The following is a 112842-nucleotide window of genomic DNA, read 5'->3' as shown; positions in this document are numbered from 1 at the left end:
CCGCTTTGATCTGATTGTCAGCAATCCGCCCTACGTGGACCCGGACGATCATCATCTGCAGCAAGGCGACGTGCGTTTCGAGCCGCGCGCCGCCCTGGCCGCCAACGACCATGGTCTGGCGGATTTAAGAGTGATCATCGCCCAGGCCGGCGATGCCCTGAATGCCGGCGGCTGGCTGGTGCTTGAGCATGGTTTCGATCAGGGCGGCGCGGTGCGCACCCTACTCGCCGAAAAAAACTTCCAGGCGGTGGCCACCCACCGCGACCTGGGCGGCAATGACAGGGTAACCTTGGGCCATGTCTGACTCCACCGATCGCCAACGCACGCTGGATGACCAGCAACTGCTCCGCTACAGCCGCCAACTGCTGGTCGAGGAATTCGACCTGGATGGCCAGCAGGCGCTGAGCACCGCCACCGTCATCATCGTCGGTTGCGGTGGCCTGGCTAGCCCGGCGGCCCTGTATCTGGCTGGCGCCGGCGTTGGCCGGCTGCTGTTGGTGGACGACGACCGCGTTGAGCTGAGCAATCTGCACCGGCAAATCGCCTTCCACGGCGATGACCTGGGCGAGGCCAAGGCCGTCGCCCTGGCGCGCCGGCTCGGCGCGCTCAATCCGGACAGCCGGGTTGACGCCTTCGTGGCGCGGGCGGACGCCGACTGGCTTGACCGCCATCTCCCCGACGCCACGGTGTTGCTGGATTGCAGCGACAATTTCGCCACTCGCCAGATCGTCAACGCGGCCTGCGTGCGCCACGCCAAACCACTGGTCAGCGGGGCGGCCATTCGCATGGACGGTCAGTTGGCGGTGTTTGATCTTCGCGATCCCGGCAACGCCTGCTACGCCTGCGTGTATGGCGAAGGCACCGACGGTGATCTCGCCTGCAGCGAGGCTGGCGTGCTGGGGCCGGTGGTCGGCGCCATTGGCACCCTGCAGGCGTTGCTTGCCATACAGGTGATCGCCGGCCAGGAAATGGCGCCGGTGTTGCGGCTGTTCGACGGCCGCACCGTGAGTTGGCGGGAAATCCGTTTCCGCAAGGACTCCCGCTGCGCGGTGTGTGGGGGATAAAGTGCGCGGGGAAAAAGCCTGGAGAACGCGCCTACCAGCGCAATAGCCGTGGCCCGAGTGCCGCGCCAATCAGTGTCGGCGCCGCCATGCCCAGCAGATACCAGACCGCCCAGAATGGCGTGGCCATTTCCGGACAATGCAGGCAATAGACCAGCGTGCCGGTGGCGCTGGCGAACAGCCCCGCGACGGCGCCGGCGAGACGCGGACGCGTCGGCGCCAGATCCCTCAAGGCAGCAAAGGCGGTGACGAAAGTGGGAATCGCCAGCAACTGAATATTGAACACACAGCTGCGCCAGGTATGGCCGAAAATCAGCTCCGAACGGGCCGTTGCCGGGGCCAGCAATAGCGCCACCAGGGCCGCTCCCCGCACCACGATCACGGGCACGGCAATCAGCGCCACTGCCCGGGTGGCGGGCACGCCGGGCCGCGCCAGACGGCTGCTCGCCCACAGCGTGATCAGGACAAGGCTGAACGGAAACGCCAGTTTCAGCCAGAACACCGGCGTCGCCGCCACGCTGGCCAGATCCGGGCGCGGCCCGAACACCAGCGCCATCAACGCCAATGCGCCGGCCAGCCCGACCGCGAAGGCCAGACCCAGGCGCCGGCCGACCGAATGGCGCTGTACCGGGGCCACCCCGGTGGCCAGCATTGTGATCAGCTCGTCGGTTTTCATTGATCCTCTCGCATGCGTGCCGCCAGGGCCTTCAAACCCCGGTGCACGCCAATTTTCACGGCGGATTCGGACAACCCGGTCAGGCGCGCCGTTTCCGCCACCGAACGCCCCTGTAATTTAACATGCACAATCGGCAACCGCTGACGTTCGGGCAGCGCCTCCAGCAGTTTGTGCAGATCACGGCGGGCGCGGGCCGGTTCGTCGTCGTCCGCCGCGAACAGCGCCTGATGATCCTCCAGGGGATCGTTGAACGTGTCCCGGCGCGCGTGCGCGCGCAGGTGATCCATCAGCTTATAGCGGGCGATGGCGTACACCCAGGCGGTCAGCGGTTGCTCTGGCCGATAGGTGTGGCGCGCATTGTGCACCGCCATCAATACTTCCTGCAGCAGATCTTCCACGTCGTTGTGGGAATGGAACAGGCGCCGGCGCAGGAACGCGCGCAAATGGCCGCTCAGGCTTTCCAGAAACTGCTGGTAGAGGCGCGCCTCACCGTTCAGACCGGCCAGGAAAAGATCCCGCAGGCGCGCCTCGGTTCGCTGTTGTGCGTCTTTCTCAGTTCGCTGCATGGTGGCTACCGGTTACGCCGTGCCGGAAAAAAATCATCGATGCGCCTTGAGCAGAGCGAACGCCGGCTTCACCAGGCCGTGCAGCAAGGCCGGTTCCGGGCGGCTGCGCGCCAGCACCCGAATGCCCATTAAAACGCCGAGCAGAAAGCGCGCCAGATCCTCGGGGGACTGGTCGTCGGCAATGCTGCCATCGCGCTGTCCGGCCAGTGCACAGCGGTAAAAAAAGCCCTCCACCTGGGTCAGCATGTCGCTCACCACGCGCTGGAAATCGGCGTCGTGGGGGGCCACCTCCAGGGCGGAATTGACCAGCATGCATCCTTTGCGGTCCGGGTCGCTCAGCGAGCGCTCGACGATCTCGTTGAGAAACGAGCGAATCGCCTCGGCGGGCGGCAGCTTGTCTTCGAACCGGCCGACCCGCTCGCCGAAGCTGTTGGCGAGGTAGTGATCCAATGCGCGCCGGTAGAGCGCGCGCTTGTCGCCGAAGGCGTTGTAAAGGCTGGCGCCGGTCAGGTTCATGTGATGAGCCAGATCGCGAATCGAGGTGGCTTCATAGCCGTGCTTCCAAAAGCATTGCACGGCGGCGTCGAGCACGGTGCGCTCGTCGAATTGTCTCGGTCGTGCCATGGCGGCTCCTTGGCGAGGCGGCTTTTGTATTGTCACGGGGTAGCGATTGTGCCTATTCTAAAACGATCGATCTAAAATGAAAAATCGCTCGTGGAGACAGCATGATTGACTTCTATTTTCACCCCACCCCGAACCCGGCGAAAGTCGCCTTGATGTTGGAAGAGGCCGGCCTTGAATACCAGCTCAAGCCGGTGGATACGCGCAAGGGCGAACAGCACCTGGCGGCGTTTCGTGCCATCAATCCGAATGCCAAGGTGCCGGCCATCGTTGACCACGACGGCCCTGGCGGCGCGCCGGCGCGGCTGTTCGATTCCAGTGCTATTTTGTTGTATCTGGCGGAAAAGAGTGGCCGTTTCCTGGGCCCCGCGGAGATCCGGCCGGAATTGTTGTCCTGGCTGTTTTTTATCGCCTCTGGCGTGGGGCCGTATTCCGGGCAGGCGGTGCACTTCCAGCACATGGCGCCGGAAAAGAACGACTACGCCATTAATCGTTATCGGCGCGAAGTGCAGCGCCATTATCAGGTGCTCGATGAACGTCTGCAGGGCCGCGATTACCTGCTGGGTGAGGACTACTCAATCGTCGATATGTCCGCCTGGGGATGGCTGGACCGGGCGCCGGTGGCGCTGGCTGGAGAGGACGACCCGCTGGCGGCGTTTGCCCATTTGCGGGCCTGGTTTGAGCGCGTCGACAGCCGGCCCGCCGTGGCGCGGGCGCGGGCCGTCGGTAAGGATCACTCGTTTAAAAAGGACATGGACGAAGAAACCCGCCGCGCCTTGTTTCCCTCCAATTACCCTGTGCAAAAGCCGGAGGCATGATGAATCTCACCGATAAACGAGTATTGCTGACCGGTGGCTCCAGTGGCATCGGCCTGGCCGCCGCCGAGGCGCTGGCGGCGGCGGGGGCGCGCCTGGTGATCAGCGGCCGCCGACCGGAGGCGTTGAGCCAGGCGGTGGAGCGGTTGCGTGCCGGCGGTGGCCAGGTCGAGGGCGTGGCCGCCGATCTGGCTACGCCGGCGGGCCGCGAGGCGACCTTGAACAAAGCCCTGGAGTGTCTCGGCGGCTTGGACATTCTGATCAACAACGCCGGAGGCGTGCGCGCTGGACGCCTGGAGCACACCAGTGAGGACGAGATCAGCACCATGCTGACCGTGGATCTGCTGGCGCCCATTTTGCTGACCCGCGCCGCCTTGCCCGCGCTGCGCGCCAGCGGCGAGGCGATGGTGGTCAATGTGGCGTCCGGCATCGCTCTGATCGGCATGCCGTTTTACACCACCTACGCCGCCGTGAAAGCGGGGTTGTCGCACTTTGGTGAAGCGTTGCGCCGGGAGTTGAACGGCGAAGGGATTCAGGTGATGACCCTGTACCCCGGCGCCACCGACACGCCGATGATGGGGTCATCCCGGGCCGGGCCGGACCTGGGCTTCAACAAGGAATCCCCCGGCGCGGTGGCCGAGGCGATGATCGCGGGCATGCAGCAGGGTGCCTTGCAGGTGATTCGTGGTGGCGAGGCCCGCGCCGCCATGATCGCCATGAACCGGGAAAACCCGCAAGCATTGGATCAGCGCTTTCTGGGCATGAAAGCGGACCTGGAAGAGGCGGTGCGGGATCACTCGGCGTTGTAATGCCGGTTGCCGGTTTTTTGGGTTCATCGCGGATTGACGGGAAGCCTTTTTTGGCTCGCGGCTGGGTCGCTCCATTGGGGCGCGGGGCAAGGGCGGTGCCTTCCGGGACCGCTCAAGCCCCGCGAGCGGGCCCGGCCACCCATCGCAGATGGGCGGCGTTCGGCGGCGCGCGAAGCAGTGCTTCGCAACCTGCTTGCCTCACCCAAGGCCGCTGTTTGTTTGGCCATCCCTGGCCAAACTGCTCCCTCCAGGCCCCGCCCTTGCCCCGCTCACTGAGCAGCGTCACCGCCACGGGTCATCACACCGCCGGGTTGCGGCAGGGAAATAAGCCTGGCGAGGACTGGAACGCCGTCCGGCTGCGCCGGTTCGCGGTCGAGGACCGCTCAGCCATAAGATCAAAATATGTCGCTGGCAGGGCCTGCTCCTACGTGGCGCTGTAGAGGGGCTGTCAGCGTTACGGCGCGCCCAGTACCGATCTGGAGGGCCCTCCCCCTTGTTGTGTCGCCGAGGCGCGGGAAATTGATAGGGTCAGTTGGCCAGGGACGGCCAACTGAGGCGGCGGACGACAGGGCGAAGCCGGATCAAGCGAAGCATTGCTTCGCCCGGCGTAGCGCCCCGAGCATGCCGGCTCGGGGCCGGGGCCGCAGGCTCGTCTCGTCGCCGACCCGGCCATCAATTTCCGGCGACTCGGGTACCCGAAGGGCGACACAACGGGGTGTCCTTCTTGACTCCGCTTCGCTCCGGCCTACGGCCCGCACTGCGTGCGTTCACCCGCTGCGCGGGATGTGTCTACTTTCTTGGACAAGCAAGAACGTAGAACGCCCAACAGGGCGTCAGCGGCGATGGGAAGTGGATCAGCATGAGTCAATTCCCGCTATTCCGCGATGAACCTTTTTTCTCGCCTCTGTAACCGGACACACACCGACAACGAATTGGAAAGGGTGGCGGCGATCATCGGTTGATCGCCGCCACGGTGAGCTTCCTTCCTTTTGATTCGTTAGAGGTGTTATCGAAATGAACAAACTGACCCTTTCCGCCACCACTCTGATCGTGTCTTCCCTGGCGTCCGGCGTGGCTCTGGCCGCCCAGGATCACGCCGCCGACCAGCCGATGGAAAAATGCTACGGCGTTTCCCTGGCCGGCCACAACGACTGCAAAGCAGGCCCGGGCACCAGCTGCGCCGGCACCTCCAAAATGGATTATCAGGGCAACGCCTGGACCCTGGTTCCGGAAGGCACCTGCACGTCGATCAAGACGCCGAACGGCCACGGCTCTCTGAAGCCGATGGAATCCTGAGCCACGCACGGCGTTGATCGCGGATGAACGCACCGATACGGCCGGGGGCGGGTCTGAGCCTTAAGCCGGATTACTTTCAGGCCGCCCGCGATTGTCGCGCGGGCGGCCTGTGGTTTGAGGTGCACCCGGAAAATTATATGGTCGACGGCGGCCCGCGCCTGGCGTGGCTGGACGCCATCGCCGAGCGCCATCCGTTGTCGCTGCATGGCGTGGCGATGTCACTGGCGGCGCCGGCGCCGCCGGATGCGCGGCACCTGCGGCGCTTCAGAAAGCTGGTCGAACGGGTCGATCCGATGCTGGTTTCCGAGCACCTGGCCTGGTCGGCGACCGGCGGCCATTACTACCCCGATCTGTTGCCGTTTCCGCGCAGCGATGAGGCGCTGGCGGTGATCGCCGACAACATCGCCCGGGTTCAAGACAGTCTTGGTCGGCGCATCGCCATCGAAAATCCCACCCACTACCTGCCGGTGCCGGGGCACCGGTATACCGAGCAGGCGTTCCTGGCCGAACTGTGCGAACGCAGCGGCTGCGGTTTGCTGCTGGACATCAATAACGTGTTCATCAGCGCCCACAATCTGTGTTTTGACGCGCAACGCTATCTGCTGGATTTCCCGCTCTCGGCGGTGATGGAAATCCATCTCGCCGGGCACAGCGTGGACGCACCAGACCAGGCCGAGGACACGGGCGAAACGCTGCTGATCGATTCCCACGATCAGCCAGTGGCGGACCCGGTATGGGAGCTTTATCGCGCCGTTATTGAACGCGCCGGGCCGGTGCCTACCCTGATCGAACGGGATGGCAACATCCCCAGCTTCGACGTTTTGCTGGCGGAACGGGCACGCGCCCAGGCGTTGCTGGAGCGGTTGGAGAGCATGCCATGACAGCGCTGGCGGGCTTTCAGCGGGATTTTCTGCGGAATCTTTACGATGCCGACGGTGGCCGCGCCGGCGTGCGGGTTTACCGCAACACCCTATTGAAAGCCTGCGTGGACGCCCTGCAGGCGAATTTCCCGACGGTGGCGCGACTGGTCGGCGAACCCTGGTTCCGGGCCGCCGCGTTGGTATACGCGCGAACCTCGCCGCCCAATGACCCGCGGCTGTACCTGTACGGCGACGGCTTCGCCGATTTCCTGGCCGGTTTCGAGCCGGCCGCCGGCCTGCCTTATCTGGCGGGCGTGGCCCGGTTGGATCGCGGTTGGAGCGAAGCCCACGTGGCCGCCGACCGGAGCTGCCTGGCGGCCGCCTTGGTGGCTGAGCAAACCCCGGACGCCCTGGCGGCGCGGGTATTGAGCCCTCACCCGGCGGCGCGTTGGCATTGGTTTGACGATCAGCCGGTGTTCACCCTGTGGAGCGCCAACCGGGAACAACGGGCCGTGCCCGAGCCTCTGCACTGGCGCGGAGAAGGCGCGTTGTTAACCCGGCCGGGCGCAGAGGTGCGCTGGCAGGCTTTGGGGGTCGCCGGTGTGTTTTTTCTGAATGCCTGCGCCGAAGGGCTGCCCTTGGCGGCCGCCGCCGAGCGGGCATTAAAGCACAAGCCGGGCACCGATCTGGCCACGTTACTGGCCACATTACTGAAGGCCGGCGCCTTTGCCGCCGAGCCGTTACCCCATTGTCACTGAAAAGGAACCCGCCATGAATCGCACAAGCATGCAAAGCACGGGCGCCGGCAAGGCCGCCGCGCACCATGATGCCGACGGCCCACCGCCGGCGGCGCGCGGCCTGACCGGGCGCTGGAACCGGCTTGCACAAGGCCTGAACAGAGTGATCACACCGACGCTGCTGGCGTTACTGGCGCGTGTCTCGGTGGCGGCGATCTTTCTGTTGTCCGGGCGTACCAAGGTGAGTGGCCTGCTGACCGTCAAAGACAGCACCTACGCGCTGTTCCGCTACGAATACCAACTGCCGCTGATCGCGCCGGAGATCGCCGCCCATCTGGCCACCTACGCTGAGCATGTGTTGCCGTTACTGCTGATACTGGGCCTGTTCACCCGGCTGTCGGCGATGGCGTTGTTGGCGATGACGCTGGTGATCGAGATCTTTGTTTATCCCGATGCCTGGGTCACACATCTGTCGTGGGCCGCTTTGCTGTTGTATCTGATCGGCCGTGGCGCCGGTGCTGTCTCGCTGGATCGACGCCTGGGGATCGATTGACCGCCCTCGCCCTCGCCCTCGCCCTCGCCCTCGCCACTGTCACCGCCGCCGGCGGTCAGTGGTCAGGCTGGCCGATGGTGGTGACGCTTTCTTTGGTGTCGTGCACCGACTGGCCGGTGTCCTGAACCGATTTCACCGTACTCTGCACGGAGTTCATGGTGTCGTCGGTTTTTTTCTGCACCGAGGCGACGGCCTCGGAAGCCTGATCCATCTTTTCATTGAGTTTGTCCAGGAAGCCGGCCTGGGCACTGACGGAAACGCCGAGGGCGGACGCGGCGACGGCGGCGATAAGGCTGTTTTTGAGTTTCATTGGTGTGCTCCAAAGAATGAGGTTACTAGGCCAACACGCCGATAATGGGACCTGGTGCGCGGACCGGCAGGGCCCGGATACCGTCCAATTCCCCCCAACGGGCGCTTCGGCGACATAAGCGGAACGCTATCGCCGGCCGCCGCGCTCGACCACCCTACCGTGGTAGGGTTTTCGTGCATGGGCGAGGCAGCACAATGAAGGGATGCGAGCAATGAACGAGGGTGACGGACATGCCGGCTATGCTCTGGTGGTGGATGACCACCCGCTGGTGATGCGCGGCGTTGCCGGTTACCTGTCGTCGCACTGCGGCTACGCGTGGGTGCACTGCGCGGCCGGCGGTGCGGAATGCCTGGCTTGGATCGCTCGCCATGGCCAGCCGGAGTTGGTGATCGTCGATTTCTGGCTGGCTGATGGTTCCGCGTTGGACTTATTGAAAACGCTCTCGGCGGCACGGGCAGCAGCGAACGTGCTGGTGATGAGCGGCGACGATGGCGTTGGCATCGCCAGCCAGGTGCGCGCGGCGGGAGCCCGGGGATTCATTCATAAAAACGATCCGCCGGAAACCTTCGCCCGCGCGGTGCGGGCGGTGCGGCGGGGCAAAACCTGGTTCACCGACGCCGATGGGCAGGCCGCCGCGCCGGGCCGGGGGCGCCACCCGTTGCAGGTCAGCCCCGTGGATCTGGGGCTGACCCGGCGCCAGGGCGAAGTGCTGGCGATGATGCTGCGCGGCTTGCCCAATAAGCGCATCGCCAGCGCCTTAAACGTCACCGAGCAGACCGTCAAGGAACACATCACCGCCATTCTGCAACGATTGGGCGTCAGCAACCGCATCGAGGTGATTACCTTGCTGCACGGCCGTGCCTTGCGATTGTGAATGTCGAGGCGGAGCCGGCGCCGGGTACGCCGCCGCGAATCAACGATCTCAGCGCCGCGGGCCGGGTACGCCTGCTGGACATGACCCGCTCGCGGTTGTTCTACAGTGTGTCGATGACGCCCCTGGCCGGCGTCCCCTATACCGTTTGGTTTTACCTGCTCAACCGGGACATCGCCTGGATGGGCCTGTTGCTGGCGATATACTGCCTGGCGGCGCTGGCGCTGTTCGTGTTGGCCCGGCGTTACCGACGCGACCGCTGCCAATACGCTGCCCTGGCGTTGCTGGAAAAATGGATTCCAATCGTTAACCGGATCGCCGTGCTGCATGGGCTCGGGTTGGCGGCGATGCTGACGCTGACGGCGGGCAGGGTCAGCTTCGAATACACCGCCGTGCTGCACGCGTCCATTGCCGGCACCATGGCCGCCAACGCCGCCCACCAGACGCCGCTATGGGGGGTGTTTCAACGCTTCTTTCTGACCTGCTGGCTGTTCCTACTGATCCTGGTGCCCTGGAGCTTTCCCCAGCATTGGCCGTATGTGTTGCCGATGGCGGTGCTGTTCGCGGTGGCCCTGTATCGCCACGGTGTCACCTCGCACCGCTTCTTCGTACAACAGGTGAATCTGGAAGAGCAGGGCGCGCGCCTGGCGGAACGCTATCGCATGGCACGGGATGAGGCACAGCGCGCTCTGCAGGATAAGAACCAGTTTCTGAGCACCGCCAGCCACGATCTGCGCCAACCGGTGCACGCCATGGGGTTTCTGATTCAGGCGATCGCGCAGCGCAATCGCGACGAAACGCTGGCGGCGCCGATCCGTGATCTTCAACAGAGCGTGCGTTCGATGAACCTGATGTTCAACTCGCTGTTGGATCTGTCCAAGCTGGAAGCCGGCGTGGTCAATCCGCAACGCGAGCCGGTGCGGCTGAAGGCCATCGTCGAGGATGTGGTGGCGATGTTCCGCGCCGAGGCGAACAGTCGCGGTCTTGAATTGCGCATGCGCCTGGCCACCACCAGCGCGGTCGCCTTTGGCGACGCCGGCCTGATTCGCCGTTGCTTGGTCAACCTGGTGCACAACGCGTTGCGGTACACGCCGCGCGGCGGGGTGCTGGTGTCGGCGCGCCGGCGCGGCCCGGATTGGATGCTGGAGGTGTGGGACACTGGTATTGGCGTCGCCAGCGACGAACAAAAAAACATTTATGCGCTGTTTTACCGCAACGCCCACGCCTGGAACATCGACAGTGCCGGCCACGGTTTGGGGCTGGCGGTGGTGGCGCGCAGCGCCAATTTGATGGGCGCCCGCTACGGCCTTGATTCGGTGCCCGGGCGGGGCTCGCGCTTTTGGTTGTCGTTGCCGGCGGCGGCGCGCCTGCATGGCGCCGCCGGGTTGGCGGCGGCCGGTGGTGGCACTGCAGCGGAGATCCGGCTGGCGCCGCTCACCGGCGCCTGTCTGGTGGTGGACGATGACCCCATGGTGACTCAGGCCTGGCAGAGCCTGATGCGGGCCTGGGGCGTATCGGTGCGTTGCGTGGCGGGTGGCGATGAGGCGTTCGCCCTGTTGCGCGGGGGTTTTCGTCCGCGGGCGATTCTGTGTGACCAGCGTCTGCGTTCCGGCGAGAGCGGTTTCCAGGTGTTGCAGGCGTTGCTGGAAGCCTGCCCGCACGCCAGTGGCGCCATGGTCAGCGGCGAATTCCGTTCGCCAACACTGGAACACGCCGAGCGTGAGGGTTACCTGGTGTTGCAAAAGCCGCTGCAACCGGCGCAACTGCATGCCGTGCTTTGCCAGTGGCTGGCCGCCGGCGATCAGCCCGCGCCATTGCCCTGAGCGGGTTCCGAGAGCGCCACCAGACGATCGTTCAAACCGGTGATCTGGCGCGCCATGTCGCCCAGCAACCGTTCGATCAATGAAGGATGACTGCTGATCAACTGATGAAACTGCTGGCCGGGTACGCGCAGCGCCGAGCAGGGCGTCAGCGCCCGCACCGTGGCGTTGCGTGGTGCGCCGGTCAGTACCGCGATGGCGCCGAGCAGTTCCCCTTCGCCGACCTGGCCCACGGCGACGCCGTTCACCAACACCTGTGCCTGCCCCTCGAACAGATGATAGACGTCATCGGCGCGTTCGCCCTGGCGGATCAGATCGTCGCCGGGGCGGGCGTAAACAAACGTCGAGTCGGTGTGGTGTTCGCTGCCCACGCGGGCCGCCAGCATGCAGACCAGAAGGCGGCTGCGCAGATTTTCCAGGCGCTCCCATCGGCACGCCAGACGTGGGTCGTCACGCCAGCGCTGTTGGACCGCCGGGCGGGGATACTCCGCCAACAACACCGCCCCTTCGGCGTGATAGCCCACCTCCGGCATCAACGGCAGCCAGTCGCCTTCGTCGCACGCGAACAGCCGACGCTCGCCGTGATGCGCCACCAGCGTGCCGCCGCGCACCAGATACAGGCAGTCCGGGTTGGGCGTCAGCCGCTCACCCGCCGCGCAGGCCCGCGCGCTGGCCAGCGCGGAAACCGGCGCGCTCAATTCGCTGCCCAGTTTCTTGTAATCCCGCGCCAGGGCCGTGAAGCCGGGAAGAGCGTCGCTGAGAGTCATCATGGTGAGTGCGGTTCCGCGAACAGAAAAGAACGGACATCCGGGAAAGTTCACACCCTTCCAAGCAGATGTCATGCCAGGGCTGCGACGGCGCAGGGCCAAGTACCCAGGGGCCAAGTACCGACAGGACAATACAATGGCGTGGCGTTGGTCGCTATCGCGTCAGCGGTGGTGCCGGTGAAAAAAATCACCACTGTAGTGACAGTGACAGTGACAGTGACCGGCAACGGCAGGCGAACAGGCGCGCTCTGATCGGTGTGGGTCGCGGCTGTCAGTACTCGCGTTGGCGGGCGCGAAAGACGGGGGCGCGTTTCTTCAGGTTGGCGCTCATCGCCTCGCGCTGGTTGCGGCCGCGCAGGAGTGTGAATTGCAACCGTGACTCCTCGGCGAACGCCTGGTCCTCGGCCTGGTGCCAGGTGCGCTGGAACAACGCTTTGCTGGCGCTGACCGCGTCCGGAGAGCGTTCCAGCAGGGCCTGGGCCAGGGTCAGGGCTTCGGCGTGTGGGTCCTCGGCGACGCGGGTGACCAGGTGCAGGCTGAGCGCCTCGCGGGCGTCGAAGCGGCGGCCGGTCATCGCCAGTTCCTTGGCGACGTCCATGGGCAGCAGTTCGCGCAGGGTGGCGGTGCCGGTCATGTCCGGGATCAGGCCCCATTTGATTTCCATCACCGACAGTTCGCACTCCGGCGAGGCGATACGAAAATCCGCCGCCAGGGCCAGTTGCAAGCCGCCGCCGTAACAATAGCCGTGCAGTTCGGCGATCACCGGCACCGGCAGTTGCCGCCAGGCCCAGCAGGCCTGCTGGAACAGGTTGGTTTTCCTGACGCCGAATTTAGTGAACGCCAGCAGCATTTTCAGCGGCGTTCTGGTGACCGTCGCGAAATCCAGCCCGGCGCAAAACGCCTTGCCCTCACCCCGCAGAATCACCACCCGCACATCGCGGTTCTTGCGCAACGCCTTCGCCGTGCGCACCAGCGCCTGAAGCGTCTCCAGATCCAGGCCGTTGTATTTGTCTGGCCGGTTCAGTGTGACGGTGGCGATGTGGTCTTCGATGGAAAGGGTGACGCGATCTCGAGCGGTTTGCGGTTTCATTGAAGGTTCCTGATGGGCCAGACGCCAGACGCCAGACGCCGGACGCCGGACGCTAAAACCGGTAAGCGTCTGGCGTCCAGCGTCCGGCGTCTGGCGCTATTGCAGCTTCTGCTGCAATAGCTGATTGACCTGCTGCGGGTTCGCTTTGCCCTGGGTGGCTTTCATGATCTGGCCGACGAAGAAGCCGATTTTTTTCTTGCGCTTGGCGTCGTCGGAGCCTCGGTAATCTTCCACCTGGGCGGGGTTGTTGGCGATCACCTGATCGACGATTTTTTCCAGTTCGCCGCTGTCGTTCATCTGTTTGAGGCCCTTGGCCTCGATGATCCGATCCGGGTCGCCTTCGCCGTTCCAGCAGGCCTCGAACACCTGCTTGGCGATCTTGGAACTGAGGGTGCCGTCTTGCAAACGCTGGATCAGTTGCCCCAGTTGCGCGGCGCTCACCGGGCTGTGTTCGATGCCCAGGTCTTCGGCGTTGAGGCGCGCGGTCAGCTCACCCATGACCCAGTTGGCGGTGAGCTTGGCGTCGCCGCTGGCGGCGGTGGCGGTTTCGAAATACCGCGCGGTGGCCACCGATCCGGACAGCAGATCGGCGTCGTAACCGGACAACTGATAGTCGTTGATAAAGCGCGCCTTGCGTACATCCGGCAGTTCCGGCAGGGCGTCTTTCAGCGCGGCGATTTCTTCTTCGCTGACCAGCACCGGCAGCAGATCCGGGCAGGGAAAGTAGCGGTAATCGTTGGCGTCTTCCTTGGTGCGCATGGAACGCGCGGTGTGCGTGTCGGCGTTGTAGAGCCGGGTTTCCTGCACGATCTCGCCGCCGTCTTCGAGCACGTCGATTTGCCGCGCCACTTCCAGGGCAATGGCCTTTTCCATGAAGCGGAAGGAATTCAGATTCTTGGTTTCGGTGCGGATGCCCAGGGGCTGGCCCGGGCGGCGCACGGAAATGTTGACGTCGAAACGCATGTTGCCCTGGGACATGTCGCCGTCGCAGATGCCCAGCGAGGTAACGATGGAATGCAGCTTACGGGCGAAGGCCACGGCCTCTTCCGAGTTGCTCATGTCCGGTTCGGAGACAATCTCGATCAGCGGCGTGCCGGCGCGGTTGAGGTCAATGCCGGTCATGCCATGAAAGTCTTCATGCAGGGATTTGCCGGCGTCTTCTTCCAAATGAGCGTGGTGAATGCGCACCGATTTTTTTTCGCCCTGCCCACCTTCATTGCCCTTCGGGGCCAATTCAATGTCGACCACGCCGGGGCCGACAATGGGCTCGGCCAATTGGGTGGTCTGGTAGCCCTTGGGCAAATCCGGATAAAAATAATTTTTTCGCTCGAACACGGAACGGCGACCGATCTCCGCGCCCACCGCCAGGCCGAAGCGGATCGCGTGGCGGATCGCTTCCCGGTTCACCACCGGCAGGGTGCCGGGCATGCCCAGGTCGATCAGGCTGGCGTTGCGGTTTGGCTCATCGCCGGTGCGGGTGCTGCTGGCGGAGAAAATCTTCGATTCGGTGGCCAGTTGCACGTGCACTTCCAAGCCGATGACGGTTTCCCATCCGCCATTCATGGACGACTGACTCATGCGAAGCCTCCCGGGATTGTCTGGTGCCAGTCGGTCGCCATCTGATAGCGATGCGCCACGTTGAGGATGCGCCCTTCCTGGAAATAGTTGCCGATCACCTGCACGCCGGCGGGCAAGCCGTTGATCAGGCCACTGGGCATCGACAGCGCCGGCAACCCGGCCAGATTAACGGCGATGGTGAACACGTCGGCCATGTACATATTGACCGGGTCGTCCGCTTTGGCGCCGAGTTTGAAGGCGGTTTCCGGGGACGTGGGGCCGATGATCACGTCCACGTCCTTGAACGCGCGGGCGAAGTCGTCGCGGATCAGCCGGCGCACCTGTTGGGCGCGCTTGTAGTAGGCGTCGTAGTAGCCGGCGGAGAGCGCGTAGGTGCCGACCAGAATGCGCCGTTTCACTTCCGCGCCGAAACCTTCCGAGCGCGAGCGCTTGTAGAGGTCTTCCAGGTCGACCGGATCGTCGCAGCGATAGCCGAAGCGCACGCCATCGAAACGGGCCAGGTTGGAGCTGGCTTCCGCTGGCGCGATCACGTAGTACGCCGGCACCGACAGGGTGACGCTGGGCAGCGACAGCTTGATCAGTTTGGCGCCCTGTTTTTCCAGCTCGCGCAGAGCGTCGCGGGCGTTGTCGGCGATGGCGCCGTCCAGGTTTTCCGGAAAGAATTCTTCCGGCACGCCGATGCGCAGGCCGGCGATGTCCTGGTTGATGCCGCCCAGGTAGTCGCCCACCGGCTCGTCGACACAGGTGGAGTCCTTGCTGTCGTGGCCGGCCATGGCGGTCAGCATCAATGCGCAGTCGGCGGCGGACAGGCCCAGCGGACCGGCCTGATCGAGGCTGGAAGCAAAGGCGATCATGCCCCAGCGTGAGACCCGGCCATAGGTGGGCTTGAGGCCGGTGACGCCATTGAGCGCCGCCGGTTGGCGGATCGAACCGCCGGTGTCGGTGCCGGTGGCGCCGGGAGTGAGACGCGCGGCCAGGCTGGCGGCGGCGCCGCCGGACGAGCCGCCGGGCACGCGCTCGGTGTCCCAGGGGTTTCTCACCGGGCCATAGAAGCTGGTTTCGTTGGAGGAGCCCATGGCGAACTCGTCCATATTGGTTTTGCCCAACATGATGGCGCCCTGATCGGCCATTTTCTCCACCACCGTGGCGGTGTAGGGGGCAATGAAGTTGTCCAGCATTCGTGAGCCGCAGCTGGTGCGCACGCCCTCGGTGCAGAAAATGTCCTTGTGGGCGATCGGCAGGCCGGTCAGCAGCCGGTGATCACCGGCGGCGATCGCCTGGTCGGCGGCGTCGGCCTGAGCCAGCGCCTGGTCGGCGGTGACGGTGACGAAGCTGTTCAGGGTGCCATCATGGTGCTCAATGCGGGCCAGGAAGTGCTCGGTCAGCTCGCGGGCGGAAAAGTCCTTCGCCTGCAAGCCGGCTTTCAGTTCGGTGAGGGTTTTGGTATGCATGGCTTAATTGACCACCTTAGTCGATCACCCGGGGTACCAGGAAACAGCCGTCTTCGCTGGCGGGCGCGTTGGGCAGCACTTTGTCGCGCACGTCGGGCTCGCGGACCCGGTCTTCGCGCAGCGGTTGGTGGACCTCCAGGGGATGGGCCAGGGGGGCGACGCCGTCCACATCCGCCTGCTGGAGTTGGTCGACCATGGCAAGAATGTCATTGAGGCGGCCGCACAGCTCGGCGCTCTCGTTATCGTCCACCTGCAGGCGGGCGAGATGGGCGGCGCGAGCCACCACCCGGGTATCAATCGCCATGGGAGTCTCCATGAGTCGGGAAAGGCGGGAAAAATACCATACCCGGGGCCGCCGCCCAAGGTGGCGGTGCCGGTGGGAGCGGCCCGGGCGCCGGTTGCGGAGACCGCCATGGCGCCTTGCCGATTTCCCCTGCCGTTGCTAGAGTTGCGCCATCTTGTTGCTTGCGTGCCGTGGTATGCTGGCATCAACCTCCTTTTCTCCACGATCTCTCAGGAAATAAGCCAGGATGTCCGTGATCAAGCGTATTCGGGGGATGTTCTCCACCGACCTTTCCATCGACCTTGGCACCGCCAACACCCTTATTTACGTGCGGGGACGCGGCATCGTTCTGGACGAACCGTCGGTGGTGGCAATTCGCCATCATGGCGCCCAGAAAAGTGTCGCGGCGGTGGGCGCCGATGCCAAGCGCATGCTCGGCCGCACCCCGGGTAACATCACCGCGATCCGGCCGATGAAGGATGGCGTGATCGCCGACTTCGACGTTACCGAGAAGATGTTGCAGTACTTTATCAAGAAAGTGCACGACACCGGCTTCTTTCCGCCGGCGCCCCGGGTGCTGGTGTGTGTCCCTTGCAAATCCACGCAGGTGGAGCGCCGCGCGATCCAGGATTCCGCGTTCGGTGCCGGTGCCCGTGACGTGTATCTGATCGAAGAGCCGATGGCCGCGGCGATTGGCGCCGGCCTGCCGGTGGAAGAGGCGCGCGGCTCGATGGTGGTGGACATCGGCGGCGGCACCACCGAAATCGCCCTGATTTCCCTGAATGGCGTGGTCTACTCGGAATCGGTGCGCACCGGCGGTGACCGCTTCGACGAGGCAATCGTGGCGTTCGTGCGCAAGGAATACGGCTCGCTGATCGGCGAATCCACCGCCGAGCGCATCAAGCATGAAATCGGCACCGCCTACCCGGGCTCCGAGATCCTCGAGATCGACGTGCGCGGCCGCAACCTGGCCGAGGGCGTGCCACGGCAGTTCACCCTCAATTCCGAAGAGATTCTGGAGGCGCTCAAGGACCCGCTGGCGGTGATCGTCAACGCGGTCAAGAACGCCCTGGAGGCGTCTCCCCCGGAGCTGGCCTCCGACATCGCCGAGCGTGGCCTGGTGCTGACCGGCGGCGGCGCGCTGCTGCGCGACATCGACCGTCTGATCAGCGAGGAAACCGGCCTGCCGGTGATCATCGCCGACGATCCTCTGACCTGCGTGGCGCGGGGCGGCGGCAAAGCCCTGGAGCTGATGGATACGCAAGGGCTGGACATGCTGGCCATGGGCTGAGCCTGTCCCGGCCGCCGGCATGTCCTCCGCCAACCCCACCTACCGCCTGCTCATCGCCCTGGTGCTGGCCGTCGCTCTGATGGCCCTGGACCAGCGCAGCCGCTGGGGCGACCCGATTCGCTATGCGTTTGGCTATCTGGCCGCGCCGATGCACTACCTGGCCCACCTGCCAGTGGACACCGCGCGTTGGGTCGGCAGCCAGACCCACAGCCGCCAGGAGCTGGTTGAATCGAGCCAGCGCTTGCAGCGCCAGGTGTTGATCCTGGAGCAGAAAGTGCAGCGCCTGGCGGTGCTCGAAGCCGAGAACGTGCGATTGCGTGAGCTGCTTAACTCATCGGCCAACCTGGACGCCTCGGTGTTGGTGGCGGAGATCATCGGCATTGACCCGGACCCCAACCGCCAGGAGCTGGTGATCAACAAGGGTGGCCGCGACGACGTCAAACAAGGTCAGGCGGTGCTCGATTCCCAGGGGCTGATCGGTCAGGTGGTGGAGGTTGGCCCGCTCTCCGCCCGGGTGTTGCTGATCACCGATGCCAGCCACGCCATGAGCGTGCAGGTAAACCGCAACGGGGTGCGTGCCATCCTTGCCGGCACTGGCCAGGGCAATCGCCTGCGGTTGCTGTACGTGCCGGACACCGCCGATGTGAGAAAGGGCGATCTGCTGGTCAGCACCGGCTTGGGGCAGCTTTATCCGCGTGGCTATCCGGTCGCCCAGGTGGTCAGTGTCAGCCACCAGTCCGGCGCCGCGTTCGCCGAGATCCAGGCGCGCCCCAACGCCCACCTGGACCGGGTCAGCCATGTGCTGCTGGTGCAATCGATGGAACCGGTGAGCCTGCCCGATGCTCGCCTGCCGGAGGGCGGCAGCACCGAAACGTCGCCGGCGCCGGGCCATACCACCAGCGACAATGTGGAGGTGCCCGATGCGGCTCAATAACGAGCGGCCGGCGGGCACCGGGGTGATCCTGGTGACCTTTATCGTGGCGGCGTTGCTGGAAGTGATGCCGCTCAGCGACAGCCTCAACTGGGTGCGCCCGGACTGGATGCTGCTGGTGCTGCTTTACTGGGTGCTGGTATTGCCGCACCGGATTGGCGTGTTGTGGGGCTTCTTCCTGGGGCTGTATCACGACGTGCTGGTGGGCACCACGCTGGGCCAGTGGGCGCTGGCCTACGCTTTCGGTGCCTATTTCATGCTGGCGGCCTATAAACGCATGCGCGTGTTCCCCTTGTTGCAGCAGAGCGCGGTGGTGTTCCTGCTGGTGGGTTCGGCCAACCTGCTTGCGTTTCTGGTGCAGGAGTCGGTGGGCCGCACCCTGTATCCGCCCTATACCATTCTCTATTCCGCCGCCGCCAGCGCGGTGCTGTGGCGGCTGGTGTGCGCCGCCCTGCGCTGGACTCAGCTGCGGTTTCTGGTGCGCTGATGACGGCGTTGTTGCTGGCCTCCGGATCGCCGCGCCGTGCCGAGCTGCTGAGCCAGGTGGGGGTGCCGTTCACGGTGCTGCCGCCACCGGATGTGGATGAAACGCCGCACGCCGGCGAAGCGCCGCTGGATTACGTGGCCCGGCTGGCGGCGGCCAAGGCCCTCGCCGGGCAGGCCGCGCACCGGCCCGCCGGCGCGGTGCTGGGGGCGGACACCGCGGTGGTGCTGGGCGAGCGCATTCTCGGTAAACCCCATGACGACGAACACGCCCTGACCATGCTGGAGGCGCTCAACGGCCGGGAACACCGGGTGATCTCCGCGGTCTGCTTGTGCCTGGCAGGGCAGCGCCGCGCGGCGCTGTCGGTGACCCGGGTGTGCTTTCGCGAGTTGCCGCTGGCCCGGCTTCGCGCCTACGTGGCCACCGGCGAAGGGCGCGACAAAGCCGGTGGCTATGGCATCCAGGGCCTGGGTGCGGCGCTGGTGGCTTCCCTGACAGGCAGTTACAGTGGTGTGGTCGGGCTGCCGCTGGAGCACACCCTGCCGCTGCTTGAGTGGGCGGACATTCCCTATTGGCAGCCCCGTTGATTTCCCCCGGTCAGGCCGGAACACCTTGGTAGCGTGAATGGCGATCAACAACAAAACCACCCGCTGGTTGGGATTGTGGCGTGGCCGGCTGTGGTGGCTGGTGGCGATTCCGGTGCTGTTGCTGGCCGCCTATGTGGTGGTGGCGCGGCAATTGATGCTGCTGGTGCCGGACTACCGCGAGCAACTTGAAACGCTGGTTGAAGAGCGCTTCGGTGTCGCCATCCAGATCGAGCAGTTGCAGGGCAGTATGGACGGCCTGTGGCCGCGCTTTCAGTTGCGTGGTCTGACGTTGCCCGCCACCGAAGGCGAATCCCCCCTGACCCTGGAGCGGGTCGAATTGAGCGTGCGAGTACTGCCGACGCTGCTGCATCGCAAGCCGTATCTGCGCGAGCTGCTGATCGACGGTGTGGATGTGCATCTGGTGCGTGACGAGCAGGGCCGCATTCGCCTGCGTGGCCTCGAGGCACTGCAACGCCAGCGCCAAGAGACGGCATTGGAAGACGCTCTGCGCACCCTTTATCACCAGCAACGTATTGTCATTCAGAACGCGCGCTTCTCTCTGGATTGGCCGGGCCTGCCGCCGCTGGCGGCGTCGTCCTTGAACCTGGCGCTGCTCAACGACGGCGACGAACATGCGCTGTCGGTGCGCGTGCAGGCCCGTGATCGGCCGTTCTCGGTGGATGCGCGCCTGCGGGTAGAGGGCGAGCCGCTGGCGCTGGAACAGGTGAACGCGGATGGCTATTTGGATGTGCACGGCGAGCGCTTGCAGGAATGGTTGCCGACGCAGCGCCAGTGGCCGCTGGACGTGGCACGGCTGGACGGCCGGGTGCGGCTGTGGACACGCATCCAACAGGGCCGGCCCAGCGACGCCACGGTGAGCCTGGCGTCGCCGAACATCGAACTGACCGACGGTGAACAACGTTGGCCGGTGAACGATGTCAAACTGGACGCGGCGGTCCATGGCCTGGCCGGCAACGGCGAGCGTCAGTTGTCGCTGACCACCCTGACCGGCACCACGCCCGCCGGCGCGGTGGCGCCCGGGCCGGTGGCGCTGCGCTGGCGCGCCGAGGGCGAGCAGCGTCATTGGCGGGCCCACGGTGAGGATCTGGCGGTGCACGCACTCACCCAGCAACTGGCGCAGTGGCCGTTCCCCTTGCCGGCGGGGTTGCGCGCCGCCCGCGAGCAGCTTCGTGCCCAGGACCCGCGGGGTCTTTTGCAAAGTGTTTATCTGAGTGGGGTGGACGGCACCCTGCGCACTTTGCAGGCGCGTTTCGCCGGCTTGTCGATGGACGCCAAGGGCAAGATTCCCGGCGTTTCTGGCGTTACCGGCTGGATCGCCGGCACCCCCGCCGAGGGGGTCGCTCGGCTGCAAGGCGAGCCGTTGCAGCTGACCCTCACCCGGTTCTATGACCATCCGCTCAGTGCCACCTTTAATGGCCCGATGCGCTGGCGGATGAAAGACGACGGTTGGCGTGTGGACAGCGGCACGCTGATGGCGCAGAACAGCGATGCCCGCGGCGTGGCCATGTTGAGTCTGCGCGGCGGCGGTGAGTCGGTGCCGGAACTGCGCCTGATGGCGGACGTGCTCGACGGCGATGGCGCCCGCGCCCGCCAATACATTCCCCTGAAAAAACTGCCCGACGGGCTCAGCGACTGGCTGGGCCAGGCGGTGCGCGACGGTCATTTGCAGCATGGTCGCTTTCTCTACCGGGGTCCGGTCAAGATCGATCCCGACCAACAGCAAGAGCGCACTTTTCAGATGCGCTTTCAGGGCAGCGACATCGCTTTGTCGTTTTTGCCTGGCTGGCCGCTGGCCGGCGGCGTCAACGCCGATGTTCTGATCGACGGTCGCCAGGTGAGCGCCAGCGCCAGCCAGGGCCAGCTGCTCAATAGCCGGGTCAGCGCGGTCAGCGTGGACGTGCCGGACGTGGACGATAAAAACGCCCGGCACATCGTGATCCAGGGGCAGGTCGAGGGCCCGGCCAGTGATCTGAATCAATTGTTCCAAGACACGCCGCTGAAGCAGAAGCTGCCAGACGAACTGCTTGATTGGGCTTTCCAGAAAGGCCGCATGAACGGTCATTTACTGCTGGACATGCCCCTCGCTAAAGAGGGCAGCGTGGCGCCGATGGTGATCGTCGATGGCCAGGCCAGCGATGTCACGCTCAATAACGCCAAGCGCAAATTGCTGATCAGCCACGTCAGCGCGCCGGTTTATTTTCACCTGAAAAAAGGTATCACCCTGCGCAGCGTCAAGGGCGATGCGTTGGGCGGGCATTTCGAGGGCTCCTGGCTGACCCGGGGCCCGGACAGCCAGATGCAATTGACCGGCAGCGTGCCGGCGCAGCGGCTGCGCGAATGGCTGGGCTTTGACTGGCTGAGCCCGGTGTCGGGCACCCTGCCGTTGGAGCTGGACCTGGGGATGCCCTGGCAGGGCAGCCCGTTCCGTCTGGAGGCGCGCTCCACGCTTAAGGGCGTGGCGGTGAAAGCGCCGGCGCCGCTGGGCAAGAGCGCATCCCAGGTGCGTGGTTCGCAACTGTCGCTTTCGACCCGTGGTGGCGGTGGGGAAGTTCGTTTCTCCTATGGTGACCTGGGGCAGGGGCGGGTGCGCTTGGGTCAACCGCTGGCCGGCGCGATCCGCTTCGGCGATGGCGCGTTGCCCGGCATGCCGGCGCGGGGGCTGGCCATAGAGGGCCGCGCGAACACCGCCAGCGCCGCCGACTGGATTGAATTCGTCACCGGTCTGATGCCCGCCACGGGCACCGGCGCGCCCGGTGGCGGCGCACAGCAAGGCAGTGGTGGCCGCGATCTGATTAACCGGGTGGCGCTCACGGTGGGCCGGTTGGATCTGTTCGGCGTGCCCTTGGACGACGTCCGCTTCTCGGCGGCGCCGGCCGGCGCCGGCTGGGAGCTGGGGCTGGCCAGCCCGTTGGTGGCCGGCACCCTGACTCTGCCGGACGGCTATCAGGCGCGCGGCGACAAACCGCTGACCATCCGTGTGGACCGGCTGCGCGCCAGCGATGAACTGGTGCAAGCGGCGACCGGCAAGAAACCGGAACAGGCGGGCAAGGCCGGGCCGCCGATCGCCCCGGTGAAGGTGCCGATTCTTGATGCGGATCTGCGCAACCTGAACATTGGCGGCGTCGATTATGGCAACTGGGCCGGCCAAGTCCGGCCCACGGCCGAGGGCGTGGTGGTGCATAATCTGCGCGGCCAATGGCGCCACGTTGCGGTTAACGGCGAGCTCACCTGGACCGGTCAGGAACAGGGCGCGCAACGCAGCCGGTTTCAGGGCAACGTCAGCAGCAACGATCTGGCGGCGGCGTTCAAGGCGTTTCAATTGCCGGAGCTGCTGGAGACCAATGACGCCAACGCGAAGGTGGATCTGGCCTGGGACAACTGGCCATTGAAGCCGGATTATCTGGCCCTGAATGGCGACGCCGGCCTGAAAATCGGCGAATGCCGGATTCCGGAGATGGACCGCCGCACCTCGTTTCTGCGCGTCTTGGGGGTGCTCAATATTGGCACCCTGCAACGTCGGCTGCGGCTGGACTTTTCCGACCTGTACAAGAAAGGCCTGAGTTGCGATTCGATCACCGGCCGGTTCGCGTTCAATGGGCCGGCGCTGCAGGTTTCCGAACTGAAGATCGATTCACCGTCCGCTGAGTTCGAGGTCAACGGGCAGATGAATCTGGCCCGCCAGAGCCTGGATCAGCGGGTCAAAATGACGCTGCCGATTTCCAGTAATCTGTACGCCGGCTGCCTGGCCGGGCCGGCGGTGTGCGCGGGAATCTTTGTGGTGGAGCGCCTGTGGGGTGATAAGCTGGACAAGACCACCAGCGTGGAATATCGGGTTTCCGGCCCCTGGAAAGACCCGCAGGTGAAAGAAGCCAGCCCCCCGGCGCAATAGCCGCTCGTCATGCCGTCAGGAGTTCCATCATGCCTTCCCCGGTTACCGTCGCCGCCGTACAGATAACCAGCGGCACCGACACCGATGCCAATCTGCGCCTGGCCGCCGATGCCCTGGCGCGCGCCGCCGATGGCGGCGCGGCTCTGGCGGTGCTGCCGGAAAATTTCGCCGGTTACGGCGTCGATTATCGGGTACTCGGCGCGCGTTACGACGAACTGCTCGGCTGGCTTGCGGAACAGGCCCGCCGTCACCATCTCTGGATCGTCGGCGGCAGCGTGCCGGCGCTGCGCCGTGGCGACGGCAGCCCGGTACCGGCGCCACGGGTGCGCACCCGCAGCGTGCTGGTGGACCCGGACGGCGAGGTCCGTGCCGGCTACGACAAACTGCATTTGTTCGACGCCGACGTGAAAGACAGCCAGGGCCGCTATCGGGAATCCGACGTGTTCGAGCCCGGTGATCAGGTGGTGCTGGCGGACGCCGCCGGTTTGCGGCTGGGCCTGGCGATCTGCTATGACCTGCGTTTCCCGTTGCACGCGCGGGCACTGGCGGAGCGCGGCGCCGGTCTGATTGTTTATCCGAGTGCTTTTACCGCCACCACCGGCGCCGCCCATTGGCGGTTGTTATTGCGCGCGAGCGCGGTGCAAAACGGCTGTTATGTGCTGGGCGCCAACCAATGCGGCCGGCACAGCGACACCCGCGAGAGTTTTGGCCATTCGATGCTGGTCGATCCGTGGGGACGGGTGGTGGCGGAAACCGGCGATCAGCCCGGCGTGGTGCTGGGGCCGGTGGACCCGAAAGTGCTCGAAGACGTGCGCGCCGGCTTGCCGGTGCATACCCATCAACGATTCACAGTGAGTGGCCCCCATGATCTCTGAGAGCGAACAGCGATTGTCCAGCGACGACCATCTCGCGCTGGCCTCCGACATCCTTCTGGGCCCGGCGCAACTGGGCACCGACCACTTGCAAAGCCTGCTGGGCGGCAAGCTGGCCGGCAGCGCCGATTACGCGGACATCTATTTTCAGCACAGCCGTCACGAAGCCTGGGTGCTGGAAGACGGCCTGGTGCGTGACGCCAGCTTCAATCTCGAGCGCGGCGCCGGCGTGCGCATTGTCAGTGGCGACAAAACCGGTTTCGCCTACAGCGATGATATTTCCCTGGATACCCTGCGCCAGGCCGGCGGCGCGGCGGCGGCGATCAGCCGCCAGGGCGGCGACAAACCGGTGCGAATCGAGGCGGCCCGGGCGATACCGGCGCGCTACGCGGCGCTCGACCCGCTGCCCGGCTGGAGCAGTGAGATCAAGGTGGCGCTGTTGCAGGAAATGGACCGCCTGGCCCGTTCCCTGGACCCGGCGGTCAAAGAGGTCACCGTGAGCCTGAGCGGCGAGCAGGACGTGATCCTGGTGGCCGCCACCGACGGCACCCTGGCCGCCGATGTGCGGCCGCTGGTGCGCTTCAGTATTTCCGTGATCGCCGAACGCGACGGCCGCCGCGAGCGCGGCAGCGCTGGGGGCGGTGGCCGCGTCGCCTACGACTGGCTGCGCCAGGACGGCCGCCTGGAAACCTGGACCCGCGACGCGGTGCGCCAGGCGTTGCTGAATCTGGAGGCACAGGACGCGCCCGCCGGCACCATGCCGGTGGTGCTCGGGCCGGGCTGGCCGGGCGTGCTGCTGCACGAAGCGGTGGGCCACGGCTTGGAAGGGGATTTCAATCGTAAGGGCACGTCCATGTTCGCCAAGCGCATGGGCTTACCGGTGGCCTCCAGTCTGTGCACCGTGGTCGACGATGGCACCCTGCCGGACCGCCGCGGCTCGCTCACCGTCGACGACGAGGGCACCCCCAGTGGCTATAACGTGCTGATCGAAAAGGGCAAGCTGGTTGGCCACATGCAAGACAAAACCAACGCCCGCCTGATGGGCGTGGCGCCCACCGGCAACGGCCGGCGCGAATCCTACGCGCACCTGCCGATGCCGCGCATGACCAACACCTACATGCTGCCCGGCGAATCCGAACCGGAGGAAATTCTCGCCAGCCTGGACCGTGGCATCTACGCGGTGAACTTCGGCGGCGGCCAGGTGGACATCACCTCCGGGCGCTTCGTGTTCTCCACCAGCGAGGCGTATCTGGTGGAGAAAGGCAAAATCGTGTGCCCGGTGAAGGGCGCCACGCTGATCGGCAGCGGCGCCGAAGTAATGAACAACATCTCCATGGTCGGCAACGACCTGGCCCTGGATTCCGGCATCGGCGTGTGCGGCAAGGACGGCCAGTCGGTGCCGGTGGGCGTCGGCCAGCCGACCCTGCGCGTGGACGCGCTGACCGTGGGCGGCACGGCATGACCTGTTCCCTGTTCCTCTGTCTGCCCCTCGGCCTGCTACGCAGCCGCTGTAGGAGCAGGCCGTGCCAGCGACATCCTTTGATTTTTTTGTGGGAGATTCTATGGTGTCCGCAAGCGTAACGGGTGTGATGAGGTGTCTCCCATCGCCGCTGACGCCCTGTTGGGCGTTCTACTTTCTTGCTTGTCCAAGAAAGTAGACAAAGAAGGACACCCCGTTGTGTCGCCCTTCGGGTACCCGAGTCGCGGGAAATTGATGGCCGGGTCGGCGACGAGACGGCATCCTGTTGTTCGCCGCCTCAGTTGGCCGTCCCTGGCCAACTGACCCTATCAATGTCCCGCGCCTCGGCGACACAACAAGGGGAGGGCCCTCCAGATCGGTACCGGCGCATCGTAACGCCGACAGCCCTGCTACAGCGCCGCGTAGGAGCAGGCCCTGCCAGCGACGTCCTTTGATTTTTTTTGGGAGCGGGTCTTTGACCGCGAACCGAGCCTGAAAGGCGAGGCTTGACCATCAAGAGCCCAGCCAAGCTTGAGAGCCGCTCCCACGGTGGCTTGGTTGTTTGCCAGATGTGAACCTGAGAGGCGTTCCTCCTCGTTGGGAATTTTTGTTGGGAAAGTCGATGAGTAATGCTGTTCCCCCGCCCGCTGGCATGCGGCGCGCGGCGTTGCCTGTGGGGCTGCTGATCGGCATCTTGCTGCTGGCGGCCAACATGCGCACCGGCATCGTGGTGATCGGGCCGCTGGCCGATGGCATCGGTGAGCAACTGCGTCTCAGTGGCGCCGCTCTCGGCGTGCTGACCGCGCTGCCGGTGTTCTGCTTTGGCGTGTTGTCGGTGTTCGCGCCGCGCCTGGGCGAGCGCTTCGGTCTGGAGAGCGCGCTGACCTGTGCGTTATGGGTGTTGTTCGCCGGCCTGTTATTGCGCTCGCTGGGCAGCTATCCGCTGATGGTGCTGGGCACCGCTATTCTTGGTTGCGCCATCGCGGTGATGAATGTGCTGACCCCGGGGCTGGTGCGACGTCGTTTCCCCGAACGGGTGGCGGCGGTCACCGCGCTCTATTCGGTGACCATGGCCGGCGGTGCCGCCATGGCGGCGGGGCTGGCGGTGCCCCTGCGCGGCCATTTCGATGGCGACTGGCGCTACCCGCTGGCGGCGTGCGCGGTGTTGGCCCTGGTGGCGGCGCTGATCTGGCTGCCGCTGCTGCGCTACCGGGATCGCGGGCAGGCGCTGGCTGGCCCGAAACTGTCGTTGTGGCGGCGCCCCCAGGCGTGGATGCTGGGGTTGTTTTTTGGCACCCAGAGTTTGTTGTTCTACACCTTTACCGCCTGGCTGGCGAAAGTCTTCATCGACGCCGGTGCCAGCGATGCCCGCGCCGGTGAACTGCTCACCGTGTTTAATCTGTGCGGCGTGCCGGCCACCTTTCTCGGGCCGATTCTGTACGCGCGCATGGGCAACAAACGCCTGGCCATGACCCTGGTGCATTTGCCGCTGCTGATCGGTGTGCCGGGGCTGGCCTTCGCCACGCTCCAGGCGCCCATGCTGTGGGTGGTGCTGGTGGGCATCGGGCAGGGCTTTATGATCAGTGTCGGGCTCACCCTGATTGGCGTGCGCGGCGCCGACGCCCGGGTGTCCGCCGGGCTGTCCGGTTTGTGCCAGTCGCTCGGTTACCTGCTTGCCGCCTGCGGCCCGGTGCTGATCGGTGCGCTGCACGATGCGCTGGGCCAATGGCGCTGGCCCATGACGGTGCTGGTGGGGTTGCTGGTGGTGCAGTTCGCCGCCGCGTTGTATTCCGCCGACGGCGAGCCGATTCGCGCTTGACCCGCGAGGCGCTGGTGAGTGCGTCGCGCCGTGAAACTGTGGAACAATTGTGAACCTTGCTGGTGCGCGGTTGCCCGGGCGCGACCGGCACTCATAAAATGCGATTCATTATCATCTATCCCGCCCGGCGCGGCACTTGCAAAACACTTGCAAAGGGACACGCCAGCGGGTCGTTGTGACGGTCGGACCGGCGCGCCGGTTTCGCCCCCCTTGCTGGTTGATCCAATGACCGATTCTTCTCGCTTCTCGTTGTCCGGCCCGGCCCGGCGTCGCTGGCTGCTGGCCGTGGTGCTGGTTCTGGTGCTGGTGGCTTTGTGGTTTCTGCTGTGGCGCTCGCCCACTGCTTCGGCGCCGGCCGGGCGGCGCGCCGCTTGGGATGGCCCGGTGGCGGTCAGCACCGTCGCCGCCGAGCAGGGCCAGTTGGCGGTGCAGGTCAAATCGATCGGCACGGTGCTGTCGTTGAACACGGTGACGGTACGCAGCCGCGTGGACGGCCAGCTCACCAAGGTGCATTTCGAAGAAGGCGCGGAAGTGGAAAAGGGCGATCTGCTCGCCGAGATCGATCCCCGTCCTTATCAGGTGGCGTTGGATCAGGCCCAGGGCCAATACCAGCGTGACCTGGCCGAATTGAACGGCGCCCAGGAGGATCTCAAGCTCTATCGATTGCTGGATGAGCAAGACTCCATCGCCGGCCAGCAGCTCAATCAGCAGGTGGCCCTGGTCAATCAGCTTAAAGGCACGGTGCAAACCGACAAGGCGTCGGTGGCGGACGCCCGCTTGCAACTCTCCTGGACCCGCATCGAAGCGCCGATCTCGGGCCGGCTGGGGTTGCGCAAAGTGGACGCCGGCAACCTGGTGACCAGCGCCGACACCGACGGCCTGGTGAGCATTACCCAGATGCGACCGATCGCTGTGGAATTCACCATCCCCGAAGGGCGTTTGCCGGAGCTGTTGGCAGTGCGCGACGGCGATCAGCCGCTGCGCGTGGAAGCGCTGGACCGTGACGAGAGCCGGGTGCTGGCCACCGGCGTATTGACCACCCTGGACAACCAGATCGACACCGCCACCGGTACCTTGCGTCTTAAAGCGCGGTTCGATAACGAGGCGTCGGTGCTGTTTCCCAACCAGTTCGTCAATGTGCGCCTGCGTTTGAAAACCCTGGACGACGTCGTGGTGATTCCTTCGGACGCGGTGCAGTACGGCTCCCAGGGCACCTATGTGTACCTGGTCCAAGACGGCAAAGCGACCCTGCGCAAGATTACCCTGGGCCCGGTGGAAGGCGACCGGGTGGCGGTGGAAGAGGGTCTGGAAGGCGGTGAGCAGGTGGTCATGGAAGGCCTGGACCGGCTGCGCGAAGGCCGCGAAGTGGTGCCCGCCGAAGGGGCGGGCGAATGAGCACTGACCGCGTCATGGAGCGTACCGGGTGAGCGGCATTTCCCGGCCTTTTATCCTGCGGCCGGTGGCCACATCGCTGCTGATGGTGGCGTTGTTGCTGGCCGGCCTGCTGGCCTGGCGGATGCTGCCGGTGGCGGCGTTGCCGCAGGTGGATTACCCGATCATTCAGGTGTTCACCTTTCAGCCCGGCGCCGGGCCCGAGGTCACCGCGCGCACCATTACCGCGCCGCTTGAGCGCCAGCTCGGGCAGATTCCCGGCCTCAAGCAAATGTCCTCGACCAGTTCCGGCGGGGCCTCGATCATTACCCTGCAATTCGATCTGGAAATGGAGATGGGGGTCGCCGAGCAGGAAGTGCAGGCGGCGATGAACACCGCCGACAGCCTGTTGCCCGCGGACCTGCCGACGCCGCCGATTTACCGCAAGGTAAACCCGGCGGACGCGCCGATTCTGACTCTGGCGATCACCTCGGACACCCTGCCGTTGCCGGAAGTGCACGATCTGGTGGACACCCGCATCGCGCAAAAACTGGCGCAGCTTTCCGGTGTCGGCCTGGTGACCCTGGCCGGCGGCCAGCGCCCGGCTCTGCGTGTGCAGACTAACCCGATGGCACTGGCCGCCTACGGCGTCAGCCTGGAGGAAGTGCGCACCGCGATTGCCGCCACCAATACCAATCAACCCAAGGGCAGCTTCGACGGCCCGTTTCGCAGCACCATGTTGGAGGCCAACGACCAGATTCGTTCGGTGCAGGATTACCGGGACCTGATTGTCGCCTGGCGTGACGGCGTGCCCCTGCGCCTGGGCGACGTGGCGGTGATCGTCGATGGCGCCGAGAACCGCTTTCTGGCCGCCTGGGCCAACCGGGAGCCAGCGGTATTGCTGAACGTGCAGCGCCAGCCCGGCGCCAATGTGATCGAGGTCGCCGACCGGGTCAGTGCCTTGCTGCCGCAACTGACCAGCACCTTGCCGGCGGCGGTGGACGTGGCGGTGCTCACCGACCGCACCCACAGCATCCGTTCCTCGGTGCGCGACACCCAGAAAGAACTGGTGTTCGCGATTATCCTGGTGGTGCTGGTGACCTTCGTGTTTCTGCGCAGCGTGCCGGCCACCATCATTCCCAGCGTGGCGGTGCCGCTGTCGCTGGTGGGCACCTTTGCGTTTATGTACGTGGCCGGTTTTTCGATCAATAACCTGAGTCTGATGGCGCTGACCATTGCCACCGGCTTCGTGGTCGACGACGCCATCGTGATGCTGGAAAACATCGCCCGCCACCGGGAGCAGGGCGCCTCACCGCTGGATGCCGCGCTCAAGGGCGCCCGGGAAATCGGCTTTACCCTGATCTCGCTGACGGTGTCGTTGATCGCCGTGTTGATTCCGCTGTTGTTCATGGGCGATGTGGTGGGGCGCCTGTTCCATGAATTCGCCGTGACTCTGGCGGTGGCGATTGGTCTGTCGCTGCTGGTCTCGTTGACGCTGACGCCGATGATGAGCGCGCGCATGCTGCGCCAACCGCTCACGCACGACGACCAGAGCCCGGGCCTGATGAATCGGATTATCGAGCGCTATGGGCGGGGCCTGGACTGGGTGCTGGCACGCCAGACCGCGGCGCTGATGGTGATGCTCGGCACCATCGCGCTCACCGCGGTGTTGTATCTGGCGGTGAAAAAAGACTTTTTCCCGGTGCAGGACAGTGGCGTGATCCAGGTGGTCACCGAGGCGCCGCAGAGCATTTCGTTCGCCGCCATGACCGAGCGTCAGCAGGCGCTGGCGGCGGCGCTGCTGGACGACCCGGGGGTGGAGAGCCTGTCGTCGTTTATCGGCGTGGACGAAACCAACACCACGCTCAACAGCGGCCGCATGCTGATCAACCTGCCCGCCCACGCCGACCGGGACGACTCCGCCCAGGACGTCATCGACCGCCTTGCCGAGAGAGCGGAGAAGGTCGACGGCATTAAAGCCTGGTTCCAGCCGGTTCAGGAACTGAGCATCGAGGATCGGGTCAGCCGCACCCAATATCAGTTCTCTCTGACCACGCCGGACAGCGCTACGTTGGCCGAGTGGGTGCCGCTGCTGATCCGTGAATTGAGCAAGCAGCCGGAGCTGGCGGACGTCGCCTCGGACCTGCAGAGCGAGGGGTTGCAGGCCTACATTGATATCGATCGGGACATCGCCGCGCGGCTGGGCATTACCGTGGCGGACATCGCCGGCGCGCTGCAGAACGCATTTGGACAGCGACAGATCGCGACCTTGTTTACTCAGTCCAATCAGTACCGGGTGATTCTCGAAGTGGACCCGAAGTACGCCAGCGGTTTGCAGGCGTTGCAGAGCACCTATGTGTCCACCGCCGATGGCGAGCCGGTGCCGCTGTCGGTGCTGGCGCGGGTCACCCAGCGCAGCGCGGCGTTGCAAATCAACCATCAGGGCCAATTCCCCTCCGCCACCGTGTCGTTCAATCTGGCGCCGGACGTATCCCTGGGGCAGGCGGTGCAAGCGATCGAGACAGTGCAGAACGAGATCGGTCTGCCGCCGGAGGTGGAGAGCCGTTTCCAGGGCGCCGCCGAGGCGTTCCGGGCATCGTTGTCCAACAGCTTATGGCTGATTCTGGCGGCGGTGCTGGTGATGTACATCGTGCTCGGCGTGCTTTACGAGAGCACCATCCACCCGATCACGATTCTCTCCACCTTGCCCTCGGCCACGGTGGGGGCGCTGCTGGCGCTGCTGATCACCGGCCGGCCACTGGATTTGATCGCGGTGGTCGGCGTGGTGCTGCTGATCGGCCTGGTGAAAAAGAACGGCATCATGATGGTGGACTTCGCCCTGGACGCCCAGCGCTCGCTGGGCATGGCGCCCCGCGAGGCGATCCACCGCGCCGCCATATTGCGCTTCCGTCCGATTCTGATGACCACCCTGGCGGCGTTGTTCGGCGCCGTGCCGTTGATGCTGGCCGGCGGCTCCGGGGCCGAGTTGCGCCAGCCCCTGGGTCTGGTGATGGTGGGCGGGCTGCTGGTCAGCCAGGTGCTGACCCTGTTCACCACGCCGGTGGTCTACCTGTTCTTTGACCGCCTTGCCCAACGCGCTGCGCGGCGGGACGCGGCGCCGTCCGAGGCGCAAGGGCCGGTAACGTGAACCCGTCCGGGTTGTTCATTCACCGGCCCATCGCCACCACCCTGATGGCGGTGGCGCTGGTATTGGCCGGGTTGCTGTGTTGGCGCTTGTTGCCGGTGTCGCCGCTGCCGCAGGTGGATTTCCCGGTGATCATGGTGAACGCCAATCTGCCCGGCGCCAGCCCGGAGAGCATGGCGTCCAGCGTGGCGACGCCGTTGGAGCGTTCCCTGGGCAGCATTTCCGGCATTACTTCGATTTCCTCGCGCAGCGGCCAGGGCTCCACCGAGATCGTGCTGTTCTTTGAACTCGACCGTGATATCAATGAGGCCGCCCGCGATGTGCAGGCGGCGATCAATGCGGTGCGCGGCGAATTGCCCTCGGGCATGCCCAGCAACCCGCAGTACCTGAAGGTGAACCCGTCCCAGGCGCCGATCATGGGCCTGGCGCTGAGCTCGCCGAATCTGTCGCCGGCGCAGCTTTACGACGCCGCCTCCACGGTGCTGGCGCAGAAACTCTCGCAGGTGCGCGGGGTCGGTGAGGTCAGCGTCGATGGCGCCTCGCTGCCAGCGGTGCGGGTGCAACTGGACCCGGGCGCGCTGTTGTCGCGGGGCATCGCCCTGGATCAGGTCAGCCAGGCGATCGGCAACGCCAACGCCTTGCAACCGCTGGGTGTGTTGGAGCAGGGCGAAAAACGCTGGCAGGTGCGCACCAGCGACGCGCTCAACCGCGCCAGCGAATACCGCTCGCTGGTGATTCGCGAACAGGACGGCTCGGTGGTGCGCCTGACCGATGTGGCGCGCGTTACCGATTCGGTGGAGAACCGTTATACCAGCGGCTTCCACAACGACCGGCCAGCGGTGATCGTGGAAATCAGCCGCCAGCCCGGTGCCAACATCATTGAAACCATCAATGCGATCCGCGCTGAGCTGCCGGCGTTGCGCGCCTTGATGCCCGCCGACAGCCAGCTTTCGGTGGTGATGGATCGCTCGCCGGGCATTCGTGCCTCCCTGGACGACGCGCAAAGCACCCTGTTGATCGCGGTGTTGCTGGTGGTGCTGGTGGTGTGGCTGTTTCTGGGCAGCGCGCGCACCGCGCTGATCCCCTCCATCGCGATCCCGGTGTCGCTGATCGGCAGCTTCGTGGTGATGTACTTCTACGGTTTTTCGCTGAACAACCTGTCATTGATGGCGCTGATCGTGGCCGCCGGGCTGGTGGTGGACGACGCCATCGTGGTGCTGGAGAACATTCAGCGCCACATTGAGGCGGGCTTGCCGCCCGCGGAGGCAGCCCTGAAAGGCGCCCGCGAAGTGGGCTTTACGCTGCTGGCGATGAACACCGCGCTGGTGGTGGTGTTCGTGTCGATTCTGTTCATGGGCGGCGTGGTGGAAAAGCTGTTCCGGGAATTTTCCATCACCCTGGCGGCGGCCATGCTGATTTCCCTGGCTCTGTCGCTGACGCTGACGCCAAGCCTGTGCGCGCGCTGGCTGAGCGATCGCGCCAAGGTGGCGCCCGGGCGGCTGGCGCGCCACAGCGCGGCGCTGTTCGATGATCTGCAAAGCGCCTACGCGGACACGCTGGACTGGGCGCTGCGCCATCGCCGCATCACCATGCTGGTGCTGGCGGCGGTGGTGGGCTGCAATTTGTATCTGTACGTGGCGATCCCGAAAACCACCCTGCCGCAACAGGACACCGGCCAGATTCGTGGCTTCGTACGCGGCGACGACGGTTTTTCTTTCCAGGTGATGCAGCCCAAGATCGAAGCCTACCGGCAACTGATTCTCGCCGACCCGGCGGTGCAGGACGTCACCGGCACCGCCGGCGGTGACCGTGGCCTGACCAATTCCCAGCTCACCATCAGCCTGAAACCGCTGGCGGAACGCGGCGTCACCGCTCAGCAGGTGTTGGACCGGTTGCGCGCCAACTCGCCGGCGGTGGCGGGCGGCTTTCTGTTCCTGATGGTGGATCAGGACATCATGCTCTCCGGGCCGTTCAGCCGCAGTGACCATGAGCTGGTGCTGCGCTCGGATTCCCTGGAGGCCCTCAAAACCTGGGCGATCAAGGTGTCCGAGGCGATGCAAAAGCTGCCCGAGCTGGTCGATGTGGATTCCGCCGGCGGCGATGAAACCCGGCAAATTGTGCTGGAGATCAATCGCGAGGCGGCACGCCGCTATGGCGTCGACATGCAGACGGTCGCCTCGGTGCTCAATAACTCGTTTTCCCAGCGCCAGGTGGCCACCCTTTACGACGAACTGAACCAGTACCGGGTGGTGATGGAGCTGGACCCGCGCTACACCGGTGACCCGGCGGTGCTGAAGCAGCTTGAAGTGCTCACCGAAGACGGCGCCCGGGTGCCGCTGTCCACGTTTGCAAGCTGGCACTACGGCATGGCCAACGACCGGGTGCGCCACGATGGCCAGTTCGCCTCCGAGGGCATCGGTTACGCGCTTGCCCCGGGTGTCTTGCTGCCCGAGGCCCAGGCCGCCATCGACCGCGCCCTGGATCGCATTATGCTGCCCACCAGCGTGCACGTGGCGCCGGACTCCGGCGGCCCCAGCCTGACCGGCGGCATCAGCCAGCCGTTGTTGATTCTGGCGGTGTTGCTGGCGGTTTATCTGGTGCTTGGCGTGCTCTACGAGAGCACCTTGCATCCGCTGACGATCCTGTCCACGCTGCCTTCCGCCGGCGTGGGCGCGTTGCTGGCGCTGCGCCTGAGCAATACGCCGTTCAGTCTGATCGCGCTGCTGGGGTTGTTTTTGTTGATCGGCATCGTGATGAAGAACGCCATTCTGATGATCGATTTCGCCCTCGAGGCGGAACGCCGCGACGGCCTGAGCCCCACCGAGGCGATCCGCCGCGCCGCGCTGTTGCGTCTGCGGCCGATTCTGATGACCAACCTGGCCGGCCTGCTGGGCGCCGTGCCGCTGGTGTTGAGCCTGGGCGAGGGCGCCGAGTTGCGCCGGCCGCTGGGCATCACCATCATCGGCGGGCTGGCGTTCAGCCAGTTGCTGACGCTGTACACCACGCCGGTGGTTTACCTTTACCTGGAGCGGCTGCGCCAGCGCCTGCTGCGCCGCGCCAACGTTCACTCTCCCGACACCCTGAAGCCCGCGCCATGAGACGTCTTCCGCTTTCCGCCCTGCTCGCCGTGTTGCTCGCCGGCTGTACCGTCGGCCCGGACTACCAGCGTCCGGCCGCGCCCTATCCGGACACGTTCAAATACCAGGATGGCTGGCAAACCGTGCCGGCACGGAGCTGGATGGCCGGCGGCGAGTGGTGGCTGGCGTTCCATGACCCGGTGCTCACCGGCCTGCTGGATCAGGCCGCCGCCGCCAATCAGACCCTGGCCCAGGCGCAGGCCCGTTTCCGCGCCGCCGAAGCGCAATGGGTCGACGCCCGTTCCGGTTACAGCCCGGTGTTGGGCGCCTCGGTGCAAGGCCAGCGTCGCGGCAGTGACGAGGCGCGCAGCACGGTCACCGGCAATACCGTCAGCAACAGCCGCATCAGCGAATCCTACAGCGCTGAACTGAACGTGAGCTGGGCGCCGGATCTGTGGGGCCGGGTGCGCCGGGAAGTGGAAGCGGGGCGCGCCAATCTGCAGGCCAGCGCCGCCGACCTGGCGGCGGTGCGCCTGAGCATCCGGGTGTCGCTGGCGCAGAGCTACGTGCGTTTGCGCGCGCTGGATTTGCAGGTGTCGTTGCTGCGCCAGACCATGGACGCCTATGAGCGCTCCCTGACGCTGACGCAGAATCAATACCGCGCCGGCATCGTGTCGCGCTCCGATGTGATCCAGGCGCAGACCCAGAGCCAATCGCTGCGTACCGAACTTTACGACCTGGAAAACCAGCGCGCCGCCGAGGAGAACGCCATCGCCGTGCTCACCGGCCGCGCCCCTTCGCAATTCTCGCTGCCGGTGGCCGAGGGCCTGCCGGCGCTGCCCTCGCTGCCGGCCACCTTGCCCTCGGTACTGATCGCGCGGCGCCCGGATGTGGTGGTGGCCGAACGGCAGGTGGCGGCCGCCAACGCCAACATCGGCGTGGCCCGCGCCGCCTGGTTGCCGGACCTGACCCTGAGCGCCTCCGGGGGTGTGGAAGCGGACAGCTTTTCGCGCCTGTTCGACGCCCCGGTGCGGGTCTGGTCGGTGGGCCCGAGCCTGGCGCAAACCCTGTTCGACGGCGGCGCCCGCCGCGCCGCCAACGACCTGGCCATCGCCCAGTACGACGAGCAGGTGGCGTTTTACCGGCAAACCGTGCTGGAGAGCCTGCGTGACGTGGAAGACGCCCTCGCCACCGCGCGCATCCTCAGCGAAAAAGACCAGCAGCAGAGCGACCTGGTGGCGCTGGCGCAGGACAATGAACGGGTCATCACCAACCGTTACAAGGCCGGCATGGTGACCTTTCTGGAAGTCGCCACCGCCCAGAACCTGACCCTGGAAGCGCGCCGCGCGCAACTGGACATCGCCAGCGACCGCCTCGACGCCGCCATCCAGCTCGCCGCTGCCCTCGGCGGCGGCTGGGACCTGGACGACCCGGTGATTCAAACGGTGGTGGAGCCGCCCCGGCCCTGGGAAGAGAAAGATTAAGACGGATCAGGGAACAGGATGCAGGGGGCAGCACGGGGCGGGCCGTGCGTTGGCGGAAAGGTCATGCCCGCGCCGTGACGCGGTAAGGGTAACCCCACTACAACGCCGCCTGTTCCCTGCAACCTGTTTCAGGCCCGCTACAACGCCCCTGTGGGAGCGGTCCTCGACCGCGAGCCGAGCCGAAAGGCGAGGCGGGCCTGGCAGCGCCATTTCGCGGTCAAGGACCGCTCCCACACCGGCATCGAACTCCGGCGCCAACCTGCCTGTTCACTGCAACCCGTCCCCCTCCCCTAATACAACGGCGCGGTTTTTTCCAGGTCGTTCAACAACGCTTGGAACTTCTTGCGTTCGCGCTTGAAACGGTCACGTTGCTCGGTGCTGGCGTCGGCGGGGTTGTCCAGGCGCGCTTTCACGAGATTGCGGGCCTGGTTGCGCAGACTTTGGCGGTCGCCGTGGGGGTGGAATTCGAGCACCTGGTGGAGAATCGGTTCGAGTTCCTTGACGTTCTCGCAGGCGATCACCTGTTCGGTCCATTGCTGAAGACGTTGCTGGCGGGTTGGGTCGGTGAGCGTGGCCAGCGCCTGCAGCAGGGCGTCCGGGCCGGAATCGCTGATCAGCCGCCCGACAAACAGGGCGTGGCGGCGGCGCGCGTCCAGGTTGCTGATGCGACGGGCTTCGTCCAGCGCGTTGCGCAGTGGGTCATTGAGCGGCAGACGCGCCTGCTGGGCGGGTTTCAGCTCCATCAGAGTCAACCCCACTTCCTGGAGCTCCTGCATGTCCTGCTTGCGGCGTGTCTTGCTGGCGGGGGTGTCGTTATACTCAGTCATGGTTTCCCGGCGCTGGCGATCCCAGGCGTCGTTTCAATGAATTCGGTTAATCAAGGTGGCTCATTCTATGTCCGAACCCCATGGCGCGTCAGCCAATCTCGACCCCCGGCAACTGAATTCCGCCCGCGACACCGTGGCCTTCGTGCTCGAAGAGGCGCGCCGGCAGGGCGCCAGCAGTGCCGAGGCGCACCTCAGCCTGGCCCAGGGGTTGTCGGTGAACGTACGCCTGGGCGAGGTGGAAACGGTGGAGTTTCACCGCGACCGGGGCGTGGCGGTGAGCGTTTACATGGGCAACCGCAAGGGCGCCTCGACCACCTCCGACGACAGCCCGCAGAGCCTGCGTGACGCGGTGGCCGCCGCCTGTGCCATCGCCCGGCACACCGAGGAAGATCCGTTTGGCGGCATCGCCGAGGCCGGTCTGCTGGCCACCGACCTGCCCGACTTGGATCTGTATCACCCGTGGGAGATCAGCACCGAACAGGCCATCGCCGAGGCGCTGCGCAGTGAAAGCGTGGCCCGGGATGATCCGCGCATCGTCAATTCCGAGGGCGCGTCGGTGACCACCGGCACGTCGCTGCGGGTGCTGGGCACCAGCAACGGGTTTCTGCAAGGCTACGCCGGCAGTTTTCATTCCCGTGGTTGCGCGGTGCTGGCCGAGGACGAGGCGGGCATGCAGCGCGATTACTGGTACGACGGCAGCCGCGACCCAAGCCGCATTGCCAGCCCGGAGAGCGTCGGTGAGCGCGCCCGCCTGCGCACGCTGGCGCGGCTCGGCGCCGAGGTGCCGGAAACCGGCGAACTGCCGGTGATGTTCGCGCCGGAGGTGGCGGCCGGCTTGCTCGGGCATTTTGTGTCGGCGATCAGTGGCGGCTCGCTGTATCGGCGTGCCTCGTTCCTGCGTGATCGGCTTGGCGAGCGCCTGTTCCCGGCCGGCATCAATCTGCGCGAGCAGGCCCATTTGCCCGGCGGCAACGGCTCCGCGCCCTACGACAGCGACGGGCTGCCGACCTTTGATCAGGCGTTTGTGGAAGACGGCGTCTTGCGCCGTTACGTGCTGGGTCTGTACGCCGCCCGCCGCCTGGAGATGGCGCCCACCGGCAATGGCGGTGGCGTGCACAATCTGATCATCAGCGACACCGGCGAGGATCAGGCGGCGCTGTTGAAACGCATGGGCAACGGCATTCTGATCACCGAGGTGATGGGGCAGGGCGTCAATCTGGTGACCGGCGATTACTCCCGGGGCGCGGCCGGTTTCCGGGTTGAGAACGGGGTCCTGGGCAAACCGCTGCAGGAGTTTACCCTTGCCGGAAATCTGGCCGCGATGTTCGCTGGCCTGCAGGGCAGCGGCACCGATGTGGACGCGCGCGGCAACATCCGCTGCGGCTCACTGCTGCTCGCGCCGATGAAGATCGCGGGGCGGTAAAGAGCGGCTGCAAGCTGCAAGCTAAGTCAAAACCGGTTTTTAAGCGTGCATGCGTGAAGCGTGCTGCGTGTAGCGTCTATCAAGAAAGGAATGGGGATGGAACCGAACAATCCGTATCAGGGACCGCGGGCGCCGGTGGTGGCGCAAGACGATATTGCCGAAGTGGGCCGCGCCCGGGCGCGACCGTTGGGGCATGGCTGGTTGTGGTGGAAACAGGCGTGGCGAATCACTGTCAGTAACTGGGGGCAGTGGTCGCTGGCGGTGCTGGTGTTGATGGCGGTGTTGATGGGCATCAGCCTGAGCAGCCTGTTGGTGCCGCTGCTTGGCAATCTGGTGCCGGCGCTGTTGTCGCCGGTGTTCGCCGCCGGGGTATTTGATCTCGCCCATCGCCGCTGGCGGGGCGAGGCGTTTGAATTCGGCAATCTGTTCGCGGGTTTTTCCCATTCCACCGGGCAGCTGTTTCTTACCGGTGTTGCCCAGGTGGCGGCGCAGATCACTTTTTTTGTGTTGATCGCGGTGCTGGTGCTGCTGATGTTCGGCAGCGAAATCGCCGATCTGGTGTCCGCCGGCGCGCTTGGCGAGGACATCGTCGCGCCCCCGGATCTGGCCAACACCGGGATGATGAGGGTGGCCCTGGCCGGGCTGATTATCCTGGCATTGATGTTGCCGTACGCGGCGGCGCTCTGGTTCCAGCTGCCGCTGGTCTATCTGGGAAAACGTAAGCCGTTCGCTGCGTTGTGGGAAAGTCTGGTGGCGGTGGCGATCAACTGGCTGCCGATGCTCTGGTACGGCGTGATTCCGCTGCTGTTGGTACTGGTGCTCTGTGTGGTGGCCGCGTTGTATGTCGGTTTCGTCTCTCTGGTGCTGGGCCAGGGCGTGCTGGCGGCGATTCTCTATGGTGTGCTGGTGCTGGCGGGCATCGTGGCGATGTTGTTCCTGATGGCCTTGTGCATGGTCTCGATCTACACCTCGTTCCGGGATGTGTTCGCCATGGATGAGCCGTCCGCGGAGTCCACGGCGGCGCCAGCCCGCGAGCCCGATCAGCTCAGCTCTGGCAGCTAAACGGCCACCTGGGTGTAGAGCAGGGTGGCCAGCCCGAGGAAGGCGAAAAAGCCGACCACGTCGGTGATGGTGGTGAGCACCACCGACCCGGCCAGGGCCGGGTCGATGCCGAAGCGCTTCATGATCATTGGCAGCAGGGCGCCGGCACCGGCGGCGATCACCAGATTGATCACCATGGCGCAGGCGAGGATGCCGCCGAGCATGACGTCGTCGAACCACAGGGCCGCGGTGGCGCCGATCACCAGCGCCCAGAACAGGCCGTTGAGCGAACCCACCGCCAGTTCCTTGGTGAGCAGATAACGGCTGTTGCCCTCCTGAACCTGGCCCAGCGCCATGGCGCGGATCACCAGCGTCAGGGTCTGGCTGCCGGCGATGCCGCCCATGCTGGCGACAATCGGCATCAGTACCGCCAGGGCCACTACCCGCTCCAGGGTGTCTTCGAACAGGCTGATCACCGCCGACGCGGCCAGGGCGGTGACCAGATTGATGCCCAGCCACAGGGCGCGGCGGCGTACCGTCTGCCAGACCGAGCCGAAGGTGTCTTCGTCTTCGCCGAGACCCGCCATGCTCATCAGGGAGTGATCGGCTTCCTCGCGAATCACGTCGACCACGTCGTCGATGGTGATGCGCCCCACCAGTACGCCTTCTTCGTCCACCACCGGCGCGGTGATCAAATCGAGCCGCTCGAACAGCTTGGCGACCTCGTGCTCGTCCTGGTCCACCGGGATCGCGGTGACGTCGGTGTCCATGGCCTCGCGTACGGTGGTGCCCGGGTCGGAAATCAGTACCCGGGTCAGTGGCAGCACCCCCACGAACTGGTTTTTGCGATTCACCACCAGCAGGTTGTCGGTGGTGCTGGGGATTTCCCCCAGCCGGCGCAGGTAGCGCTGCACCACGCTGAAGGTGATGTCCGGCCGCACGGTGATGACGTCGGTGTTCATCAGGCCGCCGGCGGTGTCTTCCGGGTAGCTCATCACCCGCGCCAGGCGTTCCCGGTTTTGCTGGTCCAAACCGGCCAGCACCTGCTCTGTCACGTGCTCGGGCAGCTCCTGGAGCAGGTCGGCCAGGTCATCGGTGTCCAGGTCGGCGACCAGGGTGATCAACTCCTGGGGCGAGCGGTCGCGCAGCAGTTCCAGGCGCACTTCCTCGCCCAGGTATTGCAATACCTCGCTTTCCTGCTCGGGGTTGAGCAGCTTCCAGAGGATTTCCCGTTCGCGCGGCGGCGAGGATTCCAGCAAGTGGGCGGCTTCCGCCCCGGGCAGGCTGTTGAGCAACAGGCGCACCTGGGAAAAGGTGCCCTCGGCGAGCGCCAGATTCACCGTTTTCAGGTTCTGTTTATGTCGTTGCGTGTCCACGCTGCCGCTCCTTCCCGGGGACTCGGGAGTTTACCGCAGGCAGCGTCGGCATGCTGAAAAAGGGAGGTAAAAGCGTGGCGGGCTATTCGTCTTCGTCGAAACGGCGGGCGAACAGGTCGGTGAGTTCGCCCATTGCTGGCTGTTCGTCCGCGCCGTCCACCCGCACCCGCAGGGTGGTGCCCTTGGCGGCGCCCAGCGTCAGCAAGCCCATGATGCTCTTGGCGTCGATCAGGCGTTGCTGGTGCTGAACCTGAATGGTGCAACTGTAGCGCGAGGCGACGCTGACCACCTTGGCGGCGGCGCGGGCGTGCAGGCCGAGCTTGTTGATGACGGTCAGATCCTGTTCGATCATCCGTCCAGTTCCCGGTGCCGCACGTGCAGGGGAATGCCGTCGTCGCGCAAACGCTGGGCCAGTTGTTCGGTGATGTACACCGACCGATGGCGGCCACCGGTGCAGCCGATCGCCACGGTGACGTAGCTGCGGTCATTGGCGGCGTAGACCGGCAGCCAGCGGGTCAGGTAATTGAAGATGTCGTCGAGCAGGGCGCCGCTTTCCGGGTGCCCGCGCAGAAATTCCGCCACTTTTTCGTCGCGGCCGGTGAACGGGCGCAGATCGTTATGCCAGTGGGGGTTGGGCAGGGCGCGCACGTCGAACACCAGATCGGAGTCGTAGGGCAGGCCGTTCTTGTAGCCGAACGACTGGATCAGCAGCGACAGGCTGACGTCGCGACGGGCCACCCGCTGGCGGATCATATTGCGCAGGCTGTGCACGTCCAGGCTGCTGGTGTCGATGACCAGATCGGCGCGCATGCGAATGTCGGCGAGCAGTTGCGCTTCGTATTCGATGGCGTCGGCCAGCGTGCGGTTGTCGCCGCTCAGCGGGTGGCGCCGGCGGGTGGCGCTGAAGCGCTTGAGCAGGCTGGCCGGCTCGGCCTCCAGAAAGATGATCTCGGTGTCCACCTGGCTGGCGCGCAATTCGTCCAGAGTGGTGGTGAAGGCCAGCAGTTGGCGCGGCAGGTTGCGGGCGTCGATGCCCACCGCGACCCGATTAAGCGGGTGTTCCTCGGCTTCCAGCTGGGTGACCAGGGTGGGCAGCAGCCCCAGGGGCAGGTTGTCCACGCAGTAGTAGCCGTGGTCTTCCAGGGCTTGCAGGGCCGTGGTTTTGCCCGAACCGGAACGTCCGCTGAGAATGGTGATTTTCATAACTGTCCAGTGAGAACCGGCCCTAGGAAGCCAGACGCAGTTCCGCTTCCGATTCCACCGCCACCTGGTAGAGCTGATGGTCGCTCTCGGTGCGGCGCAGCTCGGCGCGGTAATCGTCGTCGTTGAACAGGTTGGCGAGATGGCTCAGGGTTTTCAGGTGCTGTTCCGGATTCTGCTCCGGCACCAGCAGCACGAACACCAGATCCACCGGGCGGCTGTCGACGGCGTCGAAATCCACCGGTTGCTCCAGTTTCAGTAGCAGGCCGACCGCTTTGTCGCAGTGGCCCAGCCGGCAGTGGGGAATGGCAATGCCTTCACCGATGCCGGTGGAGCCCAGTTTCTCCCGGGCCACCAGGGCATCGAACACTTCCTGCTCGTTAAGGCCGCCGCAGCTGGCCGCGGCCAGCTGGGCGATCTGATCAAGCAGCCGTTTCTTGCTGCCAACCGCCACCTGATTGTAGGTGCGGTCCTCGGTGAGGAGTTCTCTTACTCTCATAGTTCGGTTACTGCCCGCTCAATGGCCGTGATTCCGGTCCATCGTCTTTTCTTTGTGTTTAAGAATCTGTCGATCCAGCTTGCCGGTCAGGGCATCAATGGCCGCGTACATGTCGTCGGCTTGCGCCGTGGCGAACACATCGGCACCGCCAATATGGATGGTGGATTCCGCCTTATGGGATTTCGGTTCCGGGGAGAGAATCACCTGAATGCTGGTGATCTGGTCGAAATGCCGCTCCAGTTTGGCGAATTTCTCATCCACGTAATCGCGCAGGGCGTCGGTGATGTCCAGGTGGTGACCACTGAGATTGATCTGCATAAGCTGGCTCCTGCTCCCAATTTCGAATCATGCATTTCGAGCCTTGATCCGAACGTTCCGAGATTGAGTGTTGCTCCTTCACACCAGCCGCTTGCGCGAACTGGAGGAGGGAATCCGCATCGCCTCGCGATACTTGGCGACCGTGCGGCGCGCCACCTTGATCCCCTGATCATTGAGCAGACTCGCCAGCTTGTTGTCGCTGAGCGGCTTGCGAGGGTTCTCGGCGGCGACCAGCTTCTTAATGATGGCACGAATGGCGGTGGAGGAACACTCACCGCCTCCATCGGTGTCCACATGGCTTGAAAAGAAGTATTTCAGCTCGAACACGCCCCGGGGGGTGAGCATGAACTTCTGGTTGGTGACCCGGCTGATGGTGGATTCGTGCATCCCCACCGCTTCGGCGATGTCGGCCAGAACCAGGGGTTTCATTGCCTCTTCGCCGTAATTGAAGAAATCCTCCTGCACCTCGACGATGCGGGTGGCCACCTTGAGCAGGGTGTCGTTGCGGCTTTGCAGGCTTTTCAGGAACCACTTCGCTTCCTGCATGCAGTTGCGCAAGTACTGGCCATCGTCGCCGCCGGTCTGCCGGGCCAGCCGCGCGTACTGGGCGTGCAGGCTGACCTTGGGCAGCACTTCCTCGTTCAGCTCCACCCGCCAGCCGCCGCGATGCGGGCGCACCACCACGTCGGGCACCGCGTAATCCGCCACTTCGCCGCCAATCCGTTCACCGGGGGCCGGGTCCAGGGTGCGCAGCAGGCCAAGCGCGTCGAGCAGCTCGCTTTCGCCGACGCCAAGCTGGCGGCGCAGGGCGGCGTAGTCGTGTTTTTCCAGAAGGCTCAGATGCTTGAGCAGGGCGCGCGCCAGCGCCAGGTGCTCGGTGTCGGCGCTCAGATGGTCCAGTTGCACGCCCAGACATTCGGCCAGGTCGCGGCTGGCCACGCCGACCGGGTCGAAACGCTGCAGGCGGTGCAACACGGCGATCAACTCGTCTTCTTCCACCGGGTCGTCCGGGTCGGCGATCTGAGCCTCGGCGGTGCTGAGGATGTCGTCCAGGGGCAGAGACAGGTAACCACGTGAGTCCAGCGCCTCCAGCACGATCTGCGCCATCACCCGGTCGCGGTCGCTCATCGGGGTCAGGTTCAGCTGCCAGGCCAAATGGTCGATCAGGGTCACCGGCGCGGCGTGGCGCTGTTGCCAGGCGTCCGCGTCATCGCCTTCGCCGGCGCCGCTGGAACTGCTTTGCCCGGAGTACAGATCGTCCCACTCGCTGTCCGCCTCCACCGGCGAATCGACCATTTCCTCGAGGGCGTCCTCGCGCTCCAGATCCAGCTCGCTGTCGTCGCCGCTGTCCAGATCGTCGTCGCCGAATTCTTCACTGCCTTCTTCCAGCTCCAGCAGCGGATTGGTCTCCACCGCCTGCTGAATCTCCATGCGCAGATCCAGCGTCGACAATTGCAGCAGGCGAATCGCCTGTTGCAACTGGGGCGTCATGGTGAGCTGCTGACCGATTTGCAGTTGTAGGGTGGGTTTCATGCTGGCTAAACGTCGCTGACACTGGAGCGGGGCAGCATAGCAATATAGTTAATGATTAAGCAATAATCATGCCATATTTTTTATTTTGGGAGGGGAAGATGTAGGGGGGGGGAGCAGTTGAAAGTTAAAAGTTAAAAGTTAAAACGCGGGCAGAGCGCCGCGCGGGTGGACGGGCGACGGGCCGCGCTCAAGCGCTTTGGCGCGGCCCGCTACGGCTCCGTTGGCGAAGGTTTCGAACGCGTTTCAACTTTTAACTTTTAACTTTCAACGTCCCCATCAAAGCCTCAAAGCCTGAAATCCGCGCCCAGATAAACATCGCGGACCTGCTGGTTGCCGAGAATGATCTCGGAATCGCCTTCGGCGATGATGTGGCCGGTGCTGACGATATAGGCGTTGTCGCAGATGTCCAGGGTTTCGCGCACGTTGTGGTCGGTGATCAGCACGCCGATGCCACGCTCCTTGAGGTGGCGGATGATGCCCTTGATGTCGTTCACCGAGATCGGGTCGACGCCGGCGAAGGGTTCGTCGAGCAGAATGAAATCCGGGTCGGTGGCCAGCCCGCGGGCGATCTCGGCGCGGCGCCGCTCGCCGCCGGAGAGGCTCATGCCCATGTTGTCGCGCAGGTGGCCGATATGAAACTCTTCGAGCAGGGTTTCCAGGCGTTCGTTGCGCTCCGCCTTGGACAGGCTCTTGCGGGTCTCCAGAATCGCCATGATGTTCTGGGCCACGGTCAGGCGGCGGAAAATGCTCGCTTCCTGGGGCAAATAGCCGATGCCGCGCTGGGCACGGCCATGCATGGGCAGGTGGGTGATGTCGTTGCCGTTGATCTCGATGCGGCCGGCGTCGGCGCCGACCAGGCCGACGATCATGTAAAAACAGGTGGTCTTGCCGGCGCCGTTGGGGCCCAGCAAGCCGACGATCTGCCCCGCTTCCACTTCCAGGGAAACGTCCTCGATCACCCGGCGGCCTTTATAGCTTTTGGCCAGATTGTGGGCGCTCAGATGTGCCATGGTCAGGGGGTCTCCGTCTTGTTGGCGTCACCGTTCTCAAGGCTCTCGCCTTTTTCGACCTTCTCGGAGTTGCTGGCTGGTATCACCAGGCGCACCCGTTTGTCGCCTTCGCTGCTGGCGTCGACCCGGCGGGAATCCAGGTTGTATTCCACCTTGGCGCCTTCAAAGGTGTTGCCCTGGTGTTTCACATAGGCGTTGCCGGTCAGGATCAGTTGCCGGCCGCGCAGGTCGTAGACCAGGTTTTGCGCGTGGGCTTCCAGATCGGTGCCTTCGTTCATGCGCACCGGGTTGCCGCTGGCCTCCACGCGCACCAGTTGCTCGTTTTCGGTGAACAGGCGGATCACGTCGGCGCGCATGCGGCGGTTGCCTTGCACCAGCACCGCGTTGCCCTGGTATACGCCGGTGCCGGCATTTTGCTCGAACACCGCTTTGTCGGCGGTGATTTCCACCGGGCCTTGCGGCTGGGCGGCATCGGCCACGGGCACCAACAAGCTGGCGGCGAACAGGGCGCCGAGCAGCGCCGTGCGGCCGGGTTTATCGGGTGCCTTTGAAGTCACTTACCACTCCTTCGCTGAGGGTCATCTCGCCACTGTCGAGCTGCACTTCCATCTTGCCGGCCCGGGTGCTGCCCTGGGTTTGGCGAATGTCGACATCGGTCGGGGCGAGCACCCGCTGGGCGTCGCCAAAATACTGCAATTCATTGGTGTTGAGGGTCAGGCCGCGCCTCTCGTTGCGGGCCTCCACCTTGTTCTGGAAGACGATCAGATCACCGTTGTTGCGCACTTCACCATGCAGGGACTGAATCGTCCAGGCGCCGTCCTTGTTGTCCATGGTCAGCACCGGTTTGTCCAGCAGGGTGAGCGGGTCGTGGTCGTACTGCTCCAGATGATCGGCGGTCAGATGGTACTGGACCTCGCCGGTGTCGGCGTTGAAGGTCTTGGCGATTACGTTGCCCGCCACGATCATCGGGGCGCTGAGAAACGCCTGCTGGTTTTCGTCCAGGGGGTTGTCCCATTCGTGCAGGGTCATCAGCACGATCAGGCCGAGCAGCACGATGCCGGTGACGCTGAGCAGGCCCTGGCGTTTCATGGCTGGCCCCGGGCGGCGAGCAGAGCGTCGCACACTTCGCGCACGGCGCCTTCGCCACCGCGTGCGGCGGTAACATGATCGGCGGCTTGCCGGGCACAGGCGTGGCCGTTGGCCGGAGCGACGGTGATCCGCGCCCAGCGCAGTGCCGAGACGTCCGGTTCGTCGTCGCCCATATAGCCGGTTTCCCCGGGCTGCACGTTCAGCGTGGTGGCCAGTTCGGCGAGCGCCTCGCCTTTGTCTTCGCGGCCCTGAATGACATGCTCTATGCCCAGCTCACGGGCGCGGCGCGCCACCATCGGCGTGTCACGGCCGGTGATCAGGGCCAGGGTCACGCCGCTGGCGGCGAGCTTTTTCAAGCCATGGCCGTCCAGGGTGTGAAACACCTTCAATTGCTCGCCCTCCGGGCCATAGTAAAGACGGCCATCGGTGAGCACGCCGTCCACGTCGAACGCCATCAGTTTCAAGGCGCGCGCGTCGGCGACCGGGATTGTCAGGGGCTTGGGGCTGGCGGTCATTCACATCACCCCGGCGCGCAGCAGATCCTGGGTATTGAGCGCGCCGACCGGATGGTGCCGTTCGTCGCACACGATCAGGCCATTGATTTTGCGGGTTTCCATGATCTGCAGGGCTTCGGCGGCAAGGTGGTTGGCGGCCAGGGTGATCGGCTCCGATGACATCACTTCACGGATGCCGGCCTGGCGGATGTCCAGGCCCTTTTCCAGGGTGCGGCGCAGATCGCCGTCGGTGAAGATGCCGATCAGGCGGCCGCTGGCGTCGATCACCGCGGTCATGCCCAGCCCTTTGCGGGTCATTTCCAGCAGCGCTTCACTGAGGCTGGCCTGTTCGCGCACCACCGGCAGTTGCTCGCCAGCGTGCATCACGTCCTCGACCTTGAGCAGCAGCCGCCGGCCCAGGCTGCCGCCGGGGTGGCTCAGCGCGAAATCCTCGGGGGTGAAGCCGCGCGCTTCCAGCAGCGCGATGGCGAGCGCGTCGCCCATCGCCAGAGTGGCGGTGGTGGAGGAGGTCGGGGCCAGGTTGTGCGGGCAGGCTTCCTCGGCCACCGCCACGTCCAGGTGCACGTCGGAAAGCTGCGCCAGTGAGGAGTCGGGCCGGCCGGTCATGCTGATCAGCGCCGTGCCCTTGCGCTTGATCACCGGCACGATGGTCAGCACCTCGGCGGTTTCGCCGGAGTTGGACAGCGCCAGTACCACGTCGTCGCTGGTGATCATGCCCAGATCGCCGTGGGAGGCTTCGCCGGGGTGCACGAAAAACGCCGGCGTGCCGGTGCTGGCCAGGGTGGCGGCCAGTTTGCTGCCAATATGGCCGCTTTTGCCCATGCCGGTGACAATCACCCGGCCCTGGCAGGCCATGATGGTGTCGCAGGCAGCGCGGAAATCATCGTTGACGCGGTCGGCGAGGGCGGTGACCGCCCGGGCTTCCACATCCAGCACCCGGCGGGCGGTGGCGAGGTAATCAAAACTCATCTATTGGGCCTGTTCACAATTCCTGGTCGTCGCGGCGGCGATTATACACCTCATCGGCGGCCGTGGTCCTTTTTGGCGCAACCTGACCCGCCGCCGATTCAGACCATGGTGGTGGCGCCCCGTTCCCGGAACCTGACGCCGCCGCCGTGTTCCAATCCTTGAAAGCGGGCAATACCCGACAGTCAGGAATACGCCTGGACACCCTGTGATGAAAGCCGTACAACCGGGGCCAATCAGGGCGTGAACCGCAAGGGAGTGACGAATGACCGTTAAACAACGTTTTGTTTCCATGATCGCCGTGCTGCTGATGCTGAGCTCGGGGCTGGCCCAGGCGGCCCAGGACCCGCGCGAACTGGTGCAGCAGACCGTGGAGCGGATGACCAGCCGCATCGACGCGGAGCGTGACAAGCTCAACAAGGACCCCGCCTACGCCCAGCAGCTGGTGCGTGAGGAACTGGTGGATCTGGTGGATTTCAAGCGCATCACCCGCATGGTGATGGGCGAGTATTTCGATCAGGCCAGTAAAGAGCAGAAGTACCGTTTCCTGGATATCTTCAAGGAAAGCCTGATCAACACCTATGCCTCCGGGGTGACCCTCTACGAGGGGCAGAAGATCAAGGTGTTGCCGATGCGCGAGGAGGACCGCAAGGGCAATTACGCCCGGGTGCGCGTGGAGATGAACACCAATACCGGCAAGACCGTGCCGGTGTTCTTCACCCTGTTTTTGGACAACGACCAGTGGAAGGTCATCAACGTCTACGTCAATGGTCTGGATCTGCGCAACGTCTATCAGCTGCAGTTCGCCCAGTCCATGCAGCAGTACGGCGACCTGGATAAGGTGATCGATAACTGGTCCGCCAAAAACGCCGATGTGGAAGAGAAGGTCGACGTGGAATCCGGTCAAGGCTCCTGATGCCAATCATGGCCCGGGCAGAGCGGGTCGATTCTGGCGCCGGTGGCGCTTCGGGTCGGCCTGGCCTGGCTACTTTGCCGCCTTGTTTTTCTCCGGCGCCGCCTTCCCGGCAGGTTCATCGATAGGCAGGTGCGACGGACTGCGGGCGCCGGGGCCGATCTCCACATGTACATGGCGAGGGTCGAGCGGCTCCTGGCACTCGGAGCAGACCTGCACGGGATAAAAGAGCTGGCCACAGCTCTTGTGACGGTGCAAAACGGGTGGACCTTTCTTGCCGGCCATATGCACATCGCCCCAATGAACGATGGATATTATCACGGGATAGAGGTCGAGACCTTTTTGCGTCAGCCGATATTCATAGCGCGTCGGCCGCTCCTGATAGGCAACCTTAGTCAGGATGAAGTTGTCGACCAGCTTCTGAAGGCGATCCGCCAGAATAGGACGGCCAATTCCGAGGCGATCCTGAAAGTGGTCGAAGCGGCGCACTTTCAGAAAGCAGTCGCGAAGGATGAGCAGCGTCCAACGGTCACCAATGACCGATAGGGTTCGCGCCATTGAGCAAGATTGCTGACCCAGCTCGCTCCACTGCATTGATCTTCTCCTTCGCCTCGGGGCACGCGGTTGGCCTGGAGTCAATTTTAAATTAGCACTGACTCGATAGCAATGTGCTGGCCGGTCTGGCGGGCATACGGTCCGTGGGCGGCGGCGACAGCGGAACGTGCCGCCCGGCCGGGCGAGCCGGGCTGTCATAAGAGCCTGCTTGATTCCGGGGTCACGGTTGCGGGCCGCAATGACAAGCCACCGCGCCCTCGCGTATCATTGCCCGTTCATTGGAACGAGGAGTGATCATGAAGTCGGAAGACGTGAAGGCGCTGGTGGAAGCCGGTTTCGAGGATGCCGATGTGGCCGTGGAAGGGGAAGGCGATCGCTTTCTGATCCGCGTGATATCCGATGCCTTCGAAGGCTTGATGCCGGTGAAGAAGCAGCAATTGGTGTACAGCTGCATTAATCCGCGGATCGCCGACAATTCGATTCACGCCGTCTCCATCAAGACCTTTACCCGCGCCGAGTGGGACAAAGCCCAGAAGATGGGCCTCGCCTGAGGCGTGCGCGCCATCGGCTCACCGTGACCGCCCCGAGAGACCTCCATGGATAAACTGATTATCACCGGTGGGAAACGCCTGGATGGCGAGATCCGCATTTCCGGCTCGAAGAATTCTTCATTGCCGATCCTTGCCGCCACCCTGCTGGCCAGCGAACCGGTCACGATCGGCAATCTGCCCCATTTGCAGGATGTCACCACCCTGATCGAGTTGCTCGGCCGCATGGGCGTGCACGTGGTCATCGACGACAAGCTCAATGTGGAGGTCAACGCCACCACCATCGAATCCCTGGTGGCGCCGTACGACCTGGTCAAGACCATGCGCGCCTCGATTCTGGTGTTGGGGCCGCTGGTGGCGCATTTCGGTGAGGCCGAGGTGTCGTTGCCCGGTGGCTGCGCGATCGGTTCGCGGCCGGTGGACATCCACCTGCGCGGCCTGGAAGCCATGGGCGCCGAGATCGAGGTGACCAACGGCTATGTGAAAGCGCGGGTGGATGGCCGCCTCAAGGGCGCGCGCATCGTCATGGACACGGTCACCGTGACCGGCACCGAGAACCTGCTGATGGCGGCCGCCCTGGCCGAGGGCACCACCATTTTGGAAAACGCCGCCCGTGAGCCGGAAGTGGTGGATTTGGCGAATTTCATCAACCGCATGGGCGGCAAGGTGAAAGGCGCCGGCACCGACACCATTACCGTGGAAGGCGTGGAGCGGCTCAAGGGCTGTCACCACGAGGTGATTTCGGACCGCATCGAAACCGGCACCTATCTGATCGCCGCCGCCATCACCGGCGGGCGCATCAAGTGCAAGGGCACCGACCCGAGTCTGCTTGACGCGGTGTTGCAGAAACTGGAAGAAGCCGGCGCGGTGATTGAAACCGGCGACGACTGGATCAGCCTGGACATGCAAGGCCGGCGCCCCCGCTCGGTGAATTTGCGCACCGCGCCGTACCCGGCCATGCCCACCGATATGCAGGCCCAGTTCACCGCCCTCAATACGGTGGCGGAAGGCACCGGCACGATTGTCGAGACGGTGTTCGAAAACCGCTTTATGCACGTGCAGGAAATGAACCGCATGGGCGCGGAAATCGAAGTGCAGGGCAACACCGCCATTTGTCGCGGCGTCGCCAGCCTCACCGGCGCGCCGGTGATGGCCACCGATTTGCGGGCGTCCGCGTCGCTGGTGATCGCCGCCCTGGTCGCCGATGGCGACACCACCGTGCAGCGTATCTACCACATTGATCGTGGCTACGAATGCATCGAGGAGAAACTGCAATCGCTGGGCGCCGTGATTCGTCGCGTGCCCGGCTGAACGGAAAAACCATGTCCGAGAAACCCCTGATCATCGCGCTTTCCAAAGGGCGAATCCTGAAAGAGACGCTGCCGCTGCTCAAGCACGCGGGCATCGAGATGCTGGAAGACCCGGCCGCCTCGCGCAAGCTGATCTTCGACACCAGCCATCCGAACGTGAAGATCGTGATCATTCGCGCCACCGACGTGCCGCCTTTCGTGCAGCATGGCGGCGCCGATCTGGGCGTGGCCGGCAAGGATGTGCTGATGGAGCACGGCGCCGAGGGGTTGTTCGAGCCGCTCGATCTGGAAATCGCCCGCTGCAAGCTGATGGTGGCGGGCCTGAAAGACGCGCCGCCGGTGAGTGGCCGGCTGCGCGTGGCCTCCAAGTTCGTCAACGTGGCGCGCCGCTATTTTGCCCAGCAGGGCAAACAGGTGGAGATCATCAAGCTCTACGGCGCCATGGAATTGGCGCCGCTGGTGGGGCTGGCGGACCGCATCGTCGACATCGTCGACACCGGCAACACGTTGCGCGCCAACGGCCTGGAACCCACCGAGGTGATCGCCCAGGTGTCGTCGAGAATCGTGGTCAGCCGGGCCAGCATGAAAACCCGCCACGGGGAAATTCAGACCATTCTGGATAAACTGGAACAAGCGGTGATCGAGAAGCGGACGCAGCAATGAAAACCACCCGTCTCAATGCCAACGACGCGGACTTCCGGCAGCGCCTGACGGCACTGACCGCCTGGAGCGAAGAACGCGACGAGGAAGTGGCCGAGCGCGTGCGCGGCATCGTGCGCGACGTGGCCCGCCGTGGCGACGCCGCGGTGGTGGAATACACCAATCGCTTTGACCGCCGCGACGCCACCTCCATGGCCGACCTCACCGTGGGCCGGGAGCAGCTGCTGGCGGCCCTGGCGCGGTTGCCCGCCGATCAGCGCCGCGCCCTGGAAGCTGCCGCCGAGCGCGTCACCGATTATCACCAGCGCCAGAAGCAGGACTCCTGGAGCTACCGCGACGCCGACGGCACGCTGTTGGGTCAGCAGGTTACGGCGCTCGACCGGGCCGGCATTTATGTGCCCGGCGGCAAGGCCGCCTACCCCAGTTCGGTGCTGATGAATGCTCTGCCGGCACGAGTCGCCGGTGTCGGCGAAATCGTCATGGTCAGCCCGGCGCCGGATGGCGAAGTCAATGACATGGTGCTGGCGGCCGCCGCCATCGCCGGCATCGACCGGGTGTTCACCGTCGGTGGCGCCCAGGCGGTGGCGGCGCTTGCCTACGGCACCGACACGGTGCCCGGCGTGGACAAGATCGTTGGCCCGGGCAACATCTATGTGGCCGAGGCCAAGCGCCAGGTGTTCGGCAAGGTGGGCATCGACATGATCGCCGGGCCCTCCGAAATCCTGGTGGTTTGCGACGGCAAAACCGATCCCGACTGGATCGCCATGGATCTGTTCTCCCAGGCCGAACACGACGAAGAAGCGCAGTCGATTCTGGTCAGCCCGGACGGCGCCTTTATCGAGCGGGTGGCCGAGGCCATGGAGCGTCTGGCGCCGAGCCTGGAGCGCGAACACATCATTCGCACCGCCATCGCCAACCGGGGTGCCTTTATTGAAGTGGCGGACATGGAGCAGGCGTTCGAGGTGATCAACCTGATCAGCCCCGAGCACCTGGAATTGTCCATGGACGACGCCGAGGCCTGGGCGCCACGGGTGCGCCACGCCGGCGCCATCTTCCTCGGCCGCCACACCCCCGAAGCCCTGGGCGATTACTGCGCCGGCCCCAACCACGTGCTGCCGACCAGCGCCACGGCGCGGTTCTCCTCGCCGCTGGGGGTGTACGATTTCCAAAAGCGCAGCTCGCTGATCGGCTGTTCACCGCAAGGCGCCAGCGAACTGGGCAAAACCGCCTCGGTACTGGCCCGCGCCGAAAGCCTCACCGCCCACGCCCGCAGCGCTGAGTTGCGCATAAAGAAGGAATAAACGCACCGGTGTCCGTGCGACCGGAACCGATGTTGGTACGCTTCCGGCCGGGTGTTGGTCTGACGTCGGACGTCTGAAGTCGGACGCTAGCCCATCCGGTCGTCGAGTCGTGGTTTAGGTTTTCGCGTCCGACGTCCGACGTCAGACGTCCGACCCAGGAGTACTCATGAGCAAATTCTGGAGTCCGTTCGTTCGCGATCTGGAGCCTTACGTGCCCGGCGAGCAGCCGAAGATGAGCCGGCTGGTGAAGCTCAATACCAATGAGCATCCGCTGGGGCCGTCGCCGCGGGTGATCGAGGCGATCCGTGACGCCGCGGATGAGCGTTTGCGCTTGTACCCGGACCCGGACGCCAGCGAGCTGAAAGACGCCATCGCCGCCTACTATCGGCTCAAGCCGAGCCAGGTATTTCTCGGCAATGGCTCCGACGAAGTGTTGGCGCATCTGTTTCTGGGCTTGTTCAAGCAGGATCGGCCAATTCTGTTCCCGGACATCACTTACAGTTTTTATAAAGTCTATTGCGGTCTTTATGGCATCGACTATCAGACGGTGCCGCTCAACGACGATCTGGCCATCGATCTGGCCGATTATCAGCGCCCCAACGGCGGCCTGATTTTCCCCAACCCCAACGCCCCCACCGGACAGCCGTTGTCGCTGGACGCGATCGCCCGGGTGGCCGAAGCAAACCCGGATTCGGTGGTGGTGGTGGACGAAGCCTATGTGGATTTCGGCGCCGACACCGCCATCGCCCTGGTGGACCGGTACGCCAATTTGTTGGTGGTGCAGACGTTGTCCAAATCCCGTGCCCTGGCGGGCATCCGGGTGGGGTTCGCGATTGGCCACGAAGGCCTGATCGAAGGGCTGGAGCGGGTCAAAAACAGCTTCAACTCCTACCCTCTGGACCGCCTCGCCATTGCCGCCGGCCGCGCCGCCTTCGAAGACGAAGCCTGGTTCCAGCAGGGCCGCAAGCTGGTGATCGACGAGCGCGAAAGCCTGAGCGCTGTTCTCAACGGCCTGGGTTTTCAGGTGCTGCCCTCGGCCGCCAATTTCCTGTTCGCCCGCCACCCCGATCACAGCGGCGCCGACCTGGCCCTGGCCCTGCGCGAACGCGGCATCATCGTGCGCCACTTCGGCAAACCCGAACGCATCCAGGATTACCTGCGCATCACCATTGGCCGCCCGGAGCAGAACCGGGAACTGGTGCAGGCGTTGGGGGATATTTTGAGTTGAAAGTTGAAAGTTGAAAGTTAAAAGTTAAAGGCGGCTTCGTTGATAGGGCGCGGAGGCTGGCAGCGATGCACGGCAAGCCCGGTTCGCGTGCACGGCCTTTTCGCACGGCAGGCCCTTCGATCGTGCTTTTAACTTTTAACTTTTAACTTTTAACTTTTTATTCCTTCGCCGGCGGGCGGGTGCCGACGGTCACCGCCAGTCCCAGCTCCTGACGGTTGCGCAGCACGTTGAGAATGATCTTGGTGCCCGGTTCGGTACCGGCGATCAGGTTCATCGCCGCGTAGCCGTCGGGCATCGCCTCACCGTTTACACCCACCAGCACATCGCCGGCCTGCAGGCCGGCTTTTTGCGCCGGGCTGCCGGCGACCACCTCGGTGACCACGCCGCCGTGCACTTCCTCCAGACCAAAGCTTTCCGCCAGATTGGGGTTCATGTCCTGCACGGTGACGCCCAGATAGCCGCGAATCACCCGGCCGTGCTCGATCAGATCGGACATCACCTCGGCGGCGATGGAGGCCGGCGTGGCGAAGCCGATGCCTTGCCAGTTGCCGTCCGAAGAGAGAATGGCGGTGTTGATGCCGATCAAGTGGCCGCGGGTGTCGATCAGCGCGCCGCCGGAGTTGCCGCGATTAATGGCGGCGTCGGTCTGGATGAAATTCTCGAAGGTGGCGATGCCAAGATGACTGCGGCCGGTGGCGCTGACAATGCCCATGGACACGGTCTGGCCGATGCCCAGCGGGTTGCCGATGGCCAGCACCACGTCGCCCACGCGCACCGGTTTGGGGCCGTTGAGTTTCACCTCCGGCAGGTTTTCCAGGGCGATCTGCAGCAGCGCCAGGTCGGTTTCCGGGTCGGTGCCGACCACCCGTGCCGGTGCGTCGCGGCCGTCGCGCAGCGCCACCAGAATCTCGTCGGCCTCGCGAATCACGTGATAGCTGGTGAGAATGTAACCCTCGGAAGAGACAATCACCCCCGAGCCCAGGCTGCCCAGCGCGCGCTCGCGGCGCGGGCGTTCCATGAAACGGTCGAACATGGGGTTGTCGGAAAGGCTGTCGTTATTGGTGACGATCTGGGTGGTGTAGATGTTCACCACCGCCGGCGCCGCCAGCGACACCGCGTCGGCGTAGCTGTCCGCGGTGGGTGCCCGGACACCCCGCGCATCGTGCGCGCCGGGCCCCTGTTGAAACCACCACAGCACCGCCAGACCCACAATCAGCCCGGCCAGAACCGGCAAGGCCAGAAACCGGAACAGCTTCACCACTGAGTTTGCCCCCAAGAATCATGTAAACTGCGCGCAATATTAGCAGATCGGCGGCGGCTTGGGGCTGCCGCAGCGCGATCCTGAAAACGGCGTACCGGCCACCCGCGCCGAGCGCCGCTTTCGCCACGGACTCACTGGCAGGGGGCACCCATGTTAAAACGAGACCATCTGCTCACCGTGCTCGACGGCGAGCTGCAGACGCCGCGCTTTCGCGATTACTGCCCCAACGGCTTGCAGGTGGAAGGGCGCGACCAGGTGCGGCGGCTGGTGACCGGCGTTACCGCCTGCCAAGCGCTGATTGACGCGGCGGTGGTCGAAGAAGCGGACGCCATTCTGGTGCACCACGGCTATTTCTGGAAAAACGAAGACGCCCGCGTGCGCGGCATGAAAAAGCAGCGCCTGCAAAGTCTGTTGCGCCACGACATCAGCCTGTTCGCCTATCATTTGCCGCTGGATGCGCACCCGCGCCTGGGTAACAATGCCCAGCTCGCCCGCCGCTTGGGGTTGCGGGTAGAAGGTGGTCTCGAGCCGGACAACCCGCTGTCGGTGGGCAACATCGGCCGCCTCGAAGAGCCGATGAGCGCCGGGGATTTCGCTGCCCATGTGGAAGCGGTACTGGGCCGCGAAGCGCTGCACATTGGCGACACCGAGGATGAAATCGAGACCCTGGCCTGGTGCACCGGCGCCGCCCAGGGCTTTATCGAGCAGGCCCAGGCGCTGGGCGTGGACGCCTATCTGAGCGGTGAAATTTCCGAGCCCACCACTCATTTCGCCCGCGAAACCGGCATCCACTATTTCGCCTGTGGCCACCACGCCACCGAACGTTACGGCGTGCAGGCGGTGGGCGAATGGCTGGCCAACGAATACGGGCTGGAGCACATCTTCATCGATATCGATAACCCGGTCTGAGCCGAGGGCTCCAAGGCGGGTGGAAACGGTCGGGATTTAACCGCGATCCGTGCTGACGCACGGCGCGGCCTCAAGGAATTCAATGAACATCACCGTGATCTATAACCCCACCGCCGGCGGCGGCAGGGTGCGGCGCTTGCGCCACTTCGTGCGTGCCCTGGAAGCGGGCGGCGCGCGGGTGCGCCTGTATTACACCAAGGCCCCCGGCGACGCCACGCGTTATCTGCGGGCGCTGGAGGAGCAGGGCGAATGCGTGGTCGCCGCCGGCGGCGATGGCACCACCAACGACGTCATCAACGGTCTGAACCCCGGGGTCATGCTGGGCTTGTTTCCGATCGGCACCGCCAACGTATTGGCGCGCGAGGTGAATATGCCGAAACGCCCGGACGCCGCCGCCCGGGTGATTCTTGAAGGGCGCACCCTGCCGGTGACGCCGGCGCGCCTTAACGGGCGCCGCTTCATGGTGATGTGTGGCATCGGCTATGACGCCTGGGTGGTGGATCAGGTGGATCTGATTCTCAAACGCCGGGTCGGCAAGCTCGCCTATGTGATCAGTATGATCCGGCAGTTGTTTCGCTACGGCCAGGTGCGGTATCGGATCACCGTGGATGGCCGGCCCCTCGACTGCTTCTCAGCGGTGATCACCCATGGCCGTTATTATGGCGGCAGCTTTCTGCTCAGCCGCAAGGCGAGCCTGTCCCGGCCCAGCTTGCAGGTGCTGATGTTCCAGCGCCCGGGCATCACCTTTCTGCTGCGCTGCCTGGCGGCACTGCCGCTGGGCCGCATGGAGCGGGTGCCCGGCGTCGCCTCGCTGAGTGCCGAACGGGTCACCGTCAGCGCGCCGGGGCTGGAACCGGTGCAAACCGACGGCGACCCGACCGGTTTCCTGCCCGCGGACATCGCCATGGAAGAGCAGCCGGTGCTGATGCGGGTGCCGTGGGCATGAGGGTTGTAACGTCGGACGTCTGATGTCGGACGTCCGACGCTAAGCCCGGGCCTGAGAAGTTGGCAATATTTCCTGCCAGACCGGAACAGCCTGGCAGGAAACACGCCATGGCCTGGAAGATGAATGTTAAGCGTCCAGACGTCCGACATCAGACGTCCGACGTCCCAAAGCATAAGCCCCAAACCGAACGATCTTAGCAGCGGTGGAGCCGGGGCAGGTGGCCCCGGTATAATGCGCCGCCCAATCCATCGACGATTAATTCTAGGGAGTGAACATGTCGCAACTGGTGCAACCCCATGGCAGCGAAACGCTGAACATTCTGCTGCTGGAAGGCGCGGAGCGTGAGCAGGCGCTGGCCGCGGCGCGGTCCTTGCCGAAAATCACCCTCAGCTCCCGGGAGCGCGGTGACCTGATCATGTTCGGCATCGGCGGCTTCACCCCCCTGGATGGTTTCATGGGCAAAGCCGACTGGCAGAGCGTGTGCGACAACATGGCTCTTGCCAATGGCGTGTTCTGGCCGATTCCGATTACCCTGTCCACCGACCAGGCTACCGCCGACGGCCTTTCCGAAGGCAGCGAAGTGGCGCTGGTGGACGACAGCGGCGAAATCATGGGTTCCATGCGCCTCGATGAGAAGTACACCATCGACAAGGCCCATGAGTGCCAGCAGGTGTTCAAAACCACCGACGAAGAGCACCCCGGCGTGAAAATGGTGCTGGCCCAGGGCGACGTCAACCTGGCCGGCCCGGTGAAGGTGTTCAGCCAGGGCGAATTCCCGGAGAAATACGCCGGCATCTACATGACCCCCACCGAAACCCGCGCCATGTTCGAGCAGCGCGGCTGGAAAACGGTGGTGGCGTTCCAGACCCGTAACCCGATGCACCGCTCCCATGAGCATCTGGCCAAGATCGCCATCGAAATCTGCGACGGCGTAATGGTGCACTCGCTGCTGGGCAACCTGAAGCCCGGCGATATCCCGGCGGAAGTGCGCCAGGAAGCGATCAAAACGCTGATCGACAACTACTTCGTGGAAAACACCGTGGTGCAATCGGGCTACCCGCTGGACATGCGCTACGCCGGCCCCCGCGAGGCGCTGCTGCACGCCCTGTTCCGCCAGAACTACGGTTGCTCGCACCTGATCGTGGGCCGTGACCACGCCGGCGTGGGTGACTACTACGGCCCGTTCGACGCCCACCACATTTTCGATGAGATCCCCGAGAACGCGCTGATCACCCAGCCGCTGAAAATCGACTGGACGTTCTGGTGCGACAAGTGCGGCACCATGTCCAGCCTGCGCACCTGCCCGCACGACGCCGAAGACCGCGTGCTGGTGTCCGGCACCAAGCTGCGCAAACTGCTCAGCGAAGGCGGCGAAGTGCCCGACAACTTCAGCCGGCCCGAGGTGCTCAGCGTACTGCGTGCCTACTACCAGGGCCTGCAGGAGCACGAGAAAGTGAAAGTGGAACTGAAAGGCCACTCGGCGCGTTGATCGTCGCCAAGCCATAAAAAAACCGGCCTCGCGCCGGTTTTTTTATGGGGGAACAGGGAGGGAAGAGCCCCCATGTGACGGGTGGCCGTGCCGCGAGGTGGCGTTGGCGGCGCGCCGGGGCGTCGCTGGCTGGGCCTGCTCCTGCGCGACCCTTGCATAGGGCCACGTAGGAGCAGGCCCAGCCAGCGACAGGTTTTTTTATCTTTAGCGTCCGGCGTCCGGCGTCCGGCGTTACGCCCGGCGTTTGCTGTCCGTGTTCTCCTCATCACCGGCGTCGGCGTAGTCACGCGGCGGCTCGATCACGATCTCCGGGCCTTCCTCGTCCACTTCCAGCGGGCTGAACGGCCCATCCGCTTTCTGGCGCAGCCCGAAATCCTCGGACAGCGTGCCCTGGGCCTTAGGGGCGTAATCGAGCGGTTGGGACAGCGGCGCTTCCGGTTCGTCGTAGGCGCTGTCCAGGCTCTTGGCGGCGGCGCGCTTGCGGCCGCCCTCGCTGCACAGCGCCTGGGCGCCCTGGGAGAGATGCTGATGCACCGCCCGATAAGCCTGGGTCATGTCGTTAACCAGTTCGGCGGTGTGCAGAAAGTGATGGTCGACCTGATCGCGGTAATGATTGAGCGCGTTGCGGGCATCGTCGCGTTCGCGCATCACCGCGCTGGACTGGCGGCGAGCGGGCAGGAACCAATACAGCAGGCCGGCGCCGACCACCAGGCCGGCGAGAAAACAGATCACATTGGTTGTCAGCATATCCATGTCATACTCCTTAGCCTGCTCATTGCAGCACAGTCGCCATCGCCGCGCCAAGCACGACGCGACGGAAATTGTATCGGGAGAAAACCATGAGCCGAGAACGACTGGCCCTGGAAGGGCCCTCGGGCAATCTTGAGGCGGTTCTCGAAGGTGAAACCGACACGCCTTCGCTGCTGGCCATCGTTTGCCATCCGCACCCTCTGTTCGGGGGCACCATGGACAACAAAGTCGTCACCACCCTCAGCCGCGCGGCCCGCGATGCCGGCGCCGCGGTGGTGCGCTTTAACTTTCGGGGCGTGGGCAACAGCCAGGGCGCGTACAGCGAAGGCGCCGGCGAAGCCGAGGATCTGATCGCCGTGCACCACTGGCTGACGCGGCGCTACCCGGGCCTGCCGCTGTGGCTGGCCGGCTTTTCCTTTGGCAGTTACGTGGCCGCCCATGGCGCCGAGGTGTTGGCCGCCAATGGCGATGCGCCGGCGGCGCTGATGCTGGTGGCGCCACCGGTGCATCACTTCGACTTTAACGGCATCGAACGGGTCGGCTGCCCGGTGACCGTGGTGCAGGGCGAAGACGACGAAGTGGTGCCCGCCGAACAGGTGTTCCGCTGGGTGGAACAAACGCCGTTGGCGCCGGATCTGATCCGCTTTCCGGACAGCGGCCATTTCTTTCACGGCAACCTTCCCGATCTCAAGGAAGTGGCCGCCTCGCGGCTGCCGGGATCGTCCTGATCGGCACAGCGTCGGCGCCAGCCTTGTTGTAACCCCGCGCGCTCAACGCTACATTGAGCGCCCCTTTCTTTTGCCACGCCCGTGAATCATGACGCCCCTTGAGAAGTACCGGGCCGATCTGGCCCGCCCGGAGTTCGTGCAGGACGCCGCGCAGGAACAGGCGGTGCGCGCGCTGGATGATCTCTATCACCGGTTGGTGGACGCGCCGCCGGCCCCCAGCGGTCTGCTGGCGCGGTTGCGCAAGGCGAAACCGAAGCCGCTCACCGGCCTGTACATGTGGGGCGGCGTCGGCCGGGGTAAAACCTACCTGATGGACGTGTTCTTCGCCTGCCTGCCGTTCGAGCAAAAGCGGCGCATGCATTTCCACCGTTTCATGCAGAAAGTGCACCGCCAGATGCGCGAGCGCCAGGGCGAGAAAAACCCGCTGGAGAGCATCGCCCGGGAATTCGCGGGCCGCTACCGGGTGCTGTGTTTCGACGAGTTCTTCGTCACCGACATCACCGACGCGATGATTCTTGCCACCCTGATGCAGACTCTGTTCGAGCAGGGCGTGACCCTGGTGGCCACCTCCAACATCGAACCGGACGGCCTCTATAAAGACGGCCTGCAGCGCGCCCGCTTCCTGCCCGCCATCGAGCTGCTCAAACAGCACACCCGGGTGCTCAACGTGGACGGCGGCAAGGACCACCGCCTGCGCTTGCTCGAGCAGGCGGAATTGTTTCACTGCCCGCTCGGCCCCGATGCGGACCGCTTTATGAGCGATCGCTTCGCGGCGCTTGCCAGCGAACACGGCCGCCACCGCGAGCAGGGCAACCTGCTGGTGGAGGGCCGCAAAATCGCCACCGTGAAATCCGCCGACGACGTGGTCTGGTTCGATTTCGAGGCGATCTGCGACGGCCCGCGCAGCCAGAGCGATTACATCGAAATCGCCCGCGAATTCCAGACCGTGCTGGTCTCCAACGTGGAGCGCATGGGCGTTGGCAGCGATGACCGCGCGCGGCGCTTTATCAACCTGGTCGACGAGTTCTACGACCGCGCCGTGAAGCTGGTGATCACCGCCGAAACCCCGATCGAAGACCTCTACGCCGGCGGCCGCCTGGACTTCGAATTCGAACGCACCCGCTCGCGCTTGCTGGAGATGCAATCGCAGGAATACCTGGCGCGGGAGCACCTCGCCTAGGCTAGGTGCAGCTTCAAGCTTCAAGCTACAGCTACAAGCAAGCCATGTCGGGGCGGAGGGCGGTGGCCGCCGGCACGGCCAGCTTGTCGCTTGAAGCTTGCCACTCGCGGCGAAGCCGCGTTGATCATTTTGGTCATTGCCTCGCCCGCCTGGCTTGGACACTCTGTATCCCTGCCTGAGACAACCGGAGACTGCGATGATCCCCCGTACCCTGTTCAATTCCGACCACGAAACCTTTCGCGATACCGTGCGTAAGTTCCTGGAAAACGAGGCCGTGCCTCACCATGAAGAGTGGGAACAGACCGGGCAGGTGCCCAAAGAACTGTGGCGCAAGGCCGGCGAGCAGGGTTTTTTGTGCCCGATGGTGAGCGAGGCCTACGGCGGCATCGACGCGGATTTTCTCTACAGTGTGGTGATCAGCGAGGAGGTGTCCCGCGCCGGGCTCACCGGCATCGGCTGGGGCCTGCACACCGAGATCGTGGCGCCCTACATTGAGCACTACGGCTCCGAGGAAATGAAACAGCGGCTGCTGCCGAAAATGGTCACCGGCGAGCTGATCGGCGCCATCGCCATGAGTGAACCCGGCGCTGGCTCCGACCTGCAGGGCGTGAAAACCACCGCCGTGAAAGACGGCGACCACTACATTCTGAACGGCTCCAAGACCTTTATCACCAACGGCCAGAACGCCGACATCGTGATCGTGGTGGCCAAGACCGACCCGAGTAAGGGCGCCAAGGGCACCAGCCTGATCATCGTCGAAGCGGGCATGGAAGGCTTCGAGAAGGGCAAGAACCTGAAGAAAGTGGGCATGAAGGCCCAGGACACCTCCGAACTGTTCTTCCAGGACGTCAAAGTGCCGGCCGGCAATCTGATCGGCGAAGAGGGCATGGGCTTTGTCTACCTGATGCAGGAGCTGCCCCAGGAGCGCCTGGGCATCGCCATCAACGGCCTGGCCATGGCCGAAAGCGCGTTCCAGCACACCCTGGACTACGTGAAAGAGCGCAAGGCCTTCGGCCAGCGCGTCGCCGATTTCCAGAATACCCAGTTTAAAATGGCGGAAATGAGCACCAAACTCGACGTCGCCCGCGCCTACGTGGACCGCTGCCTGGAAATGCATCTTAAAAAGGAGCTCGATATCCCCACCGCCGCCGGCGCCAAATACTGGGTCACCGACCTGCAGTGCGAGATCATCGACGAGTGCGTGCAACTGCACGGCGGCTACGGCTACATGTGGGAATACCCGATCGCGCGCATGTACGCCGACGCCCGGGTGCAGCGCATCTACGGCGGCACCAACGAGATCATGAAGACCATCATCAGCCGCGCCCTGCTGGCCTGACCCCGCGACCCGCACCGTCGGGCGCCGTCCGGCGGTGTGGGCAGGCCAACCCGGTTGGCGGGCGGCAAATTGACGGCGGTAAAAAAGCTTGCGCTGACAGCCCGATCCTCCGACGCTAAAGGCCTTATTAAAAACGCCTTGGGGAAGGACGATGGCACACGCACGCCGGCGGGCCGGATCAAGTGTCCGCGCAGCGGCGGCGCTGGGTGCGCTGCTGTGGGCACTGGCTCTGGCCGCCTGCGGCGGCGGCGGTGATGGCAAGGCGCCAGAACCCGTTGACGATATCACCGGCCTGACTCTGCACGGCGACCCGCAGGCGGTCACCGGTCAGGCGGTTGGCATCGTCGCCACCGTCCCCGACGCCTACACCCGATTTCAATGGACCCAGCTCGCCGGCCCGGATGTTGCCCTGCTGACACCGCGCAGCGCCGCCATTGGCTTCGAGGCACCGGAACAGGGCGTGTACCGCTTCAGCCTCACCGCGCGCACCGACGGCGGTGCCGGCCTTTCCGACACCTTTGAAATCACCGTCTCCGACGGCGCGCCGCCCGCCGGCGCCCTGCGCCGCGACCGCGCGCTCAGCGCCCGAGGCCAGACCTCGCTGCGTTTTTGGGTGGACGGCGCGCTCAACCCGCGCAATATCCGCTTCCGTCAGATCCAAGGCCCCGCCGCCGACTTCGCCTACGGCAGCGACCCCAGGCTGCTCTACCTCACCGCGCCCACCGTGCCCGGCGACCGGGTGCTGGTGATCGAAGCCAGCGCCGACACCGACGCCGGACCGGTCAGCGACCGCGCCTATCTGGTGGTGCAAAACCGGGCTGCGGGCAACAGCCCTTATTTCTGCGACGGCGCCAACGGCCGCCTGTGCGCCACCAACCGCTCCCTCGGCGCGCTGCACCCCTACCTGGCCGCCAGTCCCTACGCCAATGCGCTGCAGCAATGCGTGTTCAGCAACCGCCTCACCGCCGCCACCCTGTGCAGCGTGGCGACACTGCCGCCGCTGGGGCTGGATACGGACCTGCCCAGTGTCGATCAGGTGATGGGCCGGGTGCTGGTGTCCCAGGACTGGATGGGCCGACGTTTCCGCGATTTTCTCACCGAACAGGACCCGCACGGTGACTTTCGAAGGCTGCTGCGCGCCACCACCGCCGTGGTGCTCTCCGACGACATCCGCCCCTCGTTCTACTGGTCGCTCACCGGCGCCATCTACCTCGACCCGGACAAACTCTGGCTGACCGCCGACGAGCGCGACCTGATCAACGAACGCCCCGACGCGCGCGGCGACTTCGGCACCACCATGCAGTTCGACGTGTTTGTCCGCTACCTGCGCGGCACCCACCTCGCCACGCCCACGGCCAATCGCCTGGCCCGCGCCAGCCGTGAGCCAGACGACCTGATCGCCCCGCTCGGCGCACTGCTCTACCACGAGCTCGCCCACGCCAACGACGACCTGCCCCCCGGCACCCTGGACCAACTCGACCCCCTGCGCCCGCTGTACTCGCAGATCGACCGTGACCGCACCGTCTCCAGCGAGCTCTACGCCACCCAGGGCCGTGACCTCGACGCGGACATCACCGCCCTGGCGCAAATCTTCTACGCCGGCCTCGACCCCACCGACGCCCAACAAGCGACCACCCCGGAAACCTTCGCCGACCGCTTCTTCAACGACGAAGCCAACGATTTCTACAACTACTCCACCCGCGACGAAGACGTCGCCATGCTCTTCGAAGAAACCATGATGGGCCTGCGCTACCAACTCGACACCGACCTCGCCGTGGTGCGCGCCCCCGCCGCCAACAACGGCGACACCCGCTACCCCGTGGTGCAAGGCCAGCGCAACCGCGTCGGCGACGACGCCATCGCCCCGTTCGCCGACTACCTGGTAAGCCGGCTGCTCCCCGAAGCCGCCGCCGACGCCAGCGCCCACCTCGCCGCCCTCGACCCGGAACCCCTGTGCACCGGGCTGCCGTTCAACGACACCCGCGGCCCGGACTGCGACGACGCCGTTGTCAGCGCCGCGCGGTCGTTCAACGTCGACGCGGAGCAGGCCCCGCGCCGGCGATACTATTCGCCGCCGGCGCCGTGAAAAGGGCGGGGACATTCGCGGCTGGAAAGGGCTGCCACCATTGCGGCAGCTTTTTGCCCCCTGGCCAATGGAGTTTGCGGCGAAGTATGTTTTCTTATAAAACATTGGCTGCGGAAGGTTGATGCCCCGCAACCTTGATGGGGATGCCAGTAACAAAACCGGCTCGAAAAATAATAATGAACCAGGATGAACAGCCTATGAAGACGAGTGTTTTTTTGCTGCTGGGGGCAGCGATGTTGGCGGGCTGTACCAATGCGCCGATTTCAAATTTGCCATCAAATGTGACCTTAACGAAGCCTCAGCCTCATTACGGCTCAAAGGTGCAAATGGTTGAGGCAGTCACCTTTGAGCGGGCGGGAAAGGTAAAGCAAAACCCGAGCACTTGCGTCTCCCTTACCGTCGAAAACAGCGAAGTCACGTTGAGTGATTCTGCAGGATCGTTCGTTGGTCCTGTCACGGGCACTTATTACAGCAGGGGCTCGATCCGAACAGTGGGCGGAGGGTCAGTCTTGCGGTATGCCGATATCAAATCAGGTGTGGTGATTGCGAGAGGCGTCACGGAGTATCGCTCGGGTCCACTTATTCCCCTTGCGCAGGCGGTTCGATACAGATTGTCGGTGACGCCTCTTGAAGATAAGACAGTGCTTCAATTCAAAGACATTGAGCAAGCCCAGAAGTCCACCGGCGTTGTGAAAAATACAGGATTTGGTCCGCTCGGGTCGTGGATAGGGGCAGGAACGATGGCTGCCTATGAGGCGATGAAGGGGCAGTCCGACAAGGTGTTTGACTGCCTCTACGCGGACTCACTGCTCGACGATTAAGTTGTTGAGTGAGGTTAGGGCCCTGTTTTTGACGGGGTTTCCCCGGAAGTTCACCACGTTCAATAACAGCCGCCAACCACTGTCGCTGTGGTTAAGCGTATCGGAGGATATCCGCGCCCGTCCCTGCGGTCTTTTGCTCCCGGCCACGCTCGCCACTGTTCTTTATCGATCACACGGCGGTATGGATGTCGTTAATATCGCCACGTTGTCGGGCCTGCCACAGATCATACTGGAGCTGCTCGCGAAGCCAGGTTTCGGCGTGCGCCCCTCGCTCCGGGCCGCCAAGCCAGATCTCCAGGCGGCGGGCCAGATCAATAGAGATAGCAGCTTTGCCGTTGAGGACCCGAGACAGCGCCACGCGAGATACGCCAAGTTGCCGGGCGGCCTGCGTGACGTTGAGGCCCAGTGCGGGCAGCACATCTTCGCGAAGGGTTTCCCCGGGGTGAGGCGGATTGAACCTCTCCATTGGCGACCCCCTAATGATAGTCCTGGTAATCCACGAGGACGGCATCGCCGCCCTCGAAACAGAATGTAAGCCGCCAGTTGCCGGCGGTGCTGCCGGTGATAAAAAACTCTTCTGGACCGCCCCCGGGGGGAGGAGGCTCCCGGGAACACACCAGCTCCGCAAGCTGGGGCTTTCTTCATTTAGATATGAGCCTCACGACTCAAGACATCGGCAGCCCACTGGTTGATGCTCTTGTGCGCGATTTCGGCTCTGATGGCCACCGTAGCGTGCAACTCGGGCTCAAGGCGAAGGCTGAGTTTTCCCGAGTAGGGCTTTTGCTGCGGGCGCTCCAGTTTGACGCAGGTGTCGAGGTAGTCATCGACCGCTTCCTCAAAGGCGCTGCGCAGCTCTTGGACTGACTCACCGTGGAAACCCACCACATCACGGATGCCGGCGATATGGCCAACGAACAGGCGATCTTCATCGCTGTATTCAATGCGGGCGGCATAGCCCTTGTGGGTCATTGCGTTCATGGGGTGACTCCTGCTTGTTCGTGAGACGTTCGCCGACGCGGGTAGGCGCCGCCCACGGGCCGGTTCCCGTGGGTGACGCACGCCGAGGCCTTCAAACCGGGGACCTTAACGTCAGGGCGGGATGGTTATCTCGTGCCGGCCGCGCCGGGACCAGGCGGCGCTTGAGAGATGCCGTTGGCGCGGGTGATGTCATTCAGCGCCGCGCGCACCAGGGAGCCGTCGCCGGGGTCTTACTGGATGCAGACATTTAAATAAAGCACCATGCCCTCATCCATTCCCAGACATTCAATCACATCCCATTTTGCAACGAGATTTTTTTACCCATTGGAGCTTGTGCCTTTTTTTCCGAGAAATGAGGCCGATCGCGTGTAGGCTGAAACACCCTAGAGCGTCGCTTCCTGTCTTTCCGTGGTTGGGGTTACATATTTTTTTACCGCGTCCTTTAGGTGATCGCTGAGGCCAAAGATGTCATCCAGGCACTCAATGGGATGCCGTGTTTCCTTTTTTTCGGCGTCGAATAATCCGATGTATTTTTGTGTCCGATTGAAGTGAAGCCGGCATATTGGTTTTCTGTTATTGTCGTCGAGGAGTACGCCGAAATAACTCTTTGTGTCCCTGGCTGCAATCCTCTTTACGTCGACTTCTGAACGGATGATCGCCTTAACTATGTTGAAGCCTTCTATTTCCTCCATGGTGGTAATTACGCCATCTTCGCGGTCAATATTGTCCTGAATTTCTTCAGGGGAAGAGGTTTCTAAGGCCATGGATTCGTCGACTTGCTCGATATAAACATTGCTTGATATGGCCGATTTCAGGCGCTCATTGATTTTGTCGTTTAAGTATTGTCGGAGTGCTTTCCTGGTGAGGCTTTGAAAGTGGTCACGAACTCGCTGAGTAATCGTGCCACTATGGATTCGTGAAGCGAAAAATCGTACGAACTCTTCGTCCGGGTTGGAGAATTGCGAGTCAATTTCTCTTTTTATGAGTCTCACGTCTCTAAGTTCGCTCGCCGCATTAATGATTGAGTGTAAATCGAACGAGGACTTTGTGAGTTTTCGTAGCTCGGGCACCGAGTGATCGTCAATGCTGGTAAGGTCGAATTCCAAGAATGGCCGGTCGTCCATTTTGTTGGGGGCATCAAGATCAGTGTAGAACTTGTAGTCTTTACCGTTGGTGAGAATGGCGATTCTTGCTGACGTTACGGAGAAATATCTGTAAAGCTGTGAGGCGTGGTTAATGCTAAGAGGGTCGTTATATTTTTTTGCTTCGATAAGAATCTGAACTTCGCCGTCCTTCAGAATGGCATAATCAACTTTTTCGCCTCTTTTTGTTCCTACATCAGCCGTGAATTCGGGGACAACCTCTGCTGGATTGAAGATGTCGTAGCCGAGAATATCTTTTATAAAAGGCATTACCAGAGCAGTTTTTGTGGCTTCTTCCGTCTCGATGATCGCGCTCTGGCTTTCGATTTTTGATGAGATCCAGGATATTTTTTCTTCGAATTCCATGTTGTCCTCCGCTTCTTCGCTATAGATATGAAGTATTATTATTTTTTATAGGGGTTGTTGTAGCGTGATTTGTTGTTGCTTTTTGTCAGCCGAAGGTGGGTGGAGGTGCAGTCGGTTGTCGAGACCGTACCCATAAAGGCATTCAGCTTAACGGCGCACTTTTCTCCGTTTAGCCCATAATCACCATCACTGGAAATGTTTGTGACGTATGGGCCTGCTGTCGTGCATCCCGTGAGAAAGATATAGGTGGCCGCTAAGAGCGTGGTTCTTATCATCATTTTCCCGATTTTAGTATTATTGTCTCGGCTACTATAGCGACCGCTGCTTCGGTGATCTAGATCACCATGGGCCTTTGTCGTCTCGGGTCAAATTTTCTTGCCGGATGGGCGGCCTTTAAACAACCCGCGCCGCCACCCGCTCCCCAATATACCGATACCCTTTCTCCGACGGGTGATAGCCGTCTTCCGCTAGATATTCGGCTTCCTGGACGGCCGGGTAGGCCAGGTGATAAACGCCGTTAAGCCGGGCGGCAAGCGTGTGTTGTTCGCGGTCGAGGCGGGTGGCGCGGTGGCCGAGCAGTTGGCGCAGGGGGGCGGGCAGGGCGGTGAAGTGTTGCATGGGTGGAAGGGCGAGCAGGTAAACGGGCAGGCCGGGTTGATGCTGGCGCAGGGTGTCGATCAGTTGGTTCAGGGCGCGGCGGTATTGGCGGGTTGTGGTGAGGTCGGTGGTGTCGTTGACGCCGAGGCTGATGATGGCCAGGTCGGCCGGTTCGTGAAAAGGGTGCTGGCGCAGGTGTTCGAGCAGGGCGGCGGCGCGGATGCCGTTGACGCCCAGGGTGTGCCAGTGCACCGGGCGGCGCAGGCGGGTGGCGAGGGCGCGGGCGGTGTGGGCGGCGAGGCCCTGGTGGTGGTGTTGCACGCCGACGCCGGCGGCGGTGGATTCACCGATCACCCACAGACGCAGGGGCGCGCCCTGGTGGGCGGGGCGAGGCCAAAGGCGTCGCCTTGGGCCTCGGGCAGGCGTGGGGTGGTGGCGCGGGTGCGCCGGGCCTGCCAGAGCAGCAGGGGGGAGAGCAGGATAAAGGCCAGCCAGAATTTCATGCGTCGACGAACATTCGCTTGGCCAGGGGTAGGCCGCGGGCGCCGGAGGCGGCGACGGCGGTGAGCAGGCCGGCGACCATGGCGCCGGCGACGCCGCAGCTGAGGATGTCCTGGCCGGTGAGGTAGAGGCCGGGGATTTCGGTTTTGGGGCGCAGCCAGCGTTGTTCGAAGCGGGCGGGGTCGTGGTTGAGGCCGTAGATTTCGCCGCTCGGGTAGCGGCAGAAATAGGCGGTGGAGAGCGGCGTGGAGAGTTCGTAGTAGTCCAGGTGTTCGCGCAGGTGGGGCATTTTCTCGAACAGTTTTTCCAGCAGCCGTTGGGCGAATTTTTCCTTGAGCGCTTCGTAGTCGTCGCCGCGTTTGCCCCAGGGGGTGTCGGCCCAGGATTGGAACCAGTGGTAGGGGGCGGCGGCGACGATCTCGATGGTGGCGCGGCCGGGGTAGCGGCGGGCGAAGTCCGGATCCTTGGCGCTGGGGAACGAGATGTAGGTGAGTGGGATGTCGTGGTGGTCCGGGTCGGCGAGGGCCTGGTCGAGCTGTTGCTGGTAGCGGTTGTCGGGGTAGATCCAGAGGTTGGTTTTCGGCAGGCGCAGGTCGGCGGCGTCGCCTTTCAGGCCGATATAAAGGCAGGCGCTGGCCATGGAGCGCTCCACGGTTTCCAGTTTTTGCTGGTAGTGGCGGCGGTGCGGGCTGTGTTCGGGGAGCAGCTCACCGAAGGTGTTGAACACGCCGGCGTCGCTGATGATCAGCGGCGCGCGCATTTCATGGTCGTCGGCGAGGCGCAGGCCGGTGGCGCGGCCGTTTTCGATGAGGATTTCGCGCACGTCGGCGTAGGTGAACACGTCGCCGCCACTTTGCTGGATCACGGGGATAATGGTGGCGGCCATTCTGGAGGCGCCGCCGACCGGGTAGTAGCCGCCATACAGGTAGTGGCGGGCAATGATGGCGTGGATCAGAAAGCTGGATTGCTCGGGGGGCAGGCCGTTGTCGCCCCATTGGCCGGTGAGCACGGCGATCAGCTCTTTATTGTCGGTGAGCTCGCCGAGCACTTCGGCGGTGGGGCGGTTGAGTTTGCCGGCGCCGGTGAGGGCGAAGCCCTTGGTGAGCGCGGCGGCGAACGGGCGGGGCAGCAGTTTGGCGCTGGTGTGCACCTTGATCGCCCGGGCGGCTTTGCCGGTGAGCGTGATGTAGCGGTCGATGGCACGGTGTTCGTCGGGGAAGGCCTGCTTGAGGCTGGCGGCGAAGGCGTCCGGGCCGGCGAGCAGGTCGTATTGGCGCTCGCCCAGGTGGATGCGGTCGTAGCAGGGGTCCATGGGCGCCCACTTGAGTTGGCCGTCGGTGATGTGGTCGAACAGCTTCTTGGTCAGGGTGGTGTCGTGGCCCACGTCGCCGATGTAGTGCACGCCCACGTCCCATTCGTAGCCGTTGCGCTCATAGCTGTGGGTAAAGCCGCCGGCGGTGTAGTGCTGCTCGAACACGGCCACCTTTTTACCCAGCTTGCTGAGGCAGGCGGCGGCGCTGAGGCCGCCGATGCCGGAGCCGATCACCAGGGCGTCGTAGGGGCCGTCGAGGCGGTTGGCGCGGTAGCGCCGGCCGATGCGCAGGGTGCTGGGGGTGGGGCTGCTCATGGTGCTCTCCTTTCCTTTATAGGTTGTTGCTGTTGTTGTTTTGGGTGGGCGCTGGGGCGCGGGTGCCGTCGATCAGCAGGGCGGAGATGGCGCGGGCCAGGTGCGGGGCTTGCTCGGGCGGCGGCAAGTGGCCGTCGATGCTCAGTTGCGCGAAGCCGTGCACCAGTGCCCAGGCGGCGGCGGTGAGGGTGTTCAGCGGCGTGTCGCCCAGGTAGCCGCTGCGCTGGCCGGCGGCGGTGGCGTCTTCGAGTACCGCGAAGGCGGCCAGGCCGGCGGCGTCGAGTTCGGGGTGCTGGCCGGCCGGCAGGCGCTGGCCGCCGAACATCAGCCGGTACAGGTTGGGGTGGGCCTGGGCGAAGCCGATGTAGGCCAGGCCGATGCCGATCAGGATGTCGCGGGGGTGGCCGCCGGGCACCGCCAGCAGGGCCTGGCGCAGCCGTTGAAAGCCGTCGGTGGCGAGGGCGGCGAGCAGGCTGTCGCGGTTGCGAAAATGGCGGTACAGGGCGGGGGTGGTAACGCCAAGCTGCTTGGCCAGGGCGCGCAGGCTGAGCGCGGCGTCGCCGTGTTCATGGAGCACGGCCAGGGCGTGGTGCTGGGCTTGCTGACGCAGATCGCCGTGATGATAGGCGTTGGCCATGGCGGCCTCCGGCAAAGTTAACAGGGTTAACATTGCGCCGGGAATGGGTCGTCGTCAAGAGGGTGAGGGGCTGCGTGGCGGAAGCCGCGCCCAGGGCGATGTGCCGAGGGCGCGCAGGGGCCGTGGGTGGCGGTTCAGGGCGCCGGGTTGGGAAAGCGGGCGTGGAGGGCGTCGAGCTCTTTCTCCAGCTCTTTGTCCCAGGGCAGGTCGGCGCTGGCCAGGTTCTCGCGGAGCTGGTTGAGGTTGGTGGCGCCAATGATGTTGCTGGTCACGAACGGCCGCGTGGTGACGAACTGCAGCGCCAGTTGGCTGGGGCTGACGCCGCGCTGCTCGGCGAGCTGGCAATAGGCCTCGGTGGCGGCGATGGACTGCTCGCTGTTGTAGCGGGCGAAGTGCTTGAACAGGGTGAGTCGGGCGTTGCTGGGCCGCTGGCCGTGGCGGTATTTGCCGCTGAGCATGCCGAAGGCGAGCGGCGAGTAGGCCAGCAGGCCGAGTTGCTCGCGGTGGGCGATCTCCGCCAGGCCGATTTCGAAGGTACGGTTGAGCAGCGAGTAGGGGTTCTGGATCGACACTGGCCGCGCCAGGCCGATCTTTTCGGCTTCGCGAATAAAGGTCATGGCGCCCCAGGGGGTTTCGTTGGAGAGGCCCCAATGGCGGATTTTGCCGGCGTCGACCAGGGCTTTCAGGGCGGCCACGGTCTTGGCGATGGGCACCGCCTGGTCGTCGTCGCGGTGCTGGTAGCCGAGTTTGCCGAAGTAGTTGGTGGTGCGCTCGGGCCAGTGCAGTTGGTAAACATCAATGACGTCGGTTTGCAGGCGTTTGAGGCTGCCTTCCACGGCGCTTTGCAGGCTTTCGCGGTTAAGGCGCGGGCCGCCGCGGATGTGTTTGACGTAATCGCCGGGGCCGGCGGCCTTGGTGGCGAGCACCACTTTGTCGCGGTTGCCGGTGTCGGCGAACCAGCGGCCGATGATCTCCTCGGTGCGGAACGAGGTCTCCGGGCTGGCGGGCACGGCGTACATTTCGGCGGTATCGAAAAAGTTAACGCCGTGGTCCAGCGCCATGCTCATTTGCGCGAAGCCCTCTTCGGCGCTGTTCTGGTTGCCCCAGGTCATGGTGCCCAGGCAGATTGCGCTGACATTCAGGCCGGTGTCGCCCAGCGGACGGTACTCCATGTGCTCCCTCCGATTCGAAGATGCCGGCCCGGGCCGGCGGAAAGGGCAACTATAGCAGGGCCGCGGACGGCGGCGACACGCCAGCGGTCACCGGCTTCGAGCTGCAAGCTTCAAGCCGCAAGCTTCAAAAACACCTCCAGGAAGGTTTGACAGGCTTTGCGGGGTCGCGATCCTTTTCTGGCTTGCAGCTTGCAGCTTGCAGCTTGCAGCTTGCAGCTTGCAGCTTGCAGCTTGCAGCTTGGAGCTTGGAGCTTTTGGCTTGTGGCGTCTTTTCCCGCTTGTCTTTGCCAGGGGCGTTCAGTACAATTCGCACCCTCTTGCCCGGCGGGCTCACGCCGGCGGGTCGCTCAGACCCGTAACGAGTTGAATTCAGGGCACAAATTTAGGGAAGACCCATGAAGACCTTCAGCGCCAAACCGGAAAGCGTAAAGCGCGACTGGTATGTGGTAGACGCCTCCGGCAAAACGCTGGGTCGGTTGGCTACTGAGATTGCCAGCCGTCTGCGCGGTAAGCATAAGCCGGAATTCACGCCGCACGTGGATACCGGTGATTACATCGTGGTGATCAACGCCGAGAAAGTGGCGGTGACCGGCAAAAAAGCCACCGATAAGATGTACTACCGCCACACCGGTTATCCGGGCGGTATCAAGGAAACGAACTTCGAAAACCTGATCAGCGCCAAGCCGAGCATGGTGATTGAGAAGGCCGTGAAGGGCATGTTGCCGCGCACCCCGCTGGGCCGCGCCATGTTCAGCAAACTCAAAGTCTACGCCGGCACCGAGCATCCGCACACTGCTCAGCAGCCGCAGCAGCTGGAAATTTAAGGGGTTTAGTCGATGGCAACAGCAAACGCCGACTACGGGACTGGTCGCCGCAAGACTGCTTCCGCACGCGTTTTTCTCCGTCCGGGCAGCGGCAACATTACCGTGAATGGCCGTCCCCTGGATGTGTTTTTTGGTCGCGAGACCAACCGCATGGTCGTGCGTCAGCCGCTGGAGCTGGTGGATGCCACCGAGCGCTTTGACGTCTACGTGACCGTCAGCGGTGGTGGCAACAACGGCCAGGCCGGTGCCATCCGCCACGGCATCACCCGTGCTCTGATGGAGTACGACGGTGAGCTGCGGGGCGCGCTGCGCCGCGCCGGTTATGTGACCCGCGACGCCCGTGAGGTGGAGCGTAAGAAAGTCGGTCTGCATAAAGCCCGTAAGCGTCCGCAGTACTCCAAGCGTTAATCCGGCCACGCCGGAACGCCAGGGATGTTCAGCGTTGCCAGGCCCGGCTTTGCCGGGGCCATTCCGGTGGCCTGCCCATCCCTCAAAAAAGCCTGGCTTTGCCGGGCTTTTTTTGTGTCCAAATCAGAGGGTTAGCGACCGCGCCAGCGGGAATAACCGGTTGTCAGATGTGGGCTTTTTCATTACCATTTGCGCCGCCTGACTCCGCCCGGAGCACGAGGACTGACCTCGAGTCTCGGATTACCCCCGAGCGTGGGATCTAAGGGGAGAACATCTCAATGAATAATGACGGCGTAAACACCAGCCGCCGCACCTTTTTGATCGGCCTGACGTCGGCGATCGGCGCTGCAGGTGCAGTGGGCGTGGCTGTGCCTTTTGTGAAGTCCTGGGAACCCAGCGCCAAGGCGCAAAATGCCGGCGCACCGGTCACGGTCGACGCCAGCAAGCTGGAAATGGGCCAGCGCGTGGTAGAAGAGTGGCGCGGACAGCCGATCTGGGTGATTCGCCGGACCGACGATATGCTCGCCGGCCTGCCCAAGCACGACGATCAGTTGAAAGACCCGGATTCTTCCGTGGATCAGCAGCCGCCTTACGCAAAAAACGCGTGGCGCTCGATCAAGAAAGAATATCTGATACTGATCGGTACCTGCACCCACCTGGGGTGTTCTCCCCTGTATGAGCCGGAGCCCACCGTGCAGTTGAAAGAGGGCGGTTTCTTCTGCCCTTGCCACGGTTCCCGCTTTGATCTGGCGGGCCGGGTGTACCAGAACGTTCCGGCACCGACCAACCTGGTGGTCCCGCCGCACTCCTACACGAGCGAAACGGTAATCGTGGTTGGCTCTGAAGAAGGGGAGACCAAGGCATGATGAGAATGGTGAATGGTCTGATCGACTGGGTGGACGCCCGTCTGCCGGTGGTCAATACCTACAAGAAGCATATGTCGGAGTACTACGCTCCGAAAAACTTCAACTTCTGGTACTACTTTGGGGTGCTCTCCATGGTGGTGCTGGTCAACCAGTTGCTGACCGGCGTCTGGCTGACCATGTTCTATTCCCCCAGCGACGGCTTCGCTTCCGTTGAGTACATCATGCGTGATGTGCAGTGGGGCTGGCTGATTCGCTACATGCACGCGGTGGGCGCGTCCGCGTTCTTCGCGGTGGTCTACATCCATATGTTCCGTGGCCTGATGTACGGCTCTTATAAGCCGCCGCGGGAGCTGGTGTGGATCTTCGGCATGCTGATCTACGTGGCGCTGATGGCCGAAGGCTTCCTGGGTTACGTGCTGCCCTGGGGCAACATGTCCTATTGGGGGGCGCAGGTGATCATCTCCCTGGCCGGTGCGATTCCCTTCGATGTCCTGCCGTTCATCGACGCCAAGGACGCCAAGGAAATCGGTGAAGCGCTGACCACCTGGGTGCGGGGCGATTTCATGCTCTCCACCGCCACGGTCAACAAGTTCTTCGCTCTGCACGTGGTGGCGATTCCCATCGTGCTGCTGGCGCTGGTGTTCCTGCACATTCTGGCGCTGCACGAAGTGGGTTCCAACAACCCGGATGGCGTTGAGATCAAGCAGAACAAGGACGAGAACGGCATTCCCCGCGATGGCATCCCGTTCCACCCGTATTACACGGTGAAAGACCTGCCCGGGGTGATTATCTTCCTGATGATCTTCGCGACGGTGATCTTCTTCTTCCCCACCGGCGGCGGCTATCTGATCGAGAAGCCCAACTTCATTCCGGCGAACGCCCTGAAAACCCCGGATCACATTGCGCCGGTATGGTACTACGGCCCGTACTACGCGATGCTGCGCGCCACCACCCTGGAATTCCTGGGCATGTCTTCGAAAGCCTGGGGTCTGATCGCCATGGCCGGTGCCATTGTGATCCTGTTCCTGGTGCCGTGGCTGGACCGCCATCCGGTCAAGTCGATCCGCTATAAGGGCCTGGTCAGCAAAATCGCCCTGACGCTGTTCGTACTCGACTTCCTGATGCTCGGTTACTTCGGTACCCAGCCGGCCACCGGTCTGGCCAAGACCCTGGCGCAGATTGGTACGGTGTATTACTTCTTCTTCTTCATCGTATTGCTGCCCTTTGGCCATCGTTTCGAGAAGTCCAAGCCGGTTCCTGAGCGTGTGACGGGGGGTCACTGATGAAGAAGCTAGTTGCCATTGTTCTTATCAGCGTTCTGCCCGCGCTCGGTCTGGCCGCCGAAGGCCACGACGTGGAGCTGCACAAGGCGCCGGTCAATCTGCAGGACAAAGTGAGCCTGCAGAACGGCGCCAAGCTGTTCGTTAATTACTGCATGGGTTGCCACGGCCTGGAATACCTGCGCTACGGGCGCATGGCCGAAGACCTGAATATGCCGGAAGAGGCGGTGGCGAAGTATCTGAACTTCGCCTCCGACAAGATCGGCGACCCGATGAGCAACGCCATGCACGCCGAAGACGGCAAAGCCTGGTTCGGTAACCCGCCGCCGGATTTGAGCCTGGAGGCGCGTTATCAAGGGTCGGATTGGGTGTATTCCTATCTGATCGGCTTCTATGAAGACGAATCCCGCCCTTATGGCTACAACAACAAGGTGTTCCCCAGTGTGGGCATGCCCAATGTGATGGCCTCGTTGAAGCAGGAGCTGGGTGAGGAAGAGTTCAATGCCGCCATGGGCGACATCACCAACTTCCTGACCTACGCCGCCGAGCCGATCGCCGCCAAGCGCGAACACCTGGGTGTGTACGTGCTGCTGTTCCTGGCGATTCTGCTGATACCGGCGTATCTGCTGAAAAAGGAATATTGGAAAGACGTTCACTGACCATCGGAACGTCCTTTTCATGAGCGAACAGGGTAACCGCGCAAGCGGCTACCCTGTTTGTGTTAGGCTAGTGCGCAATCCGGGCGCCAGAGCGCCCGATACGGACTGGTGAAGTTTCGAGCTGGAGATATCTCGACCATGGGTGTGGTGACCAAGCGTTCCTCAATGACTTTCTTCTCTTCCCCGGATGACCATTACAGCCACCGGGTGCGGATCGTTCTGGCCGAAAAAGGCGTGACCGTGGACATCGTCGACGTGGACCGCGCCGACAAGCCGGAAGATCTGGCGTCGCTGAACCCGTACAACGAGGTACCCACCCTGGTGGACCGGGAACTGACCCTGTACCAGTCCACGGTGATCATGGAATACCTGGACGAACGCTTTCCGCACCCGCCGTTGCTGCCGGTGTACCCGGTGGCCCGGGCGCAAAGCCGGCTGCTGATTCACCGCGTGGAGCGTGACTGGTGCGCCCATGTGGACGCGATTCTGGCCGGTGAAGAGAAAGAAGCCTCCCTCAACAAGCGCCGCAAGGAGCTTCGCGACGGCCTGATCACCACCGCGCCGATCTTCAGTGAGCTGCCGTTCTTCATGAGCGAGGAGTTCACCCTGGTGGATTGCGTGGTGGCGCCGATCATGTGGCGGTTGCCGGTGCTGGGCGTGGAACTGCCCAAGCAGGCCAAGCCGTTGCTGGATTACGCGGACCGCCTGTTCGACCGCGACAGCTTCCAGGCCAGCCTGACCGAAGCCGAGCGCGAAATGCGCCTGCCGTAAGCCATGAGTGATGCCATGACCTCCAATCGCCCGTATCTGATACGGGCGATTCACGAATGGATCTGCGACAACGGTTTGACCACGCACCTGGCGGTGAACGCCGGCTACCCGGGTACCGAGGTGCCCCAGGAGTTCGTGCAGGATGGTCAGATCGTGCTCAATATTGCGCCGCGCGCGGTCACCGCGTTTTCAGCGGACAACACCGAGATCTGCTTTTCCGCCCGCTTTGGCGGCGTGCCCCGGCAGATTCGTGTCCCGGTGGACGCGGTGATGGCGGTGTTCGCCCGGGAAAACGGCCAGGGCATGGCGTTTGACGCGGTGGAACCGCCGCCGGAGCCACCGTCGTCGCCGGATCAGCCCGAGGACAACGCGGCCAGCCGGGGCAGTCATCTGAAAGTCGTAAAATAGCCGCAACAGGCAGCGTGCCGGGGCTGTGTCGCTGACGGTCATCCCCGGCGGCGCCGCCCCTTTTGCCATTGGAGCCCGCATGCTGCTTTCTCCCCGTTTGCGTCTGGTATTAAGTATCACGCTCACCTGGTTCGTGATTTTCGCTGTTCTGCGCGTCGCCTTCTTCTGGTGGTTTCTGGCTGGCCAGGGCCTGGACAGTGGTGAGGCCTGGCAGGCGTTCGGCATTGGTTTGCGCTTCGATTTGCGCATTGCCTTGTTGATCGCTCTGCCGGTGGTGCTGTTGAGCCTGCTGCCGGGCCATTTCGGCCTGCGCACCGGGCGCATCAGCCGCGCCCTGGCGGTGCTCTGGATGGCCCTGGCGGGGATGGCGGTGGCGCTCACCTACGTGGCCGACTGGGCCCACTACAGCTATCTGGAAGAACGCCTCAACGCTTCGGTGCTGCGCTTTTTCCAAAACAGTGGCGACAGCCTGCGCATGGTGTGGGAAAGCTACCCGGTGATCCCGCTGGTGCTGGTGCTGATCGCCGGCGCTCTGTTTGGCGCCTGGTTGGGCGCGCGGGTGGTGCGCATGTTTGTTCAGCGGCCCCGGCCCCGGCGTGGCTGGCTGCGTGGCACGGTGGCGGTGGTCGCCTGCACGTATTTGTACGCGCTGGGCATCATGGGCCAGTTCGGCGAGGTGCCGTTGCGCTGGAGCGATGCTTACTTCGCCAGCAACCAGCAGATCGCCTCGCTGGGGTTGAACCCGGCGGTGTTCTTCTACGACACCCTGATCGCCGGCACCCGTGAACACGACGAAGGCCTGCTCGAGGAGCGCTACCGGCGGGTCGCTGACTATCTGGGCGTGGACCATCCGGATCCGAAGACGCTCGACTTCTCTCGCAAAGTGGCCGGCCACGACACTGGCCGGACCCGCCCGCCCAATGTGGTGTTCATCCATCTCGAATCGCTCGGCGCCAACCGGGTCGGGTTGTTCGGCAACCCCATGGACGCCACCCCCAACGTGGACAATTTCGGCCGCCACGGTTACTTCTTCCCCAACTTCATGGTGCCCGCCAGCGGTACCGCGCGCACCGTGTTCGGGTTGGTCACCGGTATTCCGGATGTGTCCTGGGGCGGTTCAACGGCATCACGGAATCCGCAGATCGTCGATCAGTACACGCTGGTCAACAGCTTCAAAAATTATCAGCGCCTGTACTTTATTGGCGGTTCGGCGGGCTGGGCCAACATCGGTGGCCTGCTGAAGAACAACATCAAGGACCTGGAACTGTGGGAGGCGGGTGATTACGACGCGCCGGCCGTGGACGTGTGGGGCATCTCCGACCGTGACCTGTTCAAAGCCGCCCACCGGCGCCTGGACGCGCTCGACCCGGACAAGCCGTTCGTGGCCTTTATCCAGACCGCCGGCAACCATCGGCCGTTCACCATCCCGGAAGATGACTCCGAGTTCGAAGTGAACAACCCGCCGGAAGGCGAGGTGCAGAAACACAGCTTCCTGGGCAACGACCAGTACAACGCGGTGCGCCTGCTCGATTACAACGTGGGCTATTACATCAACCAGTTGGCCGCTCATTCCCATTACGCGGACAACACCATCTACATTATGTACGGCGACCACAACGACCGCTCCAGCACCTCACAGCACATGGGCTACAGCGAAGCGCTGCAGCTGGACAAGCACCACGTGCCGATGATCATCTACGGCCCCGGTGTGCTCGGCGAACCGCGGGTGATCGAGCACCCGGCCAGCCTGGTGGATCTGATGCCCACCGCGCTGGGCATCACCGGTCTGCCCTACGAGAACCGTACCCTGGGCCGCGACCTGCTCAACACCGAGGAGCCCTTCTACGCCCTCACCTTTGGCGGCAACCGCAGCCAGCGGCCGCTGATCGGCCTGCTCGGCAAGGACTACCACCTGGGCATGTACTACAACGGCGAGAACACGCGCCTGTACGATCTTGAGCACCCGGACCTGGAAGCACCGGTCAACGACCAGCACCCGGACATCACCGCCGACCGCAAAGCCATGCTGGAAGGGCTCTACCAGGCGGCGCGGTATATGTTTCATCACAATAAACCTTGAAAAAGCAGTGTTCGGTTTTCAGTGTTCAGTGTTCAGTAACTGAAAACTGAAAACTGAAAACTGAAAACTGAAAACTGAAAACTGAAAACTGAAAACTGAAAACTGAAAACTGAAAATTCCCCCCCCCCAAAAAAAACCGCCGGCGTTGGCCGGCGGGGTCGTCGTCAGGTTCGACGCAGGGAAATCAACGCAAGGATCTGAGTAACTCCGGCAGCGCCAGGCTGAGTTGCGGGACCAGGGTCACCACCGCCAGGACCGCGAGCAGGGCCAGCAGGAACGGCCAGATCGAGCGAACGATTTTCTCCACCGGCACATTGGATATCTGACTGGCGACGAACAGGTTGACCCCCAGTGGCGGCGTCAGGAAGGCAATCTGGATGTTGGTGACCAGGATGATGCCGAAGTGCACCGGGTTGATGCCCAGGGCGGTGACCAGCGGCACCAGGATCGGCGCCAGAATGATGATCGCCGACATGGTTTCCATAAAAGTGCCGACCACGATCAGGAAAATATTGATCAGCAGCAGAATCACCAGCGGGTCGGTGGAAACACCGGCCAGGGCCGCGGAGATCTGCTGCGGGATGGTTTCCAGGGTGATCACCTTGGCGAGCAAGGCGGAGCAGGCCACCACGATCATCAGCGCGCCGGATATCCGATGGGTTTGCTCGAAGGCCTCGTGCATGGCGCGGGCATCCAGCTTGCGGTAAACGAAGCGGGCCACCACCAGGGCATAGACCACCGCCACCACCGACGCTTCCACTGGCGTGAACAGCCCGGAATAGATGCCACCGAGAATCAGCACTGGCAGAAACAGGGCGAACTTGGCTTTCCAGATCAGGCACGAGACGCTCTCGGTTTCTTCCTGCTCCGGAACCGGAGCGACCACCGCGCCGGAGCGCTTGGCCATGAAGTACGCGGTACCCACCAGCACCGAGCCCATCAGCAGGCCAGGCAACAGGCCAGCGGCGAACACATCGGCGATCGACACGTTGGCTATGATCGCGTAGATGATCATCGGGTTGCTGGGCGGGATCAGAATGCCCAGGGTGCCGCCGGTGGCGGTCACCGAGGCGGCGTAGGGCGCCGGGTAGCCGTAGCGCACCATGGAGGGGATCATGATCGAGCCGATCGCGGCCACGGTGCCCGGGCCGGAGCCGGAAATGGCGGCGAAGAACATGCACGAAAGAATCGTGACGATGCCCAGGCTGCCGGGTATGTGCCCGAACATGCGCCGGAAAATACGGATGATGTCGTGGGTCAGCCCGCCTTTTTCCATGATGTTGCCGGCCAGAATAAACGCCGGAATCGCCAGCAGCGCAAAATTGTCCACGCCGTTGAAGATGCTCTGCGCCGCGAACACCAGGTCCGCGCCCAGGAAATAGGCGGCCAGGAAACCGGTCAGGCCGAGGGCGGCGTAGATCGGCACACCCAGCAATAACAGCACCGGCAGCAGGATCGCCAACGCCAGTTGCACATTGGTCATATCAGTTCCTCCGCGGAATGCTCAGCGGCGTTGCGTCCCAGCAAACGGGACAGCGCGGAGAGCACGAAGGCGAACACCAGCACCACGAACAGGTAATTGGTGTTAAAGCCCAGCACCGGCGACACGCTCGGGTATTGTTGGCCGTCGAGAACGTTCTTGTAGCAGTAAACGATCATCAGGCAATCGAACAACACCAGCAGCGCGGTGATCATCAGTTCCACCGGCCGGGCGCCAATGCGCCGGCTCAGCCAGTCGGAAAAGACGCCGATCTTGAGGTCCGATTTCATCAGCGAGGAATAGCTGGCGCTGATGAAAACGAAGGAGATAAACGCGAAGCGGGACAGCTCTTCAGTCCAGGAAACGCCAATGCCGAAGCTTCGGCCGATCACTTGAAGAAACAGCACCAGCACCATCGATGCCAGCAGCAGATGGCACAGCGCCAATTGTGTTTTTTTCAGTATGTTCAACATAGCTTTCTCCCATCAGTGGCGCCGCTGTCAGGCGCCCTGATCCCGGGCTGGTTTGTTTTATTGTTGGCTGGCCTTGAAAGACTCAAGGATATCGGTGGCGGTCTTGGTCAGTTGCTCGCCGTCCTTGCCAATCAGGTGGTAATAGTTCGGCCAGGATGCACGGGCTTTTTCCGCCCACGGGGTTTCGTCTTCGATGTCGGTGATCTCGACGCCCGCTTCCTCGGCTTTTTCCCACCAGCGAGCTTCATCCTGGGGCTGCCACCAGCGCACGTATTCGGTGGTCTCGCGGCCGGCGCGCAAGACCACTTTCTGAAGATCTTCGTCAAGACTCTGGAACCAGCGCTCGGAGACCACGATGGGATGGGTCAGAATGGTGTAGTGCAGGCGCGTGATGCGGCTGATCACTTCATCGAACTTCATGCCGATGATATCGCTGACCGGGCTGTCACCGCCTTCCACCACGCCCTGTTGCAGGGCGCTGTACAATTCATTCCAGGCGATCGGTGCTGGCGAGGCGTTCCACGATTTGTAGGTGCCCAGCATGATGGCGTTGGGGGGAACGCGCATCTTCAGCGGCGCCAGATCGGCGGGGTTCTCAATCGCCTCGGGCGCGTTGTAGAAAAAGTGCCGCCAGCCGGTGTTTTCCCAACCAACAATGCGCACGCCCGACTCCTTGATCACCCGCGGCACCAGCGTGGGGGTGATCTTATCCAACAGGTAGTTGGATTCCTCGGTGCTCTGGGTCAGGTAGGGCAACAGCAGAACATTGAGGCTGGGCGCCACCTGGGCCATGTTGTTGGTGGCCGGGATGGTGACTTGAATCACCCCCTGGCGGGCCTGCTGCAACATTTCCTTCTCGCCGCCCAATTGCGATCCGGGGAAAATCACCGGGCGAATGCGGTTGTCCGAATAGATCGCCACCAGTTCCGCGAAGCGCTTCAGCGCCACGGTTTGCGAGCTCCACTCCATGTTCAGCGAGTGCGCCAGGCGCATGGTGATCTGGTCGTCTTTCTTGGGGACGGTTTGCCAGTCAAAGGGGTTGGGGGTGGCCGCGTTGCCGACGCTGGCGATCACAAGCACCGCCAGAGCCGGCAGTTTGATGAGTGCTTTCATGATTTTTTTCATGATTTATTATCCTGTGGTTGTTTCCGTAAGACCGGCCCGCTAGTGGTGACGGCGCCGGTCTTTGTTGATCGCTATTGGCTCACCAGGCCAGATAGGCCGATTGCTCGATGGTGTAGAAAGCCGCCACCGAGGCACCCACGGAATACGGGCCCACGCCGGAATGTTTCATACCGCCAAACGGCATGTTCACGTCGGGCACGGTGCCGTTGTTCACATGCAGCATGCCGTTACGGCTTTCGTCCAGAAAACGCTGAACCAGCGCGTGGGAATCGGAGAACAAGCTGGAGGTGAGCCCGTACTCGGTATCGTTCAACATTGATATCGCGTCATCGACGTGGTCGTAGGCCATTACCGACAGCACCGGCCCGAAGATCTCTTCCTGGCTGGCGGTGGGTGAGGCGTCGGCGTTGTCGAGAATGGTGGGCTGATAGAAATAGCCGTGCTCGCAGCCGGCGACGTTGCTCACCTTGCCGCCCGCCGCCACTTGGGCACCTTCGGCGACGGCTTTGTCGGTCATCGCTTGCACGGTCTTGAAGTGGGCCTGATTGCACAATGGGCCCATGGTCGTGGTCGGGTCCATGCCATCGCCCAGGCGTACCTGGCTGGCACGGGCCACCAGGCCCGCCACCACATCGGCGTGCAACGCGCGGTTGACGATCACGCGGCTGATGCTGGTGCAGCGCTGGCCCCCGGTTTGGAAGGCGGCGGCGAACACCTGGTCGAGACAGTGGTCCAGATCAGAGGTGTCGTTGATGATCACGCCGTTCTTGCCGCCCAGCTCCAGTTGCGCGGGAATCAGGCTGGTGGCGGCGGCCTGGTAGACTTTGCGGCCGATGCCCACCGAGCCTGTGAAACTGACGCCGTCGAAACGGCCGGACGCGGTCAGCTCGCTGGCGAAGGCACCCGGGCAGGGCATCACCTGCAGCAGACCCTCGGGGAAAAATTCGCCGGCGATCTGTTCCAGCATGAAGGCGGCGGCGGGGGTGAACTGGGAAGGTTTGAGCACCATGGCGTTGCCGAAGGCAATCGCCGGGCTGAGTTTGCGCAGCGGCGTCATCGCCGGGAAGTTCCAGGGGCAGATGGCGAAAATGGTGCCGCGCGGACGGCGCAGAATCAAATTGCGCACTTGCGGGCGCGCCGATGACACGCTCTGCATCTGCTGGCGCGCCGCCTCGCCGGCAATGAACTTGCCCTCGGCGCAGCCTTTCAGAATCTCGTTGCGGGCTTCCTTGAAGGCCTTGCCCTGTTCAAGGGTAATCGCCTCGGCGATCGCGTCGACCTGGCGCTCCACTTCGCTGAGAAATCGCACCAGGCGGTCGCCTCGCTCCACCGACGGCACCTGCGCCCATTCGCTTTGCGCCTGACGGGCTTTGCCCAGGATGGCGTCGACGCTGGCCGGGTCGGTGACGTCCGAGTAGGCGCCCACGATCTCCGCGGGTCGCGCCGGATTGCGGGTTTCGAAGGGCTGGCCCCCTTCGTGCCGGTTTCTGTAATCAAATTTCATAGCGCTTGCTCCCGAGTTGTCTCTCGTTGTTGTGTGCTTCCGCTGGCGTCAGGCCGGCCCGCCTTCGAGGATCAGGGCGGCGCCTTTTTCACCAATCATCAGCGATGGCGCGTTGGTGTTGGCGGAGGTCACCGTCGGCATCACCGAGGCGTCGACCACGCGAAGCCCCTGCACGCCGCGCACTCTGAGTTGCGGATCGACCACTGAATTCTCATCGCTGCCCATCCGGCAGGTGCCGACACAATGGAACACGGTGCCGCCTTTATGGCGGGCCGCGTCCCACAGCGCCGCGTCGGAGCTGACGTCGTCGCCGGGTTCCATCTCGCAATCCCACAGCTCACGAAACGCCGGCTGGCTGGCGATCTCGCGCAGTATCTTCACGCCTTCCACGATCACCTTGCGGTCGTAGGGGTCGGAGAAGTAGCGCGGCTCGATCAGCGGCGCCGCCATCGGGTCGGATGACGCCAGGCGCACCGTGCCCCGCGAGCGCGGGTGGCATTGCCACACCGAGGCGGTGACACCGGGGTAGGGGTGCAGCGGGGTGCCGGGCTTGTCCACCGACAGCGGCAGCACGTTGAACTGAACATCCGGGCGCTCGCCTTCGGCGTAGCGGGTGCGGGCGCTGCCACCCACCTGGCCGGCGCCCACGGTCAGCGAGCCGGAAGAGCGCAGCAGCCATTCCAGGCTCATCTGCGCCAGCTTTATCGGGTTGCGTACATCGGTGTTGAGCGACAGTTTTTTCTTCAGACGGTAGATAATGCGCACCTGGTAATGATCCTGAAGATTGGCGCCCACCTCCGGTGCATCATGAATCGGCTCGATGCCGTGCTCGCGCAGCAACGCCGCGGGGCCGATGCCGGAAAGCTGCAAAAGATGAGGCGATTGGATCGCACCGGCGCTGAGGACCACTTCCTTGTTGGCGAAGGCGGTCTTGAGCACGCCGTTTTCCCGCCACTCCACGCCGATGGCGCGCTTGCCGTCGAACAGGATGCGCGTGGCTGGCGCGTGGGTGGCGATGCTCAGGTTGGCGCGATGCTTGACCGGTTTGATAAAAGCGGTGGCCGAGCTGCACCGCCAGCGGCCTTTCAAGCTGAGCTGATAGGCGCCCACGCCACGGGTGTCGGCGCCGTTCATGTCCGGATTGATCGGCAGCCCATATTGCTCGGCGGCGCGCAGCCAGGCGTGGCAGTAAGGGTGATCGGTGCGCATGTCCGACACATGCAGGGTACCGTCGTGGCCGCGGTGGTCATCGCCCTTGCCGCTGTAGCGTTCCAGGCTGCGGAAGTAGGGCAGCACCTCGTTGTAGGACCAGCCGGTGGCGCCCTGCTTGGCCCAGCCGTCGAAATCCTCTTGCTGGCCGCGAATAAAAATCAGACCGTTGATGGAGCTGGAGCCGCCCATCACCTTGCCCCGTGGCCAGACAATCTTGCGCCCGCCGGTGCCTTCCGACGGCTCCGTTTCGAACAGCCGCGAGACCCGGGTGTTGTAGATTGAGCGGTAATAACCCACCGGGAAGTGCAACCAGAAGTTGCGGTCCCAGCCGCCGGCTTCGAGCAGTAAAACGTTGTGGTTGCTGTCCGCCGACAGGCGATTGGCGACAATGCACCCGGCGGAGCCCGCGCCCACCACGATGTAATCGTATTTTTTTTCCGACACCGTTTTACTCCTCGGTTCTCTTTTCATTGAATCCGGTCGCGATGCGCCGCGCGCAATAGCAAAGCGCCCGGCCGGCGAAAGCGCCGATCGTGGCTCAATTCCATAGCGCGGCCTTTCGCGCTTAATGTCATGAAGTCCTAATGTTAGGACATGTGTTGAAGCGGACGTTTTCATATGCTAGCGTTGATGTCAAGCGTTTCCCGGAGACGACACTGCCCTCGCGCTCAAAAGGCGCCGGGACCATTGCCATGAAAACCTCATGGCATGAACAGCAGGATCGCGAGCTGGAATCGAAAGCGAGAGAGCGGCGACCAGGGCTGGCCAGGGAGACTGATCAGGCATGGACCGCATCACCGGGGAGCGCGACGATATAACGCTATTTTCAGGGAAGCTGACGTCTGGCGCGGGCAGTGCATTGCGATGCGCGACCACGCTTCAGCCTATACGCGACCGCCTTTTCAGATGGCTCCCGGGATTTTTAAATGGCTGACCGTGGTGAACAAAAAGGGCTGCTCAACGCGAGTCCGATCCCGCTGTACCTGCAACTGGCGGACATTTTCCGCTATCGCATAGAGCGGCAAATATGGGCCGAAGGCAGCATGCTGCCTTCCATCGAGGTGCTCATGAAAGAGTTCTCGGTGTCGCGGGTCACGGTGCGCCAGGCGCTGCAATTGCTGAGCCGTTCCGGGCTGATCCAAGTGCAGCGGGGCATCGGCACCCTTGTTCTTAAAGGCACCACCCGGCACAGCCCGGTGAAGATGGAGACCACCCTGGACGCCATGGTGGAGGCCTACCGTGGCGACAAGCCGGTGGTCACCAATATCTCCGACTCCAGCGCGCCGTTGTGCCTGACCGAAAGCGATGGCATTCCCGCTCAGTCTTATCATCATTTGCGGCGCGTGCACGCCCGCGATGGCGTGAAGTATTGCGTGATCTCCATTTACCTTGAGAAAAAGCTGTTCAAGAAAGCGGAAAAACGCTTCCGCAACGAAATCATTCTTCCGGTGTTGATGTCGCAGGACATCACGGTGGCCCAGGCGAAGCAGAGCATCACCATTTCGAAAGCGGATCTGGAAGTTTCCCGCCTGCTCGACCTGCCGTTGGGTGATCCCATCGCCAACGTGCGCCGGGTGCTGGTGGACCCGGACAAAAACATCATCTATGTGGCGGAAGCCACGTACCGGGGCGACTACATACACCTTGAAATGGATTTGAAAGCATGAACGACGCAGTCGCCCTTCGTGACATCACCGCCTTTGTGTACCGCTGCCCACTGGACAGCCCGGTGCAAACCTCGTTCGGCACCATGTCCGACCGGCCGATGGTCGCCGTGCGGGTGGTGGACACGGACGGCAATCAAGGGTGGGGCGAAATCTGGTGCAATTTTCCCATGGTCGGCGCCGAACATCGGGCGCGGCTGGTGGCCAGCGTGTTCGCGCCGTTAGTGCGCGGGACCCGCTACGATTCGCCGCAACAGGCGTACGCCACCCTGGCGCGGCAAACCCGGGTGTTGTCTCTGCAGTCGGCGGAGCCAGGGCCTTTTGCCCAGTGCCTGGCCGGCATTGATCTGGCGATCTGGGATCTGTGCGCGCGCCGCGCGGGGCAGCCTTTGTGGCGTTACCTGGGCGGTCAGTCGGACCGCATTCCGGTGTACGCCAGCGGTCTCAACCCGACGCACCCGGAGCGCCTGGCCAGCGACATGCAACAACGCGGTTACACACGTTTTAAGCTGAAGGTCGGGTTCGGCATGGAACGGGATCTCGGCAATCTGGGCACCTTGCGCGACACCCTGGGCGAGAGCGCTGAACTGATGATCGACGTCAATCAAGGCTGGAGCCTGGAACAGGCGCGGGACAACCTGCCGGCGTTCGCCGGCCTGGGCCTGAAGTGGATCGAGGAACCGTTGTTGTGCACGGCGCCTTGGCAGCACTGGCGGGAAGTCAGCGAGTTGTCGGAGATACCGATTTCCGCCGGTGAAAATTTGTTGGGCGAAGAACGTTTCCAAGAGGCGATCGACAGCGGTGCGCTGTCGATTATTCAGCCCGACATCGCCAAGTGGGGCGGCATCAGCCAGTGCTTGCCGGTGGCCAAGGCGATCAACGACGCCGGGCTGCACTATTACCCGCACTACCTTGGCGGCGGGCTCGGGCTGTTGGCGTCGGGGCATCTGCTGGCCGCGGTGGGCGGTGACGGCGCGCTGGAAGTCGACGCCAACCCGAACCCGTTACGCAGTGAGTTGTGCGATTGTTTCAATCGGGTGGAGCAGGGCAGCGCTTGTCTGGGTGAAGCGCCCGGCATCGGCGATCTGGATGGGCTGGAAAACCTGAGCCAGTATCGGGTCGGCGAACATTGATGAGTCCGGTCGCCGCCCAAGGGCGGCGGCCGGAAATTATCAATCGATGTATTCGATGATCTTGACGATCTTCTGCACGCCGCTGACTTGCTGCACCTGGGCGACCACCGCGTCGGCTTCGGCGCGGGTGAGCAGGCCCATCAGGTAGACCACGCCGCTTTCCGTGACCACCTTGGTGCGCGCGCCGGGGGTGTTGCCATCAACCAGCAGCCGGCTTTTCACCTTGCTGGTCAGCCAGGCGTCGTTGGTGCGCGCCAGGAACCCGGAATTGCCGGAGACCTTGAGCTCATTGTGCACATGCCGCACATGGCGAATGCCACGGGCGATGTTGTCGGCCTGGGTGCGCAGCGAATCGCTGCTCACCTGGCCGGCCAACAGCAGGTTGCCGTTGAAGCTGACCACCACGATGTGGGCGTCGTCCAGTTCGACGCTGGCGCGGGCCAGCGCCAGCTTGGCTTTGCGCTCGATGTTGGCGTCTTCAATAAAAAAACCGAATGAGCGCGCGCCGCTGTCCTTGGCAACCGGATCGGTGGCCATGTTCTTCGACACGGTCGCGCAGCCGGGCAATAGCAGAACGCCAAGCAGGAGAATCAGCCAGGGGTGGCGCATTATCAGGGGCCTCCGAACAATTGTTGGTCAATGAAATCACACAGCGCGTGGATCACCAGCAGGTGCACCTCCTGGATGCGCGCGGTGGAGCTGGCGGGCACCCTCACTTCGATGTCGCCGGGGCCGTAAAGGTTCACCATTTCACCGCCTTCCTTGCCGGTCAGCGCGACCACTTTCATCTCCCGGTCGTGGGCGGCCTGGATCGCCTGGATCACGTTGGCGGAGTTGCCGCTGGTGGAAATCGCCAGCAGAACATCGCCGCCGTTGCCCAATGCGCGCACCTGTTTGGAAAAAATTTCGTTGTAGCTGTAATCGTTGGCGATCGAGGTGAGCGTCGAGGAGTCGGTGGTCAGCGCCACGGCGGGCAGGGCGGGGCGCTCCATCTCGAAGCGGTTGAGCAGCTCCGAGGAGAAATGCTGGGCGTCGCCGGCGGAGCCGCCGTTGCCGCAGGTGAGAATCTTGCCGCCGTTGAGCAGGCACTCGACCATCACCTGGCCGGCCGCCGCGATCGCCTCGGGCAGCACTTCGCCGGCCTTGGCCTTGGTTTCCATGCTTTCGGCGAACAACTGTCTGATGCGGTCCACACTCATTGTCTGTCTCCGTTTAATGATCGCTGGCGTAGAAAGCGTTGGGTATCCAATGGTAGCGAATTTCCTGATCGTGGTCCGGCTCCATGCCCAGCACGTCAAAGCGGCAGGGCCGGTTGGCCTGTTGCGGATGGCGGCCAAGATAATGCCGGGCGGCCTGGGTCAGGCGCCGTTGCTTACGCCGGTCCACCGAGGCCACCGCGCCACCGTAGTCATGGCGGCTGCGCCAGCGCACTTCCACGAACACCAGCGTTTCCTGGTGCTCCATGATCAGATCGATCTCGCCCAGCCGGCAGCGATAGTTGCTGCACACCGGGCGCAGGCCCTGGCGCTCCAGCCAGGCCCGGGCGTTCCGTTCCGCCCGGTCGCCGGTGTCTTTCTTACTCCAGCTCATCCGTTCCCGACGCGCCGCTGATTTGCGGCAATGGCGTCGGCTCACCGTGGCGGAATACCGCCCAGTTGGACTCGCGCACCAGCCGCGCACCGTTGAGATGCAGGTTGCCGGTGATGCCGGGTAAGCGGCTGTCGGGAAGATGGCGCAGCATCGACAGGCGTGCTTGCAACCGGTAAGCGTCCACGCCCATGGCGAACAGGCGGGTATAGCGGCCGTGGCCTTCCGGCCAGGTTTCGGCGGCGCGCTGATGCAGACGGCTGTCGGTGTAGAGCACCCAGGGCATGTCCAGGAAGCGCACACCGTCCAGGTCCTGGTCGCGGCGGGGCGCGGGGGTGCCGTCGTAAATATAGGAGGTGCTGTAAACCGGCAAATAACGGGCGTAGTGGAAGTTCAGCGCCGGTTTGATCTGGCGGCCTTCATTGGGGTTGGCGACCAGAAACACAAAGCTCATGTCCTGGCCCACGTGCGGCTCGTATTCGCCGCCACCGCCGCCATAGCCTTGCTGGCTCTGGTGGGAGCGGGCCTGGCCCATCAGCGCCTTCACCGATTCACCGATGCTGTCGTCACTGAAGGTGTTCTGCGCGGCGATCTGGCCACCGCCCTGTTGCCATTCGGTCATGAAGGCCTGGCTGATGCGCAGGCCCCACTCGGTTTCCGGATACAGCACGCCCGCGTAGCGGTGGCCTTCGCGCAGCGCCTGGCGGGCCGCCTGGCGGGCTTCGTCTTCCGGGGCCAGGCCGAACTGGAACAGCGGTGCGTTCTCGCTGTTCTGGTCCAGGTAGTTGAGCGCCAGGGTGGTCACCGGCGGCGTGCCCATGGCGGCCAGCGCGGCGACGTTGTCCTTGGCCAGCGGGCCAATCACGAACTCGGCGCCTTCGGTGACGGCCCGTTGATAGACCGCCTGCGGATCGCCGCCGCTGACATCGTAAAAGCGCAGCTCCGGTGTCGAGTTGCCGGCGTCGCGGGCGCTGTAATAACCGGTCATCAGGCCATCGCGAATCGCCTGGGCGGCGCCCGCCAGCGGGCCTGATTCGGGCAGCAGCACGGCGACGTGGCTGGGGCGCTCGCGGGCCGCGGTCTGCATGGCGTTGACCATGCCAGGAAGTTGCTCGGCGGCGGGGTGGTTGGGCCAGCGCGAACGCCAGTCCTGAAGCTGATTGATCTGGCCGTCCAGGTTGGCCTGCGGGTCCCGGTACAGTTGCGCCAGCTCCAGCCAGCCGCGCAGATCGCCGGAGGCATTGGCGCTGTTTTCTTCCAGGGTTTGCAGCGGCAGCGCCATCAGCGTTTCCCAGGTGAGCTTGCGGTTGTAGCTCTGGTCGCCGCTGCCGAGCAGCGGGTCCACCGCGACCCGCTCTTCCAGACTCGCCATCATCTGGCCATCCAGATAGAGGGCGTCGGCGCGCAGCAGATTGAGGCCGGCGCGGCGCTGGGCGTCGAAGCCGCTGGTGGTGCCGCTGTACTGATCCAGCAGGGCCAGTGCCCGGTCCGGGTGCTGGCTGGCCAGCCAGGCCTGGGCTCTCAAGCGCAGCCAATTGTAGCGCTGGGTCTGATCCAGGTTGCCGTTGCCGACCCGGTCCAGTAACTCGCCGGCGTCCTCGACACGCTCATGGGTGAGGTAATACTGGGCCCAGGCCAGCGCCGTGTCGGCGCGCGCCGCGCCGCTGAGCTGGTCGAGCTGATTGGTGGCGCTGCTGAGCTGGCTGGGAGCCTGCCGGGCGGGCACCACCTCCTTGCTGGAAGCGGTGTTTTGCTGGGCTGGCAATTGGGCACAGCCGGCGACGGCGAAAACAATGGCCAGGATGGCCAGACGAGCCTGTCGAAGTTCCATGGCGTTGGTGCAACCCTTTGCTACTGCGCGAATGAAGCGGCTATTGTAGGCGGTTTGGAACCTCCGAATCACCCCCGCCCCGGAGGCCTTTGTTCCAGTCAGCGAGGCAGTGCACGAAATGAGCGGCTCCCTGTACGTAGTCAGCACGCCGATCGGCCATCTGGACGACATCACCCGCCGCGCGTTAAGCGTGCTCGCGGAGGTCGACTGGGTGGCCGCCGAGGACACCCGGCACAGCCACAAATTGATGCAGCAACTGGGCCTGGAGCAGCGACTGATCAGCTGCCATGACCACAACGAAGAGCAGCGCAGCCCGGAGCTGGTGGCGCGTCTGGTGGCCGGTGAGAACGGCGCCTTGATCAGTGACGCCGGCACGCCGTTGGTCAGTGACCCCGGCTACCGGCTGGTGCGCGCTTGCCAGGAAGCCGGTGTGGCGGTGGTGCCGATACCGGGCGCCTCGGCCCTGCTGGCGGCGCTGGCGGTGTCCGGGCAGCCCAGTGACCGGTTTCTGTTCGAGGGTTTTTTGCCCGCCAAGGGGGCGGTGCGCGAAAAGGCGATCGAGCGGTTGGCGCGGCTGGACATCACCAGCATTATCTTCGAAGCACCGCACCGGGTGCTGACGCTGCTGGAAAGCCTGGCCGCGCACGTCGCGCCGGAGCGCGAGCTGACACTGTGCCGGGAATTGACCAAACGGTTTGAAACCGTGCGCCGCGCGCCCGTCGCCGAACTGCTGGAGTGGGTGCGCGGCGACAGCGACCAGCAACGTGGCGAACTGGTGCTGGTGCTCTCGCCGGCGGCCCGTGGCAGCGAACTCAGCGACCAGGACCAGGCTCTCGCCCGAGCCCTTCTGCAAGAACTGCCCCTCTCCCGCGCCGCCCGCATCCTCGCCGGCCATACGGGTTTGAAACGGCAGGCGTTGTATGGGTATTTGGAGGGGTTGCAGGAGTAACCAGCGCACAGGCGAAGACCTGGTGTGCTGGGCGAGCGGTGGGCTCCGTGGTGAGCAGTTGAAAGTTAAAAGTTAAAAGTTACAGACGCTCCAGACAGCATGGCGCTTGCTGAGCGGTCTCGTTTTCAACTTTTAACTTTCAACTTTTAACCGCATCCCGAAAACCACGGCCGCTCCGTCGGCATGGCCTGAACCTGTTCCCCATTCCCCCGCGCTGCTATACACTCCGCGGCGGGTCGGTCAGGCAGCCGCTGGTGGTGTGAACCACTGGAGGAAAGTCCGGGCTCCATAGGGCAGGGTGCCAGGTAACGCCTGGGGACTGCGCTGGTGACGGCGTGGTTACGGCAGTGCCACAGAAAACGTACCGCCCGGTGTTTTTCGGATCATCGGGTAAGGGTGAAAAGGTGCGGTAAGAGCGCACCGCGCCGCTGGCAACAGCGGTGGCAGGGTAAACCCCACCCGGAGCAAGACCAAATAGGAATCCATTGGCGCGGCCCGCGCTGGATTCGGGTAGGTCGCTAGAGGCTCGCGGCGACGCGGGTCCCAGATGAATGGCTGTCCACGACAGAACCCGGCTTATCGACCGACCCACTTTATTCGAGCCGCAAGCTGCAAGCCGCAAGCTGCAAGCCGCAAGCTGCAAGCCGCAAGCTGCAAAGGCCGCTACGTAGCCGCCCTTGTAACTTGCAGCGTGTAGCTTGCAGCCCCTTCAACGAAGCCCGGCGGGCCCCGTCACCCCCAACCGATCCTGTTCCCTTCATCCTCTCCCCTGTTTCTAGCCTCTCCCGCGTTAGTCAGTACTCACCCGTTTTCTTCCATATTTGCCGATTTTTCCAGTTTTTTATTCCAAAAGAATCTAACACTTAAAGTAACTTGTGAGCTGCGACCCGCACGCGGCTGATTCTCTATACAAGTGTTCGCGATATTCCCCTCCTCCTGTCTTTGTGACTCAGCTAACAAACTGATTTTCAAAGAGTTTCTTTTACATTCAACGGTTTCCGTCCGCTTGACTTGTTCTCTTGGCTGGCCATAGAGTGTCGCATTGTGGTTAGAAGTGGGTTGAAGTGGGAAAAATCACTTATCCCGTGGCAGGAAGTGGGATGGACCCAGCTTCCTATAAGAGAGGGGAAGACCAGTGTTCAACGGGCGTACGGCGCTCAATCTGGATGCGAAAGGTCGGCTGACTGTGCCGACGCGGTACCGCGAGTCGCTGAACGGCGCTTGCGGTGGCCGTGTTGTGCTCACTCAGCACCCCTATGACGCCTGCCTGGTGATGTATCCGCTGCCCGAGTGGAAGGACATCGCCCGGCAGGTGGCCGCTCAGAGTGACGCGCACGCCCAGGTGCGTGCCTTGAAGCGTCGCTTTCTGGGTCAGGCGGTGGAGGTCGATATGGACGGCAGTGGCCGTTTGCTGGTCGCCCCGGAGCTGCGCTCGGTGGTGGGGCTGGATAAGAAAGCCATGCTGGTCGGCCTGATGCACCGCTTTGAGATCTGGGCCGAAGAAACCTGGATCGAGCTCGAGCAACAAAATCTGGACCAGGACGCCATGCCCGAGAGCGTGCAGGCGCTGTCCTTCTGATGAGCGATAACAACGGGCAGTACGAACACCGGCCGGTGATGCTGGAGGAGGTACTGGAAATGTGGACCACCCGCTCGGACGGATTATACGTGGACGGCACCTTCGGCCGTGGTGGTCACAGCCGTGCGCTGTTGGCCCGGCTCGACGCCGGCGCCACGCTGATCGGAGTGGATCGCGACCCACAGGCGGTGGCCGAGGGTGAACGGCTGTCCCGCGAGGACAGCCGTTTTCGCATTTGCCGCAGCCGTTTTGATTGCCTGCCGGCGCTGGTGGCCGAGCAGGACCGCGCCATTGACGGCCTGCTGCTGGACCTGGGCGTGTCCTCGCCGCAACTGGACGATCCGGCGCGCGGCTTCAGCTTTTTGCGTGACGGGCCGCTGGATATGCGCATGGACCCGGAGCACGGCGAGAGCGTTGCCGACTGGCTGGCGCGCGCCGATGAAAAAAGCATTGCCGATGTGCTCTACCAGTACGGCGATGAGCGCAAGTCCCGGCGCATTGCCCGCGCCATCTGCCGGCGCCGCGAGGAGCAGGCGATTCGCAGCACCGGTGAGTTGGCCACATTGATCGAAGCGGTGATGGGGCGCGGCGAGCCGGGCAAGCACCCGGCCACGCGCAGCTTCCAGGCCTTGCGCATCTATATAAACGGGGAGCTGGAAGCGCTGGAAAACGCGCTCGACCAGACCCTCGAGACGCTCGCCATCGGCGGGCGTCTCGTCATTATCAGCTTCCATTCTCTGGAAGATCGTCTGGTGAAGCGGTTTATCCGTGATCACTCGGGCCAAGCGCCGAAAGGGCGTGGCGGTTTGCCGCTGGGCACTGAAAAGCCGGTACGGCTGCAGGCGCTGGGCAAGGCGCTGCGCGCCGGCAAAGACGAAGTGCGCGCCAATGCGCGCAGCCGCAGCGCGGTGCTGCGGGTAGCGGAGAAAGTGGCCTGATGGCCGCCCGTTGGGCGCCGGTGGTGCTGCTGGCACTGATGGTGGCGTCCGCCTTGGGCGTGGCCTACAGCGTGCACGAAGCGCGCCGGCTCACCGACCGCTCTCAGCAGTTGCAGCGCCAGCAGGCGCAGCTGGAGACCCGTTGGGGGCAGTTGTTATTGGAACACAGCACCTGGGGCAGCTATGCCCGGGTGGAGCGCCTGGCCCGTGAAGAGCTGGGCATGAAACTACCGGTCACCGACGAAAGAGTGATGATAAAGCCATGAGAGGGGCAGCGCGCCGCAAGGCGACACGGAAACCCAACACCACCCTGCGCTGGCGCTTCGTGCTGGCGTTCTGGGCGGTGTGCGCCTCTTTGTTGGTGGTTCGCGCGGTGGATCTTCAGGTGTTGGAGCGCGAATTCCTCGCCCACCAGGGTGACATTCGCAATCTGCGCGTGGAGCCGGTGGCCGCCCACCGTGGTGTGATTCGTGACCGCGACGGCCGGCCGCTGGCGGTGAGCACGCCAGTGATTACGTTGTGGGCCAACCCGAAAGAAGCGTTGGAACACCCGGAACAGTGGTCGAGCCTGGGCAGCAACCCGATCATCAACAGCCAGGACTTCGCCGCCCGGGTCAGGAAGCACGAGAGCAAAGAGTTCATTTATCTGGCCCGCGGGCTGGCGCCGGAACAGGCGCAGACCGTGCTGGACAAAAAAGTGGCCGGCATCTATCCGCTCACCGAATACCGCCGCTACTACCCGGCCGGTGAAGTGACCAGCCATGTGGTTGGTTTCACCAACATCGATGAAAAAGGCCAGGAGGGCGTCGAGCTGGCGTTCCAGGACACTCTGTCCGGTGAAGCGGGCCGTAAGAAGGTGGTGCGTGACCTGCTTGGCCGGGTGATCCAGGACATCGAGGTGATCCAGCCCGCCGCGCCGGGCAAGGACGTGACCCTGAGCCTGGATCTGCGTTTGCAGTACCTGGCCTATAAAGAGCTGCTGGCCGCCACCCGCCGTTTCAAGGCGAAAGGCGGGTCGGTGGTGGTGCTGGACGTAAAAACCGGCGAAGTGCTGGCGATGGTCAACCAGCCCGGCTACAACCCCAATAACCGCTCCGGCATCACCCGTGGCAGCTTGCGCAACCGGGCGGTGACCGATTTGTTCGAGCCGGGTTCAACGATGAAGCCGTTCACCGTGGCCGCCGCCCTGGAGCAGGGCCTGGTGGAACCGACCACCATGGTCAATACCCACCCCGGCTCCCTGCGGGTGGGCAGCAAGACCATTCACGATCACCGCGATTACGGTGTCATCGACGTCACCACCATTCTCACCAAGAGCTCCAACGTGGGCACCAGCAAGCTGGCGTTGTCCATGGACCCGTCGGTGCTGCCGGGGTATCTGGAGCGTTTCGGTTTCGGCCAGGTCACCGGGGTGCGCTTCCCCGGCGAGAGCGATGGCGTGCTGCCGATACGCGCGCGCTGGCGCGACGTGGAGCGGGCGGCGTTGTCCTACGGGTACGGCGTCAGCGTGTCGGCGCTGCAATTGGCCCAGGCTTACGCGATTCTCGCCAACGATGGCCAGCGCGTGCCGCTGTCGATGGTCAAAGTGGATAAGCCGCCGAAGGGCGAGCGCGTGATCGGCCGCGACGTGGCCCATTCAATCATTGATATGCTGGAAACCGTGGTCAGCCTGGAAGGCACCGCCCGCCGGGCGCAAATTCCCGGCTATATGGTCGCCGGCAAGACCGGCACCGTGCACAAAGTGACCGCCCACGGCTACGCGGACGATCGCTACACGGGCATTTTTGCCGGCGTGGCGCCGGCCTCCAACCCGCGCATCGCCGCCGCCGTGGTGATTGACGACCCGCAAGGCGACGCCTATTACGGCGGCCTGGTGGCGGCACCGGTGTTCTCCGCCGTGGTCGGCGGCGTGCTGCGCACCCTGCACATCCCACCGGATCAGACCGATGGCCTGATCGCCGGCAATTTGGATGGCGGAGGTCCGTCATGATCGCGCTGCGGCATTTGCTGCCCGATTCCCCGCTGCCGGCGCCCCTGCGGGAGCGCCTGATTGCCGAGCTGCGGCTGGACAGCCGCGCGGTGCAGCCCGGCGATCTGTTTCTGGCGGTGCCCGGGCACCAGGCCGATGGCCGGCGCTATATCGATCAGGCGATTCAGGCCGGTGCGGCGGCGGTGCTGGAAGAGGGTGAGCGCTTCACGGTGCGCCGTTGCGACGGTGTCGAATGCATCGCGGTGCCGGATTTGCGTCGCCAGCTCGGCGTGTTGGCGGCCCGTTTCTTTAACCAGCCGGGGCAGGCCCTGCGGGTGATTGGCGTCACCGGCACCAACGGCAAAACCAGCATTACCTGGTTCCTGCGTGATGCCCTCAATGCGCTGGGCCATTCGTGTGGGCTGATGGGCACCCTGGGCGCCGGCCTTAAGGGCCAGGAACTGACCACCGGCCACACCACACCCGATCCGATCACCCTGCAACGGGCGCTGCGCGCATTGTGCGACGCCGGCGCCGACAGCGTTGCCATGGAAGTCTCTTCCCACGCCCTGGACCAGCATCGCCTCGGCGATACGCCCGTGACGATCGCCGTGTTCAGCAATCTCAGCCGCGACCATCTCGACTACCACGGCGACATGGACACCTACCTGGTGGCCAAGGCGGCGCTGTTTACCCGCGCCGAACTCAAGCAGGCGGTGATCAATAACGATGACCCGGCGGCGCCGGCTCTGCTGGCGCGGCTCAACGACGGCGTGCGTTGCATTACGTTTGGCGATCAGAGCGGCGCCACGGTGCGCTGCCTGGCGTTCTCGCCCCACCAGCACGGCATGGACGTGACGCTGTCGGTGGGCGGTGAGCGGGTCGAGGTGGCGCTGCCCCTGTTCGGACGGTTCAACCTCAGCAACGTGATGGCGGTGGCCGGCGTGCTGCATGGCCTGGAGCCGCACAGCGAGCGTCTGAGCCGGGCGCTACGGGCGCTTACCGCGGTGCCTGGCCGCATGGAACCGGTGCGCGCCACTGGCAAGCCCACCGTGCTGGTCGACTATGCCCACACCCCCGACGGCCTGGAGAAGGCGTTGGCGGCAGTGCGGGATCACTTCCCGGGGCGTTTGCATTGCGTAATCGGTTGCGGCGGTGAGCGCGATACCGGCAAGCGGCCGCTGATGGGGGCGGTCGCCGAGCGCGGCGCCGACCAGGTGATCTTCACCAGCGACAATCCCCGTGGCGAGGCGCCCGAGCAGATCATCAATCAGATGCTGGCCGGCGTCGAACGCCCCGAGCGGGTACGCTGCCTCGCCGACCGCGCCAGCGCGGTCAGCCACGCGGTGGCGGCCGCCGAGCCCGGCGATGTGGTGCTGCTGGCCGGCAAGGGCCATGAGGATTATCAGGACATGGCCGGCCACCGTTATCCCATGGACGACCGCCTGCTGGCCCGCGCGGCGCTGGAGCACTGGCGCGCGGCCCCGTCGGGAGGTGCGCGATGATGCGTCTTTCGCAAATCCGTGACTGGACCGGCGGCACTCTGATCGGCGGCGACCTGACCATCAGCGCGGTCAACACCGACACCCGCTCACTGGCGCCGGGCGATCTGTTCGTGGCCCTGCGCGGCGAGCGTTTCGATGGCCACGACTTTATTGCCCAGGCCCGCCAGGCCGGCGCCGTGGCGGCGCTGGTGGATCAGGCCGGCGCGCCGAACAGCGATTTCCCGGTGGTGCGCGTGAGCGATACCCGCCAGGGGCTGGGCCGCCTGGCCGCCGGTTACGCCCGGCAGTTTCCGGTGCCACGCGTGGCGGTGACTGGCAACGCCGGCAAGACCACGGTGAAGGAAATGATCGCCGTGATGCTCGGCGAAGACACGCTTTATACCCGTGGCAACCTGAATAACGACATCGGCGTGCCGCTGACCCTGCTGCGTCTCAACGCCGGCCACCGGCGCGCGGTGATTGAACTGGGCGCCAACGCCCCCGGTGAAATCGCCTGGACCAGCGCCCTGGTCACGCCGCAGGTGGCGCTGGTCACCAACGTCACCGGCGCGCACCTGGAAGGATTCGGTTCCATGGACGGCATTGCCCGCGCCAAGGCCGAAATCTTCGGCGGTTGCGGCGACGGTGCCACCGCGGTGATCAATAACGACGACAGCTACGCCGATTTCTTCGCCGGCGAAGCCCGCGCCCTCGGCCTGAGCGTGCTGCGCGTGGGCGGTGAGGACGGTGAGCTGCGCGCCGAGCGCATCAGTTTCGACGACCGTGGCGCCGAGTTCCTGCTCAGCCCCTCGGGGGTGCGCGTGCGGCTGCCCCTGGCGGGCGCTCACCAGGTTGGCAACGCGGTGCTGGCGCTGGGCGCGGTACAGGCGCTGGGCCTTGATCCGAGCAGCGTCGCCGACCGGCTGGCCCTGCTTAAGCCGGTGCCCGGGCGCATGAACGTGATTCCCTGCCAGGGCGGCACGCTGGTGGACGACACCTACAACGCCAACCCGGGCTCGGTGCGCGCCGCCATTACCTGGCTGGCCTGCCGGCCGACGCCGCGCGCGCTGGTGCTGGGCGCCATGGGCGAACTGGGCCCGGACGCCGCCGATCTGATGCGCGGCCTGGGGGCCGAGGCCGCCGCCGCCGGCATCGAAACGCTGGTGACGCTGCCCGGCGCGGAGCCCGCCGCCGAGGGGTTCGGCGCCGGCGCGTACACGGTGGAAAACCATAACAGCGCCGCCGAACGGGCCGCCGAAACACTGGCCCGGGGCGGCAGCGTATTGATCAAAGGGTCGCGCAGTGCCCGCATGGAACAAGTGGTGCAACGGCTCACCGACACGGGGAGGGGGCACTGATGTTGCTGTTTCTGGCGGAACAACTGGGTGAGATTTACAGCGGATTCCTGGTGTTCCAGTACATTACCTTGCGCGCCATTCTGGCGGTGCTGACGGCGCTGTTCCTGGCGTTCTGGATCGGCCCGATCATGATCCGCAAGCTTCAGGAAAAACAGGTCGGCCAGGCGATCCGCGACGACGGCCCGAAGAGCCATCTGAGCAAGGCCGGCACGCCGACCATGGGCGGTGGCCTGATTCTGGTGTCGATTCTGATCGCCACCCTGCTGTGGGCGGACCTTTCCAACCGCTTCGTGTGGATCACCCTGGGCGTGATGGTGGTGTTCGGCGCGGTCGGCTGGGTCGATGACTGGCGCAAGGTGATCGAGAAAAATCCCCGCGGCCTGCCGGCGCGCTGGAAATACTTCTGGCAATCGGTGGGCGCGCTGGGCGCCGGGCTGGCGCTGTTCTGGAGCGCGCAGAGCCCGGCGGAAACGCAACTGATCGTGCCGTTCTTCAAAAGCGTGGCATTGAACATGGGCTGGTTCTACGTGGTGCTGACCTATTTCGTGATCAACGGCACTTCCAACGCGGTCAACCTGACCGACGGCCTGGATGGCCTGGCGATCATGCCCACCGTGCTGGTGGCGGCGGCTCTGGGCATCTTCGCCTACGCCACCGGCCACGCCGAATTCGCCACCTACCTGCAGATTCCCTACATCGCTGGCGCCGGCGAGCTGGTGGTGATCGTCGCCGGCCTGTGTGGCGCCGGGCTCGGGTTTTTGTGGTTCAACGCCTACCCGGCGCAGGTGTTCATGGGCGATGTGGGCGCGCTGTCGCTGGGCGCGGTGCTGGGTGTGATGGCGGTGATCGTCCGCCAGGAAATCGTGCTGTTCATCATGGGCGGCGTGTTCGTGATGGAAACCGTCTCGGTGATGCTGCAGGTGGCGTCGTTCAAGCTCACCGGCCGTCGTATTTTTCGCATGGCGCCGATTCACCACCATTTCGAACTCAAGGGCTGGCCGGAACCGAAGATCATCGTGCGGTTCTGGATCATCACCGTGATTCTCGTACTGGTGGGTCTCGCGACCCTGAAAATTCGCTGAAGGACGATAAGACGTATATGCCGAAAGACGCGTTCGATCTGGTCATTGGTTTAGGGCTCTCCGGCCGCTCCGTGATCCGCTATCTGGCGGAGCAGGGCATGGCCGTGCGCGCTCTGGACACCCGCGCCGAGCCGGCCGGGATTGACCATCTGCGTCTGCAGTATCCGAAACTCAAACTGCATACCGGCGGCTTCAAGAAAAGTTGGATGCAGCGCAGCCAGCGGTTGATCGTCAGCCCGGGCGTGGCGGTATCGACGCCGGCCATCGCCGAGCAGATCGCCGCCGGCAAGGAAGTGATCGGCGACATCGAATTGTTCGCCCGCGCCGCCAGCCGCCCGCTGGTGGGCATCACCGGTTCCAACGCCAAGAGCACGGTGGTGACGTTGCTGGGTGAAGTCGCCCAGGCCTGTGGCAAGCAGCCTGGCGTGGGCGGCAATCTGGGCACGCCGGCCCTGGACCTGCTGGGCCTGGACGCCGGCCTGTACATTCTCGAGCTGTCCAGTTTTCAGCTGGAAACCACCTACAGCCTGAATGCCCAGGTCGCCAGCATTCTCAACGTGTCCCAGGACCACCTGGACCGTTACAGCAAATTCAGCGATTACCTGGCCGCCAAGCAGCGCATCTACGACGGCTGTCAGGTGGCGGTGTGGAATCGTGACGATCTCGCCACCCGCCCGCAGGCGCCGGCGCCCCGGGAAATTACCTTTGGCACTCATCCACAGGCCGATTACCGCCTGGACCCGCAGCGCCATGAATTGCTGCACAACGGCGAGCGTCTGCTGCATCTCGACGAGCTCACGCTCACCGGCCACCACAACGCCATGAATGTGCTGGCGGTGTTGGCCATGAGCCACGCTCTGGGTTTTGATCGCGACACCGCGCTGGCCACGGTAAAAGGCTTCGCCGGCCTGCCGCACCGCTGCCAGAAGATCGCCGAAGCCGGCGACGTCCGCTGGTTCAACGATTCCAAAGCCACCAACGTGGGCGCCACCCTGGCGGCACTCACCGGCATTGGCGAGGCGGTGCACGGCAAGGTGATCCTGATTGCCGGCGGCCAGGGCAAAGGCCAGGACTTTTCGCCGTTGGCGGAACCGGCCCGACAATACCTGCGCGCCGCGCTGCTGCTTGGCGAAGACGCCGACAAAGTCGCCGACGGCCTCAATGGCGTGCCCTGCGAGCGGGTCGCCGACATGGCCACGGCGGTCAAACGCGCCGCGCAACTGGCGCGGCCCGGTGACGCGGTGCTGTTGTCGCCGGCGTGCGCTTCGTTCGACATGTACAGCGGTTACGCCGAACGTGGCGACGACTTCACCGCCCGCGCCCGGGAGGTGAGCCATGTTTAGAGTGCCACGCGCGTTGCTGGCTCCCGGCGCCCGGTTCGACCGGCCGCTTCTGTGGACGGTGCTGCTGCTGGCGCTGGCTGGTCTGGTGATGGTCACTTCCGCGTCGCTGCAAATCGCCGAAACCGAACTGGGCAACCCCTTCTATTATGGCCTGCGCCACGGCATCTATTTGCTGATCAGCGTGGGTGTGGGCGCGCTGGTGTATTGCTGCGTGCCGATGGCGCTGCTTGAGAAGCTGCGCTTCGCCATGTTGCCAGTGGCGCTGGTGGCACTGGTGCTGGTGTTCGTGCCCGGCCTGGGTCGCGAGGTCAACGGCTCCACCCGCTGGATCGCGATCCCCGGGGTGACCATCCAGGCCTCGGAGATCGTCAAACTGTGCTTCGTGCTGTACCTGGCCGGCTACATCGCCCAACACAAAGCCGCTCTCGAGAGCCGCTGGAAAGCGTTCCTGGTGCCGCTGGGGGTGCTGGGCGTGCTCACTTTCATGCTGTTGCTGGAGCCGGATTTCGGCGCCGTGGTGGTTTTGGGCATCACCGCCATGGGCATGTTGTTCCTGGCCGGCGTGCCGACTCTGCGGTTTCTGTTGATCGGCCTGGGCGCGGTGGCGCTGGCCGGCGTGGTGGCCATGGCCGAGCCCTATCGGGTGGCGCGCCTGATGAGCTTCACCAACCCCTGGGCGGACCAGTACGGCGCCGGCTATCAGCTCACCCAGAGTCTGATCGCGTTCGGCCGTGGCGGCTGGCTGGGCGTGGGCCTGGGCAACAGTGTGCAGAAGCTGTTCTACCTGCCCGAAGCGCACACCGACTTCGTGTTCGCGGTGCTCGCCGAAGAGTGGGGCCTGCTCGGCACCCTGGCGATGGTGGCCGGATTTGGCGTGCTCGGCTGGCGGGTGTTCGGCATTGGCCGGGCGCTGGAAGAGCGCGGCTTTCTCTATCACGCCTACCTGGTGTACGGCACCGCGCTGGTGTTCTGCGCCCAGGCGTTTATCAACGTGGGTGTGAACATGGGCGTGCTGCCGACCAAGGGTCTGACGCTGCCGTTTGTCAGTTATGGCGGTTCCTCGCTGGTGATTTCCGCGGTCATGGTGGCGCTGGTGTTGCGCGCCGGCGCCGAACAGACCCAGCTGCAGGCACGTGGGAGGAATCCGCGATGAGCGCCACGGTTCTGATCATGGCCGGTGGCACCGGCGGTCACGTTTTTCCCGCTCTGGCGGCGGCCGAGCAGTTGGCGGCGGCCGGTTACCGGGTGCTGTGGCTGGGTGCGGAAAACGGCATGGAAACCCGGCTGGTGCCCCGTTACGGCTTTGAAATGGCGATCCTGGGCGTGGGGCGGCTGCGCGGTGGCGGCTTGAAACGCAAGATCCTCGGGCCGCTGCAATTGCTGCGTGCGCTGTGGCAGGCACGCCGTCTGATCGGCCGCGAACAGCCGGTGCTGGCGGTCGGTTTTGGTGGTTTCGTCAGCGCTCCGGGCGGGCTTGCCGCGCGGCTCTCCGGCGTGCCGCTGGTGGTGCACGAGCAGAACGCGGTGCCGGGGCTGACCAATCGCCTGTTGAGCCGCTTCGCCGCCGAAACCCTGGTCGGTTTCGAAGGCGCCATGCCCGGCGGCGTCTGGGTGGGCAATCCGGTGCGGACCGCGATCACGGAATTGCCGTCTCCCGAGGAACGTTACGCCGCCCGCCGGGGTCCCTTGCGGGTACTGGTGCTGGGCGGCAGCCAGGGCGCCTTGTCGCTGAATCAGGATCTGCCGGAACTGCTGCTGGCGGCGCTGGGCAACCATCTGGAAGTGCGGCACCAGTGCGGCGCCCACCGTGAAGACGAGGCGGCGCCGGTGTATCGGGCGCTGGGCCTCAAGGCACGGGTCAGTGAATTCATCGAGGACATGGCGGAAGCCTACGGCTGGGCCGATCTGGTGGTGTGCCGGGCCGGCGCCTTGACGGTGGCGGAAGTGGCCGCCGCCGGCGTCGCCGCGCTGTTCGTGCCGCTGCCCACGGCGGTGGACGATCACCAGACCCTCAACGCGCGTTGGCTGGTGGATCGCGGCGCGGCGCTGATGCTGCCTCAGCAGGAAATGAACGCCGGCGCCCTGGCGCGCAGCCTGGCCGGCATGACCGAACGCGACGCGCTGGCGCAGATCGCCCAGCGCGCCCGCCAGCTCGCCGTGGCCGACAGCGCCCAACGGGTGGCGCGAATTTGTCAGGAGGTGGCCAATGGGCAATAGGCCGGCAATGGAAAGTCACGTGGTGCCGGAAATGCGCCGCATTCGCGGCATTCATTTCGTCGGCATCGGTGGCGCCGGTATGTGCGGCATCGCCGAGGTGCTGGCCAACCAGGGCTACGCGATCAGCGGCAGCGACATCAAGGAATCGGCGGTGGTGGAGCGCCTGCGTGGCTTGGGCGTGCGCGTGGAAATCGGCCATCGCGCCGAGAACATCGAACACGCCGACGTGGTGGTGACCTCCACCGCCGTGGACAGCGATAACGTGGAAGTCGCCGAAGCCCACCAGCGCCGGGTGCCGGTGGTGCCGCGCGCGGAAATGCTGGCCGAGCTGATGCGCTTCCGCCACGGCATCGCCGTGGCTGGCACCCACGGCAAGACCACCACCACCTCGATGGTGGCGGCGATCCTCGGCGAAGCGGGCCTGGACCCGACCTTCGTGATCGGTGGCCGCCTGAACAGCGCCGGCGCCAACGCGCGCCTGGGGCAAAGCCGCTATCTGGTCGCCGAGGCGGACGAATCCGACGCCAGCTTCCTGCATCTGCAGCCGATGAGTGCCATCGTCACCAACATCGACGCGGACCACATGCACACCTACGGCGGCGATTTCGCGCGCCTGGAAAACACCTTTATCGAATTTCTGCACAACCTGCCGTTCTACGGCGTGGCGGTGATGTGCGTGGACGACCCGGTGGTGCGCAAGCTGCTGCCGCGCGTGAATCGCCAGGTGATCCGCTATGGCTTCAGCGAAGACGCCGATCTGCGTGCTGAACAGGTAGTGCAAAACGGTATGAGCACGGCGTTTCGAGTGGTGCGCACCGAGGGCGAGCCGCTGCACATCACGCTCAACATGCCAGGCCGTCACAACGTGCTCAACGCGCTGGCGGCGATCGCCGTGGCCGCCGACGAGGGCGCCGACGACCAGGCCATCGTGCGGGGTTTGAACGGTTTTACCGGCGTGGGCCGGCGCTTCGATGTGCTCGGCGAATACAACTTCGGCGCCGGCACCGCCACCCTGGTGGACGACTACGGCCACCACCCCCGCGAAGTGGCCGCCACCGTCGCCGCGATCCGCGAGGGCTGGCCGGATCGGCGTCTGGTGATGCTGTTCCAACCGCACCGCTATACCCGCACCCAGGATCTCTACGAGGACTTCGTGGACGTGCTGTGCGGCGTCGATCAACTGCTGATGCTGGAAGTCTACCCGGCCGGCGAGGCGCCGATTCCGGGCGCCGATGCGCGCGCGCTGCTGCGCAGCATCCGCAAGCGCGCCAAGGTCGAGCCGGTGTTCGTGGATGACCCGGCGCGGCTGCCGGAGTTGCTGAGCGGTCTGCTGGAAGACGGCGATCTGCTGGTCACTCAGGGCGCCGGCAACGTGGGCGGTATCGCCCGGGATCTGGCGGAACATGTCACCGGTGAACCGGGAGGCAAACATGTTGGATAACGACCTGAAACAGCGCCTGTCACGGATCGGCCGGGTGGCGGTACTGGCCGGCGGCGCCTCCGCGGAGCGTTCGGTGTCCTTGAAGAGCGGCGCCGCGGTGCACCAGGGGCTGCGCAAACTGGGCCTGATCGCCGAGCTGGTCGACCCCTCGGAAGTGGACGTGGACACCCTCAAGGGCTTCGAGGTGGCGTTCATCGCCTTGCACGGCCGTGGCGGCGAAGACGGCGTGATCCAGGGCGTGCTTGAGCATTTGGGGCTGCCCTATACCGGTTCCGGGGTGATGGCCTCGGCGATCGGCATGGACAAGGTGCGCACCAAACAGCTGTGGAAAGGCGCGGGCCTGCCGACCCCGGACTTCTACGTGGCCGGCCGCGACGATCACCCGATGGGCTACCCGCTGATGGTGAAGCCTTCCCACGAGGGCTCGTCGATTGGCATGGCCAAGGTGGACAGCGAATCGGAGCTGGCGAAGGCGCTGGACAGCGCGCGCCGCTATGACAGCGAAGTGCTGGTCGAGGCCTGGGTGAACGGCCCGGAATACACGGTGGCCATTGTCGATGGCCGGGCGCTGCCGGCGATCCGTTTGAAAACGCCCAATGCGTTCTACGACTTCGAAGCCAAATACCAGGCCAACACCACCGAGTATCTGTGCCCGGCCGGGCTCAGCGACAGCGACGAACAGGCGCTGCGCGAGCTGTCGTTGCGGGCGTTCCGGGCGGTGGGTTGCCAGGGCTGGGGGCGCGTTGACGTGATGCGCGACCAGAACGGCGATTGGCAACTGCTGGAGGTGAACACGGTGCCCGGCATGACCGATCACAGCCTGGTGCCGATGGCCGCCAAGGCGGACGGCGACGATTTTCCCACGCTGGTGGCGCGCATTCTGCTGGAAGCGGTGGACCGCTTCCCGCCCCGGCGCGCCCGAAAAGGGAGCAAGGCCCGTGGCTAGAGCGCCCCGCCGTGCCCCGGACGCCGCGCGCCGCACGCGCGGGGCGTCCGCCAGGGCGTCCACCGTCAGACGCAAGGCGCCGGGCGTGCCGTTGCGCCAGCGCCTGGCCTCGGCGTTGCCCTGGCTGTTGGTCAGCATGGTGGCGGTGGTGGTGATGGCCGCTGCGATCTGGTTGCCACGGGTGCTGGATCAATACCCGATCCGCAAGGTCGGCGTGGATGGCGTCACCGACGTGCGCCGGCAACAGCAGGTGCAGACGGCGCTGGCCGCGCTGGTGCGCGACGCCAATTATTTCTCCGCGCCGCTGGATGAGATTTACCAGCGCGCCCGCGGATTGAGCTGGGTCGCGGAGGTGTCGGTGCGCCGCCAATGGCCGGACACCGTGAAACTGCAGGTCACCGAGCGCGAGCCGGTGGCGGTGTGGAACGAAGCGGTGCTGGTGTCCAGCAACGGTGAGCCGTTCAAGGGGCTCAAGCAGTACGACCTGAGCGGTTTGCCCCGGCTGACCGGCCCTGAGCAGCGGCTCGACGAGGTGATGGGCTTTTATCACAGCATGAGCAAGCTGCTGCGCGAAGTGGGCCTGAACATCGATCGGATGGAAGTGAACGCCCGGCTGACCGCCCGGCTGAGTCTGGACAACAACATGCAGCTGGTGGTCGACCGGGAAAACTATGTGGGTAAGCTGCGCCGCTTTGTGCGCCTGTATCGCGGTGTGTTGAGCGCCGACAGCCGGGGCGTGGCGCGGGTCGATTTGCGCTATGCCGATGGCATGGCGGTGACCTGGCGCGATCCCAAAGCGGAAAAGAACGCGTAACGAGACAGAGGACAGACCTCTAATGGCGAATGCAATAGACAACATGATCGTGGGACTGGACATCGGCACCTCCAAGGTGGTGGCCATTGTCGGTCAGGTCACCGATGCGGGCGTTGTCGAGGTGGTCGGCCTGGGCTCCCAACCCTCGCGGGGCATGAAGAAAGGCGTGGTGGTGGACATCGAAGCCACCGTGCGCTCGATTCAACGCGCCGTGGAAGAGGCGGAACTGATGGCCGGCTGCCAGATCCATTCGGTCTACGCGGGCATCGCTGGCTCCCACGTCCGCAGCCTTAATTCCCATGGCATCGTCGCGATCCGCGACCGGGAAGTGACCCAGGCGGACATCGACCGGGTGATCGACGCGGCCCAGGCGGTGGCGATTCCTGCGGATCAGAAAACCCTGCATGTGTTGCCCCAGGAATACGTGGTCGACAACCAAGAGGGCGTGCGCGAGCCGGTGGGCATGAGCGGCGTGCGCCTGGAAGCCAAGGTGCACCTGGTGACCTGCGCCGTGAACGCGGTTCAGAACATAGAGAAATGCGTGCGCCGTTGCGGCCTGGAAGTGGAAGACGTGATCCTGGAGCAACTGGCCAGCGCCCATTCCACCCTCACCGAAGACGAGCGCGAGCTGGGCGTGTGCATCGTCGACATCGGCGGCGGCACCACCGACATCGCCATTTTCACCGAGGGGGCGATTCGCCACACCGCCAATATCCCCATCGCCGGCGACCAGGTCACCAACGACATCGCCATGGCGCTGCGCACCCCCAAGCAGCACGCCGACGAAATCAAGATCAAGTACGCCTGCGCGCTGACGCAACTGGCCGGCGCCGACGAGACCATCAAGGTGCCCAGCGTTGGCGACCGGCCGCCGCGCACCCTCAGCCGCCAGAACCTGGCCGAGGTGGTGGAGCCGCGCTACGACGAGCTGTTCACCCTGATCCAAGCGGAAATCCGCCGCTCCGGCTTCGAGGACATGATCCCCGGCGGCATCGTGCTCACCGGTGGCTCTTCCAAGATCGAAGGCGCGGTGGAACTGGCGGAAGAGATTTTCCACATGCCGGTGCGTCTGGGCACCCCCCAGGGCGTGGCCGGGCTCACCGACGTGGTACGCAACCCGATCTATTCCACCTCCGTGGGCCTGCTGCTGTACGGCCAGCGCATGGAGAAAGAAGGCCGCAGCCCCCGCGCCCAGGCCGGTGGCGGCGAAGTGAACTGGATGGAACGGTTCAAGAAATGGTTTCAGGGCAATTTTTGATGAAAACGCCGGACGCTGGACGCCAGACGCCGGACGCTTTGCACGGCATTCGCCGCGCGGTGTTTCGCGTCCAGCGTCAGGCGTCCGGCGTCCAGCGTGATTCAAAGGTTTCAACCCCGTCCGGATGGTCCGGGCGGGATTGGGAAAAGCAGTAAACAGGGAAGCATTAACGGGAGATCAACATGCAATTCAAACTGGAAGATTCCGTACCCCATGGCGCAGTGATCAAAGTAGTGGGCGTTGGCGGCGGCGGCGGCAACGCGGTCGATCACATGGTGCGCTCCAACGTGGAAGGCGTGGATTTCATCTGCGCCAACACGGACGCTCAGGCACTGCGTAACTCCTCGGCGAAAACCGTGATTCAGCTCGGCAGCCAGGTCACCAAGGGCCTGGGCGCCGGCGCCAATCCGGAAATCGGCCGTCAATCGGCGATTGAAGATCGCGAGCGCATCGCCGAGCTTCTGGAAGGCGCCGACATGGTGTTTGTCACCGCGGGCATGGGTGGCGGCACCGGCACCGGCGCGGCGCCGGTGGTGGCCGAGATCGCCAAGGAACTGGGCATCCTCACCGTGGCGGTGGTCACCAAACCGTTCCCGTTCGAGGGCCGTAAGCGCATGCGTTCCGCCCAGGAAGGCATCGAAGCGCTCAAAGAGCACGTGCACTCGCTGATCACCATCCCCAACGAGAAGCTGCAGTCCGTGCTGGGCGGCTCCACCACCCTGCTGGACGCCTTCAAGGCGGCCAACGAAGTGCTGCAGGGCGCGGTGAAAGGCATCGCCGACCTGATCGTGCGTCCGGGCATGATCAACGTCGACTTCGCCGACGTGCGCACGGTGATGAGCGAAATGGGCACCGCGATGATGGGCACCGGCGTCGCCAGCGGCGAGAACCGGGCCTCTGAAGCGGCCCAGGCGGCGATTTCCAGCCCGCTGCTGGAAGACGTGGACCTGCGCGGCGCCCGTGGCATTCTGATCAACATCACCGCCAACGAGTCGATCGCGCTGGATGAGTTCTCCGAAGTGGGTGACATCGTCAGCGAACTGGCCAGTGAAGACGCCAATGTGATCATCGGCACGGCCATCGACCCGGATATGGGTGACAATATCAGCGTCACCGTGGTGGCCACCGGTTTGGGCGCCCAACAGGAACTGAAAGTGGTTCGCGGCCGTCAAACCCCGGTGGGTAGCGACGGACGGGTGGACTACAATGACCTGGACCGGCCCGCCGTGGAGCGCAAGCGTGCTCAGCAACAGGCGGCGCGCGGTGCCCGGGGCGGCGTGAATACCGCGGAAGATCTGGACTTTATCGATATCCCGACCTTCCTCCGCCGTCAGGCCGACTGACGCCGGTGCGAGAAATGGTGCGATCAAGGGGTGATTTTTGCTACACTCGTCCCCTTATTTCGCGATGAGGATGGCTGTATCCTTAAGGATACCGGCAGATTTGTGACGGATCGATGATCAGACAACGAACTCTCAAGAACGTAATCCGCGCAACAGGCGTGGGTCTGCACACCGGTGAAAAGGTCTACCTGACCGTACGTCCGGCCCCCGTGAACGCCGGCATCGTCTTCCGTCGGGTTGATCTTGACCCGGTGGTGGAGATCAAAGCCGCCGCCGAGAATGTGGGTGAAACCACGTTGTCGACCACGCTGGTCCAGAATGGCGTCAAGGTGGGCACCGTGGAGCATCTGCTTTCCGCCATGGCCGGCCTGGGCATCGATAACGCCTACGTGGAGTTGTCGGCGCCGGAGGTTCCGATCATGGACGGCAGTGCCGGGCCTTTTGTGTTCCTGCTGCAATCGGCGGGGATCAAGGAGCAGGAAGCCGCCAAGAAGTTCATTCGGATCAAGAAGGAAGTGACCGTCCGTGAGGGCGACAAGACCGCGACCTTCGTACCGTTTGATGGCTTCAAGGTGACTTTTTCCATCGAGTTCGACCATCCGGTGTTCGAAGACCGCAACCAGCTGGCCAGCATCGATTTCTCGTCCACCTCCTTCGTCAAGGAAGTGGCGCGGGCGCGCACCTTCGGGTTCATGCGCGATATCGAATTCCTGCGCAGCCAGAATCTGGCGCTGGGCGGCAGTGTCGACAACGCCATCGTGGTGGACGAATTCCGCATCCTCAACGAGGACGGCCTGCGCTACGAAGACGAATTCGTGAAACACAAGATGCTGGACGCCATCGGCGACCTGTATCAGCTCGGCTATAGCCTGATTGGCGAGTTTGTGGGTCACAAATCCGGCCACGCTCTCAACAACGCCCTGCTGCGCGAACTGCTCCAGCATGAGGACGCCTGGGAAGTGGTCACCTTCGAAGACGCCGATGCCGCGCCCATTTCCTACGTGAAACCGGTGATGGCGGCGGAGTAAGGACACTCCGCCCTGGAAAGCCTCCCTGTTACCCCGGCCGTTCTCCCACGGCCGGGGTTCTCCCCCTGCCTGTGTCTCCCGCTTTTGTAAATCGCCACATGCTTGCACGCTACACGCTTTGCGCTGGGCGCAACACGCCGGATCCAAAACCGCCCCGGCCTCGCACGCGCTGCATCCTCAGCCCTGTATCGATCTCGGTAGGCTTCGGGGCCGCCATCCCGCCATCCGACCAAACGATTTCGCGGTCAGGGACCGCTCCCACGGCGGCGCTGTAGCCGGGTCCGATATTCGGAGCGGATGTTTTTGTGGGAGATTCTATGGTCCCCGACAAGGCTCACTAGAGCCTTGCGGGG

106 protein-coding genes and 1 other RNA gene (1 of these 107 only partly in view) are annotated in these 112842 nt (G+C 64.2%); 66 read left to right on the top strand and 41 right to left on the bottom strand.

The window, feature by feature from the left end:
* Positions 1–304, top strand: partial view of a peptide chain release factor N(5)-glutamine methyltransferase gene (gene prmC / locus CGS25_RS03245; RefSeq protein ID WP_101674586.1) — the end only. 518 nt of this gene lie to the left of the window's left edge; the window shows 304 of its 822 coding nt (coding positions 519–822); its start codon lies off the left edge, out of view; the stop codon is at positions 302–304.
* Positions 297–1064, top strand: coding sequence for a HesA/MoeB/ThiF family protein (locus CGS25_RS03240; RefSeq protein ID WP_101674585.1), 768 nt, complete (start codon positions 297–299; stop codon positions 1062–1064). The genes prmC and CGS25_RS03240 overlap by 8 nt, the downstream gene beginning before the upstream one ends.
* A 31-nt stretch (positions 1065–1095) precedes the next feature.
* Here CGS25_RS03240 and CGS25_RS03235 read toward each other — a convergent pair whose 3' ends face one another.
* The 3 genes from CGS25_RS03235 to CGS25_RS03225 are packed head-to-tail and all read right to left on the bottom strand — an operon-like array spanning position 1096 to position 2927.
* Complete coding sequence (locus CGS25_RS03235; RefSeq protein ID WP_101674584.1) at positions 1096–1737, bottom strand: DUF1109 domain-containing protein; 642 nt, start codon at positions 1735–1737, stop codon at positions 1096–1098.
* Positions 1734–2303 carry a sigma-70 family RNA polymerase sigma factor gene (locus CGS25_RS03230; protein ID WP_101674583.1) on the bottom strand — a complete coding sequence of 190 codons (570 nt, stop codon included), beginning with the start codon at positions 2301–2303 and terminating at the stop codon, positions 1734–1736. Before CGS25_RS03230 ends, CGS25_RS03235 begins: the two co-directional genes overlap by 4 nt.
* Positions 2304–2336: 33 nt before the next feature.
* Complete coding sequence (locus CGS25_RS03225; protein ID WP_089033030.1) at positions 2337–2927, bottom strand: TetR/AcrR family transcriptional regulator; 591 nt, start codon at positions 2925–2927, stop codon at positions 2337–2339.
* Positions 2928–3028: 101 nt separating this feature from the next.
* Here CGS25_RS03225 and CGS25_RS03220 point away from each other — a divergent pair, with 101 nt between their 5' ends.
* The 6 genes from CGS25_RS03220 (at position 3029) to CGS25_RS03195 (ending at position 7994) form a co-directional block, all read left to right on the top strand.
* A complete protein-coding gene (locus CGS25_RS03220; protein WP_101674582.1) occupies positions 3029–3742 on the top strand; it encodes a glutathione S-transferase family protein in 714 nt (237 codons plus the stop codon).
* A complete protein-coding gene (locus CGS25_RS03215; RefSeq protein WP_101674581.1) occupies positions 3742–4548 on the top strand; it encodes an SDR family NAD(P)-dependent oxidoreductase in 807 nt (268 codons plus the stop codon). Before CGS25_RS03220 ends, CGS25_RS03215 begins: the two co-directional genes overlap by 1 nt.
* Before the next feature lie 1014 nt (positions 4549–5562).
* Positions 5563–5844: a BufA1 family periplasmic bufferin-type metallophore gene (locus CGS25_RS03210; protein WP_101674580.1), complete on the top strand. Its 282-nt coding sequence runs from the start codon at positions 5563–5565 to the stop codon at positions 5842–5844.
* Between the two features lie 23 nt (positions 5845–5867).
* Positions 5868–6725 carry an MNIO family bufferin maturase gene (bufB, locus tag CGS25_RS03205; protein ID WP_101674579.1) on the top strand — a complete coding sequence of 286 codons (858 nt, stop codon included), beginning with the start codon at positions 5868–5870 and terminating at the stop codon, positions 6723–6725.
* Positions 6722–7462 (top strand): HvfC/BufC N-terminal domain-containing protein, encoded by a 741-nt coding sequence (locus CGS25_RS03200; protein WP_089033025.1) that lies wholly within the window; start codon positions 6722–6724, stop codon positions 7460–7462. Before bufB ends, CGS25_RS03200 begins: the two co-directional genes overlap by 4 nt.
* 13 nt (positions 7463–7475) lie before the next feature.
* Positions 7476–7994, top strand: a complete 519-nt coding sequence (locus CGS25_RS03195; RefSeq protein WP_232802234.1) for a DoxX family protein — start codon at positions 7476–7478, stop codon at positions 7992–7994.
* A gap of 55 nt (positions 7995–8049) precedes the next feature.
* Here CGS25_RS03195 and CGS25_RS03190 read toward each other — a convergent pair whose 3' ends face one another.
* On the bottom strand, positions 8050–8304 hold the full coding sequence (locus tag CGS25_RS03190; RefSeq protein ID WP_089033024.1) for a hypothetical protein: 255 nt from the start codon (positions 8302–8304) through the stop codon (positions 8050–8052).
* A 211-nt stretch (positions 8305–8515) separates the two neighbouring features.
* On the opposite strand from CGS25_RS03190, the gene CGS25_RS03185 reads away from it, so the two are divergent.
* A complete protein-coding gene (locus tag CGS25_RS03185) occupies positions 8516–9178 on the top strand; it encodes a response regulator transcription factor (RefSeq protein WP_232802233.1) in 663 nt (220 codons plus the stop codon).
* Positions 9175–10998 carry a hybrid sensor histidine kinase/response regulator gene (locus CGS25_RS03180; RefSeq protein ID WP_232802232.1) on the top strand — a complete coding sequence of 608 codons (1824 nt, stop codon included), beginning with the start codon at positions 9175–9177 and terminating at the stop codon, positions 10996–10998. The genes CGS25_RS03185 and CGS25_RS03180 overlap by 4 nt, the downstream gene beginning before the upstream one ends.
* Here the strand turns inward: CGS25_RS03180 and CGS25_RS03175 are convergent.
* The 5 genes from CGS25_RS03175 to gatC form a co-directional block, all read right to left on the bottom strand.
* Positions 10977–11765 (bottom strand): Crp/Fnr family transcriptional regulator, encoded by a 789-nt coding sequence (locus tag CGS25_RS03175; RefSeq protein WP_157933779.1) that lies wholly within the window; start codon positions 11763–11765, stop codon positions 10977–10979. The genes CGS25_RS03180 and CGS25_RS03175 overlap by 22 nt on opposite strands.
* A 268-nt stretch (positions 11766–12033) precedes the next feature.
* Positions 12034–12852 carry a crotonase/enoyl-CoA hydratase family protein gene (locus tag CGS25_RS03170; RefSeq protein ID WP_089033021.1) on the bottom strand — a complete coding sequence of 273 codons (819 nt, stop codon included), beginning with the start codon at positions 12850–12852 and terminating at the stop codon, positions 12034–12036.
* Positions 12853–12948: 96 nt separating this feature from the next.
* Complete coding sequence (gene gatB, locus CGS25_RS03165) at positions 12949–14430, bottom strand: Asp-tRNA(Asn)/Glu-tRNA(Gln) amidotransferase subunit GatB (RefSeq protein ID WP_232802231.1); 1482 nt, start codon at positions 14428–14430, stop codon at positions 12949–12951.
* Entirely contained in the window at positions 14427–15881 is a 1455-nt protein-coding gene (gene gatA / locus CGS25_RS03160; RefSeq protein ID WP_101674575.1) for an Asp-tRNA(Asn)/Glu-tRNA(Gln) amidotransferase subunit GatA, read from the bottom strand. Before gatA ends, gatB begins: the two co-directional genes overlap by 4 nt.
* A 16-nt stretch (positions 15882–15897) precedes the next feature.
* Positions 15898–16185 (bottom strand): Asp-tRNA(Asn)/Glu-tRNA(Gln) amidotransferase subunit GatC, encoded by a 288-nt coding sequence (gene gatC / locus CGS25_RS03155; RefSeq protein ID WP_089033018.1) that lies wholly within the window; start codon positions 16183–16185, stop codon positions 15898–15900.
* A gap of 232 nt (positions 16186–16417) precedes the next feature.
* Between gatC and CGS25_RS03150 the strand changes: the two genes are divergently transcribed.
* From CGS25_RS03150 to CGS25_RS03095, 12 genes are all read left to right on the top strand, one after another.
* Entirely contained in the window at positions 16418–17455 is a 1038-nt protein-coding gene (locus CGS25_RS03150) for a rod shape-determining protein (protein WP_089034567.1), read from the top strand.
* 19 nt (positions 17456–17474) lie between these two features.
* Entirely contained in the window at positions 17475–18389 is a 915-nt protein-coding gene (gene mreC, locus CGS25_RS03145; protein ID WP_089033017.1) for a rod shape-determining protein MreC, read from the top strand.
* The gene (gene mreD, locus CGS25_RS03140; RefSeq protein WP_089033016.1) at positions 18376–18873 is read left to right on the top strand and encodes a rod shape-determining protein MreD; all 498 of its coding nucleotides are present in this window, start codon (positions 18376–18378) and stop codon (positions 18871–18873) included. Before mreC ends, mreD begins: the two co-directional genes overlap by 14 nt.
* Positions 18873–19457, top strand: coding sequence for a Maf family protein (locus tag CGS25_RS03135; protein WP_198588679.1), 585 nt, complete (start codon positions 18873–18875; stop codon positions 19455–19457). The genes mreD and CGS25_RS03135 overlap by 1 nt, the downstream gene beginning before the upstream one ends.
* A gap of 37 nt (positions 19458–19494) precedes the next feature.
* The gene (locus CGS25_RS03130) at positions 19495–23367 is read left to right on the top strand and encodes a YhdP family protein (protein WP_101674574.1); all 3873 of its coding nucleotides are present in this window, start codon (positions 19495–19497) and stop codon (positions 23365–23367) included.
* A 29-nt stretch (positions 23368–23396) separates the two neighbouring features.
* Positions 23397–24242, top strand: a complete 846-nt coding sequence (locus CGS25_RS03125; RefSeq protein WP_101674573.1) for a carbon-nitrogen hydrolase family protein — start codon at positions 23397–23399, stop codon at positions 24240–24242.
* A complete protein-coding gene (gene tldD / locus CGS25_RS03120; protein WP_101674572.1) occupies positions 24232–25701 on the top strand; it encodes a metalloprotease TldD in 1470 nt (489 codons plus the stop codon). Before CGS25_RS03125 ends, tldD begins: the two co-directional genes overlap by 11 nt.
* A gap of 619 nt (positions 25702–26320) precedes the next feature.
* Complete coding sequence (locus tag CGS25_RS03115; protein ID WP_232802230.1) at positions 26321–27517, top strand: CynX/NimT family MFS transporter; 1197 nt, start codon at positions 26321–26323, stop codon at positions 27515–27517.
* Between the two features lie 225 nt (positions 27518–27742).
* Complete coding sequence (locus CGS25_RS03110; protein ID WP_089033011.1) at positions 27743–28912, top strand: MdtA/MuxA family multidrug efflux RND transporter periplasmic adaptor subunit; 1170 nt, start codon at positions 27743–27745, stop codon at positions 28910–28912.
* A 28-nt stretch (positions 28913–28940) separates the two neighbouring features.
* Positions 28941–32036, top strand: coding sequence for a multidrug efflux RND transporter permease subunit (locus CGS25_RS03105; RefSeq protein ID WP_101674571.1), 3096 nt, complete (start codon positions 28941–28943; stop codon positions 32034–32036).
* A complete protein-coding gene (locus CGS25_RS03100; RefSeq protein WP_101674570.1) occupies positions 32033–35131 on the top strand; it encodes an efflux RND transporter permease subunit in 3099 nt (1032 codons plus the stop codon). Before CGS25_RS03105 ends, CGS25_RS03100 begins: the two co-directional genes overlap by 4 nt.
* Entirely contained in the window at positions 35128–36594 is a 1467-nt protein-coding gene (locus CGS25_RS03095) for an efflux transporter outer membrane subunit (protein WP_101674569.1), read from the top strand. The genes CGS25_RS03100 and CGS25_RS03095 overlap by 4 nt, the downstream gene beginning before the upstream one ends.
* Before the next feature lie 290 nt (positions 36595–36884).
* On the opposite strand, the gene yjgA is transcribed toward CGS25_RS03095, so the two are convergent.
* Positions 36885–37421, bottom strand: coding sequence for a ribosome biogenesis factor YjgA (gene yjgA / locus CGS25_RS03090; protein ID WP_101674568.1), 537 nt, complete (start codon positions 37419–37421; stop codon positions 36885–36887).
* A gap of 67 nt (positions 37422–37488) precedes the next feature.
* On the opposite strand from yjgA, the gene pmbA reads away from it, so the two are divergent.
* Both pmbA and CGS25_RS03080 read left to right on the top strand, forming a co-directional pair.
* The gene (gene pmbA / locus CGS25_RS03085; RefSeq protein ID WP_101674567.1) at positions 37489–38844 is read left to right on the top strand and encodes a metalloprotease PmbA; all 1356 of its coding nucleotides are present in this window, start codon (positions 37489–37491) and stop codon (positions 38842–38844) included.
* Between the two features lie 96 nt (positions 38845–38940).
* Positions 38941–39906 (top strand): BPSS1780 family membrane protein, encoded by a 966-nt coding sequence (locus CGS25_RS03080; protein WP_101674566.1) that lies wholly within the window; start codon positions 38941–38943, stop codon positions 39904–39906.
* Here the strand turns inward: CGS25_RS03080 and mgtE are convergent.
* From mgtE to CGS25_RS03025, 11 genes are all read right to left on the bottom strand, one after another.
* Complete coding sequence (gene mgtE, locus CGS25_RS03075; protein ID WP_101674565.1) at positions 39903–41261, bottom strand: magnesium transporter; 1359 nt, start codon at positions 41259–41261, stop codon at positions 39903–39905. The two genes, CGS25_RS03080 and mgtE, sit on opposite strands and share 4 nt — an antisense overlap.
* Positions 41262–41343: 82 nt before the next feature.
* On the bottom strand, positions 41344–41613 hold the full coding sequence (locus CGS25_RS03070) for an HPr family phosphocarrier protein (RefSeq protein ID WP_089033003.1): 270 nt from the start codon (positions 41611–41613) through the stop codon (positions 41344–41346).
* Complete coding sequence (rapZ, locus tag CGS25_RS03065; protein ID WP_101674564.1) at positions 41610–42464, bottom strand: RNase adapter RapZ; 855 nt, start codon at positions 42462–42464, stop codon at positions 41610–41612. The genes CGS25_RS03070 and rapZ overlap by 4 nt, the downstream gene beginning before the upstream one ends.
* A gap of 22 nt (positions 42465–42486) precedes the next feature.
* Entirely contained in the window at positions 42487–42960 is a 474-nt protein-coding gene (gene ptsN, locus CGS25_RS03060; RefSeq protein WP_089033001.1) for a PTS IIA-like nitrogen regulatory protein PtsN, read from the bottom strand.
* An 18-nt stretch (positions 42961–42978) separates the two neighbouring features.
* Complete coding sequence (hpf, locus tag CGS25_RS03055; RefSeq protein ID WP_089033000.1) at positions 42979–43278, bottom strand: ribosome hibernation-promoting factor, HPF/YfiA family; 300 nt, start codon at positions 43276–43278, stop codon at positions 42979–42981.
* A 78-nt stretch (positions 43279–43356) separates the two neighbouring features.
* A complete protein-coding gene (locus CGS25_RS03050) occupies positions 43357–44811 on the bottom strand; it encodes an RNA polymerase factor sigma-54 (protein WP_089032999.1) in 1455 nt (484 codons plus the stop codon).
* Between the two features lie 284 nt (positions 44812–45095).
* A complete protein-coding gene (lptB, locus tag CGS25_RS03045) occupies positions 45096–45821 on the bottom strand; it encodes an LPS export ABC transporter ATP-binding protein (RefSeq protein WP_089032998.1) in 726 nt (241 codons plus the stop codon).
* Between the two features lie 2 nt (positions 45822–45823).
* Positions 45824–46378 (bottom strand): lipopolysaccharide transport periplasmic protein LptA, encoded by a 555-nt coding sequence (lptA, locus tag CGS25_RS03040; protein WP_232802229.1) that lies wholly within the window; start codon positions 46376–46378, stop codon positions 45824–45826.
* Positions 46356–46910 carry an LPS export ABC transporter periplasmic protein LptC gene (lptC, locus tag CGS25_RS03035; RefSeq protein WP_101674563.1) on the bottom strand — a complete coding sequence of 185 codons (555 nt, stop codon included), beginning with the start codon at positions 46908–46910 and terminating at the stop codon, positions 46356–46358. The genes lptA and lptC overlap by 23 nt, the downstream gene beginning before the upstream one ends.
* Positions 46907–47425 carry a KdsC family phosphatase gene (locus CGS25_RS03030; protein WP_101674562.1) on the bottom strand — a complete coding sequence of 173 codons (519 nt, stop codon included), beginning with the start codon at positions 47423–47425 and terminating at the stop codon, positions 46907–46909. The genes lptC and CGS25_RS03030 overlap by 4 nt, the downstream gene beginning before the upstream one ends.
* Positions 47426–48394: a KpsF/GutQ family sugar-phosphate isomerase gene (locus tag CGS25_RS03025; protein ID WP_089032995.1), complete on the bottom strand. Its 969-nt coding sequence runs from the start codon at positions 48392–48394 to the stop codon at positions 47426–47428.
* 262 nt (positions 48395–48656) lie between these two features.
* Between CGS25_RS03025 and CGS25_RS03020 the strand changes: the two genes are divergently transcribed.
* Positions 48657–49307, top strand: a complete 651-nt coding sequence (locus CGS25_RS03020; RefSeq protein WP_101674561.1) for an MlaC/ttg2D family ABC transporter substrate-binding protein — start codon at positions 48657–48659, stop codon at positions 49305–49307.
* Positions 49308–49376: 69 nt separating this feature from the next.
* Here the strand turns inward: CGS25_RS03020 and CGS25_RS03015 are convergent, their stop codons facing one another.
* Positions 49377–49898: a winged helix-turn-helix transcriptional regulator gene (locus CGS25_RS03015; RefSeq protein ID WP_101674560.1), complete on the bottom strand. Its 522-nt coding sequence runs from the start codon at positions 49896–49898 to the stop codon at positions 49377–49379.
* 257 nt (positions 49899–50155) lie between these two features.
* Between CGS25_RS03015 and CGS25_RS03010 the strand changes: the two genes are divergently transcribed.
* The 5 genes from CGS25_RS03010 to hisC all read left to right on the top strand — a co-directional run bounded on the left by CGS25_RS03010 (position 50156) and on the right by hisC (position 54906).
* A complete protein-coding gene (locus CGS25_RS03010; RefSeq protein ID WP_089032992.1) occupies positions 50156–50410 on the top strand; it encodes a BolA family protein in 255 nt (84 codons plus the stop codon).
* A 45-nt stretch (positions 50411–50455) separates the two neighbouring features.
* Positions 50456–51718, top strand: a complete 1263-nt coding sequence (gene murA, locus CGS25_RS03005) for a UDP-N-acetylglucosamine 1-carboxyvinyltransferase (protein ID WP_101674559.1) — start codon at positions 50456–50458, stop codon at positions 51716–51718.
* 11 nt (positions 51719–51729) lie between these two features.
* Positions 51730–52380: an ATP phosphoribosyltransferase gene (gene hisG, locus CGS25_RS03000; RefSeq protein WP_089032990.1), complete on the top strand. Its 651-nt coding sequence runs from the start codon at positions 51730–51732 to the stop codon at positions 52378–52380.
* The gene (hisD, locus tag CGS25_RS02995; protein WP_101674558.1) at positions 52377–53678 is read left to right on the top strand and encodes a histidinol dehydrogenase; all 1302 of its coding nucleotides are present in this window, start codon (positions 52377–52379) and stop codon (positions 53676–53678) included. The genes hisG and hisD overlap by 4 nt, the downstream gene beginning before the upstream one ends.
* 166 nt (positions 53679–53844) lie before the next feature.
* Complete coding sequence (gene hisC / locus CGS25_RS02990) at positions 53845–54906, top strand: histidinol-phosphate transaminase (protein WP_101674557.1); 1062 nt, start codon at positions 53845–53847, stop codon at positions 54904–54906.
* 157 nt (positions 54907–55063) lie between these two features.
* On the opposite strand, the gene CGS25_RS02985 is transcribed toward hisC, so the two are convergent.
* Positions 55064–56164, bottom strand: a complete 1101-nt coding sequence (locus tag CGS25_RS02985) for a trypsin-like peptidase domain-containing protein (protein WP_408608717.1) — start codon at positions 56162–56164, stop codon at positions 55064–55066.
* Between the two features lie 153 nt (positions 56165–56317).
* On the opposite strand from CGS25_RS02985, the gene CGS25_RS02980 reads away from it, so the two are divergent.
* The 3 genes from CGS25_RS02980 to sat all read left to right on the top strand — a co-directional run bounded on the left by CGS25_RS02980 (position 56318) and on the right by sat (position 59511).
* Positions 56318–57076, top strand: a complete 759-nt coding sequence (locus tag CGS25_RS02980) for a Nif3-like dinuclear metal center hexameric protein (RefSeq protein ID WP_089032986.1) — start codon at positions 56318–56320, stop codon at positions 57074–57076.
* A gap of 82 nt (positions 57077–57158) precedes the next feature.
* Positions 57159–58022, top strand: a complete 864-nt coding sequence (locus tag CGS25_RS02975; RefSeq protein WP_101674555.1) for a diacylglycerol/lipid kinase family protein — start codon at positions 57159–57161, stop codon at positions 58020–58022.
* Positions 58023–58296: 274 nt separating this feature from the next.
* Positions 58297–59511 (top strand): sulfate adenylyltransferase, encoded by a 1215-nt coding sequence (gene sat, locus CGS25_RS02970; RefSeq protein ID WP_089032984.1) that lies wholly within the window; start codon positions 58297–58299, stop codon positions 59509–59511.
* 231 nt (positions 59512–59742) lie between these two features.
* On the opposite strand, the gene CGS25_RS02965 is transcribed toward sat, so the two are convergent.
* Positions 59743–60264 carry a YhcB family protein gene (locus CGS25_RS02965; RefSeq protein ID WP_101674554.1) on the bottom strand — a complete coding sequence of 174 codons (522 nt, stop codon included), beginning with the start codon at positions 60262–60264 and terminating at the stop codon, positions 59743–59745.
* A gap of 86 nt (positions 60265–60350) precedes the next feature.
* On the opposite strand from CGS25_RS02965, the gene CGS25_RS02960 reads away from it, so the two are divergent.
* The 5 genes from CGS25_RS02960 (at position 60351) to CGS25_RS02940 (ending at position 66415) form a co-directional block, all read left to right on the top strand.
* Positions 60351–60989 carry an alpha/beta hydrolase gene (locus CGS25_RS02960; protein ID WP_101674553.1) on the top strand — a complete coding sequence of 213 codons (639 nt, stop codon included), beginning with the start codon at positions 60351–60353 and terminating at the stop codon, positions 60987–60989.
* Positions 60990–61077: 88 nt separating this feature from the next.
* Entirely contained in the window at positions 61078–62169 is a 1092-nt protein-coding gene (zapE, locus tag CGS25_RS02955) for a cell division protein ZapE (protein ID WP_089032981.1), read from the top strand.
* A 196-nt stretch (positions 62170–62365) separates the two neighbouring features.
* Positions 62366–63508 carry an acyl-CoA dehydrogenase family protein gene (locus CGS25_RS02950; protein ID WP_089032980.1) on the top strand — a complete coding sequence of 381 codons (1143 nt, stop codon included), beginning with the start codon at positions 62366–62368 and terminating at the stop codon, positions 63506–63508.
* Between the two features lie 151 nt (positions 63509–63659).
* A complete protein-coding gene (locus CGS25_RS02945; protein ID WP_101674552.1) occupies positions 63660–65594 on the top strand; it encodes a PKD domain-containing protein in 1935 nt (644 codons plus the stop codon).
* A 197-nt stretch (positions 65595–65791) separates the two neighbouring features.
* On the top strand, positions 65792–66415 hold the full coding sequence (locus CGS25_RS02940) for a hypothetical protein (protein WP_101674551.1): 624 nt from the start codon (positions 65792–65794) through the stop codon (positions 66413–66415).
* Between the two features lie 169 nt (positions 66416–66584).
* On the opposite strand, the gene CGS25_RS02935 is transcribed toward CGS25_RS02940, so the two are convergent.
* The 8 genes from CGS25_RS02935 to CGS25_RS02895 all read right to left on the bottom strand — a co-directional run bounded on the left by CGS25_RS02935 (position 66585) and on the right by CGS25_RS02895 (position 73435).
* The gene (locus tag CGS25_RS02935; RefSeq protein WP_089032977.1) at positions 66585–66881 is read right to left on the bottom strand and encodes a HigA family addiction module antitoxin; all 297 of its coding nucleotides are present in this window, start codon (positions 66879–66881) and stop codon (positions 66585–66587) included.
* A 179-nt stretch (positions 66882–67060) separates the two neighbouring features.
* Complete coding sequence (locus tag CGS25_RS02925; protein ID WP_101674550.1) at positions 67061–67393, bottom strand: type II toxin-antitoxin system HicB family antitoxin; 333 nt, start codon at positions 67391–67393, stop codon at positions 67061–67063.
* 383 nt (positions 67394–67776) lie between these two features.
* Positions 67777–68901, bottom strand: coding sequence for a type I restriction endonuclease (locus CGS25_RS02920; RefSeq protein ID WP_101674549.1), 1125 nt, complete (start codon positions 68899–68901; stop codon positions 67777–67779).
* A 393-nt stretch (positions 68902–69294) separates the two neighbouring features.
* Positions 69295–69852 carry an SGNH/GDSL hydrolase family protein gene (locus CGS25_RS02910; RefSeq protein ID WP_232802228.1) on the bottom strand — a complete coding sequence of 186 codons (558 nt, stop codon included), beginning with the start codon at positions 69850–69852 and terminating at the stop codon, positions 69295–69297.
* On the bottom strand, positions 69849–70001 hold the full coding sequence (locus CGS25_RS19180) for a hypothetical protein (protein ID WP_232802227.1): 153 nt from the start codon (positions 69999–70001) through the stop codon (positions 69849–69851). Before CGS25_RS19180 ends, CGS25_RS02910 begins: the two co-directional genes overlap by 4 nt.
* Positions 69998–71626 carry a phytoene desaturase family protein gene (locus CGS25_RS02905; RefSeq protein ID WP_101674548.1) on the bottom strand — a complete coding sequence of 543 codons (1629 nt, stop codon included), beginning with the start codon at positions 71624–71626 and terminating at the stop codon, positions 69998–70000. Before CGS25_RS02905 ends, CGS25_RS19180 begins: the two co-directional genes overlap by 4 nt.
* Before the next feature lie 16 nt (positions 71627–71642).
* On the bottom strand, positions 71643–72263 hold the full coding sequence (locus tag CGS25_RS02900; RefSeq protein ID WP_101674547.1) for a TetR/AcrR family transcriptional regulator: 621 nt from the start codon (positions 72261–72263) through the stop codon (positions 71643–71645).
* Positions 72264–72397: 134 nt separating this feature from the next.
* Positions 72398–73435: an aldo/keto reductase gene (locus CGS25_RS02895; protein WP_101674546.1), complete on the bottom strand. Its 1038-nt coding sequence runs from the start codon at positions 73433–73435 to the stop codon at positions 72398–72400.
* Positions 73436–73830: 395 nt separating this feature from the next.
* Between CGS25_RS02895 and rplM the strand changes: the two genes are divergently transcribed.
* From rplM to CGS25_RS02855, 8 genes are all read left to right on the top strand, one after another.
* On the top strand, positions 73831–74259 hold the full coding sequence (rplM, locus tag CGS25_RS02890; RefSeq protein ID WP_089032968.1) for a 50S ribosomal protein L13: 429 nt from the start codon (positions 73831–73833) through the stop codon (positions 74257–74259).
* A gap of 12 nt (positions 74260–74271) precedes the next feature.
* The gene (rpsI, locus tag CGS25_RS02885) at positions 74272–74667 is read left to right on the top strand and encodes a 30S ribosomal protein S9 (RefSeq protein WP_089032967.1); all 396 of its coding nucleotides are present in this window, start codon (positions 74272–74274) and stop codon (positions 74665–74667) included.
* A gap of 278 nt (positions 74668–74945) precedes the next feature.
* Positions 74946–75533: a ubiquinol-cytochrome c reductase iron-sulfur subunit gene (petA, locus tag CGS25_RS02880; RefSeq protein ID WP_089032966.1), complete on the top strand. Its 588-nt coding sequence runs from the start codon at positions 74946–74948 to the stop codon at positions 75531–75533.
* Complete coding sequence (locus tag CGS25_RS02875) at positions 75530–76816, top strand: cytochrome b (RefSeq protein ID WP_089032965.1); 1287 nt, start codon at positions 75530–75532, stop codon at positions 76814–76816. The genes petA and CGS25_RS02875 overlap by 4 nt, the downstream gene beginning before the upstream one ends.
* Positions 76816–77472 carry a cytochrome c1 gene (locus CGS25_RS02870; protein ID WP_101674545.1) on the top strand — a complete coding sequence of 219 codons (657 nt, stop codon included), beginning with the start codon at positions 76816–76818 and terminating at the stop codon, positions 77470–77472. Before CGS25_RS02875 ends, CGS25_RS02870 begins: the two co-directional genes overlap by 1 nt.
* 138 nt (positions 77473–77610) lie before the next feature.
* Complete coding sequence (locus CGS25_RS02865) at positions 77611–78243, top strand: glutathione S-transferase N-terminal domain-containing protein (protein WP_089032963.1); 633 nt, start codon at positions 77611–77613, stop codon at positions 78241–78243.
* A gap of 15 nt (positions 78244–78258) precedes the next feature.
* Positions 78259–78651: a ClpXP protease specificity-enhancing factor gene (locus CGS25_RS02860; RefSeq protein ID WP_089032962.1), complete on the top strand. Its 393-nt coding sequence runs from the start codon at positions 78259–78261 to the stop codon at positions 78649–78651.
* A gap of 79 nt (positions 78652–78730) precedes the next feature.
* Positions 78731–80731: an LTA synthase family protein gene (locus CGS25_RS02855; protein WP_101674544.1), complete on the top strand. Its 2001-nt coding sequence runs from the start codon at positions 78731–78733 to the stop codon at positions 80729–80731.
* Positions 80732–80915: 184 nt separating this feature from the next.
* Here the strand turns inward: CGS25_RS02855 and CGS25_RS02850 are convergent, their stop codons facing one another.
* The 5 genes from CGS25_RS02850 to CGS25_RS02830 all read right to left on the bottom strand — a co-directional run bounded on the left by CGS25_RS02850 (position 80916) and on the right by CGS25_RS02830 (position 86969).
* Positions 80916–82214: a TRAP transporter large permease gene (locus CGS25_RS02850; protein ID WP_101674543.1), complete on the bottom strand. Its 1299-nt coding sequence runs from the start codon at positions 82212–82214 to the stop codon at positions 80916–80918.
* A complete protein-coding gene (locus CGS25_RS02845) occupies positions 82211–82684 on the bottom strand; it encodes a TRAP transporter small permease (protein WP_089032959.1) in 474 nt (157 codons plus the stop codon). Before CGS25_RS02845 ends, CGS25_RS02850 begins: the two co-directional genes overlap by 4 nt.
* Positions 82685–82741: 57 nt before the next feature.
* The gene (locus CGS25_RS02840; protein ID WP_232802225.1) at positions 82742–83809 is read right to left on the bottom strand and encodes a TRAP transporter substrate-binding protein; all 1068 of its coding nucleotides are present in this window, start codon (positions 83807–83809) and stop codon (positions 82742–82744) included.
* A gap of 79 nt (positions 83810–83888) precedes the next feature.
* Positions 83889–85313 (bottom strand): aldehyde dehydrogenase family protein, encoded by a 1425-nt coding sequence (locus CGS25_RS02835; protein WP_101674542.1) that lies wholly within the window; start codon positions 85311–85313, stop codon positions 83889–83891.
* A gap of 48 nt (positions 85314–85361) precedes the next feature.
* On the bottom strand, positions 85362–86969 hold the full coding sequence (locus CGS25_RS02830) for a GMC family oxidoreductase (protein ID WP_232802224.1): 1608 nt from the start codon (positions 86967–86969) through the stop codon (positions 85362–85364).
* Positions 86970–87451: 482 nt separating this feature from the next.
* On the opposite strand from CGS25_RS02830, the gene CGS25_RS02825 reads away from it, so the two are divergent.
* Positions 87452–88192, top strand: coding sequence for a GntR family transcriptional regulator (locus tag CGS25_RS02825; RefSeq protein ID WP_101674540.1), 741 nt, complete (start codon positions 87452–87454; stop codon positions 88190–88192).
* Positions 88189–89322, top strand: coding sequence for a mandelate racemase/muconate lactonizing enzyme family protein (locus tag CGS25_RS02820; protein ID WP_101674539.1), 1134 nt, complete (start codon positions 88189–88191; stop codon positions 89320–89322). The genes CGS25_RS02825 and CGS25_RS02820 overlap by 4 nt, the downstream gene beginning before the upstream one ends.
* A 39-nt stretch (positions 89323–89361) precedes the next feature.
* Here CGS25_RS02820 and CGS25_RS02815 read toward each other — a convergent pair whose 3' ends face one another.
* Genes CGS25_RS02815 through CGS25_RS02800 form a run of 4 tightly spaced genes read right to left on the bottom strand, consistent with a single transcriptional unit; the run spans position 89362 to position 92740 of the window.
* Entirely contained in the window at positions 89362–89931 is a 570-nt protein-coding gene (locus tag CGS25_RS02815; RefSeq protein ID WP_089032954.1) for a BON domain-containing protein, read from the bottom strand.
* A gap of 2 nt (positions 89932–89933) precedes the next feature.
* A complete protein-coding gene (locus tag CGS25_RS02810) occupies positions 89934–90521 on the bottom strand; it encodes a phosphoheptose isomerase (protein ID WP_089032953.1) in 588 nt (195 codons plus the stop codon).
* 13 nt (positions 90522–90534) lie between these two features.
* Positions 90535–90912, bottom strand: coding sequence for a YraN family protein (locus CGS25_RS02805; RefSeq protein WP_089032952.1), 378 nt, complete (start codon positions 90910–90912; stop codon positions 90535–90537).
* Positions 90899–92740, bottom strand: coding sequence for a penicillin-binding protein activator (locus tag CGS25_RS02800; protein WP_157933778.1), 1842 nt, complete (start codon positions 92738–92740; stop codon positions 90899–90901). The genes CGS25_RS02805 and CGS25_RS02800 overlap by 14 nt, the downstream gene beginning before the upstream one ends.
* A 118-nt stretch (positions 92741–92858) precedes the next feature.
* Between CGS25_RS02800 and rsmI the strand changes: the two genes are divergently transcribed.
* From rsmI to lpxC, 18 genes are all read left to right on the top strand, one after another.
* Positions 92859–93689 (top strand): 16S rRNA (cytidine(1402)-2'-O)-methyltransferase, encoded by an 831-nt coding sequence (rsmI, locus tag CGS25_RS02795; RefSeq protein ID WP_101674537.1) that lies wholly within the window; start codon positions 92859–92861, stop codon positions 93687–93689.
* A 232-nt stretch (positions 93690–93921) separates the two neighbouring features.
* An RNA gene (gene rnpB / locus CGS25_RS02790) (RNase P RNA component class A) lies at positions 93922–94284 on the top strand.
* Between the two features lie 540 nt (positions 94285–94824).
* The gene (mraZ, locus tag CGS25_RS02785; protein WP_089032949.1) at positions 94825–95268 is read left to right on the top strand and encodes a division/cell wall cluster transcriptional repressor MraZ; all 444 of its coding nucleotides are present in this window, start codon (positions 94825–94827) and stop codon (positions 95266–95268) included.
* Positions 95268–96206, top strand: a complete 939-nt coding sequence (gene rsmH / locus CGS25_RS02780) for a 16S rRNA (cytosine(1402)-N(4))-methyltransferase RsmH (RefSeq protein ID WP_101674536.1) — start codon at positions 95268–95270, stop codon at positions 96204–96206. The genes mraZ and rsmH overlap by 1 nt, the downstream gene beginning before the upstream one ends.
* Positions 96206–96472, top strand: a complete 267-nt coding sequence (gene ftsL / locus CGS25_RS02775; RefSeq protein ID WP_101674535.1) for a cell division protein FtsL — start codon at positions 96206–96208, stop codon at positions 96470–96472. The genes rsmH and ftsL overlap by 1 nt, the downstream gene beginning before the upstream one ends.
* Positions 96469–98196, top strand: a complete 1728-nt coding sequence (locus CGS25_RS02770) for a peptidoglycan D,D-transpeptidase FtsI family protein (protein ID WP_089032946.1) — start codon at positions 96469–96471, stop codon at positions 98194–98196. Before ftsL ends, CGS25_RS02770 begins: the two co-directional genes overlap by 4 nt.
* Entirely contained in the window at positions 98193–99680 is a 1488-nt protein-coding gene (locus CGS25_RS02765; RefSeq protein WP_101674534.1) for a UDP-N-acetylmuramoyl-L-alanyl-D-glutamate--2,6-diaminopimelate ligase, read from the top strand. The genes CGS25_RS02770 and CGS25_RS02765 overlap by 4 nt, the downstream gene beginning before the upstream one ends.
* A complete protein-coding gene (locus tag CGS25_RS02760; protein WP_101674533.1) occupies positions 99677–101017 on the top strand; it encodes a UDP-N-acetylmuramoyl-tripeptide--D-alanyl-D-alanine ligase in 1341 nt (446 codons plus the stop codon). Before CGS25_RS02765 ends, CGS25_RS02760 begins: the two co-directional genes overlap by 4 nt.
* On the top strand, positions 101017–102099 hold the full coding sequence (gene mraY, locus CGS25_RS02755; RefSeq protein WP_089032943.1) for a phospho-N-acetylmuramoyl-pentapeptide-transferase: 1083 nt from the start codon (positions 101017–101019) through the stop codon (positions 102097–102099). The genes CGS25_RS02760 and mraY overlap by 1 nt, the downstream gene beginning before the upstream one ends.
* A 17-nt stretch (positions 102100–102116) precedes the next feature.
* Entirely contained in the window at positions 102117–103442 is a 1326-nt protein-coding gene (gene murD, locus CGS25_RS02750; protein WP_101674532.1) for a UDP-N-acetylmuramoyl-L-alanine--D-glutamate ligase, read from the top strand.
* Positions 103435–104595, top strand: coding sequence for a putative lipid II flippase FtsW (gene ftsW / locus CGS25_RS02745; protein ID WP_089032941.1), 1161 nt, complete (start codon positions 103435–103437; stop codon positions 104593–104595). The genes murD and ftsW overlap by 8 nt, the downstream gene beginning before the upstream one ends.
* On the top strand, positions 104592–105659 hold the full coding sequence (gene murG / locus CGS25_RS02740; protein WP_089032940.1) for an undecaprenyldiphospho-muramoylpentapeptide beta-N-acetylglucosaminyltransferase: 1068 nt from the start codon (positions 104592–104594) through the stop codon (positions 105657–105659). The genes ftsW and murG overlap by 4 nt, the downstream gene beginning before the upstream one ends.
* Complete coding sequence (gene murC, locus CGS25_RS02735) at positions 105649–107100, top strand: UDP-N-acetylmuramate--L-alanine ligase (RefSeq protein ID WP_232802222.1); 1452 nt, start codon at positions 105649–105651, stop codon at positions 107098–107100. The genes murG and murC overlap by 11 nt, the downstream gene beginning before the upstream one ends.
* Positions 107090–108046 (top strand): D-alanine--D-alanine ligase, encoded by a 957-nt coding sequence (locus tag CGS25_RS02730; protein ID WP_101674530.1) that lies wholly within the window; start codon positions 107090–107092, stop codon positions 108044–108046. Before murC ends, CGS25_RS02730 begins: the two co-directional genes overlap by 11 nt.
* Positions 108039–108860 (top strand): cell division protein FtsQ/DivIB, encoded by an 822-nt coding sequence (locus CGS25_RS02725; protein ID WP_232802221.1) that lies wholly within the window; start codon positions 108039–108041, stop codon positions 108858–108860. Before CGS25_RS02730 ends, CGS25_RS02725 begins: the two co-directional genes overlap by 8 nt.
* A gap of 22 nt (positions 108861–108882) precedes the next feature.
* Positions 108883–110118: a cell division protein FtsA gene (gene ftsA, locus CGS25_RS02720; protein WP_101674529.1), complete on the top strand. Its 1236-nt coding sequence runs from the start codon at positions 108883–108885 to the stop codon at positions 110116–110118.
* A 182-nt stretch (positions 110119–110300) separates the two neighbouring features.
* Complete coding sequence (gene ftsZ, locus CGS25_RS02715; protein ID WP_089032935.1) at positions 110301–111461, top strand: cell division protein FtsZ; 1161 nt, start codon at positions 110301–110303, stop codon at positions 111459–111461.
* 113 nt (positions 111462–111574) lie between these two features.
* Positions 111575–112489, top strand: coding sequence for a UDP-3-O-acyl-N-acetylglucosamine deacetylase (lpxC, locus tag CGS25_RS02710; RefSeq protein ID WP_089032934.1), 915 nt, complete (start codon positions 111575–111577; stop codon positions 112487–112489).
* Positions 112490–112842 lie beyond the last annotated feature (353 nt).

Source organism: Alloalcanivorax mobilis (genome assembly GCF_002864685.1).
Lineage (GTDB): Bacteria > Pseudomonadota > Gammaproteobacteria > Pseudomonadales > Alcanivoracaceae > Alloalcanivorax > Alloalcanivorax mobilis.
The sequence above is the reverse complement of the archived record's forward strand: the minus strand, read 5'-3'. Positions and strand labels throughout refer to the sequence as shown.

Excerpts from the sequence above, each read along its gene's own strand:
- gatA (WP_101674575.1), bottom strand. The coding sequence starts at position 15,881 with ATGCATACCAAAACCCTCACCGAACTGAAAGCCGGCTTGCAGGCGAAG.
- mraY (WP_089032943.1), top strand. The coding sequence starts at position 101,017 with ATGTTGCTGTTTCTGGCGGAACAACTGGGTGAGATTTACAGCGGATTC.
- CGS25_RS03010 (WP_089032992.1), top strand. The coding sequence starts at position 50,156 with ATGAAGTCGGAAGACGTGAAGGCGCTGGTGGAAGCCGGTTTCGAGGAT.
- CGS25_RS02800 (WP_157933778.1), bottom strand. The coding sequence starts at position 92,740 with ATGGAACTTCGACAGGCTCGTCTGGCCATCCTGGCCATTGTTTTCGCC.
- murG (WP_089032940.1), top strand. The coding sequence starts at position 104,592 with ATGAGCGCCACGGTTCTGATCATGGCCGGTGGCACCGGCGGTCACGTT.
- murD (WP_101674532.1), top strand. The coding sequence starts at position 102,117 with ATGCCGAAAGACGCGTTCGATCTGGTCATTGGTTTAGGGCTCTCCGGC.
- rapZ (WP_101674564.1), bottom strand. The coding sequence starts at position 42,464 with ATGAAAATCACCATTCTCAGCGGACGTTCCGGTTCGGGCAAAACCACG.
- CGS25_RS02825 (WP_101674540.1), top strand. The coding sequence starts at position 87,452 with ATGGCTGACCGTGGTGAACAAAAAGGGCTGCTCAACGCGAGTCCGATC.
- CGS25_RS03080 (WP_101674566.1), top strand. The coding sequence starts at position 38,941 with ATGGAACCGAACAATCCGTATCAGGGACCGCGGGCGCCGGTGGTGGCG.
- hisC (WP_101674557.1), top strand. The coding sequence starts at position 53,845 with ATGAGCAAATTCTGGAGTCCGTTCGTTCGCGATCTGGAGCCTTACGTG.
- CGS25_RS03220 (WP_101674582.1), top strand. The coding sequence starts at position 3,029 with ATGATTGACTTCTATTTTCACCCCACCCCGAACCCGGCGAAAGTCGCC.
- ftsW (WP_089032941.1), top strand. The coding sequence starts at position 103,435 with ATGTTTAGAGTGCCACGCGCGTTGCTGGCTCCCGGCGCCCGGTTCGAC.
- CGS25_RS02865 (WP_089032963.1), top strand. The coding sequence starts at position 77,611 with ATGGGTGTGGTGACCAAGCGTTCCTCAATGACTTTCTTCTCTTCCCCG.
- CGS25_RS02850 (WP_101674543.1), bottom strand. The coding sequence starts at position 82,214 with ATGACCAATGTGCAACTGGCGTTGGCGATCCTGCTGCCGGTGCTGTTA.
- CGS25_RS03095 (WP_101674569.1), top strand. The coding sequence starts at position 35,128 with ATGAGACGTCTTCCGCTTTCCGCCCTGCTCGCCGTGTTGCTCGCCGGC.
- CGS25_RS03210 (WP_101674580.1), top strand. The coding sequence starts at position 5,563 with ATGAACAAACTGACCCTTTCCGCCACCACTCTGATCGTGTCTTCCCTG.
- lptC (WP_101674563.1), bottom strand. The coding sequence starts at position 46,910 with ATGAAACGCCAGGGCCTGCTCAGCGTCACCGGCATCGTGCTGCTCGGC.
- hisD (WP_101674558.1), top strand. The coding sequence starts at position 52,377 with ATGAAAACCACCCGTCTCAATGCCAACGACGCGGACTTCCGGCAGCGC.
- CGS25_RS03110 (WP_089033011.1), top strand. The coding sequence starts at position 27,743 with ATGACCGATTCTTCTCGCTTCTCGTTGTCCGGCCCGGCCCGGCGTCGC.
- CGS25_RS03235 (WP_101674584.1), bottom strand. The coding sequence starts at position 1,737 with ATGAAAACCGACGAGCTGATCACAATGCTGGCCACCGGGGTGGCCCCG.
- CGS25_RS02770 (WP_089032946.1), top strand. The coding sequence starts at position 96,469 with ATGAGAGGGGCAGCGCGCCGCAAGGCGACACGGAAACCCAACACCACC.
- CGS25_RS03170 (WP_089033021.1), bottom strand. The coding sequence starts at position 12,852 with ATGAAACCGCAAACCGCTCGAGATCGCGTCACCCTTTCCATCGAAGAC.
- gatC (WP_089033018.1), bottom strand. The coding sequence starts at position 16,185 with ATGGCGATTGATACCCGGGTGGTGGCTCGCGCCGCCCATCTCGCCCGC.
- sat (WP_089032984.1), top strand. The coding sequence starts at position 58,297 with ATGTCGCAACTGGTGCAACCCCATGGCAGCGAAACGCTGAACATTCTG.
- CGS25_RS03125 (WP_101674573.1), top strand. The coding sequence starts at position 23,397 with ATGCCTTCCCCGGTTACCGTCGCCGCCGTACAGATAACCAGCGGCACC.
- lpxC (WP_089032934.1), top strand. The coding sequence starts at position 111,575 with ATGATCAGACAACGAACTCTCAAGAACGTAATCCGCGCAACAGGCGTG.
- CGS25_RS02950 (WP_089032980.1), top strand. The coding sequence starts at position 62,366 with ATGATCCCCCGTACCCTGTTCAATTCCGACCACGAAACCTTTCGCGAT.
- lptB (WP_089032998.1), bottom strand. The coding sequence starts at position 45,821 with ATGGCACATCTGAGCGCCCACAATCTGGCCAAAAGCTATAAAGGCCGC.
- CGS25_RS02965 (WP_101674554.1), bottom strand. The coding sequence starts at position 60,264 with ATGGATATGCTGACAACCAATGTGATCTGTTTTCTCGCCGGCCTGGTG.
- rsmH (WP_101674536.1), top strand. The coding sequence starts at position 95,268 with ATGAGCGATAACAACGGGCAGTACGAACACCGGCCGGTGATGCTGGAG.
- ptsN (WP_089033001.1), bottom strand. The coding sequence starts at position 42,960 with ATGAGAGTAAGAGAACTCCTCACCGAGGACCGCACCTACAATCAGGTG.
- CGS25_RS02855 (WP_101674544.1), top strand. The coding sequence starts at position 78,731 with ATGCTGCTTTCTCCCCGTTTGCGTCTGGTATTAAGTATCACGCTCACC.
- CGS25_RS02810 (WP_089032953.1), bottom strand. The coding sequence starts at position 90,521 with ATGAGTGTGGACCGCATCAGACAGTTGTTCGCCGAAAGCATGGAAACC.
- CGS25_RS03135 (WP_198588679.1), top strand. The coding sequence starts at position 18,873 with ATGACGGCGTTGTTGCTGGCCTCCGGATCGCCGCGCCGTGCCGAGCTG.
- petA (WP_089032966.1), top strand. The coding sequence starts at position 74,946 with ATGAATAATGACGGCGTAAACACCAGCCGCCGCACCTTTTTGATCGGC.
- murA (WP_101674559.1), top strand. The coding sequence starts at position 50,456 with ATGGATAAACTGATTATCACCGGTGGGAAACGCCTGGATGGCGAGATC.
- gatB (WP_232802231.1), bottom strand. The coding sequence starts at position 14,430 with ATGAGTCAGTCGTCCATGAATGGCGGATGGGAAACCGTCATCGGCTTG.
- pmbA (WP_101674567.1), top strand. The coding sequence starts at position 37,489 with ATGTCCGAACCCCATGGCGCGTCAGCCAATCTCGACCCCCGGCAACTG.
- CGS25_RS02765 (WP_101674534.1), top strand. The coding sequence starts at position 98,193 with ATGATCGCGCTGCGGCATTTGCTGCCCGATTCCCCGCTGCCGGCGCCC.
- CGS25_RS02870 (WP_101674545.1), top strand. The coding sequence starts at position 76,816 with ATGAAGAAGCTAGTTGCCATTGTTCTTATCAGCGTTCTGCCCGCGCTC.
- hpf (WP_089033000.1), bottom strand. The coding sequence starts at position 43,278 with ATGCAGATCAATCTCAGTGGTCACCACCTGGACATCACCGACGCCCTG.
- rplM (WP_089032968.1), top strand. The coding sequence starts at position 73,831 with ATGAAGACCTTCAGCGCCAAACCGGAAAGCGTAAAGCGCGACTGGTAT.
- yjgA (WP_101674568.1), bottom strand. The coding sequence starts at position 37,421 with ATGACTGAGTATAACGACACCCCCGCCAGCAAGACACGCCGCAAGCAG.
- CGS25_RS02945 (WP_101674552.1), top strand. The coding sequence starts at position 63,660 with ATGGCACACGCACGCCGGCGGGCCGGATCAAGTGTCCGCGCAGCGGCG.
- rpsI (WP_089032967.1), top strand. The coding sequence starts at position 74,272 with ATGGCAACAGCAAACGCCGACTACGGGACTGGTCGCCGCAAGACTGCT.
- bufB (WP_101674579.1), top strand. The coding sequence starts at position 5,868 with ATGAACGCACCGATACGGCCGGGGGCGGGTCTGAGCCTTAAGCCGGAT.
- CGS25_RS03020 (WP_101674561.1), top strand. The coding sequence starts at position 48,657 with ATGACCGTTAAACAACGTTTTGTTTCCATGATCGCCGTGCTGCTGATG.
- mreD (WP_089033016.1), top strand. The coding sequence starts at position 18,376 with ATGCGGCTCAATAACGAGCGGCCGGCGGGCACCGGGGTGATCCTGGTG.
- CGS25_RS03025 (WP_089032995.1), bottom strand. The coding sequence starts at position 48,394 with ATGAGTTTTGATTACCTCGCCACCGCCCGCCGGGTGCTGGATGTGGAA.
- tldD (WP_101674572.1), top strand. The coding sequence starts at position 24,232 with ATGATCTCTGAGAGCGAACAGCGATTGTCCAGCGACGACCATCTCGCG.
- CGS25_RS03190 (WP_089033024.1), bottom strand. The coding sequence starts at position 8,304 with ATGAAACTCAAAAACAGCCTTATCGCCGCCGTCGCCGCGTCCGCCCTC.
- mreC (WP_089033017.1), top strand. The coding sequence starts at position 17,475 with ATGTCCTCCGCCAACCCCACCTACCGCCTGCTCATCGCCCTGGTGCTG.
- ftsZ (WP_089032935.1), top strand. The coding sequence starts at position 110,301 with ATGCAATTCAAACTGGAAGATTCCGTACCCCATGGCGCAGTGATCAAA.
- CGS25_RS02840 (WP_232802225.1), bottom strand. The coding sequence starts at position 83,809 with ATGAAAAAAATCATGAAAGCACTCATCAAACTGCCGGCTCTGGCGGTG.
- ftsL (WP_101674535.1), top strand. The coding sequence starts at position 96,206 with ATGGCCGCCCGTTGGGCGCCGGTGGTGCTGCTGGCACTGATGGTGGCG.
- CGS25_RS03215 (WP_101674581.1), top strand. The coding sequence starts at position 3,742 with ATGAATCTCACCGATAAACGAGTATTGCTGACCGGTGGCTCCAGTGGC.
- CGS25_RS03195 (WP_232802234.1), top strand. The coding sequence starts at position 7,476 with ATGAATCGCACAAGCATGCAAAGCACGGGCGCCGGCAAGGCCGCCGCG.
- CGS25_RS03185 (WP_232802233.1), top strand. The coding sequence starts at position 8,516 with ATGAACGAGGGTGACGGACATGCCGGCTATGCTCTGGTGGTGGATGAC.
- CGS25_RS02730 (WP_101674530.1), top strand. The coding sequence starts at position 107,090 with ATGTTGGATAACGACCTGAAACAGCGCCTGTCACGGATCGGCCGGGTG.
- CGS25_RS02920 (WP_101674549.1), bottom strand. The coding sequence starts at position 68,901 with ATGGAATTCGAAGAAAAAATATCCTGGATCTCATCAAAAATCGAAAGC.
- CGS25_RS03200 (WP_089033025.1), top strand. The coding sequence starts at position 6,722 with ATGACAGCGCTGGCGGGCTTTCAGCGGGATTTTCTGCGGAATCTTTAC.
- CGS25_RS02760 (WP_101674533.1), top strand. The coding sequence starts at position 99,677 with ATGATGCGTCTTTCGCAAATCCGTGACTGGACCGGCGGCACTCTGATC.
- CGS25_RS03115 (WP_232802230.1), top strand. The coding sequence starts at position 26,321 with ATGAGTAATGCTGTTCCCCCGCCCGCTGGCATGCGGCGCGCGGCGTTG.
- CGS25_RS02845 (WP_089032959.1), bottom strand. The coding sequence starts at position 82,684 with ATGTTGAACATACTGAAAAAAACACAATTGGCGCTGTGCCATCTGCTG.
- CGS25_RS02895 (WP_101674546.1), bottom strand. The coding sequence starts at position 73,435 with ATGGAGTACCGTCCGCTGGGCGACACCGGCCTGAATGTCAGCGCAATC.
- CGS25_RS02925 (WP_101674550.1), bottom strand. The coding sequence starts at position 67,393 with ATGAACGCAATGACCCACAAGGGCTATGCCGCCCGCATTGAATACAGC.
- CGS25_RS02875 (WP_089032965.1), top strand. The coding sequence starts at position 75,530 with ATGATGAGAATGGTGAATGGTCTGATCGACTGGGTGGACGCCCGTCTG.
- CGS25_RS03070 (WP_089033003.1), bottom strand. The coding sequence starts at position 41,613 with ATGATCGAACAGGATCTGACCGTCATCAACAAGCTCGGCCTGCACGCC.
- CGS25_RS03015 (WP_101674560.1), bottom strand. The coding sequence starts at position 49,898 with ATGCAGTGGAGCGAGCTGGGTCAGCAATCTTGCTCAATGGCGCGAACC.
- CGS25_RS03230 (WP_101674583.1), bottom strand. The coding sequence starts at position 2,303 with ATGCAGCGAACTGAGAAAGACGCACAACAGCGAACCGAGGCGCGCCTG.
- ftsA (WP_101674529.1), top strand. The coding sequence starts at position 108,883 with ATGGCGAATGCAATAGACAACATGATCGTGGGACTGGACATCGGCACC.
- CGS25_RS02835 (WP_101674542.1), bottom strand. The coding sequence starts at position 85,313 with ATGAAATTTGATTACAGAAACCGGCACGAAGGGGGCCAGCCCTTCGAA.
- CGS25_RS02805 (WP_089032952.1), bottom strand. The coding sequence starts at position 90,912 with ATGAGCTGGAGTAAGAAAGACACCGGCGACCGGGCGGAACGGAACGCC.
- CGS25_RS02980 (WP_089032986.1), top strand. The coding sequence starts at position 56,318 with ATGTTAAAACGAGACCATCTGCTCACCGTGCTCGACGGCGAGCTGCAG.
- CGS25_RS02900 (WP_101674547.1), bottom strand. The coding sequence starts at position 72,263 with ATGGCCAACGCCTATCATCACGGCGATCTGCGTCAGCAAGCCCAGCAC.
- hisG (WP_089032990.1), top strand. The coding sequence starts at position 51,730 with ATGTCCGAGAAACCCCTGATCATCGCGCTTTCCAAAGGGCGAATCCTG.
- zapE (WP_089032981.1), top strand. The coding sequence starts at position 61,078 with ATGACGCCCCTTGAGAAGTACCGGGCCGATCTGGCCCGCCCGGAGTTC.
- CGS25_RS03030 (WP_101674562.1), bottom strand. The coding sequence starts at position 47,425 with ATGACCGCCAGCCCCAAGCCCCTGACAATCCCGGTCGCCGACGCGCGC.
- CGS25_RS02975 (WP_101674555.1), top strand. The coding sequence starts at position 57,159 with ATGAACATCACCGTGATCTATAACCCCACCGCCGGCGGCGGCAGGGTG.
- CGS25_RS03130 (WP_101674574.1), top strand. The coding sequence starts at position 19,495 with ATGGCGATCAACAACAAAACCACCCGCTGGTTGGGATTGTGGCGTGGC.
- CGS25_RS02935 (WP_089032977.1), bottom strand. The coding sequence starts at position 66,881 with ATGGAGAGGTTCAATCCGCCTCACCCCGGGGAAACCCTTCGCGAAGAT.
- murC (WP_232802222.1), top strand. The coding sequence starts at position 105,649 with ATGGGCAATAGGCCGGCAATGGAAAGTCACGTGGTGCCGGAAATGCGC.
- rsmI (WP_101674537.1), top strand. The coding sequence starts at position 92,859 with ATGAGCGGCTCCCTGTACGTAGTCAGCACGCCGATCGGCCATCTGGAC.
- CGS25_RS03050 (WP_089032999.1), bottom strand. The coding sequence starts at position 44,811 with ATGAAACCCACCCTACAACTGCAAATCGGTCAGCAGCTCACCATGACG.
- CGS25_RS02940 (WP_101674551.1), top strand. The coding sequence starts at position 65,792 with ATGAAGACGAGTGTTTTTTTGCTGCTGGGGGCAGCGATGTTGGCGGGC.
- CGS25_RS02820 (WP_101674539.1), top strand. The coding sequence starts at position 88,189 with ATGAACGACGCAGTCGCCCTTCGTGACATCACCGCCTTTGTGTACCGC.
- CGS25_RS03240 (WP_101674585.1), top strand. The coding sequence starts at position 297 with ATGTCTGACTCCACCGATCGCCAACGCACGCTGGATGACCAGCAACTG.
- CGS25_RS02960 (WP_101674553.1), top strand. The coding sequence starts at position 60,351 with ATGAGCCGAGAACGACTGGCCCTGGAAGGGCCCTCGGGCAATCTTGAG.
- CGS25_RS03175 (WP_157933779.1), bottom strand. The coding sequence starts at position 11,765 with ATGATGACTCTCAGCGACGCTCTTCCCGGCTTCACGGCCCTGGCGCGG.
- CGS25_RS19180 (WP_232802227.1), bottom strand. The coding sequence starts at position 70,001 with ATGAAATTCTGGCTGGCCTTTATCCTGCTCTCCCCCCTGCTGCTCTGG.
- CGS25_RS02905 (WP_101674548.1), bottom strand. The coding sequence starts at position 71,626 with ATGAGCAGCCCCACCCCCAGCACCCTGCGCATCGGCCGGCGCTACCGC.
- CGS25_RS02815 (WP_089032954.1), bottom strand. The coding sequence starts at position 89,931 with ATGCGCCACCCCTGGCTGATTCTCCTGCTTGGCGTTCTGCTATTGCCC.
- CGS25_RS03225 (WP_089033030.1), bottom strand. The coding sequence starts at position 2,927 with ATGGCACGACCGAGACAATTCGACGAGCGCACCGTGCTCGACGCCGCC.
- CGS25_RS02860 (WP_089032962.1), top strand. The coding sequence starts at position 78,259 with ATGACCTCCAATCGCCCGTATCTGATACGGGCGATTCACGAATGGATC.